The sequence below is a fragment of the Trichocoleus sp. ST-U2 genome, assembly GCF_039961875.1.
Classification (GTDB): domain Bacteria; phylum Cyanobacteriota; class Cyanobacteriia; order Cyanobacteriales; family FACHB-T130; genus FACHB-T130.
This window is the reverse complement of the sequence record NZ_JAMPJY010000022.1, coordinates 1-99,082: the sequence shown is the minus strand read 5'-3', so window position 1 is coordinate 99,082 and position 99,082 is coordinate 1. Positions and strand designations below refer to the sequence as shown.

Here is a 99,082-nt window from a genome sequence, read left to right as displayed (position 1 = left end):
TTGTGGATTGCACAACTTCCGTCTCAGCTATCGCTAGCTGGTGACAGCTTAGGGTGAAAGGAATAGAAACGATCCCACTTTTCTCTACAACCTCTTATTTCCGATTAAGTTTATTGTTCAGCTAGGGGTAGTCATTGCCTCAGCAGAAAAAAAAGCCCCCCAGAGATTCATGTCTCTGAGGGGAGCTGAAGTTATCGAGTCAAGTTATCCCGATGTGTCAACCTAAACGCTGACAAAGTCAGCAGAAGCGTAAACATTGGTCGTATCCTGAACCACCGCAATCAAGTCATTGCCCTTATAGATTGCCGTATCCAGCGCCGTGGTGCCTCCGAAGTCATAGCTCTTACTCAGGGTGTAGTCAGTGTAGCTGCCCTTGACCTGAATCTTGTCGCCCTCATTCCACTTGAAGTCAGTGATGGTTGCGTAGCCACCACCCAGGTAAGAGACGCCACCGTAAGCGGTACCTAGCACGAAGGTGTCACCCTCGCTGCCACCACTCAAGGTATCGTATTCACCAACCGTGCCGCCATAGCCATTCAGGGAATCCTTACCGGCTTCGCCATAGAGTTTGTCACTGCCAGTGCCGCCATACAGGCTGTCGTTGCCATAGTAGCCCAGCATCGTGTCGTTGCCCGCACCACCGGATAGGTAGTCATCCCCATACCAGCCATCCATGTGGTCGTTGCCTGCTTCACCATAGAGGCTGTCGTTGCCGTAGCCGCCATTGATGTAGTCATCGCCGTCATAGCCGAGGATAGTGTCATTACCATCTTCACCATAGAGGCTGTCGTTGCCAGTCCAACCATCTACGTAGTCATTGCCTGCGCCAGCTTTCACAATATCGTCACCGGCTCCAGCATAGATAGAATCGTCGTAGGCAGTGCCGATGATCTGACCGTGATAGTTGAAAGGATAGCCGGGGCCGTTGTAGGTGTTGTTGTCGTTGTAAGCGGTGCCGTTAATAATCGCCATAATCTTTGCTCTTTAGGATTGCTTAGGATTGGTGTTGGTCGGGGTGTTGGAATCAATCGCTTGAATCGGTTGATTGGTGGTCAGTGATGTCCAAAAGGTTTGTATTCTCAGGAAATGTTATTGTTCGCCGTTGCACTTCTAGAGAGCTTTTGAATCTCGCTGGTTGCTCTATCGACTGGAGGCGGTTGATGCTGCTGGGAAAACCACAATTTACTTTGTTTTTTCCCTGGTGCATTTTGTTGACCTCTATGCACTTGTCAGCCTGAGTAGCGCTAGTTATGCAAGTTGTTACAAACGTTTACATGAAATTGTGCAACCATACAGTTTAAGTAAGGGTAGCGATCGCGTAAACAGAAAAGAAAAAAGCCCCCCAGAGATTCATGTCTCTGAGGGGAGGTGAAGTTATCGAGTCAAGTTATCCCGATGTGTCAACCTAGACGCTGACAAAGTCAGCAGAAGCGTAAACATTGGTCGTATCCTGAACCACCGCAATCAAGTCATTGCCCTTATAGATTGCTGTATCCAGCGCCGTGGTGCCTCCGAAGTCATAGCTCTTACTCAGGGTGTAGTCAGTGTAGCTGCCCTTGACCTGAATCTTGTCGCCCTCATTCCACTTGAAGTCAGTGATGGTTGCGTAGCCAGTACCTAGGTAGGAGACACTACTAGCGGTACCCAGAACGAAGGTGTCACCTTCGCTGCCACCACTCAAGGTATCGTATTCACCAACCGTGCCGCCATAACCATTCAGGTAGTCCTTACCGGCTTCGCCATAGAGTTTGTCACTGCCAGTGCCGCCATACAGGCTGTCGTTGCCATAGTAGCCCAGCATCGTGTCGTTGCCCGCACCACCGGATAGGTAGTCATCCCCATACCAGCCATCCATGTGGTCGTTGCCTACTTCGCCATAGAGACTGTCGTTGCCGTAGCCGCCATTGATGTAGTCATCGCCGTAGTAGCCGAGGATGGTGTCATTGCCATCTTGACCATAGAGGTTGTCGTTGCCATACCAGCCATCAATGTAGTCATTGCCACTTCCGCCATAAACTGTATCGTTCCCGTCTTTGGCGTAAATGGAATCATTGTAAGCGGTGCCGTTGAGTGTGTCGTTGTAAATGGTGCCGTTGATAATCGCCATAATCTTTGCTCTTTAGTAAGGATGAGAATTGGTGTTGTTTGGTGTGTTGGAATCAATCAATCGCTTGAATCGGTTGATTGGTGGTGGCGGATGTCCGAAAGGCTTGTATGTTCAAGAAGTGTTATTGTTCGCCGTTGCACTTCTAGAGAGCTTTCGGACATCGCTCGTTGCTCTGTTGACTGGAGGCTGGTGATGATGCGTGGGAAACCAGAAGTTGGGTTGTTAATCTCCCCGTTGCATTTCGTTGACCTCTATGCACTTGTCAGCCTGAGTAGAGCCAATTATGCAGGTCGTTACAAACGTTTACATAAAATTGGCAAATATGGGTGGTTGTGCCTCAGCTCAGTGGGGAGAGAGGAAATGAAAACCCTTCCTACATAGGCTTTTCAGCTTTGGCACTGTAGATAAATGTTGTTCAAAGCGGCGTTAACAATTGCTTTTGACGTTGAAACATATCTTGGATCGCTCAAATGAGTGTCACTGAATCGTGCGACAGTTGGGCTATTTACTTTCAACCAGAGCGATCGCTATCCTTGAAGAACGCATAATTACGCGCCTAGTTCTTCCTTGCCACCTGCCGGAATCCTCACTCATCAGCCATCGAGAATCCGTAATCTCTAACTGTATGGAGTAGACATCAAGAGGAAAGTTATCTTAAATAGATAGGCTTCCAGACAAAATTGGCGCTGTATCAACCGAAGGGGCGATCGCAAATTATGGATGGACTAGAGTCAAAGCTTCGCTATCTGGTGAAAGAAGCCTGTATGCACCCGCATGGAAGTGCCCAGCGCCAGAAAAACTTAACTAGGGTGATCCGCTTAATCGCACACAAGCTTTGGAAAGAATATACGCCTTACTATGAAGATGCACTGCAACAGACCTGGGTGTATTTCTGTCAAAACATCTGTGAAGGAAATACTGGCGAAGCTTATGACCCGAATCGCAGCAGTGTCATCACCTGGCTGAATACCTACCTGAAACGGCGGCTTCAAGATTTCTATATTGACGGTAAAAAACAAGAATCGAGAACCGTTACAGGTCAAGCCAAAAGGTCAAAGTCGGGCGATATCGGTGAAACGACTGACCCGGTGGATAGTCTGGAAGCCACTCCGGATGTTCCCCCCTTGTTGGACGACATCATAAAGTGGGTGGAAGCCGATTCTCAAGGGGAGTTGCGCCGCACGCACATTGCCGGTCGTCCCGAAGTGAATGCTCAAGCGTTAATCTTGCGACGCTTACCCCCAGAAGCCGGTTGGAAAGAGCTTTCAGCGGAATTTAACCTCCCCATTTCCACATTGAGCAGTTTTTATCAGCGCCAATGTATCCCTCGCTTGCGTAAATTTGGTGAATCGGAGGGATATCTATAAATAAAGATAAATAAAGAACGGAGCTTCCCAACCATGACTTTTAACCCCCACGAACTAGAAGATTTTGCCCTACCGTTACCGATTACCCAAGCCGCACGCACAATAGCACAGCAGTTTGCCACTCAGCAGCCGACGCCGCACAAAGCAGAGCAAGTTCTGTTGAATACCCTATCTGTCTGTGTGGTCAATGATTACTTGCAGATGATGGGGATTCCCACCAATCTTGCAGCCAGTGATAGCTGGAATCCCATCGTGCGCTTATGTTCTGATGTAGCTGACCTAGAAGTGCGGGGACTTGGTCGCTTAGAATGTCGTCCGTTGAGAAGCACCGAACAAATCTGCCACATTCCCCCCGAAGTTTGGTCAGATCGAATTGGCTATGTGATGGTTCAAATCGATGAATCGATGCGACAGGCAAGTGTGTTGGGATTTACCCCCAGCGTTACTACCTCAGAGTTGTCGATCGGTCAATTGCGATCGCCTGAAGATTTACTCGATCGCTTGCAGGAATTAATGCATCCGATTACAGCGGCTGCATCGTCCCTCACCCCTGCCTTCCGCAGAACCCAAGCCAACTTGAGCCAGTGGTTCAACAATGTTTTTGAAGCCGGTTGGCAAACCGTTGAAACCTTGCTAACTCCACCTGAATCAAATCTAGCCTTTAGTTTTAGAGGCGATGTACTTGCTCCCAGTTTGGAACAGCCAGAAGCTGCCGTTCGCAAAGCAAAATTGATAGACTTAGGGGTAGAGATTGCCGACCTTTCTGTTGCTTTAGTTATTGAAATCAATCCAGAATCTGAGGAGAAAACGAATATTCTTCTTCAGGTGCATCCTAGGGGTAATCAAGCTTATCTACCCCCTTCTCTCCAATTGATTGTCCTTGATGAATCTGGCTCTAATTTTCTAGAAGCTGAGTCAAGAGATGCAGATGATTACATTCAATTAGAGTTTAGTGGCAATTCTGGAGAACAGTTTAGCGTTAGAGTCGCTTTGGGGAATGCCAGCATTCAAGAAGACTTTGTTATTTAGCGATTATTTGTAAACTTGAGACACCTCTTGTAATCCAAGAGCAATTTTTCCAGTTATCTGGAAACAACCCTTACATTTAATTGCTGAAAACTAATCGTCCTACCGTCAAAATGGTTAAATTAGTTGTTATAAAACTATGGAGTGGTTCTTTTGAAGAAGGTTTCCCAGTCTCATTACAAATTGGGAACGATGGTGAACGCCCTTCGATAGAAAGCGTTGGAATGTTACCTCCCGCTCCAGAAATTACCCAACACTACACCATCTGGACAACCGCTTATCGTCGCTTGGGAGTGCCCTACAGACTAGAAGCAAAAATTAGTCAACCGACTAATGTTGCCAAGATTGATGACTGTAGTTTGGCAGCCAATGTATTGCGCGATCGCTTAAATGTCTGGCTAAATTCAGAGCCGTTTCGGGCAATTCGAGAAAAACTCTTAGAACAATTAGTTCCTGCCGATGAAATTCGGTTCATTATTCAAACCGAAGACGTTCAGCTACGGAAATTACCTTGGCATCTTTGGGAATTATGCGATCGCTACCCAAAAGCCGAAATTGCTTTAAGCGCTCCAGTCTACGAACGTGTAGAACAACTCTCATCGCCTATCGAGAAGGTGAGAATTTTAGCAATTTTGGGGAATAGTACGGGAATTAATACCCAAGCCGATCGGATTTTATTAGAGCAATTACCCAACGCAGAAATCAGATTTCTGGTAGAACCACAACGGGAAGAATTAACCGAACAGCTTTGGAAACAAGGCTGGGATATTTTATTTTTTGCGGGTCATAGTTCTAGCCAGAAGAATGGCGGGACGGGACAAATTTATATTAATCAAACAGAAAGCTTATCAATAGAAGAACTTAAATATGGATTAAAAAAAGCGGTTGAACGCGGGTTAAAAATCGCGATTTTTAACTCTTGCGATGGGTTGGGTTTGGCAAAAGATTTGGCTTCTTTACATATTCCGCAAATTATTGTGATGCGGGAACCCGTACCGGATAAGGTTGCACAAGAATTTTTGAAGTCTTTTCTCGAAGCCTTTGCTCGTGGTGAGTCTTTTTATTTAGCAGTACGGGAAGCACGGGAAAGATTGCAAGGACTAGAAGCTAAATTTCCTTGCGCGACTTGGTTGCCAATCGTTTGCCAAAATCCGGCTGTGTTGCCACCGACTTGGCAAGGAATCGTTGGGAAGAGGAAAGAAGAATTCCCGATTCTCGATTCCCCTGTGCCATCCCCCTCCCGATCCTCCCAGACTCAACCTCAAACCTGGCGGGGACGACTGCGGGTAGCGTTGCTTGCCAGCGTAGCGATCGCATCATTGATTGCGGGGGTGCGGCATCAGGGAATGCTGCAATCAATAGAACTAAAAGCTTTTGACCAAATACTGACCAGGCGACCCGATGAAAAGCCAGATCCGCGCCTTTTGGTGATTACCATTACTGAAGCAGATGTTCAAGCTCAGAATCCAGAACAGAGGCGTGGGTCGTTGTCAGATCCGGCACTCAATCAACTGTTGCAGAAACTAGAGCAGTATAAACCGCGAGCGATTGGCTTAGATATTTATCGAGATTTTCCAGCATTACCCAGTCAGAAAGATTTAGCCAATCGGTTACGCCAAAGCGATCGCTTAATTGGTATTTGCAAAGTCAGCGATCCGCAGGCGGAGGAACCGGGGATTCCACCACCGCCAGAAATCCCAACAGAACGTTTAGGGTTTAGTGATTTCATGGTCGATTCCGATGGAGTGGTTCGTCGCCATCTGTTATCGCTGAAACCAGACCCCGCCTCTCCCTGTACGGCTTACTACGCCTTCAGCGCCCAATTAGCATTCCGTTATTTAGCGGCAGAAGGCATTGTACCGACAATTAATTCAGAGGGGTTCTTGCAACTGGGTAAGGTGGTTTTTAAGCCTTTGGAGAGTTTTACAGGTGGCTACCAAGGAACCGATGCCTGGGGTCATCAAGTGCTGCTGAATTATCGCTCCCACCGCTCCCCGGAAAATATTGCGGATCGAGTGACCCTCAGAGAAGTTCTCAACGGTCAGATCGATCCCAATTCCATCAAGGATCGGATTGTTTTGATCGGCACGAGCGCTAACAGTTTTCATGACTATTGGCTCACACCCTACAGTCAAGGTCAGTGGGCTGAAAAGCAAATGCCGGGAGTATTTGTGCAAGCGCAAATGGTGAGTCAAATGATTAGTGCAGTGAAAGATGGGCGATCGCTATTATGGGTGTGGCCTCAGTGGGGCGAAGTTTTTTGGATTTGGGGCTGGTCTTTACTGGGAGGGTTGTTCGTCTGCTATCTGAAGTCCCCGGTCCACTTAGGGATAGCGATCGCCGCCGCACAAATCTTGTTGTATGGTTTATGCTTGGCACTGTTAATCCAAAGCGGTTGTTGGGTGCCTTTGGTTCCACCAGCGCTAGCCTTGGTAGCGAGCAGCACCAGCGTAGCCGTGTATGCAACCTTTCGAGCTAGACGATAGTCACTCACCTTAAAATTCCTTCGACTAGCTATATGAAGTTCCCTTTTAAACAGATAATCCTTGCCAGAGCGATCGCCCAGCGTGCCAAACCTTATATCTTGCACCTGAAAAACTTAAGCCCCCATGAGCCTTTCCTACCAGGGAACGGGGAGCCGAACTCCCCTCGCCTTGCAGGAGAGGGGTTGGGGGAGAGGTCTCCTAATACAAGCGGTGGCAAATGGCCTGCCCTCTTCCTAGTTGCTTTTATCGGCAGTTTGACGCAAATCCCCGTAAAACCTGCTTTCGCAGAAGTCTTAACCGTACAGTCCAACGCGCCACCACCACCAGCAGACCGTAGCGCCCCCACTGGACGACGGCAAGGAGGCGCTAGCCGTAGCCCCGGCACCCTTCTGTTCAAGGCACCCCCACCGCCAGCAGACCGCAGCGCCCCTGCTGGACGACAGCGAGGAGGGGCTAGCCGTGGTACGTGTCCAGCCGCGATCGGCGAGGAGCCTCTGACTGCCTTGGTGCCTGCGACTCAGACAAGTTTGAATGAAGGACAATCTGGGAACTCACCCTTAAAAACCTTTGAGTCCGTATGGGCATTAACGGCTTCTGAGGCTCCTACCTTTTGGTATTACATTCCTTATGCGCTCACACCCGACCTGGCTGTGGAATTCATCCTACAGGATGACCAGGGTAACAATGTCTATCAAACCAAGTTCATCGCATCCCAAAAGCAGCCTGGTGTAGTCAAAGTGAGTCTTCCTGCTACAATAGCGCCGCTAAAAGTTGGCAAGATGTACCGTTGGTTTTTCATGATTGATTGCGATCCGGATGCTCCACCCTTGGTTGAAGGGTCAGTTCAACGGATTGCACCTTCTGCCACTTTGATGAGTCAGTTACAGAAAGCAACCCCACGGGAACGTGTGGTTCTTTATGCCAAACAAGGAATCTGGCATGATGCCCTCACTGCTCTTGCTGAACTCCGGAGTACGAATCCAAAAGATGCTGCCCTCACGAATGATTGGGTAAGTTTATTAAACTCTGGTGGCTTGGAAGCGATCGCTCAAGAACCTGTAATTGATTGCTGCACCGCTCAACAACAGTAAACAAACAAGTCTAATTTGGCCTCAAGGCTTTGGCAGGCGATCGCGGATTATGCGGTAATTCACCGGATTTGACATCGAAGCGATCGCACTCCTCAATGATTCGTGAAGGCGAGATACCCGACTTCAAGAGAGAAGCCGGGTATCTGAAGGGCTAGCTCACCTTAAAACAAGATTCCTATCAATCGATGCTGTCAGCTTCAGCCCTACTTACATAACTAAATTTCACTTTTGTCCCAAAAATACTAAAGAATCCGGAAGCTAAAAATTCGGTTTGTAGATAAGTGTGTTCCTAAAAAAGTAGGAAACTTCAGTGTTGTATATTTCAACACTAAAATCACAGCCAAACCACTAATTTTTTCAAGGACTAATTAATATGGCACTTATCAACGGCACTTTGGGAAACGACCCGAATTTGACGGGAGGCGCAGAAAATGACACTATCAATGGTTTTGCCGGAAACGATAACCTTTATGGCAGCAGTGGCATAGATACCCTCAACGCAGGAGAAGGCAATGATACCTTAGTTGGAGGTGCTGGCTTTGACACTCTCACGGGCGGTCCTGGCGCTGATATTTTTGTATTTAAAGGCTATGTTTCACAGGGAGTTAACCCAGGAGGTGTTTACTACGTTCAGAGTGCTGATGGTTATGACATCATTACAGACTTCAATCCAGCTCAGGATGCTATCAAAGCATTTGTTTCTGAGCCTGGTATTCCTCCCCATTTTAAACACGTTGCAGGCCCACCCATCCTGCCTCCAGGGGAGGTTCTTGGCGCTCTGAAAAATAGCGGTTTTGTCAGCACATTCCCAACACTTGACATTAGTAGTTTTTTGAGCGATCGCATAAGTTACGTAACTCAATTTGAGTCGGGATTTAACCCGATTCTCACACAATCGTTACTGTTTTAAATTCCCGAACTTTGAGCGCTAGATATGACCGAGTAAAACTGCTTCGCTGTCACTGTTCTAGCGCTCAGATAAATGTGCCAGATAAGCTTGAATTCTCTCAGTTGAGTGTCACCTAATTGAGTGACACTTAAACGAGCTACCACAAATATGTTTTGCCAAAACAAGCGACTAACAACAAGTTTTGAAAACAGTTAGACTTATAAAGTAAAAGTCGAAAATTTGTGGCTCAAGAGATTAGTTTCAATCAGTTATATGCCCTTAGTCCAATTCCAAGAGCAAGTCACTTAATGCACTGAAAATACTCTTTTTTGGAGAAGGGTGAAAGAATTTTATAGCGTTTCTCAGTTGGGTGGAATATATTGCAGTTCTGACGTTTCCCCCACCTTGGTAGGGAGATGGCAATGCCATGTCCCTACAGAATGTATCGCACCCAAGCGAGAATTGCTATACAACTAATCTTTAGTGGCTGCACAGTGAATAGAGTTTTTCACTGAGTAAATTTTCCCGAAAGCGGACGTTTAGTTTTTGATTTTTTAACACTAAACTACCAGCAAAAACCTTAGTAAAGAGGAATTAACATGGCACTTATCAACGGCACTCCTGGAAACGACCCTAATTTGAAGGGAGGCACAGAAAATGACACCATCAATGGTTTTGCCGGAAACGATAACCTCTATGGCGGCAATGGCATGGATACCCTCAACGGAGGAGAAGGCAATGACACCTTAGTTGGAGGTGCTGGCTTTGACATTCTTACGGGCGATCTTGGGGGTGATATCTTTGTATTTAAAGGAGTTAGTTCACATGGAGCTATCCCAGGCGTTGGTTACTACGTTCAGAGTGCTGATGGTTATGACATCATTAAAGACTTCAATCCAGCTCAGGATGCTATCAAAGAATATGTTCCTGCTCCTAAGGTGCCGCCTGGTAGTGATAGCCCTCCTGACAAGTTGAAACACGTTACAGGCGCACCCATCATGCCTCCACCTGAGGTTCTTGGCGCTTTGAAAAATAGAGGCACAGTCAGTACATTTCCAGCGCTTGACACTGGTGATTTTTTGAGCGATCGCATAAGTTATGTAAATCAATTTGAGTCGGGATTTAACCCGATTTTTACACAATCGCTGCTGTTTTAAATTTCCGAACTTTAAGCGCTAGATATGACCCAGGCAAAATGCTTGTCTGTCACTGTTCTAGCGCTCAGATAAATCCGAGCAATAAAATTAAATTGTATTATCTAAGTGTTACCTAACTGAATAACATTTAAATGAGCTACCACAAATATATTTTACCAAAATAAGTGACTGGTAACAAGCTCACAAAATAGTTAACCTTATAAAGTAAGGGTTAAAAACTTGCCAATTAAGAGATTAGTTTCAATCAGTTCTCTGCCATTAGTCCAATTCCAGTAGCAAATTGTCACTCAATGCACTGAAAATACGCTTGGTTGGAGAAGCTTGAATGAATTTTATAGTGTTTTTCAGCCGGGGGGAATGTATCGCGGTGCTGACGTTTTCGCCGCCTTGGTAGGAATATGGCAATGTCATATCTCTACAGATGTATCGCATCCAAACCTTGAATTGCTATACAACTAATCTCGCATTTAGCGGCTGCACAGCGAATAGAGTTTTTAACTGAGTAATTTTCCACAAAAGCAGATGGTTAGCCTTGTGTTTTTTAACACTAAGCTAACAACAAAAACATTAATAAAGAGGAATTAACATGGCAATTATCAACGGTACTTCTGGAAATGACCCGAATTTAAAGGGGGGTGTAGAAAATGACACCATTACTGGTTTTGAAGGAAAAGATGACCTCTATGGAGGCAATGGCATTGACGATCTCATTGGTGGCGCTGGCAATGATACCTTAGTTGGAGGTGCTGGCTTTGACACTCTCACAGGCGGTGCTGGCAGCGATATTTTTGTATTTACCAACGTTATTGGCTGGGGCATACAGATGGGAGTTGGCTATTATGTCCAGAGTGCTGATGGTTTTGACATTATTAAAGACTTCAATCTATTTCAGGATGGCATCAAAAGTTATGTGCCTGCTACTCCTAACGTTCCTGCCCACTTTAAACATATTTTAGGTGCAATCCTTATTGTGCCACCTCTGGTTAGATTCGCTTTAGCAAATAGCAATTTAGTCAGCCAAACTGCAAATATTGACTTTAGTAGTTTGGTGAGCGATCGCGTAACTTTTGCAACTCAATTCGAGTCAAATTTGAACTTGAGCTTCATAGAATAGGCGCTATTGTAAATTTGGGTAAATTAGGGAGTGTTTAACGCTCAATTCTTCTTTTTAAGGTGTGTTAGGAAGAAGCGAAAACTTTCTAGACATCTTACAAGCTTTGTTGCAGTAAAATACCCAACTCAGTTCTTCACTTACCTGAATGGAGACAAATCCCGTGAACCCTAAACGCTGGCTCCAACAGACTTTGCAGTTGGGTCTGGTATGCTCGTTGGCGATAGTAGGGGCGCTTTTCAAAGTCAGTCGCGTATGTGCCCAAATCGTACCCGATGAAACCTTAGGAACGGAAAGTTCTGTAGTGGTACCTGTTGCTCCTGGCATTCCGGTTGAATTTATCTTTAGCGGTGCAACACGGGATTCCAACTTGTTTCATAGTTTTAAACAATTCGATATTGGAGAAATTGGAGCCGCCTATTTTCTTCCTCCTCCAGCGATTAAAAACATACTGAGTCGGGTGACAGGAGGGAGCCGTTGCGAGATTTTGGGGACGCTGGGGGTAATTGGCGATGCCAATCTATTTTTAATTAACCCCAATGGGATTCTCTTTGGCTCAAAGGCTTCTCTGGATATCGGTGGTTCGTTTGTAGCGACGACAGCGAATGCAATTGCGTTTGACACTCAGGGTTTTTTCAGTGCTTCTGCGCCGAATGTTCCCCCAGTTCTAACGGTCAATCCTTCGGCTTTTTTATTTAATCAAATTGCCCCTCAGCCGATTGTTATTCAATCTTCTGAGATAGGTTTACAAGTTCCTGATGGTCGGAGTTTGTTGTTAGTGGGTGGGGATATAGAGTTGCAAGCAGGGCAGTTAAAAGCTCCCGGCGGTAGCGTCGAGTTGGGAGGAGTGGCGCAAGCAGCAACTGTAGGGCTAAATGTTGATGGGAACAATCTGCATTTGAATTTTCCGGCAGGGGTGCAACTAGCAGATATTTCTTTAACAGAAAAAGCGGTCCTTGATACCAGTGGTGAGGGCAGCGGTGCTATCCAGCTTTCCGGCAAGCGGATTACGCTCACCGATGGCTCAAAAATTGAGGCGAACACCATCGGGTCAAATCTAGGGGGGACGATTACCGTAACCGCACAGGAGTCCCTCGAACTCTTAGCCGGAAGCCGCTTGTTAACGCAGACTATCGGGGATGGCGCGGCTGGAGACGTAACAATTGAAACTGGGCAGTTGATTGTCAAAGATGGGTCGCAGATAGGAAGTGTTACTTTTAGCACGGGTCAGGGGGGAACGTTAAGCGTATCTGCTGCAAAGTTTGTGGAATTGATTGGTACTTCAGCAGATGGGGTAGATGTTAGCGGCTTGTTTACTCAAACTGAAGGTGCTGGAGCCGCCGGAAACTTAACGCTGAAAACTGATCGGCTAACTCTCAAAGATGGGGCGCAGGTCTCAGTTTCTACGATTGATGCAGCAGGTCAGGGCGGAAAATTGAATGTTACCGCACAACAGTCCGTACAATTGATTGGCACCTCCGCAAAAGGAAATCCTAGCGGTTTGTTTGCAGCAACTCAAGGCGGCTCCGGAGCTGCTGGAGACTTGACCGTGAAAACCGGACAGTTGATTGCTCAGGATGGGGGACAGGTTTCTGCTTCTACTTTTGGCGGCGCGACAGGTAAAGGCGGAACGGTGAGCGTCACCGCAGATTCGATACAACTCATTGGAACGTCAGCAAATAGTCAGTTTAGAAGCGGCTTGTTGGTGGGGACAACAGGTAGCGCCGCCGCGGGAGACTTGACGGTTGAAACGGGACAGTTGACTGTCCAGAATGGAGCGCTGGTATCGGCGGGAACTTTAGGGGAGGGTCAGGGAGGAAAATTGACCATCACCGCTAAGAAGTCTGTGCAGTTGGTAGGAATATCGGCTCAGGGGCAAGCCAGCAGCTTGCTGACTCAAACATCAGGGGCTGGAACTGCGGGAGACTTAAAAATTACCACGGGGCAGTTAATTGTCCAAGATGGCGCTCAAGTCAATGTCAGCAGCCAAGGGACGGGAAATGCAGGCAATCTAGAAATCGAGGCAGGTTCAATTCTTTTAGACAACCAAGCCGCCCTGACTGCAACAACCAAATCGGGAAATGGCGGCAATATTACCCTACAGGTGCAGGATTTATTGCAGTTGCGCCACGGTAGTAGCATTTCCACCACCGCAGGCACCGATAAGGCAGGTGGAAACGGCGGCAATATGGACATCAATGCCAAATTCATTGTCGCCGTCCCTGAAGAAAATAGCGATATTACTGCGAATGCCTTTGAAGGTCGGGGAGGGAATATCAATATCACAACCTCTGGCATCTTTGGCACCCAGTTTCGCCCCCGCCTCACGCCAGAAAGTGATATCACGGCGAGTTCGGAATTTGGTGTAAATGGCGCAGTCAATATCAATACCTTGGATGTCGATCCCAGTCGCGGGTTAGCGACTTTACCCGCGGAGTTGGTTGATGCGTCTGGATTGGTGGCACAAACTTGTCCGACTGGTGGGGGGCTTGCACAAAGTGAATTAATCTTGACTGGGCGCGGTGGATTGCCGGACAATCCCAGCGAAACCCGAAGCAGCAGCGTCGTTTGGACAGATTGGCGAATTTCTCAAACAAGCCGTCCAAATCGGATCTCGCACGCTGCAAAAGCTTTCCCTCGCTCAACTGCGGTTGCCGAATCTCAGGCTCATTCCCCGGCGATACCTTTCGTGGAAGCGACTGGATGGGGGAGAAATCATCAAGGTGAAGTCGTGCTGATGGCTGCTGTTTCTTCTTCCCCTAAGAGTTTAGCGTTAGCGTCCCAGTGTCCTCGCTAATATTGCGATCGCGTCTTGATGATTCAGTGTTAGCAAGTTAGTTCAACTTTTATGGAAAAAGGTTAAACGTGAGCATCTAAATGGGTAGGCTGTGTTAGGCTATTGCGTGAATATACGGAAACCTTACCGTCAAGGTAATGCTAGCCAAGCGTGTTAATTCGCAGAGTGCTTCGATCGCTGCATTGCCACCCTTGTTGGATAAGAAGCGCGATCGCGCTGGGTACGATCGCCGCTGGGAGCGATCGCGCGATCGCCCAAAATATCACCCTTGATGGCAGCCTCGGCTTGGTAAAAACCTTAACGGGTCCTAATTACGTTATTCCTCAATCAGCGGGTCAAACCGTCGGCAGTAATCTGTTCCACAGCTTTGGAAAATTTAGCCTCAACGCAGGCGAGGTAGCGGGTTTTAGCAGCGCCGCCAATATCCAGAATATTCTGTCCCGCGTTACAGGGGGTTCTCCCTCCTTGATTAACGGCTCAATTTTTACCGATCAGCCGGTCAACTTCTTCTTGATCAATCCCAGTGGCATTCACTTCGGGTCAAAGGCTCAACTCAATGTCGGCAGCACCACCAGAGGCTCTTTTGTTGCCACCACGCTGGATGCTTTGGTGTGGGCGGATGGTAGTCAGTTTAGCGCCACCAATCCAGAAGGAGCGAGTAGCTTACTGACGATGGTTGGCGATCCGAGTGGGTTCATCTCTTCACAACTGCCGAAACCAATCGTGGGTTCTGCTAGCACCCTGAAAGTCGCAGAAAATCAGACTTTGTTGTTATTAGGCGGTGATGTGAGTTGGAAGGGCGGGCTTTTACAAGCGCGGAGTGGTCGAGTCGAGTTGGCAGGAGTCGCAGAACCAGGAACCGTAAAGCTGAATGTCGAAGGCAATCGTTGGCGCTTGAAATTTCTAGATAGCGTCGTCCATGCAGATATATCCCTCACGAATCAAGCCGTAATTGATGTCAATGGTCAAGGTAGCGGGGCGATCCAGCTTTCCGGCAGACAGGTGACATTCAGCGATGAATCAAAAGTGTCTGCAAATACCCTGGGGAATCGAAATGGACAAGGAATTTTTATCCAAGCTGTGCGGCTGATCGTTCAAGGGGGTTCTCAGGTATCTGCAACAACCACCGGCAAGGGGAAAGGAGGGATTATCGACATCAATGTCTCTGATTCGGTAGAACTGATCGGCACCTCAGCGGATGGTCAAAAACCCAGCAAACTCGCCAGTGATGTTAAAGATGCAGGGGGAGATGCGGGAAACGTGACAATTACGACCCGGCAATTGCTAGTTCGGGATGGGGCGCGGATATCAGCGAGTGGTTCCGGAACGGGGCAGGGAGGAAGTATCAACGTCTATGCCACCGATCGGGTGGAACTGAGTGGCACCGCACCGAGCGATCGCCGTCCCAGTGGATTGTCGGTTCAAACTTCTAGAGGCAATGGGAAAGCTGGAAACTTAACGATTACCACTCGGAAATTGACGATCCGAAATGGGGCAGAAGTCTCTGCGGCTACTTTTGGGGCAGGTTTCGGGGGAAATGTGGAGGTGAATGCCTCTGAGTTGGTAGAACTGATTGGGACTTCAGGGAATGGAAAGCTTCGCAGCAGATTATTTGCTGGCACCGGCAACCCCGCCGATGTCATCCGAGACGGAGATGGTTCCCCCTCCGATAGCAGTAATCTTCCGGCATTTTCGACCGGAGATGGGGGAAGTCTGACGGTTAAAACTCAGTGGTTAACGGTTCGGGATCGGGGACAAATCTCTGTGGGCAGTCAAGGGTTAGGAAAAGCTGGCGAACTCGAAATTGACTCTGGCTCTATCCTGCTAGACAATGGGGCGACCCTCAACGCCCAAACTGTATCCGGTGACGGCGGGAATATTCGATTGCGAGTGCAAGACTTATTATTGCTGCGCCGCAATAGTAACCTTTCCACCACCGCAGGCACTGCAAAAGCAGGTGGAGATGGCGGGAATCTGGACATCAATGCCAAATTCATCGTCGCTGTCCCGACTGAAAATAGCGATATTACCGCCAATGCCTTCCAAGGTCGGGGAGGGAATATCAACATCTCCACTTCTGGTATCTTTGGTAGCCAGTTGCGATCGCGCCCAACCTCCCAAAGTGACATCACGGCGAGTTCGGAATTTGGAGTCGATGGTACCGTACAAATTAATACTTTGGATGTCGATCCCAGTCGCGGGTTAGCGACTTTACCAGCCGAATTGGTCGATGCTTCTGGATTGATAGCACAAACTTGTCCGGCGAGTGGCAGCAACGTCGCGAGTTCTTTCACCGTGACGGGAAGCGGAGGGTTGCCGGACAATCCTAGCGAAACCCGAAGCAGCAGTGCCGTTTGGACAGATTGGCGTCAGGTTGCACCAGCTTCCACTCACTCCCAAAAGGATGTTGCCATACAGTCAAACTTGACAAAAGAGCCGGTAGAAGCACAAGGTTGGGTGAAAAACGATAAAGGCGAAGTTGTTCTCACCGCTGCTGTTCCGTACTCCTCTCTTCATTCCGGGCTAACAACCGCTAAGTGCTATGTGCCGTAATCTTTCTGGGGGCGATCGCTTATTGTTGCTTCGGCTAAGTTTAGCCATACTGAGTATCTGCTTGACGGCGCAAGCAGCGCAATCGCTTCCGGAAACGATTGACTCGGCTCAAGTTCCTCAACTCCCTCCGCCACAAGACATCATTCAACCGCTACCTCCCTCCCCTTCGCCGCTTCCGTCCCCGGAAACGCCTGCGCCACTACCGCCGCCAGAAGACTTACTCCAGTCCCCCACCCAGCCTTCCCCAGACGAGGAGACACCGGGGGAGACGGTTCCTGGCAACATTACGGTGGAAAAGTTTGAATTCATCGGCAATACAGCTTTCAGTTCCGAAAAGCTAGCGGAAATTACCAAGCCGTTTACCAATCGACCAATTTCTTTTGCCGAACTGCTGCAAGCTCGAACTGCTGTCACCGAGTTTTACGTCAACCAAGGGTATATTACGTCAGGTGCCCTGATTCCCGCCAACCAAACGATTCAGGGAGGCGTCGTCACCATTCAGGTCGTCGAAGGCGGCTTAGAAGACATTAAAATTAGCGGCACGCGACGGTTAAATTCCAACTACGTGCGATCGCGTTTGGCTGTCGCCACCTCAAAGCCGCTCAATCGAGAGCGTCTCTTAGAAGCATTACAACTGCTGCAACTCAATCCGCTGATTGCCAATTTATCCGCGGAACTCTCTGCTGGAACCCGTCCGGGATTCAGTTTGCTGGAGGTTCGGATAACAGAGGCGAAGACCTTTAGCACCCAAATCGGCATCGATAACGGTCGTTCTCCCAGTGTGGGCAGCTTCCGACGCCGATTGCAAGTGAATGAAGCGAATTTATTCGGTTTGGGAGATGGTTTAAGCCTTGCCTACAGCAATACGGATGGCAGCGATAGCTTCGATACTTCTTACACACTGCCGATTAATCCTTACAATGGCACGTTCAGCGTCAGCTACGGCACCACATCCAGCGATGTGATTGAGCCACCCTTCGACCGACTCGATATTTATGCCGCCTCGCGCTACTATGAATTGACGCTGCGCCAGCCAATTGTTCAAACCCCCACCCAACAATTCACCGTCGGTTTAACAGCATCTCGGCGGGAAAGCGAAACGTCTTTGCTAGAGATTCCGTTTCCCCTATCGGCGGGTGCTGATGACGAGGGACGCACCCGGATATCCGCCTTGCGATTTTTTCAGGAGTGGACGCAAACCGGCACGCGACAAGTCATTGCCTTGCGATCGCAATTTAATATCGGACTCGGTGCCTTTGATGCCACTCTCAACGAATCTGGTCCCGATAGTCGCTTTTATTCATGGCAAGGGCAAGCCCAGTGGGTACGTCTCCTCGCGCCAGAAACGTTGCTATTGGTGCGTGGCAACGTGCAACTAGCAGATAGAACGCTAGTCCCTTTAGAACAATTTGGTTTAGGCGGCTTAGAAAGCATTCGGGGTTATCGTCAGGATGCTCTGCTGACGGATAACGGCGTCTTGCTAAGTGCAGAACTTCAGTACCCGGTGCTGCGCGTCCCCCAAGTGCAGGGTGTTCTCCAAATCATTCCGTTCGTCGATTTTGGCACCGCCTGGAACAGTTCGGGCAGAGAAGATCCTGAACCCAATAGACTTTTATCGGTTGGGTTAGGATTGCAGTGGCGGCAATCACCACGCTTCAGCGCCCGCTTGGACTGGGGAATTCCTTTAGTGAATCTCTCTTCGAGGGAAAGAACATGGCAAGAAAACGGTCTGTACTTTTCCGTGCAGTACAATCTTTTCTAAAATACGGGCTTTTCGGATTAACGTTGACCCTTTTGCTTTTCTGGGGTCAAAAGGTACACTCTCATTCGCTGCTGTTGGATACCTCTCCCCCAACCCCTCTCCTACTAGGAGAGGGACAAAGAGCGATTCCCCCATCCCTTGTAGGGAAGGGGGTTAGGGGATTAGGTTTCCCCGATTCGAGAAGCATTGCATTAGACGTTACCGAACGAACCAATCCAACTCAAGTACAACAGGGACGAGAATTTTATGAAACTGGGCAGTTTGTTGAGGCGGTAAGGATTTGGCAACAAGCGGCAAAAACTTTTCAAACGCAAGGAGATATCCTCAATCAAGCTTCTACGTTGAGCTTCCTGTCGTTAGCTTACCAACAACTCGGACAGTGGACAGAGGCAACGGAAGCGATCGCAAACAGTCTGAAACTATTAGAAGCGAGAAATCCCAACAAAGACCACTTGCCCGTTCTCGCCCAAGCTTTCAACATCCAAGGGCAGCTGCAATTGGCACTCGGACAAGCGGAACAAGCTTTAACGACTTGGGAACAAGCGGCGGCTATTTATACGCAAGCAGGCGATAAGGCGGGAATTACAGGTAGCTTAATTAACCAAAGCTTAGCGCTGCAATCTTTAGGGCGTTATCGTCAAGCGGCGAAGGCGTTAACTCAGGTAGAGGAGACGCTGGCGAATCAACCCAATCCGATGAAAGCGATCGCTCTGAGTTCTTTCGGTAACACCCTCCGCGTCGTTGGCGATTTAGAGAAGTCCCGGCAGGTTTTGCAGCAAAGTTTGGATGTCGCCCAGCAACTCAAGTCTCCCCCAGATATCAGTGCAGCGTTCCTGGGTTTAGGAAATACCGCGCGATCGCAACAGGATACGGAAGCGGCTTTAAAGTTTTATCAACAAGCTGAATCAACCGCCCCTTCCCCAATGACCCGCAACCAAGCCAAACTCAATCAGTTGAGTTTGTTGGTGGAAACGAAGCAATTGAGCGCTGCCAAGGCTTTAGGTTCCCAAATGCAAGCGGAAATTGCGAGTTTCCCCCCCAGTCGAACAGCAGTTTATGCCAAGATTAATTTTGCCCAAAGTTTGACGCGACTCAAACAAGCTGACACGGCAAATACTTCCTCCTGGACAGAAATCGGTCAGGTGTTGGCAAATGCGGTTCAACAAGCTAAAAGTATCCAAGATATCCGGGCAGAAGCTTATGCCCTAGGACATCTGGGTGGACTATACGAACAAACTCAGCAATTGCAGAATGCCCAAGACTTGACTCGGCAAGCGTTACTTCTTGCCCAATCAATTAACGCCTCAGATATTTCCTATCGCTGGCAATGGCAATTAGGACGCTTATTGAAAGCGCAGGGAAAAACCAAAGATGCGATCGCTGCTTACACGGAAGCGGTGAATATTCTCCAATCTCTCCGCAGCGATTTAGTTACCATTAATCCTGACGTTCAGTTTTCTTTTCGAGAAGAAGTTGAGCCTATCTATCGGCAACTTGTCGAATTGCTATTGCAAACAGAGGAAACTTCAAAGCCGAGTCAAGACAATCTCAAACTAGCCCGTAACACGATTGAATCGCTGCAACTTGCTGAACTCGATAATTTCTTTCGCACCGCTTGTTTGCAAGGCAAAACAGTCCAAATCGACCAAGTCATCGATAAAGACGATCCGACCGCCGCAGTCATCTATCCGATTATTTTGGCAGACCGATTAGAAGTCATTCTCAAGTTACCTCAACAACCGCTACGCCACTACAAAACTGATATCAACCAGAGTGAAGTAGAAAGAATTGTCGGAGACTTGCGAAAGCAACTGACTAAACCTTACACGCTGAAAGAAACTCAAGCTTTATCCAAGCAAGTCTATGATTGGCTGATTTTACCTGCATCCCAGGATCTCGCGAGCAACATTAAAACTTTGGTATTTGTCCTCGATGGTTCCTTGCGAAATATCCCGATGGCTGCACTCTACGACGGTCAACAATACCTGGTTCAAAAGTATGGCGTCGCATTAACACCAGGCTTGCAGTTACTGGGTTCCAAATCTTTAGAACGAGGAAAAATTAAAGCTTTAACTGCCGGACTCACCGAATCTCGCCAAGGCTTTGCGGCGCTTAACAATGTGACGCTGGAATTAAATCAGATTAAATCTGTAGTGCCCACTACGGTACTGCTCGATCGGGAATTTACCAGTACCGCTTTCCAAAAAGAAATGAATGCGGTTTCCTTCCCAGTCGTACATCTTGCCACTCACGGTCAATTCAGTTCTAAAGCTGAGGAGACATTTATTCTGACTTGGGATAATCGGATTAATGTCACTCAGTTGGATAATTTACTCCGAATTAGAGATACGAACCGACCAACTGCGATCGAATTACTCGTCCTCAGTGCTTGCCAAACCGCTACCGGGGACAAACGGGCGGCTTTAGGACTGGCTGGGGTTGCGGTACGCGCTGGGGCGCGGAGTACCCTCGCGTCTCTATGGTCGCTGGACGATGAGAGTAGCGCCCTTCTGATGAGTCAGTTTTATCAAGAGTTAACCAATACCAAGGAGACGAAAGCGGAAGCACTCCGGTTTGCCCAGATGTCTCTGTTGCAGAATCCGCGATACCAGCATCCCCGTTACTGGGCACCCTACGTGCTAGTGGGGAATTGGCTATAGTGGTGGGAAGATTTCAAATCTATAGCAATATCTCGTTTGAATGCAGTGGGGAACTATCGGTAATTCACCGAAAAGTATTAAATTTCAAACAAGAACGCGCTTTTTAACCGGCGCATCTTCAAGCTGGCAGTAAGGGCGACTGTAGCAGAGGGGCGACTCTAGAGAGTGCTGAACTAAGAAGTCAGGATCGCTCATCACCTGCTCAGTTGCACCATCGTAGACGACCTGACCCTGACTCAAGACTACCGTGCGATCGCATAACTCCAAGGCTAAATCTAAGTCGTGGGTGGCAATCAGTTGCGTCAGCGGCAAGCTTTTTAACAACTCGATCAACTGGCGACGAGAACGGGGATCTAGCTGAGCCGAGGGTTCGTCAAATACCAACACTTGGGGGTTCATTGCCAGCACGCCTGCGATCGCAATCCGCTTCTTTTCGCCTCCAGATAAATTATCTGTATTCCTCTGTCCATAGCGTTCTGGATCGATATCCACCGCTGCCATCGCCTGAAGCACTCGTGCGGTAAGTTCCTTGTCTCGCAAGCCTTGATTCATCGGACCAAAGGCAACGTCTTCCCAAACTGTGGGCATAAATAACTGATTATCTGGATTCTGAAATACCAGCCCCACAAAATTCCGAATTTTTTGCAAATTCTCCTTTCTGACAGGCCATTCTCCAATGATGATTTCTCCCGCTTCGGGTAAGAGAATCCCATTCAGATGTAACTGCAAAGTGGACTTTCCCGAACCATTGGCTCCGATTAATGCCACTCGTTCCGTTGCTTTAATCGATAAATTAATTCCCCTGAGTGCATGAGTTCCATCAGGGTAGATATAGCTAAGATTTTCGATAAATATTGGATTATGGTGCATAGCAACAATTAAAAATTAAAAATTTTTAGAATAAATAAACCACTTGTCCCAGCAATGCCAAAATTACGGTTAAGGTTAAAGCCACAATGTCGCGGCGTCCGCCCGACGGCACCTTCTCGACAGGCGGTAGTCCTTGATAACCCCGCGACAGCATTGCCTGATAAACCCGCTCCCCCCGCTCATAGGTACGGATAAATAGCGTTCCCATCATGTTGCCAATCACCTGACGTTGCCAGTGGTTGCTGCCCATCAAGTTGCGAGAGGCTGCTGCCCGACGCATGGCGTTAACTTCCCCAATCAGGACGCTAATGTAGCGATACATGGATGCCAGAATCGCCACCAACAGCGGTGGGGTTCGCAAGGCGACTAATCCATTCAGTAGCGCCGAAACAGAAGTGGTTAAAGTCAGCACATTTAGCATCATCAGCGATAGCAGCGCCTTGAGGGTCACGCTACCCAAGACCGTTAGCCCAACGGTGGTAATCCGTAGCACTCCCCAAGACCACAGCACCTCGCCGCCGTCCCGAAACAAAGTGCCCAGCAGCACAACGCCAATAAAAGCAAACTCAACGGCGATTCGCTTCAGCAGGATGCTCCAAGTGACTCGACTCAGCAGGACGACACCTAGCACGCCTAACCCATAGATTGCCCAAGTCCACCAGCGTCCGTTTGGCGTCAGGGCGATCGCAAATACAAGCAGTAGCGTACACAGGATTCGAGTCCGGGGTGCTAATGAGTGCCAGGGAGTTTTGCGATCGCTATCAGCATCTAGTTGAACGGCAATAATGTGCAGCAGCATTCGCTTTACGCTTTAGTTCTTATCTATCCAGGGGGCCATCTGGATTATCTGAGGACGAGGGGACTTCATAGTCTGAGGAAGATGAAACAGAATTGCGAACCACCAACTTCCCAATCCCCCAAGCCAAACCAAATGTTGTTAAGGTTCCAATCAAACCGGCTAAGGGTGTGGCGAGTCCTTCTGGTACGCCTCTGAGGGCATATTCTTCAAAAACAGCGTAAAAGGGGAGTTTTTGGGCGGGTGCTTCTTCGGCTGCTTTATCCTCAAACTTTAGATCCTGAGAAACTCGGTCTAATCCGTCTGGATCTGAGCTAGCGAATGGAGACAAAAAAATTGCAATCAGCAGGGCAACACCCAATCCAGTGATGACAAAAGCCCGGTTGCGTTCCCGCGAGAGGTTGCTACTCATAAACGTTTAATCCCTTCCCTATATAACTAGATGCACGCAGTGCTTAACGCTGTGACAACGAACGAGATGCAGTGGAAACAGCTCGGCGGGGTGGATCGAACAACAGATCGGGACGCGATCGCCATACATAACTCACTGCTACGACGGTAATCAGTGATTCTCCAATGCCGATTAGGACGTGCCAAAATGCCATTGCCCCTACGGCTACCCCAAAGGGCACTGTTCCGGACAAAGCTAGTTGTACTGCTGTCAAAATTGAGGCAATAAACACGCTTGCCCAAGCTGCAATTGCCGTACCCACTAACATTCCCCGCCAGTTATCCCGTCCTAAGGCAAACCGAATTGTTTTGTAGAGGTAGTAACCCGCAAAGGTGCCAATGAGTCCCATATTGGTGATGTTGGCTCCTAGCACAGTCAGTCCACCATCTTGAAACAAGACTGCCTGGACGATGAAGACTGCCACCATGACGAGCGATCCCGCCCAGGGGCCAAGTAAAACTCCCGCGAGCGTCCCACCCAGCAGGTGCCCGGAGGTGCCCCCTGGAATTGGGAAATTAATCATTTGGGCGGCAAAAATAAAGGCTCCACACACACCCATCAGCGGGACTGCCCGTTCCTGGTAGTCAGCCTGCACTCGATTTAGAGCGAGTGCAATCAGTCCGATGGCGAGTACCCATGTCACGAGGCTAACGGGCAAGCTCAAGAAGCCATCTGGAATGTGCAAGGCTAACTGCGGCTGTATTATCCAGTGCAGTAAGCCAGAGGAGACAATACTAGGGAGCGGGGCTGTAATTATCATTAAAAATTGTCCTTTACTGCCAGATTATTTAATAAATCCAACCCTCTAATAAAACATAAATTTTTCAAAAAAAGCAATGCGATAGGGGGGCATTGAGGATTTTTAAGTTAATCATTGTATGGTGAAGAAATCTGTTACTTTTGGCATAATTTGAAGGAATACTCCTCCTCTCTAAGACTGAGATTCAGAAAATCTGCGATCGCAAGGTGTATAAGCGATCGCATCTGCGCGTCAGGACATTGCGAAATCAAAAAATGATGTTGCAGGGTAGCCCCTGCAACATCATTTCCCCAATTAATAACACTTAATTTGCCGAGCCGCTGCTGCTCAAAACGCGGATAAATTCCAGGGGTAAGCCGTCGGTATCGGCAATGAAAGCGACTTCGTAGACGCTTGAGCCGATCATTTGCTGCGTTGGCTCTAAAAGTACCTTCAGGGGAAAAAACTGCTCTGGAGAAGTCTGTGCTGCCTCATCAAAGCGTTCTTTTAAAGAATTTAACCAACTCGGCAAATCAGATGCGGTATCGGTGATATCAAAAGACAAATGGTAGTACCCGACGTAATGCTCATCTCCAAAAGCGTCAGGGGCGGGTTTCGGTTGCGGAATCTGGATTAATTCAATGCGTCCGAGACTCCCCTCCATCCAGCAGGCAAGGGTGATCCCGGCGGTGAAGCGTTCGCAGACAGTAAATCCCAGATGTTCGTAGAAAGCGATCGCGCGATGAATATTTGCGGTGCGGATCGAAACATGATGCATGATTTTTGTCCTTTGCGATCAGTCTTTAGCCCTTAGTGTTTAGTCTTTCGCGATCGTCTGCCAGTCTTTACCCAATTGACAATAACTAATCACAAATGACCAATGACTAATCACAAATGACTAATCACGAACGAAATTATTCAAACAACCGAAAATAAGGATATCTCACAGGGATACCCGGTTCTTTTTCCAAATCGAAATTAATCACTTCCCAGCAGGGTTCTTCTTCCGGTTCCGGGCTAAATTCCACTGGCAATCCGTACAGCCTGGGTTTCGGCGGATCTGACTGCCCCCGCCAAGGGGTGCTGCGTTCCAGATAAGCACTAATTAACTCCCGATAACGACTGGCAATAATGACTCGCGTCGCTCGGTAGCCTTGAGTATACAGCCGGTCTAGGGCTTCGTGAATCTCAAACCGAATCCCATCCGGATGGGTGTGCTGCCGGTACCATTCATCACTCCACCGACGCCAGTGACGCCCAGACTGTAAATGAATCAGTTCACCAGTCTTCGGATCTGCCTCAAAGGCACCATGACGCGGACACAGATAAGTATCCGTTAGCGTCAAGGCCGGAATCGTTTGGCGGCAATGGGGGCAGTGAATCTCCGGCCCAAAGATCGGGTACTGTAAGCCTGGATTCATCATGGAGTCTGTATCGGCATTCTATGTATCTGTCCAACGGTGCCAGTGGCTTTATTATATCTGTGTAGGTGAAGCTTCGCCCTCAGCATAAAGAGTGTGGTTATTTTGTAGAGTCACTGAGCGCATCGTGTGAGTAATTTAAACCCGTCCTTCGGTTCCGATAATTCTTATTGGCCTAGCCCCGATCTCTCCTTAGCTGCCTTTGTCGCCCCGAATGCTGTTGTCATGGGTTGGGTAAAGATTGGTGCAGGGGTCAGCATCTGGTTCGGGGCTGTGGTGCGAGGAGATGTGGAACGCATTGAAATTGGAGAACGGACAAATATTCAGGATGGGGCGATTTTGCACGGCGATCCCGGCAAGCCAACCATTGTGGAAGATCATGTAACCATCGGGCATCGCGCTGTGATTCATTCTGCTCATATTGAACGCGGTTGCCTGATTGGCATCGGCGCAGTGGTGCTAGATGGCGTGCGCGTGGGTGCTGGGAGTCTTATCGGTGCTGGCTGTGTGGTGACGAAGGATGTGCCCCCTTCGTCGCTGATGGTGGGGATGCCTGCCAAGCGGGTGCGCGAACTTTCTGAGGCTGAGACGGCAGAACTGCTCGAACACTCGAGGCGCTACGAGAAGTTGGCTTTGGTTCATGCAGGCAAGGGGACGGATCTGGGATTTACGACGCCCCATTGATGTCTGGGACAGTTGGGGAGTCCGGATAAGTCAAGGAATGTATCAAACTGTCCCCCGATGCCTAAAAATAAAATATGAGAATTGTTCAAAAATCTTTAAGCAATAAGAGAGGAAACTTCAATGGAGTTTGACTGGCGCGTGTTAATCGTTTTGCTGCCAATTATCGCAGCAGCAGGCTGGGCAGGGTTTAATATTCTTCCGTATGCTCTGAAACAAATTCAGGGTTTTCTCAACAGATCCTGAACGAGACGATACAAGTAATTAGCAGTAACCCCCTTGTTCCCCTTAGTCTGAGAGGATCGAGGGGGTTCTTGGTGGAGAAGACTGGGCAAGGAGTACGACCTAACCCTACCCCTGCCCCTCCCCGCTCTTCTTGGAGGGTTTCAATATTCTATTCTCCCCTTTCCGTGGAGGTCGAGGGGCTGGGGGTTGAGGTTCCGAGGGATTTTAGCTCCGAATGCTCCGCTGACGCGCCGCTTCGCGAACAGGAGATTGGCAAGCCGAATCGTTGAACGAAGAATATCCGCCCTATCAGTGCGGAGAATGTTATTTCAGAGACAAATCTTCTTGAGCGATCGCGGCACCAGCCGTCCACGGTTTCTTATTGTATTCAAAAGCGCCAATATCTGGTTGCTTCCCTACAAATCCATTGGTGTAAGGAGAAATGACCGCACCTTTATCTACAGCCGCAGAAGTAGCAGTGAGTTGATAGTCGTGGTTGCTTCTATTTACAAACTGTACATCGGGAACAGTGATTTGACCCGCCGCATCTTTTTCCATGACAATATTGTTTTCCACTGTCATCCCCCCTGCGGACTGGGTATCTTTAAATTCTTTAGCAATATTATTTTTGAGGATAGTGCCTTTCATATTAGATCGAGACGGTTCCCACCAAATCTCTCCATCTACAGTGTTGTTATACACTTGCCTATTTGTATTTAAACAGGGAGTGCCGTGACTGTTAATCGCAATCCCATGCTTGGGAATATTCCACAGAACATTGTGATGCACTACATAGTTAGAACTGTTGCCGTCTAAATAAATTCCCATGCTGCCAAAATAATGCAAACTGGGGTTGTATTCTGCTTGACTATCGTGAATTTTGTTATAGGCAATCTCAGTCCCTTTGCCATCATGTCCCCATGCCTGCACCGTACCTCCGTCGCTATTTTGCCGCCCCATATTAAACGCTTCGTTGTACATCACCTTGCCCTGCGTCAATTCATTGATATTGATCGCGCCTGGAGTTCCTAAATCAAATAGAGTGTTGTACATAATTGCATTGCCTGCGCCTTTAATATGGATGGCGCTGCTAGTACCGGAGTAATTTGTATCGTGGATAATAGAATTAGTAATTTTACTCGAATTGCCTTCGATTCTAATTCCCGATCCTGCCGCATACCTAATTTCGCTATTTTTTACTTCGTTATTATTTCCTCCCAATAAAATAGCTGGCGCTCCTTGGTCATACCAAAGATGGGGAATTACTGCAAAATTAGAACCATACAAAAGCTTGACTTGATTAATTGAAATATTAGAACTATTATTTGAGTGAATGCCTGCCGCGAAAATATTGATATTTTCTATGCTTATATTAGATTTACTATTAATCTCAAATGCCCATTGCCTTTTTTTTACTTCTACACGTTTGCTTGCAGGATTGCTTCCATCTATCGTCCATAAATATAAATTTCCCGAAGCATCTCTAAACCATTCTTTCGGTGCATCCAAAGCTTCATACTTCCCCCAGATATAGTAGTAATTACCCGCTTTTGGAGCATAGCCTAGAGAGTTTGCATAATATTGATAGTCGCTAAAATTAATAGTTTTAGGGGTGTGACTGGTAATCGTGCTGGTATGGGGTGCCCAATTTGGACCAGGAACGTGATTGACTTTGGCGTTATTCCAAAAACCAGTAGGAAAGTCACTTAAAGCTTCATCTAAAATTGTGCCGCCGACTCGTGAATTGTCAGCAGCATTTGGGTTGTTAATTGAACCACCATCAGCGATCGCTTTGTCTTTACTGGTAATTTGTGCTGGGTTTTTGTTAATATTAGGCCATCTAGCCTCGACCATCATTTCATCATTTACAAAAACCTGGTTATTCCCTTCACCTAAATTCCAGTTCATCGTTGCTTTATAGACTTTTCCACTGGGGTGATTGTGCAGAGTCCAATTAGAAATCGGGTCTGCACCGCTAATTGTTACTTGTTCGTTTTGATAAGCTTTAAAAATAATGGGTTTTCCCGCAGTTCCAGAATTAGCGGGGATAACAGTTTCTCGATAAATCCCGCCTTGAATCAAACAGGTATATCCAGCCGTCGCTACACTGGCACACTTTTGAATATTTTGAAAGGGTTTAGACAAAGTTCCTGAATTAGAATCTGCGCCGGAGGGCGATACATAGTAAACTTTTGAGTCTTGTGCAGAGACTGAACCAGGTAAGTTTACTTTGCTACTTATCAAAACTAGGCAGAATACTGTAACAAAAATTGAAAATAACTTCCCAGCAATACGAAAGTTTTTATTTAAATAATTCATCTTTAAAATACCATATATGGTTTAATAGTTCAAGGTGTTTTTAATCCAAAATTGTATCAATTTTGGATTAAAAATTTAGGTAAAAAGCCAGAAAAAAGCAAAATGAACTTATCTCCTTTCTCCCGATAATCGGCTACTAAAAGTGCTTAAATAAACGATTCAGAATAGAGCCTAGTATGCGGTACATCATAGCCCTCTGGAGCTTTACTGAAATCCGTAAAAATTCGGACGAGCAAAAAACTTCAGCGTCTCCGGAACGAGAATTTACTGAAGGGTTTTTCTCGCTCATTGAAAGTTGGTGGACGCGGTAGCGAAGCGGTGTTGCTCTTAGAAAACCGCTCTATTGCAATCATTAGCGAATTGTTAGCGTTGAGGGTAAGGGCGGGTGATAACTGCCTGTACAGCACGTCATCTGTCAACAGGGACATTTTCAACCCGCCCACGGAAGTCGGCTCTCCCTAAGCTAAAACCTTACTTAGAGGTTCGTCTCCCTACAAGGTTGCAGCTACCCGTTGAGTTTACTTAAAGGGTTCTAGCTGATCGGCACGTAACCAGACATTTGGTGCTGGCACCTGACCAAATTTGACGAGTGCGTAGTCACCCCGCAATTGTACAACTTCACCCTTGGTTTCAAATATGTAGGAAGGGAAGCGCGAGTCGCTAGCTTGCGCTTCCACACTGTTTTCTAATTTTTCTCGCACAGCACGAACCAAATCGCCACTTTTGACTGCCATATTTTTGTTCTGCCCTTGTGTCTAGTTCATCACTATTTTAGTTTCTATGAGGGCGGGAAAATCATCTGAAAGCAAATTTACTTAGAGGATGCCTGAAAAAGTCCTAATTGAGACACTTAGATGGTGGAGATCCCCTTGAAAAGAAGGAATTTGAGCTGAATTATCCCCTTTCCAAGGCGAGATAAACAGATAATATCAACTTTTGATACTTTTCAAACATCGTCTAAACGCTCGCTCTTTCAAAGCCAGTTCACGAACGCGGACGTCTATTTGCTCTTTGCGGCTTGTGGTTCAATAACACCCCGAAGCTAGTTTCGTAAATCATTGAAAATTTTTGCACTAATCGAAATAAAATGAGCTAAGTTAATAAATATAGTAATACTAAATATAGAAGTAAATTTGGTTTGCAAGATTAAAAGTTTTTCTAACTAATTATTTTATTTCAAACTGAACCAAGTCATCTTGGATTATCTCAGTAATCAATAACACTCAAACAGGCAATTAGCAGCCAGTAGCCAGGAAAGGAGTAACTCGGTGAATAAGCCATTAAAACTGAAGTCCCGCATTTTGCTAGGATATTCTGTTCCAATTTTATTGGCAATGGGCGTGGCTGGAGTGGTGCATTACAACATTCACAAAGTCGCTAAAGTTGCGGAAGAGGTCAAATCCATACAAAACAATATTATACAAATAGATGAAATGATTCTTGGAATATCCGTAATGGTACGGAATACCAGAGGTCATGTGGTTTTCCCCAAGGAGAAAAGCTATGAGAAAACCTACGAAGAAGGAATTAAGTTATTTCGAGAAGCATCTAGATTTTTAGAGGGAGAGATTCAAGACCCTCAGCAACGAGAAAATTTGACTAAAATTATTGAGGCGGGTCAGGAAATTGATGAGGCGTCTAGAAAGATATTCAACTTGCTCGATAGCGGTAAGATTGCCGAGGCTGTTGAGTTAACGAAGTCTATACGAATGCTGGGAATTAATGACTGGCGTGAGGATATGCTTAAACAAGCAAATTATCAGTTAGCGGCACAAGCTAAACAACAAGATACTGCGATGTACTGGCTCACGATTGTAGTTTGGCTCGGTGCCGGATTATCCGCAATATTTGCTTTGGGAATTGGTTCGTTAATCGCTTCGCGCATCAGCCAGCAGATTAATGAGATCGTCGATGCGATCGCGCACTCTTCCAGAGCGATCGCTAGCACCGTTGAACAGCAAGAACGCATCGCTGTCTCTCAAGCCAGTTCGGTGAATCAAACCACGACAACGATGGATGAGTTGGGGACTTCTTCCCTGCAATCGGCGCAACAAGCCGCAGCAGCCTCTGCGGGAGCGCGTCAGGCTCTGATATTAGCAGAAGGGGGAACCGAAGCCGTGCAGCAAACTCTGGGAGGGATGGCGACGCTCAGCGAGAAGGTAGAAGCGATCGCAGCTCAAATTCTGCAATTGAACGAACAAACTCATCAAATTAGCAACATTACAAACTTGGTAAGCGATCTCGCGAACCAGACAAATATGCTAGCGCTGAATGCTGCTGTAGAGGCGGTTCGGGCTGGAGAACATGGTAAGGGATTTGCGGTGGTGGCGGGGGAAATTCGGAAACTCGCCGATCAAAGCAAGAAGTCAGCGCAAGAAATCAACACCCTCGTCGTTGACATCCAACGCGCGATTAATTCAACCGTAAAAGTGACAGCGGAGGGCACGAAGACGGTGGAAGCCGGGGTACAGTTCTCTCATCAAACTGCGGATGCCTTCACGGGGATGACGAACGCCATCAACCATGTAGTTACAAACAGCCAACAAATTGCCTTGAGTGCCCAACAACAAGCGATCGCGATTCAACAAGTCGTTGATGCCATGAACGTCCTCCACCAGGGAGCAAAAGAAACGGCAAGTGGAATCGGTCAAACCAAAGCGGGCACCCAAAACCTCAACGAAGCAGCCCTAAACCTGAAGTCAATTGTCTAATCGCCAATCGCGAATTGATAACTCCCTCCCCTCGGCACCCCTGCCCATCTGCATTTTATAGGGCTGACATTCTAGCGTTGACACTGGGGGCAAAAATGCGCGGAGCGTCCGGCTAATCTAATGCGCTCAATCGGTGTGCTACAAACTCGACAGGGGACACCCGTGCGGTTATAAACCCAGGCGACCCCGCCATAGTTGCCGTTAACGCCCTGCACGTTGAGAAAGTTACTAAAAGTCGTTCCCCCAGCCTCAATACTGGCTTGCAACACTTGAATAATTGCCCCTCTCAAACGCTCAATTTGCGCTAATTTTAGATCGGCACAAAGAGTTTTAGGTGGCACACCACTGAGAAACAACGCTTCATCGGCATAGATATTGCCGACTCCTGCCACTAGCGATTGATCCAGCAGGGCGGTTTTGATGGGACGGCGGCGATTTTGCAGCGCCAGCGCCAGGTAATCGACGGAAAACGCTGCGGAAAAGGGATCGGGGCCTAAAACCTGTAAACCAGTGATGATGCTTCCTGGCGGTGTTCCTGGCGGTACCCACCACATCTTGCCAAAGGTTCGCTGGTCAACAAAGCGCAACTCCTTCTCACTGGTCTTCTCACTGGTAAAGAACAGCCGCACTCGCGTATGTTTCTGGAGTGATTCCTGCGAGTCAAGCCACAGCAGCTGACCCGTCATCCGCAGGTGAACGCCCAACCAGGCAGATGAGGAGAGTTCTGCCAGCAGGTATTTACCACGCCGGTGCCACTGAGTAATAACTGAACCGGCAAGCCCAGCCAAAAAATCTACAGAGGAAAGGGGGTGGGCAATTGTGCGTTCAAGCAACACATCGCCACCCCATATTTCCTGATTCAGGGTCAATTTATTTAGACCCTGGCGAACTGTTTCAACTTCAGGCAGTTCTGGCACAACTTAACGTGAGTCAGTTCCCTGGTTGGGAGCGCCTTGTACGACTGAGCTACCTTCTCCAGACTCTGGGGCAGCGCTGGCCTTCCCATCAAGAACTCGGTTGCCCTGACCTGTTCTGCGAGTCCGCTCGTCGATGGTGGTTTGTTTGCCACCGGAAGCGGCAGTAGTGGGTTTCTTCCCTGCTGCCTTGGGTGCTTCAACCTCTACCACTTCGTTCATGGCAAAGTTGTTGGTATTAACGCCAGCGTAGTTGACATTATTGAAACGGACAATCACTGGGTATTTGATGCCGCTCTGGTCTATGGAAGCAACAGTCCCAGTATCCTGAAACCAGAAAGATTCTTTGCGGAGAATCTGAACTTTTGAACCACGTTGAACCATAAGTGTTTTTTCCCTTACGTCATTAAGGTACAGCGTACTACTCGATCGGGAGCTGCTGAGCCTCCCAGTCTTTAAGTTTTATTACTGTTCGATCCAACGCAGTCGGACGAAGTGAGCGGGACGACCCCAGATGTCAGGCGTTGCCGAAATGTCTTCTATCGCCAAATTAAAGGGAATGGAGGTTGTAATGTATTGTTGGGCAAGACCGCCCAGATCGGGCGTTAATTGGGCAGCAGCGGTGGTAGCGATGCCTAAACCCAAAAGTTGCTCGATGGGGCCACGAGGCAGGACGAGATGGATACCCAAGGCGAGTCCGGCGGTGACAAGCATCCCGACTGACAAATTCGTGCCGCAACGCGGATGCACGGCGAGGTTCCATTCTCCACGGGTAATGCGCCGGAGGGCAGTGCGAACAGCACGATGCAAATCAGCGCTGTTGACTTGACCGTAGAGGTAAAATCCTTGGTCGGTGGAAAGACCTCCTAGAGTGTTGTTATCTAGTTGCCTGGAGGTTGATACACCCCTGGCGTTCGGGGAGTTACAGGTGTCGCTCAAGACCCAAACCGTGGCGTGTTCTAAGGCATGAACCTGACGCAGCATCAGGATTTCCTTTAGCCCAGGAACAAAGTTCAGGGTTCTGAGGAGATCGGCATCTTGTGTCGGTTGAGGAGCTGGGGAGTCAAAGCTCCAGTCAAAGCTCCAGAAGTTGCCAGTCTGAGAAGAAGCAGAAGCAGTAGTCATAGAGTAGAACTACTCCAAAAGCAGATAGATTAACTGGGATGTTTTTCAACTTTAGCGTTTACGCCTTTGAGCCGTTGCAAATTTTTGTGAGATTGCCACTCCTGCTACTCGCGCTCAAAAGCCGGTCACGTTGGGGTTTTGTCGGTTGAGTTGTTGAAAGGCTACTCCAGCAAGGTAGATTGATGAGCAGGCTGCTGAATGGGAATTTCGATTGCGAATTCTGTTCCTTTTCCTGGCTCTGAGAAGCATTGCAAGCTTCCACCGTGCTTCTCAACGACAATTTGATAGCTGATGGCTAATCCCAGCCCTGTTTCTCTTTCCACATTTTTAGTGGTGAAAAAAGAATTAAAAATGCGTGACTTTACTTCGGAAGCGATACCCGGCCCATTATCGATAATCCGAATCGCTACTTTATCAGCAACTAGGGGCACCACTGTGCCGTGTGCGTCCTGTTGATTATTTGTTTGATTGTCAGTTGTGTGTTCGCTGACCGCCGAACCCTGAGTGCTGACAATTGAGGTTTGGATGACGATCCGGCTGGGATGGTTTCGGATTTCATCAGGCGATCGCTCTTTGTCATAATCATTCAAGGCATCAATCGCATTGCTGAGAATGTTCAAAAACACCTGATTGAGTTGTCCTGCATAACACTCTACCGGGGGTAAATTCCCATACTCTTTGAGGATCTGAATTCCCGAATGTTCTGTCTTGGCTTTCAGTCGATGCTGCAATATTAGTAAGGTACTCTCAATTCCTTCATGAATATTGACCGGCTTCATCGCTGATTCATCTAAGCGCGAGAAGTTACGCAAACTCGAAACAATCTGACAGATTCTGTCAGCGCCTACTTTCATGGAAGACAACATTCTGGGCAAGTCTTCAATTAGAAAATTTAGATCGATTTCTTCTGCCTGTTCCTGAATCCTTAAAGACGGCTGAGGATATTCTTGCTGATAAACTACCAACAAATCCAATAAAGCTTGAGTATATTCATCTAAGTAAGTGAGGTTGCCGTAGATGAAATTAACTGGGTTGTTGATGGCGTGAACAACACCGGCAACCAGTTGACCTAAACTCGCCATTTTTTCAGATTGAATGAGCCGAGCTTGAGTATTTTGCAGTTGTGTTAAGGCTTCAGTCAGTTGTCGAGATTTCTCGCTGAGCATCTCGACTTGTGCTTCTACTTGAGCGTGCAACCGAGCCTGTTTGATAAAGTTAAGATAGGCTTTGGAGTGGTAGCGGATACGAGCGACTAGCTCAATTTTGTCTGGCAGTTTTATCAAGTAGTCATTTACATCCAGAGCAAAGGCTTCCGCTTTGACTGCTGGATCTTCTTTCGCTGAAAGTACAATAATCGGAACATCTCGCGTTGCGGAATTAGCCCGAAAAAATCGCACCAACAGTAACCCGTTAATTTCGGGCATTACTAAATCTTGTAAGATGACTGTTGGAGCAACTTCTGTCGCCATTTGAATTGCTTGAGTCGGTTCACTACAATAGTGAAAAATGATATCTTCTTCAGTGGCAAGCATCCGACGTATTGCTACACCAACCAGAGCTTGATCGTCAACGAGTAAGACGGTTAATGGCTGTTCCAAAGAAGAAGCTGATTCGGTTTCCTTAAGCATTGCGAGCATTCATCAACAAGAACATTTCACTTTTCTAGGAAAAATTTCCCTAGTTACGTTGAAATTTGGTTTGCGATAATTTATTTAATTAGATTGGTTAAATAAAATTATTTTTATGATAAGTGATTTTTAATCAATATTCTGATTGTAAAAAATCGTCCGCGATCGCGATTGTTTTTTCGGACTTATGCCTAAAGCAATCGTCAGTGTTAAGTTAGAATGTAATCGCAGATACAAGAACTTCTAGAGCATCGGTTTATTTATCACAAACGAAGCGTAAAGTTACCGAGTCAGCCAAATTTAGAAGGGTTGCAGAAGACTCGCGGTTAATCATGTCTCTACAGCAGGTCAACCCCTGCTATTTAACTTTAGTGGGATGCGTCCATCAATTGGGAGCCGCTGGTGTGGTTGAGGCGGGGGCTTCAGGGCTGTTTAGAGGTGCCGAACGACTGGTGGGTAAGGATAATTCGACACTGGGGCCACGATCGTAAATTTCAATGTCCCACTGCCCGGAACGATTGGATTCAAAGGCAATAAATCGACCGTTCCCGCTAATGGTGGGACGGCGGACTTCACCAAGAATATTGTCGGTAATGACCTCAGATTGCAGGCTTTGGCGGTCATAAACGAAAACATCTGGTTTGCCCCGTTCCTCGGAGATGTAGACGATGTAACGACCATCAGCACTGATATCTGGCTGTTCGTGGATGACACCCGCTTGGTTGAGTCCGGGGAGAGGGATAAGGCGACGACGCTGAACGTCGTAGAGATAAACGCCGCGACGGGCTTGGCGGCTTGAGGTAAAGACGAGGTAGCGACCATCGTAAGAAAAGCGGGGTTCTTGTTCGGCGGCTAAGCTGTTGAGGGAGGCTCCCAGCAGTTGCGGAGGCGGAGTGAGCAAGCCGCGATCGCGACATCCACTCAAGGCGGCAAATAAACCAACTGCTAAAACTGGCAGATAACGTTTGTGTTTAGTCATTTGTCATTAGTTTTTCGGAATAGATATTAAATAACTTCAGTCTGGTCGGGGAAGTACGTCAAAAGGGCGGAGATTCCCCCCGCCCTTTCGATGTGGCGTTTGATGTTACGACCACCCAACCAGAGTACTGAATGTAGCGTTGGGTAACGCGATCGCTTAACCCAATCTACGAGGTGAAGGGATGTAGGTTATTGAATCCGCGACCCTGATTGATTCGTTTGCTAGCGAATTAGCCATTGACAAATTGAAAAGCAATTGACAATTCGCCATGAATTCGCTAATCTCACAATTCACAATAATTGACTGACCAACAACCCATAACCAACAACCCATGACCAATGACTAATGACGATTGTCTTTTGACGATTGTCTTTTTTCGTAGGGTTTCCCGGTTGCTCGCTTAGGAAATCACTTCATCCGCCGGTGTGGGCAAGGTACAGCAGTTGACTTCATTGATACAAACTTTGCCCCATTGCAAAGCCCAGCGTAGCAGCGCCACCCGATTGTCAGTCTTGGTTTTGGTCAATACATTGCTGATGTGGTTATCCACGGTTCGTTTGCTGATTTCCAGCTTTTGGGCGATGTCATGATTCGTTAAGCCAGCAGCAACTAGCTCAATGATTTGCAGTTCTCGCTCGGAGAGTGTCGCAGGGGTATAAGTCTCGCTACCAGCCATAAGTATTTTTTCCTTAGTTATATCTACTTACTATCTCTTTAATTTTAGAAGATCCTTTGGGGGTAAGCCCGTTCGTGACTGGGATTGAGACAATATCTCCCACCTCTGGGAGTCGGAAAAAAGGCTGGGATCATCTTGAGCTTCTGTGAATATCCGGATCTAGGGGGTAGAGGCTCTGGTAGGCTGAGTTCATGTTGACAAGGAGTGCAGTTGTGACCCATCCCCGCGTTCTCTGCCTCGGAGAGATTTTGTTTGATTGTCTAGCCGATCAACTGGGGCGATCGCTTGAAGATGTCGAATCTTGGACGCCTTATCCGGGCGGCGCACCCGCAAATGTGGCGTGTGCTTTGGTCAAGTTGGGAACCCCTTCTGGATTTATCGGCTGTGTAGGTAAGGATCAGCCGGGAGATCGATTGGTGCAGTTGTTGCAGGAAGTGGGTGTGGATAGTACGGGCGTGCAGCGCCATGACACCGCACCGACGCGGCAAGTTTATGTAGTGCGATCGCTATCGGGCGAACGGGAATTTGCCGCATTTGGCGTTAGCTCCACTTCTGCAAAAGAAACTCGTGACACGACAGAATTTTCCGATACGCACCTACAAGCGTCTGCATTGCCAGAAGCTTTGTTTGAAAACGCTGATTTTCTCGTCCTGGGAAGTCTGGAGTTAGCTTATCCTGATGCGCGAGCGGCAATTACGAAAGCCCTGGAACTGGCAGATCGGTACAATGTCAAAATTGTGCTAGATGTGAATCGGCGCGATATGTTCTGGCCCGATCCCAGCGATTCCAAGCCGATGATTCAGGAACTGATCAAGCACGTCGATTTCTTAAAAATCACTGACGAAGAAGCTGAATGGTTATTTGAAACCACTGATGCTGGCGCGATCGCTTACCGTCTGGATTCAGTAGAGGGCGTTTTAGTGACCGGCGGTGAAAAAGGCTGTGCTTACTGCTTGGGTGGGAATGAAGACAAGGTGCCAGCTTTTTCCGTCAAGGTGGTAGATACCACAGGCGCGGGGGATGGGTTCCTTGCCGGGTTCATCGATCAGTTGTGCAAGCATGGTATTCAACATCTCGCTGATGCTGAAATGGCAAAGCAGGTGGTAACTTATGCAAATGCAGTGGGTGGGATCACCGCAATGAAGCCGGGAGCGATCGCTGCACAGCCAACGGCGGCTGAAGTGGAAGACTTCCTCAAAACGGTAAAGGTTGAAGGTTGAAAGAATCGTTGATGCACGAGTCTGAATCGCTCTTGAGCTTGATTGGTGAGCGCATTGCCAACAGTCCCAACCAGCGGATTACCTTTGCTCAGTATATGGAGTGGGTGCTGTACGAGCCGGACTACGGCTACTATGCCACAAACGCCGTCAACATTGGGCCGGAAGGTGATTTTTTTACCGCTCCCAATCTGGGTGCCGACTTTGGCGAACTGCTGGCTGAGCAATTTGTCCAAATGTGGGACATTTTGGGACGTCCGGCGCAATTTACGCTTGTGGAAATGGGGGCGGGACAAGGACTCCTAGCAGCAGATATTCTGCTGCATTTACACCAGCATCATCCAGCATTCTTTCATGCCTTAGAGTACCTGATCGTTGAAAAGGCAGCGGGGCTAATTTCCCAACAGCAGCAGGTGTTGCAGAAATTAGCCCCAATATTCGCCCAAATGCAAGGCGCTACACCCGTTAGGTGGTGTTCTCTGGAGGAGATACCTAGCGCTTCGATAACTGGCTGCTTTTTTTCTAATGAGTTGGTGGATGCATTGCCAGTGCATCAGTTTGCGATCGCGCAAGGGAAGCTCCAAGAAATCTATGTCACCATGCCGGATGGAACCCATTTTGAGGAAGTAATCGGCGAACTTTCTACGCCTCAACTGACTGAGTATTTTGATTTAGTGGGGCTTGAGTTGCCCTCTGCTGCCTATGCAGATGGCTATCGCAGCGAGATTAATCTAGCCGCTGGTGCTTGGCTGAGTACAGTTGCCGATAAGCTGAAGCGCGGGTATTTGTTGACGATTGACTACGGCTACCCAGCGGCTCGATATTACAATCCCCAGCGGAGTCAGGGGACGCTTCAGTGTTATTACCAGCATCGGCACCATAACGATCCTTACGTGCAGATTGGGCAACAGGATATCACCGCTCATGTGGATTTTACTGCCTTGGAGCGTTGGGGCGATCGCTGCGGCTTGGCATGGGTGGGTTTTACGAAACAGGCGTTGTTTCTGATGGCGCTGGGATTGGGCGATCGCATTGCTGCCCTTTCTCATAGCGATCGTCCGATTGCCGAGCAGCAAAGCATTATGGATGTACTGCGCCGTCGTGACGCCCTACACCAGTTCCTCGATCCAACGGGATTGGGCGGTTTTGGGGTACTGGTGCAGTGCAAAGGGCTAAGCGAGGACGAGAGAAAGCTAAAGCTCAAAGGTTTGACAATGCCATAAAACAATTAAAAATTTGCTTTTTCATTTTTAATTGTTTCAGCAACTTCAATTAAATTTTCAATTTTTTTGATATTTGGATCGCCTGCTAAATAACCAATCCCGCGATGCAAATGCAGGCGAAATTGAGTCGCCAAAGTCTCCCGATCGGTTCCTAATCTATCGTTGTGGCAGCGCTGCTTTAAGGCAATTAACAGAATATCAGACAGTTCTCCACCAAAGACACGCCAAGTCATTTCGACATTACTATCTCCTATAATTGGCACCGGCGAAGGGATTGTTGGCTCTGCCAAAGAGCGACAAAATGCCCAGCGGCAAAGAATATTCCACTGATCGATTTTGGTGTTGCGCTTGAGCTTACTTAGCTGATCTTTGGCTGTTTGAGACAGGCGAATTCGGTCAATGGGTGGTTCCATCAGTCTTTAAATAGAGCCTTGAACGATAAAACTTGAGGATTACTCGCCCGAAAGCGATCGCTTCCAAGGAGTGCTAAGCACGGAGCCTCCTCTAATTCTTTACATTAAACCGCAATTCAGTAAAAATTCTCTAACAAAATATCTTTTAAAGTTAACCTTTGCGTACCTTTGGGTTTAGAAATAAAATAGAGTCTATTTGCAGGGTGGTAAGCCAAGTGACGAAAGAACCCTATTTAAATGAAGTACAGGAGCCAATTACGACAGCTCCATCAGAAGTTTATCAAATCATTGAGCGAGTATTACAGGCGGAGAAAGATAAGCTCTACATGAAACAACCGCGCAATATCAATGATGATATTTTGACAATTGTGAAGGAAGTCGTGCGATGAAGCTAACTTCCATCAAATTATGTAATTTTCGGCAATTTTATGGTAAGACTCCAGAAATTTTGCTTTCCTGTGGAGAGGAAGAAAATACTACGATTATCCACGGCAATAATGGTGCGGGAAAAACAACGCTGTTAAATGCATTTACGTGGGTATTGTACGAGAAATTTAGTGCCGCTTTTGCTTCACAAGAGCAGCTGGTGAATAAGCGATCGCTTGCAGAAGCCAAACCCGGTTTTCCAGTAGAATGCTGGGTGGAAGTTACTTGGGAACATAACGATAAACGCTACCGAGCAAAACGCGAGTGTCGCGCTTATAAGGGTGCAACCATCGAGCAAGGCGAAAGCAAATTGTATATGCAAATCGCCGGGGATGATGGAATTTGGAGATTGCCTACCCAACATCCGGAAGATATTATTGGGCGAATATTACCCGAAAGTTTGCATCAGTATTTCTTCTTTGATGGAGAGCGAATTGAGCAAATTGTTCGCTCCGAAAAAAAGGAGGAAATCGCTGAAGCAACGAAAAAACTTTTGGGAGTCGAAGTTTTAAATCGTGCCATCAAGCATCTGGGGGAGGCAAGAAAAACCCTAGAAGCTGAGTTAAAAGCAATTGGTGACTCTCAAACTCAGCAGTTATTAAAGAAAAAAGAGCAGCGAGAGAAAGAAAGCGATCGCTTATCTAATCGTCAAACTGAAATAGGGGAAGAGTTAGCCGCTCAACAAACGCTGAAAAAAGAAATTAGCGCCCATTTACGGGAACTCGATGCGGCTAAAAGTTTAGAAGAAGAACGAAAATCTCTGGAAGAACAGAAAGCTGTCAATCAACAAAATCTGAAAACAAGCCAGGAAGCCTTAAAACGGGCTATCGCAACCCAAGGTTACACCGTTTTATTATCCGAGACAACAGCAGCATTCCGAGCGATTATTGATAATTTACGACAGCGAGGCGAGCTACCCTCTGGCATCGATCGGCAATTTGTCACTAATTTATTATATCAGCACCGCTGTATTTGCGGTACAGAATTGCATGAGGGAACTGCTGCTTATGGAAGTGTTGAAACCTGGTTAGATAAAGCAGGAATTGCGGCTGTTGAGGAAACTGCGATTCGCATGAGTGCCCAAGTAGATGAAATTGATAAGCAAGCACCGGCATTTTGGGAAGAGGTGGATACAGAGCAAGCGAATATTACTCAGTGTAGACAAACCATTTCTCAAATAGAAACGCAACTAGATGAAATTCGGGATAAGTTAAGAAAAGATCCCAGTGAGGAAATTCGCAACTTTCAAAAGCGGTTAGATGAAATTGAAGCAAAAATTCGAGATTTAACTCTAGAAGAAGGGGAGAATCGCCAGAAAATTGCCGATATTAAAACTGAAGTTGAAAGCTTAGGGAAGCAAATTGCCAAACATGAGATGAATGAGGCAAAGCAAGCGCTAGCCCAGCGACGAATTGCTGCAACCCAGGATGCAATTGAGCGATTAACCGAAGTGCGATCGCGTCTCGATCAACAGTTCCGCGTGCAGCTAGAAAAGCGAGTACAAGAAATATTTAGCGAAATTTCCTTTACTCCCTATATCCCAAAGCTTAGTGAAAAATACGAGCTAACATTAGTAGAAAATACCGCCGGTTCAGAGTCACCCGTCGCCGCTTCTACGGGAGAAAATCAAATTCTCAGCTTATCGTTTATCGGTAGCATTATCGATAGGGTTCGCGAGTGGAGTCATAAGGAAATGCTGATGGTACCAGATAGCAGCACGTTTCCAATTGTGATGGATTCTCCCTTCGGAAGTTTGGATGAAATTTATCGGCGGCAAATTGCGAAGACGATTCCCAGATTAGCAAATCAGTTAGTGGTTTTAGTCACTAAAACTCAATGGCGCGGTGAAGTAGCCGCAGAAATCGCTACTCGGATTGGTAGGCAATATGTATTGACTTATTACTCTTCTAAGCCGGAATGCGAAAAAGATTCGATTGAATTAAACGGAAACGATTACGATTTAGTTAGGCAAAGTCCTAACGAGTTTGAATATACCGAGATTGTAGAGGTGGATTATGATTTCTAGTTCATCAGCGGCTGTACAACAGAATTTAGTGACAGATACCTGGATAAAAGCACCTTGGGAAGAATTTATTGCACTAGCTGATAATCCTGCTTATGAAAAGGGTAAATTTTTCTATCATCACGGCTACATGAGGATTGAAATGGCAGCAGTTGGACCACTTCATGCTAGGGAAAATTCTATTGTTTCTAGCGTAGTGAAGATGTTTGCTACACTTAGAAATATTAGAATTGTAGAGTTAAACAATGCCACTTTTCGCCAAAGAGGGGTAGGCGAATTTCAACCGGATTTGTCTTATTATATCGGCGCTGAGTTTCAATTACCACCACGAACAAACTCGCCAATCAATTTGAATGAGTTTCAATCCCCTGCCTTAGTGATTGAAATTGGGGCGTCATCGGTGAATGACGATTTGGGGATGAAGCGGTTAATTTATGAACGTGTAGGAGTGAGGGAATATTGGGTCGTTGATGCGAGTGCAGATGATGCGATCGCATTCTCGATTTCCGATGGGCGGAGTGGCGAAATCCAAGAGTCGTTGGTATTACCAGGATTGACGCTTTCTCTCGTTGAAGAAGCACTGCAACGCAGCCAATCTGAGGATGATGGGGCAATTACTCGCTGGCTGCTACAATCATTTAGCTAAAAATGCAGTCAAAAGAAAGAGGATAAAAAGAGCGATCGCTCTTTTTAAAATTTATCCGCGAAAGGAGTAGGAATGGAAGTTTCCCCCAACACAGCCCGGATGATTGATTATTGGCTTGGCGGTTCTCATTACTTCCCAATTGATGTGGAAGCAGCCAAAGTTTTTACCGGAGTATACCCTAATTTCCCAACCGTTTTTCGCAAGTTACGAGACTACATTGGTCAGGTATCCCGCTATATCGAATCGCAGGGAATTGACCAATTTATGGTGTTCGGTTCCGGATTACCAACTTGTGGGAATGTGCATGAAGTTGTACCGCAAGCAAAGGTTCTCTATACTGATATCGATCAAGCAAATATCAAACTGGGTCAAGAGATTTTAGCCGAGAACTCGAACGCTGACTACACTTTCTGCGATGCGACAAACCTTGATACGCTCGATCGAGCGGTTGTTGCACAAGTGCTGGGGTCAATTCGGCGTTTAGGTATGGTTTTTGTGGGTGTTGCAGCCTTTATCCCTGATGAAATTATGACCCAGATGCTCGATCAGCTCTATGATTGGGCACCGGCGGGTAGTTTCTTGGCGCTGGATTTTGATGGTGAAGCGGGAATACTATATCCGGAATTGCTAGAACTGTTGGACTCAATGGGGGCGCATGTTTATATGCGTAATCCCGAAACGATCCGATCGCTATTGGGACGCTGGCAATTAACCGAGCATGGTATCCTGCCAGTTGAGGCGTGGCAGGCTGACTTATCGGCAAAACCGATTGAGGCTAGCGAGCCGGTTTTTATGTATGGCTGCGTGGTTTATAAATAAATAAGATTGGTCGGCGCATCCCTACTGCAATGCTGCTGAAGCGTCGATTCAGTAATCAAAGACCTAGCCCCCAACCCTCTTCCCTACAAGGAACGGGGGAAAATTACTACCTTCCTATAGCAGGAAAGAGGTTCTCCCTTGGATTACTGAATCAGCTTTGTAGATACAGGGCGATCGCGCATCGCTTTCCGCTGGCAACAAATTTGTCTAAAAATACTTCAAAGACTCTCGTTGACATTCAAGCCTTTTAATGGTTAAAACTCTCAAATTCTTAACAAATCCTGCCGTTACTTCCGTTCTTTTTGTGTCTTTGTTGGGTTTATCAACACCCAGTACTGCCGCTTTTTCTGACATTCAAAGCCATTGGGCGAAAGATTGCATTACTCAGTTAGCCCAAAGAAAGTTAGTGACGGGCTACCCGGATAGCAGCTTTCGCCCAGAAGCAACGGTGACACGCGCTGAGGCGGCGGTGCTGATGTTGAATGCCTTCCCGAATGCGCCAGTAAAGCGTAGCAGCACAGCTTTTAGAGATGTGCCTGCTAGTCACTGGGCGAATAAAGCGATCGCAACCGCTTATCAAAAAGGCTTTTTTTCGGGTTATCCCGGCGGGATTTTTCAACCGAGTCAAGCCATTCCCAGAGTGCAAGCAATCGGCGTTATAGCAGGTGCGGCAAATTATCCCATCCCGGAAAATGTCAGTCAGACGCTAGGGCAGTATTTTAACGATGCGGCGCAGATTCCAAGTTATGCCCAGAATGCGATCGCTTCCGCAGCAGTGGGCACCCTTGTCGTCAATTATCCTAACGTCAAACAGCTCAATCCCAATCGCAGCGCCACCAGAGGGGAAGTGGCAGCGTCGATGTGTCGGGCGTTAAACATTTATACGATTCCGCCGCAGTATATTGCCGGGGTGGAAGTGCAACCGATGGAGGTGCGGGCTTTACCGGGAAAACTGGATGCCGTTCCCACCTTTAACAGCAACAGCCCCGAACTCGTGACAACTGAAGGCATTCTGCTGTCCACCTTCCCCCCAGCAGGCAAACAGGTGCCGGAAGCGCATTTAAATTTCCCCTTCCAGGGACGATTTGATTTATTTTCTCATCACATCGCCAGGGCAGAAAATTCCTCGCAAACGCGCACCCTTTACCAAGGCGTGATTTTGCACAATCCCGGCGATCAACCTGCCACTGTCGAAGTGCTGCAAGCAGCAAGTTACCTTTCCACTCCCGATGCGCCGTTTATTTCCTTGCCAGATATTAAAGATAATCCTAACGGCACCGTCTACGCTGGCCCTGGCAGCCGGACAATGAATGATGTGCTGCGAGGGATTCGGCAGGAAAAATTCTCCCAAAAGGTGACGATTCCACCGGGGCAAAGCCAAATGCTGATGAATCAGCCAATTCCGGTGAAGGCTCCCTCCTCGAATGGTCGCACCACGATGATGCGGTTGTCGAGCGATCGCCCAATTTATGTTGCCAATTTAGCCATGAATGCCCCCCGCAATGGCAATGGCAGCGAGAGGACACCTACTTTGGCTGAATGGCAAAAGCTGCTGAATACAGGCGGTTTGGCAGGGAAGCGCGATCCAATTCCCACACCATTAGATCCACCTAGAGAACCTACAGTTTTTAGTCGCGTGGCGGGTGTGTCCCAAGGGGCACAATGGCAAGCACAAATGACCGATGGTTCTAATTCCTCAGATTTAACGATTCCTCAGCCAGGAAAAGCGTTTTCCTATGCGTTGGGCACTCTGCATCTCATTACCCTCGGCACAAAGCAAATTCAAAGTGCCCCGATGCTAGTTCGCTATCCTGATACAGCGTATTTTGCCCACAGTAACTACGGGGTGGAATACAATCTCACTTTGCCGCTAAAGAACTCTACTAATCAAACCCAAACTGTTACTGTATCTGTACAAACACCCCTGAAAGATGAGGGAGGGACAGATAGACTTTTGTTCTTAAATCCCCTCTCGAAGCAAGTCTTTTTTCGAGGCACAGTCAGGCTGCGTTACAACGATGATAATGGAGTGGAAAAGACGCGCTACGTGCATCTGGTACAGCGACGCGGACAGCCGGGAGAACCTTTGGTAACGCTGAAGATGCCGTCAGGCGACAAGAGACAAGTACAGGTAGATTTTCTCTATCCTCCAGATTCCACACCGCCGCAGGTTCTCACCATCAGCACAAATGGGTAACTCACAATGAATTTAAAAACAGAAACAACAATTGAAGCTTTATACCGCATACCGGAAAATGGCAAAGCGGAAATTGTAAACGGAGAATTGGTACTGATGGCGGCGACAGGTTTTCTGCCAGGACGTGCAGGAGGTGAAATATATGTTAGCCTACGCGATTACGAACGCAGCACCAAAAGTGGTTATGCTTTGCCTGATAATGTTGGCTTTATTGTCAATCTTCCAAACCGCCGCTCTTTCAGCCCTGATGCTGCATTCTACATCGGCAATCCTAGCGGCGGAAAGTTCTTAGAAGGGGCACCCGTTTTTGCTGCTGAAGTGAGAAGCGAGAATGATTACGGTGAGGCAGCAGAAGCGGAAATGGCAGCTAAGCGTCGGGATTACTTTGCGGCGGGTACGCTGGTGGTATGGGATGTAGATGTACTCAAGGCGGAAGTTGTCAAGGTGTATCGTGCTAGCAATCCCTCAAAGCCGCAAGTTTACCGTCGTGGTGAGGTGGCTGAAGCTGAACCCGCTGTGCCGGGATGGTTGATGGCAGTAGACGATTTGTTTGTTTAGACGCCCACTTTTAATAACACTCAATCAAGCTATTTTTACAGCTAAAAATCTATGACTGTAACTGGTAGACGCTTGTGGACTGTAGATGAGTACCACCGCATGCTCGAGACAGAAATTCTGACAACTGACGAGCAAGTGGAACTCCTAGAAGGACAGATTCTAGAAATGAGTCCTCAACAACCTCCCCATGCTGCTACGATGCAACGGGCGTTCAACTATCTCAACAGTCTACTGACAAATCAAGCGTTCCTGCGGATGCAGTTACCAATTACGCTGCGCCCCAACTCAGAACCCGAACCCAATATTGCTGTTGTTCGTATCGATCCCCGCATCTTGAGCGTCACCCTACACCCGATGATATCTTCCTGTTAGTTGAAGTGGCAGATTCTACTCTAAATAGAGATTGCCAGATGAAAGCACGCACTTATGCCAAAGCTGGGATTGCTGATTACTGGGTTCTGGATGTGAACACGCGACGAGTTTACGTTTTCCGCGAACCGGGAGAAGCGAATTATCAACAAGAAATTATTTTGGATGAAGATGCCACGCTTTCTCCGCTTGCCTTTCCAGAGATTGAAGTTCAAGTGAATCAACTGTTTCCCTAATTTGAGGATCGCTCTGTATCTGCATGGGTTCGGCAGATAATATAAAGAAAGTTCATTGTGCAAAGTCTTATTTTCTAATCAGACTATGACTCAAAAGCCTAAAGGATTTGACCCAGCGCCTCGTCAGCCCAAGAAAAAAGAAAAAGTGGATTTGCCTCAAGAAACCGAATTCAAAAAGCCGAAAGGTTTTCTTGAGCTTGGGGGAACAATTTTTAGGCTTGGCAAGGAGTTGGTTAGCTTGGGAAAAATATATCTGGAGCAAAGATTGAAACGTTCCCAAGGCAAAAAGTGAACATTTTAGCTTAGAAGATGAACAGAGCGATCGCTATTTCAATTCGTTATGAGTATTTAAGCAAAAAATATTAACACAATGGGCGCAAACAGAATCAGAATTGCGAAAGATAAAGCTGATTTGGTGCAAGGCTTAGTAGCATCTGATAGCACAACTGGCCCTTTCCAAACCTACGCTGATGCGATCGCGTTTGCAGCAGCCTTGGGGGCAAAGCGGAGAAAGCGATCGCCTTTAGGAGAAATCTCCAAAAGGGAACCGGGTGCGATCGCCCTAGAGGTTTTTGTATCTAGAGGCACCGATCGGGTGATTCAGTTATTATCGATCGCTGAAACTAAAGACATAAAAATTCTCTCTCCTACTGATGAAAATTCCGAAGAACAACGCATCCGGATTTTTGAAGAATATGCCAACGGAGGGTTAGAGATTATACAAGATGAGTTGCGGGGAACAGTAGACTATACAGCCACCCTTTTATTACTACTTAGTTCTGAACGTAATAAGGAAGACCCAGTAGAAGGGGAATTCGATCTCAGCAGGTTTCTCACTTAAGTTAGCTTTTATTATTACGTCCGACAAGTTTATCTAGCTAATTTACATGAATCATTAAATTTTTTCTCTCCCTCGTGTACTTAGCGAGCATTAACGCGCATAGCTAAGCGCATCCGCGCCGCTACGCAAACGCTAACGTGGTTCGTCGGGAAAATCTTTTACACATCCAACGATACACAAAATAATTTAATCAAGCCAGGAAATGATTGCGATTAAATTTTGCCGAATTTTGAGGTTAGTCACTCAAATTTTGGCTTACGCCTACTCAGGATTCATTGTCTTGTATTTCCTGCTGAGACTAATATTTTGGGATAGTTTCTGGCTTGTTGGCTTTGTTAGCACCTTTATCCCTTTTATTTTTTTACCGATATTAATTTTACCACTATTGGCATTTTCAATTATAAAAAAACGATGGTTCTCGATTATTTCATCGATTGCTTGCATCTTGCTGGTCAGTTGGTTGCATCTGAAATACTTTTCTCCTCACGCTTTACGATCAAACAGTTCCCAGCCTCATATCAAAATTTTATCCTTAAACAACAGTTGGCATAAAACCAGTTCCCAAAATTTAGTTAAATTAATTCAACAACAACAACCCGATATCATTTGTTTACAAGAAATTGTTCGCAGACATACTGAAAAAGCTTTTCCCCGCTTACAGACATCCTACCCCTACCAAATTTATGCCCAAAGCGTGGCAATCCTCAGCAAATATCCAATTTTATTCTCCGAAAATTTACACCTAGCGGGTCATCAAGAAATTCAGCAACGAGCGATTACCCAAATTAATCAGCAAGACGTAGTTGTTTATAACATTCAAGTTATCTCTCCCTGGATTCGTCCTCAGAAAATTTTGCCTTTCCTCACTGTCCCGATTTATGATTACACAAAACGCTCGGCAGAAATTCAGGATTTAGTGCAGCGGCTCCAGAAAGAAACCAAGCCATTTATTGTGGTTGGTGATTTTAATATGACAGACCAGTCGCAAGACTATCATTATTTAAGAACAGTTATGCAAGATTCCTTCCAAACATCAGGGTTAGGTTTTGGCTTTACTTGGCCTCATGGCTGGGAACTAAGCTTCCTGATTAAAAACTCAACTTCAAAATTAAATTATCCCCTCTTCAGAATTGACTATATTGGGTATTCAAAACATTGGGGTTCTCACTCTAGCAAAGTTTTACCGACAACAGGTTCAGATCACTTACCCGTAGAAGCAGAACTCATTTATCTCAAATCTGGTTGAGTCATAAAATTAGTAGTAGTCTGTCAAAACAATTTTGATAGTTTGTTCCAGGCGCAATTAATCGCGTCTGGAACTCAGGAACTCATTCAGTTACACGAAAGCCGTATCTAGAAGGCAAAGCTCAAGATAGAATAGGCGGTAATCCTACCTGCCTTGGCTCTACAAACTTGCCATTAAATCCCATTGCTTTATCTTCTATTGTTCTTCCTTCAGCTACAGCGCGGCGAATTTCTGCACGTTCCATGTCATCATCAACTCCACCCAGCAAGTAAACAATTAATCTGGCGGCTAAGTCTTTTCCGGCAACTGAAACTCGCTTTTTATTCGGATCGTACAAAACGCCATACCAAAGAGAATCAGGAGATTCCATCCCACTGAAACCATCATCCGCATCGTATTTCTGAAGCTTTTCAAAAATAGTTTTTAGCGAAAATCCCTTTTTAAAAACCAAAATTCCTAAAGCTTGGGCTAAGGCAACTTGCCCAACCGGGCGGAAAAGTATATTTCCTTCCCCTCCACCTTTCTCAAAATTGAAGCGGCGCATTTCCGGGGTTTCTGCGCCATTCTCTAACCTTTGAAAGCTGAGCAGAGTTGTTAAATAATCGAAAAGTTGCTTAAATTCCTCAATTCCCTCTTCTAGTTCTCCATCATCCGGACGCATGGGAATTAAACCTTTTTTCCCCACGGGTTTCCACTTGGGGAATTTGTATTCTAAGTAGCGCTCAGACATTTCTTTGAGGGCTTGCAGGGTGGTTAAAACGGTTGACTTAGCGGCAACTGTTGCACTATCCCAATTGACGCGGGGATTGCGCCCATCAATATCTTTTAGTAGAGGATGGGTGACAGCAACTTTTCTGGCAACAATTGAAAATGCATCATCTTCATCTAGCTGTGCCATCTGACCTTTACTTAAAGGTACTGCCATGAGATTGACATGAACAAAGATGGATCTCACTCGTCGTCGTGCCTGTTCCCGCGTCTCTCCAGTCACTACGGCTGAAATAAATTCAATGCCTATCTTTTCTTTAGCTAAGTTTTGCAAATAAGCCGGATCTATCTCATAGCTCTGCCTGAGATCGTCAATTGTAATAACAGCACCTGAAGGCTTTTTATCTTTTTTATATCGTGGGAGTTTCCCTGTTTGAAGTAACTCCATTAAACCCTGCACGCCCATCAGTCGATGTTGACCATCTAAGGCAAAAATCGTGACATCTGGGGAAACGTTCAATAACCCTACTTTGCCGTCTTTATCGAGTGCCATAAAATCAGCAGCGGATTTAATCGCACGTCCGCTTGCATCCCACTCGGCAGCATTGGGATTGTCTACCCAAGGTTGATTGACAACTACTAGAACTGGCGGGAATTTGTGAGTTTTTCGAGCTGCTAAATACTGCGTCAAGGGCGCTTGACGCGACCAATCTAGGGGTCGTTGCTGAATCTCCTCAATACTCTCGGCGTCGATTTCTACATTGTCTTTCTCCGGATCGAATTTTTGCCGGAAAAGCGGTAGGCGAGAGGCAAACCGAACGCGACTGGCAAACCACTCTAGGGTTGCCGAACCGATATAAGCCTCGGTGCCGCCCATTTCTATCTTTTGAACCAGGAATTGGTCGTTTCGCGCCAGATATCTATCTAAAAGGAGCGCGATCGCTTGTTTTTCCTGATTTTCCCGTTCCAAAATCTGGGTTGCAAGGTCGGTTGTGGGGTTGGCGGGGCTGTTCATAGGCAGGTTTCGCGGGGAACTTAATTAATTTTTAAAAACTATCAGTCAAAACTTCTTATGTCAAACTAAGTTTTTAAAAACTTTATGTATACTGAGATTGTATCTAAAACCAACTAAGGCAGGGTATTTATGCTTACCCCCTCCTTTGAGTACGTTTTGCCTGTGATTCGAGGAATTCAGGCAGGGCGAGAATACTATGTTTCGATGTGTCCGGTGCGATTTATCCCGAAGCTGTTCCCGTTGGAGGATGGGGAAATGCCGCCGGAAATGAGGACAACGCGATCGCTCAACCGAACCCGCGTGCCAGAAATTGCCCAATATATTTTGAACAATCCGACTAACTACATTTTCTCGGCAATTACGGCATCAATTGACGCGGATATCACTTTTGAACCGATTGGAACAGAGACAGAAGCGCGGAAGATTGGACGCTTGAAGGTGCCGATGGATGCGCGGTTTGCCATCCATGACGGGCAACATCGACGGGCAGCGTTGGAAATGGCGCTGAAAGAAAATCCCGAACTGGGGTATGAAACGATCGCGGTTATCTTCTTTTTAGATATTGGTCTAAAGCGATCGCAGCAGATGTTTATTGATTTAAACCGCTATGCAGTCGATGCCGATCCATCGCTAAACATTCTTTACGATCATCGGGACGAGAAAACAAACTCGGTGCGGTCAATTGTCAAGCAAGTCCAGGTTTTTAGAAACCTGACGGATACGGAACGCAGTACGCTGCCTACTCGCTCCGGCAAGCTATTTACTCTCAACAGCATCTATAATGCTACTCTTGCCCTGCTAACGGATCGCCAGGAGACTGAACAGCAGATTGAACGAGCAGTCCGTTACTGGAATGCAGTTAGTCGCTATATCCCAGCTTGGGAGCAAGTTCTACATGGGAAGGTTAGCGCAGGCGAAATCCGGCGGGATTATGTGCATAGTCACGCGATCGCGATCGCTAGTTTAGGCGCTGTTGGAGCAAGTTTGCTGTCGCTTTACCCGGAAAACTGGGACTCACATCTAGAAGGTTTGCAACAAATTGACTGGTCGCGATCTAATCCTGATTGGAAAGGGATAATTATGTCTAGTGGTGGGATTTCTAAATCCCGCACCAGTGTCAGTCAGATGAGTGCTTATATTAAAAAGCACCTGAATTTGTTGCTGACACCAGAAGAGGAAAGGTTAGAGAATGCCCGTGTAATAAGGAGGGAGAAATGAGTACAGGAGAACATCCAGAAAATCAAAGGAATTTAGCTTACTACTGCCAACGTTTTTCCGAGCTTAATGTGAGTAGTAGCCACCAACGTGGGAATGCTCATTATAAGCCAATACTGCTGTTATCTGTTATCGATTTAGTTGCACAAAATCTAATCATCGATAATCAGATTACTGTTTCAGATGAGTTGATTAACACTTTTAATAAATATTGGAATATCCTTGCTTCTACGTCTTATAAGGGTGGTCTCCATTATCCATTTTTTCATCTGCAAAGCGACGGATTTTGGCATCTTGAATTTAAGCCTAACTTCAATGGTTTACAACCTAAAACAACTAATAAGCTAAAAGACGCTGTTCAGTATGCTTATTTAGATAGTGAGCTGTTTAATTTACTCCAAGATCCACTTTCCAGGCAAGATTTAATTGATATTCTTGTTGCATCTTGGTTTTCAGATAATCGTAAGAAAATAGAGGAAATATTAAAAATTAACCAAGGTTTTCAGGATACAAATAAACTTGAGTTAGAGCCTACAGAACATGAGCCAAGGTTTATTTTCAAAAAATCAGCGGTTAGAAATGCTTTTTTCCGAAAAGCTATTGTACATATTTATGACTACCGATGTGCGTTTTGTAAATTAAAAGTAACTAGATCAATAAGTCAAACTATTGTAGATGGCGCGCATATTAAACCATTTGCACTATTTTATAATAGTAGAGCAGATAACGGAATATCATTATGTAAAAATCATCATTGGGCATTTGATTATGGTTGGTTTGGAATTGATGATAATTTTAAAATTTTAGTTGCCAGTAACTTACAAGAACAGTCTCCAAACGCTAAACCTATGAAGGATTTTCAGGGGGAGCTTATTCTACTGCCAAGTTCAGAGCAATACTTCCCAAGCATTGAAGCGCTACAGTGGCATCGCAGAAATGTATTTAAATTATAAAAAACAGAGGTTACAGACATGACAGAAGCACAGATGTCACTATTCCCTCCGCGCACAGTGGCGGAATTAGTGGAAGACATAAAAAAGCTAACCAACGAAATCCAAGAATTATATTGTTTAGATGAAATTCCTTGGATTTTAGGATATTCAGGCGGTAAAGACAGTGGAACAGTAGTGCAGTTAGTTTGGAATGCGATTGCAGGATTACCGCCAGAAAAACGAACAAAAAAAATATACGTAATTACAACAGATACGTTAGTAGAAAATCCTATAGTTTCTAGTTGGGTACGTAAATCATTGGAGCAAATGAAATCTGCTGCTAAAGCACAAGAATTACCAATAGAACCTCATTTGCTTTATCCAGATATCAAAGACACTTTTTGGGTTAACCTGATTGGCAAGGGATATCCCTCACCGCGCCATAGATTTCGATGGTGTACTGAACGTCTAAAAATTCAACCTTCTAATCGCTTTGTTCGTGATGTAGTAAGAGCAAACGGAGAGGTAATTCTTGTCTTAGGCACTCGCAAAGCAGAAAGTGTTAAACGAGCTGCTTCAATGGAAAAGCATGAAGTAGGTCGAGTCAGCGACCGTCTCAATCATAATTCTAGTTCGCTTAAGTCTTTGCTTTACCATAGCCCTAGTTTACCTAACTCTTTGATTTATAGCCCTATTCAGGATTGGCGGACTGATGAAGTCTGGATTTATTTGAATCAGTGGCAGAATCCTTGGGGGCACAGCAACAAAGAATTATTTACTATGTATCGGGGTGCAACAGCAGATAATGAATGCCCCTTAGTAATTGACACTTCTACCCCTAGTTGTGGTAGTTCGCGCTTTGGCTGCTGGGTTTGCACAATGGTGAATCAAGATAAATCGATGGAGGCAATGATCCAGAATGATGAAGAAAAAGAATGGATGCAACCTCTACTCGATATCCGCAACGAATTGGATGTCGAGGATGATTATGATAGAAGAGATTTTCGGCGCATCTGGGGAAATGTTCAACTCTTCGAGCGTAATGTTGATGACCAGACCTCAGTTGAACCAGTCCCTGGCCCCTATACAAAATACTGGCGAGAACATTGGCTAAGGCGAGTCTTAGAAGCACAAACCCAAGTTCGCCGTACTGCACCCCCTGAAATGCGCGACATCACCCTAATTACCCAGGATGAATTAAGCGAAATTCGTCGTATTTGGTTAGAAAAAAAACACGAATTTGATGACAGTTTGCCGCGTATTTACGAAGAAGTCACAGGCGAATCGTTCCAAGACATTCGTCCTGGTGCTGAGAGGAAACTCCTAGGTACTGACGAGTGGGAAGTTCTACAAGAAATCTGCAATGATGAAATGCACCTAGAACTGATGGCGAAGCTGCTAGATACAGAACGCCAGCATCATGCCAAAACTCGGCGCGGTGTCTATGAAAAGCTAGATAAATGCTTTGAAAGCAGTTCTCGCTCGAAAGAGGATGCAATTCAAAATGCCCATGATAAGCGCGACTTGAAAAATGCTGTTGTCGAAGAAGATATTGACAAAGTGAAACAGCTAAGTTGGGCAAGCATGAAATTTCCATCGCCAAAAGTAGATGACGCTAATGAATAAGTGCTGTTTATTCCCGATTACCCATTAGCCGTTACTGATTACCTATTCTCAATAAGCTGTGATATTTCTCGAACTCGTCCTGCAAAATTTCGGCCCTTATCTGGGGCGACAAGTCATCAACCTCCGCCCCGAAACGGATGAAAATACTCGCCCGATTATCTTAATTGGAGGCATGAATGGCGGCGGTAAAACGACCCTGATGGACGCCATTCGCCTTGCTTTGTACGGTTCTCGCGCCCAATGTTCTACACGCGGCAACTTAAGCTATAACGACTTTCTTACCCAGTCAGTCAACCGCAATACCCCACCCACAGAAAAAGCCCGAATTGAATTAGCTTTCGAGGTCATTCAAGACGACAAACCAACTATTTTAAGAGTTGTCCGATATTGGGAAAAGGAACCCAAAGACGGAAAAGATACTCTCGGTATTCTAGTAGATGAAGAATGGCCCGATAAAGCCCTTGCCAACACCTGGGATGAATATATCGAGAACCTGCTACCGCTGGGAATTTCTAATCTATTTTTGTTTGACGGCGAACAAGTAAAAGAACTTGCCGAATTGGATACTCCACCCCCTTTAGTTGTTGGAGCAATTCAATCGCTATTAGGCTTAGAACTATCAGAACGTCTATCCGCCGATTTAGATGTCCTCGTTAGCCGTAAGCGCAAAGAAATTGCTAGCGCTAAAGAACTCGCTACGTTAGAAGAAATTGAACAAAAACTTAATGTACAAAAAGATGAATTAGAAGCTGCAACCCAAGAAGTAGGTTCTCTGCAAAATAAGTTAGAGATGGCTGAAAAAAAGCAGCGCGAAGCCTCTGAAAAATTCCTGTACGAAGGTGGAAAACTTGCAAGCGATCGCAACCGTCTAGAAAAACAAAAAGACCATTTCACAACCCAAGCAGAAAAGGCGCGGGAGGCGCTGCGAGAATTAGCTTCTGGTGCCTTTCCTCTCACCTTAATTTCTCCCCTGCTTGAACAAGCTAAATGCCAAGCCGAAAAGGAAAGCCGCCAACAACAGAAAAAAATCGCACGGGATGTTTTGGTAGAACGAGACTATCGTCTCCTAAATTATATTGCCGAATTGTCATTAGTTTCCGAGCAACTTGACAAAATTAAATTCTTCCTAGACCAAGAAAATCAACAACTTGAGCAAGAGATTACCGCAAATGAAACTCCCTGGTTATTAGCAGAACTAGAAGAAATCAAGGAACTAGATAATTTCTTAAGTTTTGGCATAAATACCGCTAAATTTAGAGCCAAAGAAAAACTAGAAGAACTAGAAGAACTAGAAATTGAAATAGATTCTCTCGATAGACAGATAGCCGCTGCTGCTTCCCCAGAAGCGTATCAACAACTACAAGATGCTGTTAGAGAAACGAATAATGCAGTCGCGAAAGCTCAAGTTGCTCATGAAATGGCTACCCGCCGTTGCGAAGAATTAACTAGAGCGATCGCTAAAACAAAAAAAGAATTAGCAGACTATAGCGAAGACAATATCAAGCTAAAAAATAATCAGCACATTATCGCCTCCGTCGCCAAAGTCCAAGCGACTCTAAAGCTATTTCGGGAAAAATTAAGCCTGAAAAAACTCAAGAAATTAGAAATAGAAGTAACCAAGTGTTTCCGCTATCTTCTGCACAAATCTGACTTAGTGCATCGCGTAGCCATTGACACGCAAACCTTCAGCCTTTCTATCTACGATCCGCAGGGACAACCCGTACCAAAGCATCGCCTCTCAGCCGGAGAAAAACAATTACTAGCGATCGCTTTTTTATGGGGATTAGCACGGGTCGCCGGACACCACTTGCCTGTAGCAATCGATACACCGCTGGGGCGACTAGATTCTTCGCACCGACAAAATTTAGTTGAGCGATATTTTCCCTCTGCGAGTCATCAGGTGATTCTATTATCCACCGATACTGAGGTTGGCAAAACTGAAGTCGAAAGGTTGCGAGAATTGGATGCGATCGCTCATGAGTATCTGCTGAAGTATGACACAAGCGATCGCCAGACAACCGTAGTACCCGGTTATTTCTGGTGATCTCACAATTCTATGTGAGTAAAGAGGGCGAATAGAATTCGCATCTACGCCAACCCCCCTTACCCCCCTTCGGAAGAAGGGGGGCAGAAGTTGCTTCGCATTTATTCAACTAAACCCGCCTACGCGGGTTTCAGAAGTCCGCGTAGGCGGACTTTGTTTGTGTAGCCGCGATTTCTAATCGCCAGGTATATTTGCTTTTACAACCCATTAAGGAATACTAGATTCAGCCGAAGCATTACATATCCATCAACTCGTAGTTTCTCTGTAAATCCAGTAATTTGACTCTAGCTTCGCCCGCATTATCCGCTAAGTCAGCAAACTCTACAAATCGCCGCAATTCCTTTCTTAACAAATTGCGTTCTACTTCCAAAGTTTCCCGATCTAACTCTGGCGGCACTACAATCATGTCAAATAAAGTAGCGCGTTGCTTGCCTGGGTGAGGGCGCAAAATTCGTCCTCGACGCTGAATAAATTGGCGCGGATTGCTGCTACTAGCTAAAATTACAGCATTCTGAATTGCTGGAATATCTACACCCTCATCTAGACAGCGAATCGCCACCAAACCTTGTAAATCTCCCGACTCAAATTGACACCGCAAATTTTCTCTTTCTGATAATGGCGTTTGGGCGGTGTAGGTATTGATTCGGTATCCCAATTCATCTCCCAAAATTTTAGCAACGGCTTTCAATTGGCGCGTGCTTTCTACAGAACCATCTCCGCAATAAAATAAAGTGTGCGTCGTGTCCAAGCGTTTACTCATTAACTGGCGCAAAGCAGTTAACTTGTTGGTAGCAGCGCCAATTAATCTCGCCCGTTGCATCAACAATGGCTTGAGTTCTTCACGGTCTTCCCAATTGCTTTTGCTAGCACCGTTCTCGCGTTCCTGGAACAACAGCGCCCTGCCAATCCTAGCGGTTAATTTTACATAAGCACGGGCTTCTGCCTCTGTTAGTTCTACCAGGATAGGGTAGTACAAATAATGCACCAACGCCCCCTGTTGAATTGCATCTTTCAGCGTAAATTCCGGCTCTAAAACTCTGCCAAAATAATCAAATAAAGATTGCGTTCCTTCATCATCAAAATACCGTTCCGGTGTTGCCGACAGCGCCAGTCTTAACCCCACCTTAGAAGGCAAACTCTTCTCCAACTGCCTTGCACCGAGATTATGCGCTTCATCTCCTACAATTAGCGTTTTGTCTGGAAAATATTTAAGTTGAGATTGCAATCCTTCACTCATCAAGGTGGCATTTGTTGTAATGAGTGTGAGAAACCGTTGATTGCCAGAACGCAGATTGTAGAGTTGCGTTGATAGCTGACTCTGCCAGTTGCGTACATTCTCAAAAGCTAAAACTGGCTGTAGTCCAAATTTCTCGCATTCTCGCGCCCACTGTGTCACCAGATGTCGATAGGGACACACTACCAGCAACACTTGCAAGCCAATTTGTTGATAGAGTGAGGTGGCGATCGCTAGCGCCGTAATCGTCTTTCCACTCCCCGTCGCCATCTTCAGCGTTCCTCTGCCTTGATTGGCAAACCAGCTAGCAACCGCTTCCTGCTGATACTGTCGCAGTTGTAAAGACGCTGGTATTCTGGGGCATCCTAGGGGTGTTTGATGCCCTTCTGAGGGATGCAGATGGTAAGTACCCTTAGAAGCAGCAACCGCTAAAAGTCTGTTAATCGGTTGCAGGTCGTACTGTACCGGCGAAGCTACGGGATCAGATTGCTCTTTTGCCTGACTTTCGACTTTATAAACACCCTTTGACGACAACTTCACGCGCCACTACCCCTGCCATTCAAGCTGTTGATTTATTTTATGGGTTTAGGGGAGTAATCGGGTGCGATCGCTATTTATCTAACCAGCTAATTTAAGTATTCACTACACTCAAATAGCTGCAAACTTAACTTAAAAATCAATTTACCTAGGCGGACAGATTCCCATTCTGCAAGTATATGTCAATACGCAGGAAAAATCAAGTGATATTTGATACAGTCTACACTTAATTCCTACGCCAAAAAAAAGCACCCACTTCAAATCAAAAGTGAGTGCTTTCCACAAGTCAACCAGAAAAAAGTCTTTCTTTGACTAATTGCCTTTTGCCTGAATCAATAAGCATCCTGCAACTCGTAGAAATCAGGCGAGACATAATCCTTCCGCAACGGATAGCCTACCCAATCTTCCGGCATCAAAAGCCGCTTCAGGTTCGGGTGTCCTTCATAGACGATGCCATACATATCAAAAGCTTCCCGCTCTTGCCAGTCTGCCGTCTTCCAAATCCAATACACCGAAGGAACTCTAGCGTCATCTCGCGGCAAAAACACCTTCAGCCGCAGTTCCTCCGGTCTGTCAGCATTGTCGCTCACTTGGATTAGATGATAGAAGCTAACCAATTCCTCTCCCGGCCCCGCATCATATCCACCTTGACACTGGAGGTAGTTAAATCCGTAAGCGTAGAGAGCTGTAGCAATCGGAATCAAGAAGTCCCGGTCAACTTTGATGATCTCAACATCACTGCGATCGCGTTCTAGTTCCTGATGCTCAAAACCGTTTTCCTTCAACCAAAGGGAAACCTTACCCGCTTCCACAATTTGGGATTCTGCTTGGGGTTCCCCTGAAGATTCTGCTGGAGATTCTGCTTCAGCCACGACGTTCCTCCTGTTTTTCTGCCGTCAACAGTGCTGGTGCTACAGGCATACCCGTCGCTGCCGCCAGCTCTTGCGGCGGAGTTTGGCGAGTTGCCAACTGTAAATACTTGCCATCGTGGATGGTTTCTACAGCTTGCATCTTGTGAGTGGTGCTGTAATAGCGATGGATTTGCTGAAACTGATCCCGCTCTTGGATAGAATCGTTCCCGATTTTCTTCCGCAGTTTAATGATCGCATCCATGATCGCTTCCGGACGTGGGGGACATCCAGGCAAATAGACATCGACAGGAATCAGCTTATCCACACCCCGCACCGCAGTCGGGGAATCAGCGCTGAACATCCCGCCAGTAATCGTGCAGGCTCCCATTGCAATCACGTACTTGGGATCTGGCATCTGCTCATAAAGGCGCACCAGAGCCGGTGCCATCTTCATGTTAATCGTGCCAGCAGTAATAATTAAATCTGCTTGCCGAGGGCTAGAACGGGGAACTAGACCAAATCTGTCAAAGTCAAATCGGGAGCCAATCATCGCCGCCACTTCAATGAAGCAGCAGGCGGTTCCAAACAACAGAGGCCACAGGCTGGAAAGCCGCGACCAGTTGTAAAGGTCGTCAACCGTTGTCAGGATGACATTTTCAGAAAGTTCTTGAGTAACAGAAGGGCGCTCAATCGGGTTAAGGATCTTCTCTTTCTGCTGCGCCTCAAAGGCAGCAATATCACTGTTACCGTTAGATTTCATGACCATTCCAAGGCTCCTTTGCGCCACGCATAAACAAGAGCAACTACAAGAATTGCAATAAAGACCAAAGCTTCAATAAACGCCAGTACACCTAGACGATTGAAGGCAACGGCCCACGGATACAGGAAAACAGTTTCAACATCAAAAATGACGAAAACCAGCGCAAACATGTAATAGCGGATGTTGAACTGAATCCAGGCTCCCCCAATCGGTTCCATGCCAGATTCGTAAGTGGTGCGCCGCTCCGGACTACTACCACTGGGCCGCAGGAGCTTGGAGGCAGTCAGCGCCAAAATCGGCACCAGACTGGAAGCTAGCAAGAAGCCTAAAAAATACTCATACCCACTGAGGACAAACACGATCTTGTACTACCACTCAGATGAAAGGACGGCTGTTATTACTTCTTCACATTTATACATTATAAAGCGCCTGCCTCTGCCAAAGTTGCTAGTGGCGGGGCAGCGAACGTCGATCATCGATACTGTTTTCTGATTGACCCGTTCAGCTTTTCTAGTCAAGGCTCCTACTGAAGCGGACAACGTTACTGCTAGCGAGGGATGACAGCGAAGTCCTCTCCTCAAGGCAGAGGCAAGCTAAACAATATTAAGAAAATCCCCTACTTATGGCATAATTTTTAACATACATTTTAAGATTGGCTTCTCAATTTCATCTTGAGCCATGAGCAATCAAGCCGTCGATGCCCAACCACTAGATCGCTATGAATGTCGCGCCTGTGGCTACATTTATGAGCCGACTAAAGGTGATAGTAAGAGCAACGTTCCCTCAGGGACATCTTTTGAAGAATTGTCAATAGACTGGCGCTGTCCAATTTGTGGGGTGCGAAAAACACAGTTTCAAAACATTGGCGTTGTAGGCTCCCCCTCTGGATTCAAGGAAAATCTGAGCTATGGTCTAGGCGTTAACCGTTTAACCCCAGGACAGAAGAATCTTCTCATTTTTGGGGCATTAGCCTTGGGCTTCTTGTTCTTTATCAGTCTTTATGGTTTGCAATAAAACCAACCTCAGCTTGCAACAGATGAAGCGAATCCCCGCCGCATTCGCTGGATTAACACTCGTATAGTAGAAGATTTGCACGCACCAGTTCTGGATAGTATGAATTTATTTGTGAGAAAGCTGAAACAAATTGCAATATTGTTGGCAGTTGTCCTCTTTTGCGCCAGTTGCAGTCAAGTTCCTTCGGTGAGCAACAGCCCCTGGCACGCCATTTCTCTACCAACACAAGCAAACTTACAGGATCTCGCTTTTACGGGCGACCCCAATCATGGCTGGGTTGTGGGGAGTGACTCCACACTTTTGGAGACAACCGATGGCGGCAAGACTTGGGAGCCAAGAAACCTAGAACTGGGAGATCGGCAATACCGCTTTACTGGCGTAAGTTTTGCCGATCAAGAAGGCTGGATTACAGGCGAACCCTCTATCTTGCTCCACACCACAGATGGGGGAAAATCTTGGACTCGCATCGCGCTGAGTAACAAGTTACCGGGGGCACCCAATAAAATTGTGGCACTCGGTCCGAACTCCGCTGAGATGAGCACCAACGTTGGAGCAATTTATCGCACTCAAGACGCAGGACAGACTTGGAAAGCAATGGTGCAGGAAGCGGTGGGCGTTGTCCGCAATATGTCTCGCTCTCCCGATGGCAAATATGTTGCGGTGTCTGCCAAAGGTAACTTCTACTCCACTTGGGAGCCGGGTCTAGATGCCTGGGTTCCCCATAATCGAAATAGCTCCCGAAGAGTGGAGAATATGGGGTTTGCACAAGATGGTCGGCTGTGGATGCTGGCGCGGGGCGGTCAGCTACAATTTAGCAGTCCTGAAAAGCCAGACGAGTGGGAAGAAGCACAATATCCAGAGGTATCCACCAGTTGGGGTTTACTCGATTTGGCATACCGGACACCTGAGGAAGTTTGGGTATCAGGAGGCAGTGGAAATTTGCTGCGGAGTCTGGATGGCGGCAAAACTTGGGAAAAAGCTCGCGAGATAGAGGATATCCCTTCCAATCTTTACAGGATTATGTTTCTAACACCCCAGCAAGGATTTATCATAGGTCAGCGAGGTGTTTTGTTGAAATACGAAGGTTCGTCGCAAGCGGCTTGAAGAGGAAAGCAAGATTATTGTCATACAACTAATGCTTTGCTTGTGACTCTCTACCGAGTTTCGTATCATAATTAAGTTAGCTTTTAATTGTTGTCAGAGGAGGAATCTGAATGGCTGGTACAACTGGAGAGCGTCCATTTTCGGACATTATTACAAGCGTTCGTTACTGGGTAATTCACAGCATCACCATCCCTGCATTATTTATTGCAGGCTGGCTATTTGTTAGCACAGGTCTTGCATACGATGCCTTTGGGACACCCCGCCCCAACGAGTATTACACCCCAACTCGGCAGGAAGTGCCGATTGTTCAAGATCGCTTTGAATCCAAGCAACAAATCGAGGATTTTATAAAATAAGCGGGCAGTCTCTAGACATCGCTGGGTGTGAAAATAAAAGCACCTATTTGTGTTAGGATTGCCGGGGTAATTTTGGCTGGATTTGATGCAAAAAAGGGATTAAAAGTACCGCATCAATTCGGCTCTAAAGAGCGAACGGGAATCCAGTTTGATACATCGGTAGTGAAGTACCGTAGGTATACGGAAGTGTTTGGAAAAAGAATCACCTCTAGCTGGTTGGAGGAGACTTCAAAGGGTCAGTAGGCTCAATATAGGTTTACGAAGCCCTTTTTGCAGGAAAAGCCTTCCCGTTACGGTACGAAAAGCCCCATTTCTATCAAAAGAATTGGGGGTGTCAACAAGTAAGTCGTTTAAAAGAGGTGGCAAAACATGACTACTAATACGCCCAATCAGCCAGTTTCATATCCCATTTTTACCGTTAGATGGCTAGCGGTTCATACGCTGGCTGTCCCAACAATCTTTTTCTTGGGCGCGATCGCTTCTATGCAATTTATTCAACGATAGGAGAAACCTAATCATGCCAGAACGGAGTCCAAATCCCAATAATCAACCAGTTGAGTTAAACCGTACTTCTCTTTACTTGGGCTTGCTACTGGTTTTTGTCCTTGGTATCCTGTTTTCCAGTTATTTCTTTAACTAACTGGGCTTGACTGCATCATTTTTAAGTTTAATTAGGAGGGAAAAGCTGTGTCTGGAAGTGGAAGAATCCCGTTGTGGATTGTAGCTACCGTCGCTGGTCTGGGCGCGATCGCTGTGCTAGGTGTTTTCTTCTATGGTGCCTACGCTGGTCTAGGCTCCTCTTTGTAGAGAAAAGCTGGGTAATCAACTAGATTTGAGAGAACTCTCATCAAATCATCAAAAAAAACCGCCTCTCTGACTAGAACAGGCGGTTTTTTCCATTGCCCAACTAATGCCCAGCTAAAGTTAAATTCCCGTTGGATCTTCGTGTTCAATGTAAAGAAACAAGAAGGCCATCGCGACAGCCGGGAAGATCAAGCCAGTTAGCGGCACTAGGATTGAGGGTAAGAATGAAGCTCCCATCTTTAAATTTCCTATTTTAATGAAACAGCTTTCGTAATTGAATTTACAGTGAATTGGTAGCCAAAAACCGAATCATAAAAATTTTTAACAAGCGCCTAATCCGCAAACTCATCTAGCGACCAGTTGGGCAAATCTGGGGGAATAACTATACGGTCAACAGTTACTTTATGGCTCTCTCGTTGGGTATAAGTATCAACCGTGACAGCTTCAAAACGGATTTCTACGCTCCCAAATGGCACAGTTAGTTGAGTCGTTGCCTCTAGGGATTCTAAACCAGTAGGGATAAAATCGACTAGCCACCGGGGGCCATCCAGCAGCGATCGCGTTTGGCGGTCATGCACCCACAGCTTGACATAGAGCCGGGGGGACTCAGATCGCAACGTCAGGCGGACAGCCAGCGGTTGTCCGGCAATCAGTTCGCCTTCGGGTAAAACTAGCTCAGGCTCTGGCACGGGTTTCTCGTCCAGCGACGATGGCTGCGGTTCTGGGGGAACCCCCCGCCCCGCATTGGCAAAACGCGATCGCCCTGGTTGTACCCCCCTAGAGGAAGCTTCTCGCGAGCCATACCCGCCTCGCCCACTGGTGCTGGGAGGGAGTTCAGAAGGATCATCGTCTACCACAATTTCTCGCTCTGTCCAGTTAACCGCAGACTCTGCCATCGATAAAACATTCTTAGCCATCTCAACTGGGTTCTGCGGAGTTGCTGGCAGTTGACCAGAGGCGGCTCCCACCTCTTGGGAATTGTTCGTTGCATCGCTGGCAATACCGCCATCTTCACCCAATTCTTCCTCCAACTCTGGGAGGGGAGGTTGTTGGTCAAGCAATAGTGCTACAAGTTCCCAGTCTGTCGGCATTGGTGGCAAACGGTCATCCGTTTCCCCCTGCGGCTCGGCGGCAGTTGCTTCGGTGCCATCCGCAACGTCACCATCCGCAACGTCACCATCCGCAACGTCAGTATCTTCGCTGCCCTCGGTCAGGTCTGCTGAAGGCTCTGCTTCCTCGGTAGATTCCTCCTCCGTCGCCAGTACCTCTTCCGGTTGCAGCCATGCTGAAGATTCCTCATCTGTTGCCAGGTCGTTCAACCGCGACAAAAAACGATCTTGCAGCTTCAGGGTCGCAAAAGCCGTATCTAAGGGCGATGCTTGGGAGTCAGCAGAGGGATGCGCTTCTCTTTGTTCGGCGGAGTGTTCAGCGGAGTGTTGTGCCCCCTCGATATCAGAAGCATCTTCAACACCTACGTCCTGCTGACTATGCAAATCTGTATCGGCATCAGCGCTGGCATCTGTTCCATCGGGTTCCTCTGGACGCTGCCAAGTCTGAGCTAAGTGATTCAATAAATTATCAAATAACTGCTCTACATCAGGCGCAGCCCCCTCAGGAGGGGCGGCATCAACAGGTTGGGGAGGATTTAGTGCAGAAGATAAATCTTCCTCTTTCGCAGCGGATGTGTCGCCATTCTCGATGCGCTCGGTTGCAGGCATCGCATCAGAAATCACCGGAAGTTTAAGCGATCGATTAACTGGATTGGCAGGATCGGGTCGATAAAGTTGCGGGGGAAGGGATACCACCGGCGGAGGTTCAGAAGTCACTGATGTATTGCGATCGCCCAAAGCGAGAATGTCCTCAGGCTCATCGCTATCGGTTGCCTCCCCGTTCCCTGTTGCCTCAGTATCGGAAGCAATTGCTGGAAGTTCCGGGGGTTTAAGCGCTGCAATGGCAGGATCGGATTTAGCAATCTGCTCCGGTAGGGGTTTATTAGGTAAAGGTTCTAAGTGCAGCGGCGGAGTATCTTTTGCCGTTTCCACCAGATCGAGGAAAGATGAATCGATCGGGGGTGTCTCTCCTAAAAGGGAATCTAACGGCGGGTTCAATAAATTTGCGTGCTGTTTATCGTGAGCGATCGCATCGAGCAAGTCTTCCAAATCGGCTGTCACGGTAAAGGCGTGAGTCACCAAGACTGTCTCAGCCGCATCGATTAACGTGACTTCTCCTAAAATCAAACGGGTTTGGCAATTTTCGGGCAGCTCTAAATTACAGCTAAAAGAAAAACTCGGCACCTGTTCGGGTATCAGCTGCTGGACATCTACCAAGATTTGTGAGTTTTGCGGATCGCGCATTTCAATTCGCAGTACGTCTGGCGGCAAAAGATGCAAATCCCTAAAACTGTCTAGGATCTCTACTTGTCCGCTGAAGGCAATCAGCTCTCCTCGACGCACGACCAGCGTCTCCCGATCGAGGGTCAGTCGGATCGGTGCTTCATCAATTTCAGGTGGCTCAGTTTCTGCTGAGTAACTTCTTCCGGCGGCAGCAAAGGAAAGCTCCGACGAGTTACTGACAGGGGGAGACGTTAAGGAATCGCGGGAAAACTCACTCTGCGGGATAGCTCCACGAGCCGTAGATGTCGGCTCAAACGCTTGCCAGACGGGATCGACGACTTCCTGTAAGATTTCGTCCACCATTTGTAGCGAGTGTTCTACGAGGCGGCTGACGGGCACTGCCGCCTTTGGAGGGGTGCGGTTGAGTGCCGTCTCCCATCTTTGTGCCTCCGATGCCCCGAAAGAGAGGAATAATTCATTGACTGCCTCATCATCGTCTTCTTCCCAGCCAGCATTAGTCATCGCCTCTGTCACTGATTCGTCCTCTGGGGAAGGAGGCACTGGATTCGGAAGGTCAACGTCGGCGGTGAGCGTTTCAGTGGTTGTCGGGGCAGGGTTAACGGGGCGGTCAGCGGCAGAACCTGCGGATGATTCTTGGACGGTTTCGGTGGCGACACCTACCTGGGCACTCCAAACGGGTCGCATGTGTCCAACTAAATCGACATCTGCATCTGCCGGGGTGGTTGGAAAAACCTGGAATTGAATTGCCTGCTGCCAAGTGTTGCCGAGGAAATCTGACATGATATCGCCAGAGCAGCGCAACTCCCAGCGCCCCGACTTGAGATAGGTGAAGGGAATGACCACCATCAAGCCTTCGGCGTTGGTGCGGCGCGATCGCTTCTGAAACCGCCGCTTGGGGGGAACTTCCTCAGTGCTGTCATAGGTGATGCGAATTTCCACCTCGGTGTTGGGACGGCTGGAGTGAGCAACCACCCGATACCGACCTTCTTGGATTTCCACACTTGGCGTCTCTAGGGAGAGCCAGGAAGAATCACCCTCTTGTTGTATTAGAAATTGCCAGTATTCCATAGGAGGCAAGCAGCAAGCATAAAGGATGAAGTATAAAGGATGAAGTTATTAGAGGCGCGGCTGAAAGACAGTGTGACGTATTATTACACGCCAAACTTCACACTTCATACTTCATATTCTTGTTACCTTTTTACTTTAATCTGCTGCCGCAGTTCCTCGATCGTTCCTAATAATTCACTTTGAGCGATCGCACTCTGCTCTTTCGATGCCATCCACTTCAGCTTGACAGTTTGGTTCTCTGCTTCCTCTTCTCCCAAAACCAAGCAAGCAACTGCACCGCTACGGTCAGCCCTAGCGAACTGCTTTTTAAAAGCACTTCCACTCAGGTCTAGATCCACGCTAAACCCAGCTTGACGTAATTTTTGAGCCAATTGTAAAGCTTGGGATTCTGCTTTCTCGCCTCTGGAAACAACGTAAAAATCCAACGCCGGGACGGGTACCTCTTGCAGCTGTTGCAACAGGATGATCAAGCGTTCTAAGCCCATTGCCCAACCCACTGCGGGTGTCTTGGGTCCCCCTAGTTCTGCTACCAGCCCATCGTAGCGTCCGCCACCACAGACAGTTGCTTGCGCTCCCAGGTCGTCCGAGATAATTTCAAAGGCAATGTGGGTGTAGTAATCCAGACCGCGCACCAGACGCGGATTGAGTTGGTAAGCAATCCCCAAATCATCCAGACGTGCTTGGATTTGCTCAAAGTAACGACCAGAATCTGCACTCAGATAATCCAAGATACTGGGAGCATTTTGAACAATTGCTTGCGTCTCCCGATCCTTACTATCGAGTATCCGCAAGGGATTGCGACTCAGCCGTACCTGCGAATCTGGGTCTAACTCTTCTTTGTAGGGAGTCAGGTAATCTACCAGTGCTTGCCGGTAACGCTGTCGATCTTCAGGATTTCCGACTGAGTTAATATCCATGCGGAGATTTTTTAGACCGAGGGTTTGCAGAATATCGGTAGCGATCGCGATCACCTCTGCATCTGCCCTCGAATCGGCAGTCCCCAACACCTCTACACCCAGCTGGTGAAATTGCCGCTGTCGTCCGTTCTGGGGATTTTCGTAACGAAACATCGGCCCCAAATACCAGAGGCGCTGAATCCCACTTTTGACATCAAGCGCGTGTTCAATATAAGAACGCACAACCCCAGCCGTTCCCTCCGGTCTCAGGGTCATGGAATAGGGCTTTTCCCCCCGACTCTTGAAGGTGTACATTTCCTTTCCGACCACGTCTGTGGTTTCGCCAATCCCGCGCTCAAATAGCGCCGTCAGCTCAAAAATTGGGGTGCGAATTTCTTGATAAGCTGCTCTGCTTAGAATATCCCGTGCGGCCGATTCTACCCATTGCCAGTACCCGACTTCTTCGGGCAGAATATCCCGCGTTCCCTTTAGCGCTTTAATGCTTCCCATTGTTTAGATTTTTGATTTTAGCGAGTGTCATGAGTTTTTCACCCCCTGGATTTTAACTTTACCCCTTTCGGGGGTAGGGGGTTAGGTCATTGCAATGACGATAACTTCATGACACTGAAGATTTTAGATTTTAGATTTAATCTCATCTAAAATCCAAAATTTATTGGTTTTCCTCCCAAGGACAATAGCGCTGACTATAGTAGTCCAAAATCTGCGTGACCCATTGGCGACTCAATGAATCGGCATCTGCTGCATACTGAATCCACAAGCCGCCAACTTGGCTTTGATAATAGTCAAACGATTGCCCCGAAGGCTGGGGAACCAAACCTGTATCTACTCCTCCCACCTGACGCAAATGGGCAGTAATTTCCCGATATACCGCTAAGGGTAACCCAGGGAAGCGAATTTCATACCGCAGGCGTTCTCCTCCAGCAGTTTGCACCCTTTCAACTCCTACAACAACTGAATCGTGGTAATTGTTTAAGCTTGAGGAGAGCCATTGATTCCTGGCTCCTTAGCAGGAGCAACAGCCGTTGGTGTACCAGGTTGATCGGGCGTTGCAACTGGTTTTTCCCCAACCCGTCTGGCAACTTCTCTGCCGTATTGCTCCAGAATCACTACCGGACTGGCACCATTATTGACTTCAATCCGCTTGACTAGCACCTGTCCATTAGATAAGCGCTGTCCCACTCCAACGTAGCGACTTGGCTCGTTTGGTACCCTCACAATTGCCTGAGGTTCACCACCCACCTGAACCACTCCTGTGACTTCTACACTTCTTGCCAGGTTTGGTTCTGGTAGCGGTGGCAGTTTGGGTAGAAGTGGCGCGGGAGCAGGAATCCGAGGAGCCGTAACAATCGGGATTGGAGCTACACGGTTTCTGTTCCCTGGAGGTGTAGTGTTTCTCCCACGCGGAGGCACCCCATTTGGCCTACTGGGAGCGGGAGCGCGTGGTATTATTGTCCTCCCTCCGCCTGTACTCCCTTGACTGCCATTGCCTCCGCCTCGATTCGGTCTGGGAGGTCTGACATTGGGCAGGGGTGGCGGTACGGGAATGGGACGCCCGCTAGGAGTCAAACCCTGAGGAGGAGCTAAACCCGGACCCGGAAACGGAGGGGGAGGCGAACCCGAACCCGTCTCGTTTGGTGTCACTTCCACAATTGGTTTCAGGGGAACAAGTGCAAACGGATCTTGCCGCCCTTTCTGAATTCCTCGCAGCCGTGCATCAGAGTTAGTGGATGGAATCAAGCCGGAAAGCCCAGGAAGGGGCGGTTTTGGGGTAACTGTCGGATCGGGAAATGACGGGGTTGTTGGTGAAACAGACGGAGCGGGAACTGGAACAATGCTAGGGCTAGGAGCTACAGCCGTATCCTCTCCCTGCGAACAGCCACCCGCTAACACAGCAAGTATTCCCAAAAATGCAATCCATGAATGTTGACGCATGACCAGTCTCCCAGTGCTTTACCTGCATCCGCCAATAGAAATTCCCTGTCTGCTTTCAACAGTTCTAATATATATGCGGATAATTTATTTTATTAAATGTGTGCAAAAACACCCATCTATATATTCAGTTTAGTGGACAGAGATCGATTCATCGCGTTTGTGTTCCTTATCTTCCAGGAATCGGGAATCTCAGTTTCCGGTTGTTGGAAGAATCAATCGTCAATCCCTACCATTGACTTTTTCAGTGCATCCAGTCCCTTTTTTACCCGCCGAGAAACTGTCACAACACTGATATCTAAGCGTTCTGCAACTTCTTTTTGCGTTAAGTCGTGTAAGAAAACAAATTCCAAGATTTCGCGGGTTCGCTTTTCTAGCTGAACTAAAGCTTGTTGCAGGCGAAGCTGGTCTTCTTGCGCTAACTGAAAACTCCGATATTGCGGGTCTGGGACGATTTCACCTAAGCAAGTTTCACCTTCCGAACCATCCCCTAGGGGTACATCTAAACTTACAAGTTCGCGGTTTTGAAAGGCCAACTTGATTTCCTGCCATTCTGCCTGTGAAATTTCTAGCTTTGCTGCCACCTCTGAATCGGTAGGAGGTCGGTTGTACTTCTGCTGGAAATACCGCGTCAAAGAAACTGCCTGATAGTGCAGTGCTTCCCAACGGCGAGGAATGCGGAATGAGCCGCCTTTATCCCGTAAATAGTGCTGAATTTCTCCGCGAATGTAGGGGATAGCAAAGGAACTGAAGGCGTGACCCTTGGACAAGTCAAAGCGCTCAATTGCTCGAATTAAGCCTAAACAGCCGACTTGAAGCAAGTCTTCATAACTTTCTGTACACTGATTAGTCCAGTGATGTGCTTCTTTTCTCACCAATCCAAAATTCAGTTTTACCAGCTGATTGCGAACAGTATCTAAACGATTTTGCTGGTACTCTCGCAACAGCCGTAAGCTTTCATGCTTCAGTTCAGGAGTGGCAGTGCTATACATATACGAAGTTCAGTTGGTAGAGTGGCCCGGTTAAAAACGTTTGTTTCAGTTATATTCTGTTTTTGAAGTGGGTGCTGTGATACTAAACATAGGTTGCGATAACAAAACTTTAAGCCGGAAAGCGAACAAATGCAGTTGGGGAAACGCCCAGGAATGTAGCCTTTTCCCCAAATTGCGATAAGTTGCTTTCTTTTCCTCGCTTCAAAATTCAGTTTATTCTCTGAACCTGGTCAATTACAACAGCATTTTCACCGAGAAACTCTCTTGTGGGAATCACTCACATGATTGCGGAGTGTAGGCAGAAGGATTAAACAGCAGATGCTGACCTTGCTAAGGAAAAGAAAAAAGGGGTTCCAAACCCCTTTTCTTCACCTGCCAGCAAAGCCAAGCCGCGTGGCTCGGTGCTAACGAGCAGATTTAAGCCTGATCTGGTGAAATCCGAGCATAGAAAATGCCGCGAATTTTCACTTCCTTAGCTTCGCCAGCGCCTAGATCGGTATCGGATGGCTGCTCACTCTCAAACGTACCGGCAATTTCACCTGTGGCGTTATCCACTTTAGCGACTTGGAGAGAAATTTCGCCCTTAAGGGTTTCAGCACGCTTCACATTGGCACGTGTCAGTGCTTCCTGATCGGCTTGACTGGGGAGTGCTACTGCATTGTCATAACCAGTGACAACACCGCGACCCTTGGGATCGAGGAAAGCTGCTCCCCGATAGGAGGGAACGTTAAACTCGCCTTCAAAGTCAGTCGAGGTGTTAATACTGTCCATTCCTGGCTGGCTTTTGGCAACCAGATTTTTGATCGTGAATAGAAAGGGTACTCGCTCACCACCCGGTAGCTGGACGGTAATGGCTTGGAAGTCGAGACCATCCTGTTCAATAAAGGTCAAACGACGATCTTGATCAACTTGCAATTTACCCAGCACCTGGTCGATGCTAGAAGTGAACCGGGTCAACAACTTACCCTGAACGAATTGGGCGGATTGACGTTTGTTTGTAGATTCTTCTTTGACAAAGAAGCTGGTTGGCTGTAAGCACAGATTCGTCAAAGCATACGACTGTCCAGGCTGAATGGGAATGGCACCGCGTGTCGTTTCTGACAGTTGCGGGCAGTTATTCGCAAGCCCGGTACCTCGAATTTGGTCGTAAGTGAGTGGAGTGGGAACACTGGTCGCAGCTGCTGGACCTTCACTACAAGCAGTTAATACTCCCAAGCACAAAGCTAGGAAGGCAACAATGAAAGCGCGATACCTCATGGTCAACCTCAAATATTTAATCTAGGAATCCCTACCAGTAGAATCTGATATTGGGCTTAAGTTACAACAGACAAAAGTGAAATTCTTAATCAGGCTCGGAATGGTTCGGCTCAGAATCTCTACAGTGAATTTTACAAGGCTTTGTGTTGCCTTTATCCTGAAGCTCAGTGTAAATTGACCATTCCAGTCAGTGAAAGACTCGGTTAAAGTTGAGTTGATCAAACGGAGTAAAGGGGATGGCGTGAACAGCGATCAGAATTTAGAATTGGGGCTTTTGAAGCCGGAACTGCAAGCGATCGCTACTTCTGTTCGCGCTTTGGCACAGACTTGCCAGGGGGATACTCTGGCTCTGTTGGCGTTGCTGCGGGCGTTAGAAAGTTGGCATCGTGAGATTCGAGATACTATGTTTCAAGCGTCTTTACCGGATAATCGTCAGGCTCTATATGCCCTGCTGAAAGATATGGAAGAAGAGGGCGGTTGGCCCTATATTGAGCGCATGAAGGTGCGATCGCTGTTGGAAAAGCTCTCAGCAGCAGAATCTTCCAATTCTTCACACCCTCTACCACTGGAGTCAGAAACTCACCCAACTCAGCCTGGTTGAAGTTACACGGTTGAAGGCAAAACTCTTTCACTGGCGTGGCTCTAGGCGTGTGAAGTTGTCAATCTTTATTGGGCTATAGAGTACAACAGATGCTAAGATCCTCCAGTTATTAATGCAATCTCTGAACACTAACCCCCTGCTTAATTTATGCCGGTTGCTGTTAATCCGATTAAGTTTGGTACAGATGGCTGGCGAGGCATCATCGCCGCAGACTTTACGTTTGAGCGGGTGGCTTTGGTAGCACCGTTGGCGGCACAAGTCCTGGCAAATGTCTATAGCGAGACGACGGGGAGCCGCACAATTATTGTGGGTTATGACCGGCGCTTTATGGCGGAAACGTTCGCCCGTAAAGCGGCCCAAGTCGTGCAAGCAGCCGGATTTGAGGTGCTGCTGAGCAGTAGTTATGCCCCCACACCGGCATTCAGCTGGGCGGCTTATCAACGGAGAGCTTTGGGAGCTTTGGTGATAACCGCTAGTCACAATCCCGGCTCATATTTAGGGTTAAAAGTCAAGGGTGCATTTGGAGGATCGGTACCCCCGGAAATTACTCAGCAGATTGAAGCGTTGTTAGAGAAGGAATCGTCACCTGACTCGACGATGGCGGGAAGCTTGGAGATGTTCGACCCGTGGCCCAATTACTGCGAAGCGCTACGGGCGAAAGTGGATATTACTTGCATTCAGGATGCGATCGCCCAACATAAGCTTGCTGTCTTTGCTGATGTGATGCACGGTGCTGCTGCGACAGGACTAGAACAACTGCTGCAAACGCCAATCCAGGAAATTAATAGTTCCCGCGATCCTTTATTTGGTGGCAGTGCACCGGAACCTTTGCCGCGTTACCTTTCCCAGATGTTTCGGCAGATGCGGACTCACCGACGCCGCAGCGGTGATGGGTTGGCAGTGGGGTTTGTATTTGATGGAGATAGCGATCGCATTGCGGCTGTCGATGGACAGGGAAATTTCCTCAGTTCCCAAATCCTCATCCCAATTTTGATCGAACATATGGCATCTCGGCGGGGATTGACGGGCGAAGTCGTTAAAACAGTGAGTGGTTCCGACTTGTTTCCCCGCGTTGCCTCCCTGTACAATCTGCCAGTATATGAGACGCCTATTGGATACAAGTACATCGCCGACCGGATGCTAACGACTCAGGTGTTAGTCGGTGGTGAAGAGTCGGGAGGGATTGGCTACGGCAATCATATTCCAGAACGGGATGGGCTGTTGTCAGCGCTGTATCTGCTAGAAGCGATCGCGCAATCAGGAATGGATCTCAGCGATCTTTACCAGCGCTTGCAGGAGAAAACTGGCTTTCATTCTGCCTACGACCGCATTGACCTACCATTAGCGAGTATGGAAGTGCGATCGCGCCTGCTAGAACAATTACAAAATACACCCTTAACTGAGATTGCCGGTCGGTCGGTAATTGATTGCCTAACGATTGATGGTTATAAGTTCCGGTTAGCCGATGATAGTTGGTTGATGATTCGCTTCAGCGGAACCGAACCCGTTTTGCGGTTGTACTGCGAAGCGCCAACGCTGAAACAAGTTCATCACACCTTAGAGTGGGCGAACAAGTGGGCAAATTCAGTTTAAGCCCTACAAAGTATCTAGCTTGGTACCCAATGCCCGTAGTTTCGCAACAAAAAGGAATCGGCTCAAGCTTGAGCCGATTCCTTTTTGTGAATAAGCAAAAATAAATTTCAATGCTGAGTAAACCAGACACTTTAAACACTCCTTTTGGTTCATGATTAGGAATGCAGAATGCCAAAGAATTGCATCATTTGCTTATATAAGTCTTGGTTTTCCTATTCAATATAAAGACGGATATAAGTTGTATATTTTAGCACTGATATAGAGACTGTCAAAACGGTTGGCTTGCTGCTGACAATATCTCTCCTTACTACTAAACAGATATAAACAGATAAAAACGGACTTAGCCAAATTTGCTCCTTTCTGTGGCAATCTGAGAAACAGAGAGGAAAGCCAAAATTAAACAAAAGGTTATGCAAACCCTGCCCAATCCAAGCACTACCAGTGCATCTTCCAGTCAACCCTCCTTTGAAACCACTATCAAGCGGCGCAAAACTCGTCCCGTCAAGGTGGGAAATGTCACGATTGGCGGCAACTACCCAGTGGTAGTGCAGTCGATGATTAATGAAGACACGCTTGATATTGATGGGTCGGTTGCCGGAATTCGCCGCCTGCACGAGATTGGCTGCGAAATTGTCCGCGTTACCGTGCCAAGTATCGGTCATGCCAAAGCTTTAGCGGAAATCAAGCATAAATTAGCTCAAACCTATCAACCAGTGCCCCTGGTCGCTGATGTGCATCACAACGGCATGAAGATTGCCTTGGAAGTTGCCAAGCACGTTGATAAGGTGCGGATTAATCCAGGGTTGTATGTATTTGAAAAGCCAAAAGCGGATAGAACGGAATATACCCAAGCTGAATTTGATGAAATTGGCGAAAAAATCCGCGAAACTTTAGAACCCCTGGTAGTTTCCTTGCGAGATCAGGGTAAGGCAATGCGAATCGGGGTAAATCACGGTTCTCTTGCTGAAAGAATGCTGTTTTCCTACGGCGACACCCCCGAAGGGATGGTGGAATCTGCCCTAGAATTTATCAAAATTTGTGAATCTCTCGACTTCCGGAACCTGGTAATTTCTCTGAAAGCCTCGCGGGTGCCAGTGATGTTAGCCGCTTATCGTCTGATGGCACAGCGGATGGATGCGCTAGGCATGGATTATCCCTTGCATTTGGGCGTCACTGAAGCGGGTGATGGCGAATACGGACGGATTAAGTCTACCGCAGGCATTGCGCCTCTGCTTGCTGATGGGATTGGCGATACGATTCGAGTCTCAATCACTGAAGCACCGGAAAAAGAGATTCCCGTTTGCTACAGCATTCTGCAAGCTCTGGGATTGCGGAAAACGATGGTGGAATATGTCGCCTGCCCCTCATGTGGGCGGACATTGTTTAATCTAGAAGAAGTGCTGCACGAAGTGCGGGAAGCCACCAAACATCTTACAGGTCTGGACATAGCAGTCATGGGATGTATTGTCAATGGTCCCGGAGAAATGGCGGATGCCGACTATGGTTATGTTGGTAAACAGCCCGGTTACATCTCTCTGTATCGTGGCAGAGAAGAAATCAAAAAAGTGCCAGAGTCTCAAGGAGTTGAAGAGTTGATTAATTTAATTAAGGCAGATGGACGTTGGGTCGATCCTTAAGTAAGTGCTGAGTGGTGAGTGTCGAGACAAAAGTTAATTCAAAACTCACAAAATAATAAGTGTTGAGGAAAGCATTAATTTAAAACTCAATCGCGAGAAATCGCGTTTTTACAGCTCAAAACTCAAAACTCTCTACTTCCGGACTTGCACTTAGTGCAGCTGGATAAATAATTGCGCTCTCCGGCTTCCATATATGGCCTGTGCTAGAGTTAGCGTAATTCCTTGGCAGTAGTTTCCCCCCGGCTCAGAAAGGATCATGGTAATTACAAAACGCGGGCTCGTTCTCGGTGCGACAGCACTGGTTTTATCGACTGTTGCTGTTACGGGCGCTGGTATTCATCTGTCTCAAGGTCAGGCTTTTTTTCGTGAAAGTCCCAAGGAACTTGTAGATGAAGTATGGCAGATTATTGACCGCAGTTACGTAGATGGCACCTTTAATAAAGTCAATTGGCGGTCAGTTCGTAAAGACTACCTGAATCGGTCTTACCCCAGCAAGAAGGAAGCCTATGAGGCGATCCGGGAGATGCTGAAAAAGCTGAACGATCCCTACACCCGCTTCATGGACCCGGAAGAGTTCAAGAGCATGCAGATTGATACTTCTGGGGAATTAACTGGCGTTGGCATTCAACTCGCTCAAGATGAGAAATCGAAAAAGCTAACGGTTATTGCGCCAATTGAAGATACACCAGCGTCTAAGGCTGGTGTTCTGGCAAAGGACACTATCACTAAAATTGATGGCAAGAGTACCGAGGGCATGGATGTCAATGATGCTGTGCGCCTGATCCGAGGACAACCAGGAACGCAAGTAACCTTGACCATTCAGCGGGGCGAAAAGGAATTAGTATTTCCTCTGAAACGAGCGCGGATTGAAATCCATCCGGTGCGCTCTAGCAAGCAGAACAGTCCTACGGGTGAGATAGGCTACATTCGCCTGAATCAGTTTAGCGCCAATGCTGCTAAGGAAATGGCAGATGCGATTAAGGGTTTAGAACGGCAGAAGGTAAATGGCTACATTCTGGATCTGCGTTCTAATCCAGGTGGATTACTCTACGCCAGTATTGAAATTGCCCAGATGTGGTTAAAAGACGGCACAATTGTCTCAACGGTGGATCGTCAGGGCGAAAGGGAGCGAGAGAAAGCGAATAATCGCGCCCTCACAGATAAACCGTTGGTGGTGTTGGTAGATGGCGGCTCGGCGAGTGCTAGTGAAATCCTCTCTGGGGCGTTGCAGGATAACAAGCGAGCTGTTTTGGTAGGGACAAAAACCTTTGGTAAAGGCTTGGTGCAATCGGTGCGGGGGCTGGGGGATGGTTCGGGACTAGCGGTGACGATCGCTAAGTATTTCACTCCCAACGGGCGCGATATTAATCAGGCGGGGATCAAGCCGGATGTGGTGCTGGAAATGACGGAAGAGCAGCGCAAGGCATTGCAAGCCGATCGCAATAAAATCGGCAGTGCTGACGATCCTCAATACGCTAAAGCGCTGGAAGTGCTGAATCAGAGGATTGCCGCCCAGCGAGGGAACCAGGCGCAGAAATAGTTTTGAGTTATGAGTTTTGAGTTAAAATTCCAAACTCAAAACTCATAACTTATTGGGGTTGGCACTTTCCAGCGCGAATTAAGCCGACGCGACGAGCGATCGCTTCCGCTTGAGAATCAAATGGTCCCCATCGTTCCACAAAAGCTGATTTATCCTCTCCTTCGACTTGTTCGCTGGAGAGGATTTCGCATTTTCCTTCTTGGTGCTTGACAATATACCAGATTTGTGTAGCAGTCATTCGGTGAAGATTCGCAAAAAACGCCTTGAAGAGTAGCTTAGTGATGAGTTTTGAATGATGAGCAATTCATTCAAAATTCAAAACTCATAACTTTTCTAGTTAATGTGCGCCGTTGCCGTTTCCAGAAGTTGCGATCGCGCGTTCAACCAGCTTGTCTGGAACTTCTTGGAGATGGTCGTACTTCCAGTGAAAGAAGCCGACGCCCATTGTAAGCGATCGCAATTCCACAATAAAATTGTGCATCTCTGCTTGGGGTAAGTAAGCAGAAATGCAATCCCAACCGGGCCAATCTGACTTCCCTTCGTAGCCGAGAATTTGTCCCCGACGTCCGCTGACTAGCTGGAGAACCTTAGAGGTAAATTCGGCTGGGGCACACGCCTGAATCGCGGTAATCGGTTCTAGGAGCGTTGGTTCGCACTTGGGCATTCCTTCCTGCATCGCAATCCGGGCTGCCTGTTTAAACGCTTGTTCGGAACTATCAACCGAATGGTAGGAACCATTCGTCAGCGTCACTGCTACATCGACCACGGGGAAGCCCAAGGGGCCATGTACCAAATACTCCCGAACACCCGTCTCAACGCCAGGGATATACTGTCTCGGTACGACGCCACCGACAATTGTTTGACTGAAGTTAACGCCTTCGCCACGCGACAGCGGCTTGATATCCAGATAAACATCACCAAACTGTCCGTGACCGCCACTTTGATGCTTGTAGCGCCCGTGAATCGAGGATGCGGGTTTGCGGATGGTTTCTTTGTAGGGCACGCGGGGCAGGTGAGTCGTCATTGGCAGGTTGTACTTGCGCCGCAGTCGGTCGAGGGCAACTTGCAGATGAATTTCACCTTGACCCCAAAGAATGACTTCGTGGGTGTCTCCGTGTTGTTCCCAAGCTAGGGAGGGGTCTTCTTCTAGCAGCTTGGTGATGGCGCTGCTGAGTTTAACTTCATCGTTGCGTTTTTCGGGCGTAATCGCTAAAGCAAAAACGGGTGCCATTTGCTCGGCTTTGGGGAGTTCGGTCGCCAGTGGGTCGCCGGAAGCGGTCAAGGTATCGCCTGTTTTAATTCCCTCTAAGCGTCCCAAGACGACAATCTCACCGGCTTCGGCTGAAGTCAGCGGCTGTTGTTGCTGACCCATCAGACGATACAAGCCACCAGTCCGAACGCCATTGAGGACAATTCCATCAGTCAACGTGCCCTGCCACACCCGCACCAGGGAGATTTTCCCGCCTTGAGGAGTGTAATAGGTTTTAATCGCTTGTGCGAGGGGGGCATCGGCATGGAGAACAATTCCCCGACGTTCGGCAGTGGTGGATGGGTCGGGTGCTTCTCGCAACAACGCTTCCAGCAGCGGTCGCACTCCGTAATCTTGCTCGGCAACACCTAGGAATACAGGCACGATTAAATCTGCCCCTAACTCCATCTTCAAGTCTTGGAGAATTTCTTCTTGGGGTGGGTTAATTTCTTCTAGCAGTTCTTCTAGCAGGTGGTCGTCAAAATTTGCCAATTCCTCCAGCATTTCGGCACGGGCGGCTTGTTCCTGCTCTTTGAGGTTATCTGGCATCGGCACCGGGTCGGCGGCGGCACCAGGATGGTAGTGATAAGCTTGTTCGCTCACCAGGTCGATAAAGCCGCTGAGCTGTTCGCCTTGACCAATGGGATACTGGTGTGGGATCACGGGGCGACTGGAGACCGTTTTTAGGGCGTGCAGCACGTCCATGAAGTTGTTGTTCGCCCGATCCATTTTGTTGATGAAGACTAGGTGCGGAATTTCCCAGTCGTCGAGGAATTTAAATAGCGGCGCGAGAGTCATGACGCGATCGCTCACGGGTTCGCACACGACAATTGCCGCATCGACGCCAATCAGAGCATTGTAGGTTTCTTGAGCAAATTCAACCGATCCGGGACAATCGACAAAGGTGAAGCGGACACTGTCGTAATCGGTGCTGGCAGTTGATACTTCCACGCTCATGTGGCGATCGCGTGCCTCTTGGGAACTATCTCCCACCGTGTTACCGTCTGAAGTGCGACCTTTGCGGGAAATCGCACCCGTGACGAAGAGCAAACTTTCTAGTAACGTAGTTTTGCCACTTAAATAGGGGCCAACAATTGCAACATTGCGTACCCCGGACATGACTTTTTCGTTCATAATTCACCTCCAACAAAATAAAAAAGATGTAGAGATGTGAGCTATCGCATGGGTATGCGGTACCGATGCCATTGACAACTCCCAGAGGATTTTTGCCCTCCCGTGCCAATCGCGATCGCTGTTAACAGTTAGATGGAATTTTGTATCCCTGAATGTGAGGTTAGCGCGTTCTAGGGGCAATGACTGAGAAATTGCAATTTCTTTTAAAGCAAACCCAGCAAAAACTTAAGTTGAATGAATCAGTATTAATTAGCTATAAATTTTATGAATATATGCAACAAATAACCGCAAATTTGTTAGAAGAAAATCTGAATGGGTGGCGACAAACGTAACAATTGTAAAGAGGTGACACGGAGAATGAGAACGTACCAGCAGATGAGATGGATAGCTGGAGGGTTAATACTGTTACTGGGTGGGAGGATGACGCCAGCGGTGGCTGGGACACCCGTGACGCCGGTACAAATTGCTCAAGCTCAATCGGCAGTGGACTTGATGAATCAGGGACTCCAGCTGATCGGTCAAGCAAAAACACAAGAAGCGATCGCCTCTTTTCGACAAGCCGCCAAACTCGACCCCAAACTGGCACCCGCGCATTACAACTTGGGGCTGGCTTTGCGTCAGGTGGGGCAATTGCAGCCAGCAGCGGATGCCTTTTACCAAGCAGTTCAAGCCGATCCTAACTTTGCTCTCGCCTATGCCAATTTGGGTGCAGCGCTGCTTGAGGGAAACAACTTGCAGCAGGCGGGTGATTATTTGTCACGGGCGCTGGAACTCAACCCACAGTTGGGAGTTGCTCATTACAATCTAGGTTTGGTAAGGGAACAGCAAGGAGATGAGGAACGAGCGATCGCGTCTTTTAAACAAGCGATGCAGTTGAGTCCCAACGCACCAGAACCTGCTTATCATCTGGGACTTGCTTATCTCCAACAGAACAACCTGAACGAAGCAAAAAAAGCATTCCAGCAGGCCATTAAAATCAGCCCTAAATATCCAGAAGCCCACTATAATCTCGGTTCCATCCTGATGAATCAGGGGCAACTAGACGAAGCTCTCGCCGCCTTTCGCAAGGCAGCAGAGGCTAATTCTAACTACCCCAATGCCTACTACGCTGCCGGGTTAGTCTTTCTGCGCCAAGGTCGTTACAGTGATGCCCAGCAAGTTTTGCAATATGCCAAACAGCTTTACACTGCCCAAGGGAATAGCCAGTGGGCTTCTAATGCAGAGGAGTTATTGAAGCGATCGCAAAACCCCTAAACAATTAAAAATTAGTTTTTTAATCTTTAATTGTTTCCCCGATGCACTCTAACCCGCTTATTCAGGTCTTGCTTCTTCACCCAAGACAAAAACTTCTCCATTTGCGGCTCATCCTTCAGCCTATCCAAAGAATTAAGTTCCTGGGCTAATCGCGTATTGTCAAATAAATTATGTATTTGCCGATGGCAGGCAGAACATATCTTTGCAGTCGGTCCTGGATCTTCATTTTTCCGTTTCGTTTTCTGCCTTGGAATCAAGTGATGGACGGTCAACCGCTCCACTTCTCTTTCACACAATTCACACTGCATTTTTTGATAAGACTTATAAATCAATACTTTCTAAGATAATTATATATAGCAATCCTATTTTAGTTATGAGATGGTAGCGGTTCAGCTCCACGACTTTTTAAAAAAGTCGGGATCTCGCTTTCACGAATTATTTAAAACTGCTATATCAATGTAAAACAAAGATATTTTCAGCTCCTATTTAAATAAAAACCTCACCTTATTGGAAGTGAAACTATAGCAATCTATTCCTTTGGTGAACCAATCAGTTCCTCTTTGTCTCTTCCTGAGCGCACCGCTACGCGAAAGCCAACGTGTTCTTTGTGTCCTTGGGGTTCAATAGACTATTTTTGCCTTCACAAATAATTTCAGATAGCAACAAATACTAATTGGATTTGTTGTAAACAAATTAAAAATTCAGTAAAAATACGATTTAAGGCTAAACTTGCTTGTGCTAGGTATATAAAGAAACTTCCAGTTGCCAAATTATCCCAGCCATCTAGCAAAAAAAGCAATGTTTCAAACCCATAAACAAGATGATGTTATCTCAGGTGCTGCATTTGTTACCGGAGGCGCGGCGGCGGGTGCTGGAGTTTCCGCAGCAGTTGGTGGGATGGGATTAGTCGGAGGATTCGGAGCAGTTGGAATTGGCATGGCACCCGTTACAGCAGCGGGCGCGGTTGCTGGTGCTGCTGCTTATGGAGCATTCAAAGCGGTAGGAGAAGGAGATGCTTTCGCTTTAGGTTCGATGGGAATTGGTGCAGTAGGCGGCGCAGGTTTTTCCTCTGTTTTTGGCAGCATGGGATTAGCTTTCAAGGGAACAGCGGTTGGAATTGGTATGGGTTCTTTTGCGGCAACAGGTGCAGTTTTTGGGCTGGGAGTTTACGGTTTATTGAAGCTGATTGACGGCTCTGGAAGCGGGGAAACCGCATATCAAGCTTTCGAGCGGATGGAAGAGAAAGTATCATGGCAAGAAGCTTATACTAATGCTCTTCTAGAGCTAGAATTAGCAGCGCTAGATAAGAAGCTAGCAGGTGATGTTTTAGAGGAAAAATTTGCCGCTATAGAAATTGAAGACGAGTTGAAGGCGCTAAAAGCAAAAATACCAGCGAAGACTGTTTTAAATCTAAATTATTCTGCACCTTATAAAAATATTTCATCCAAATTTTCTACATTTCACCCAAATTTAAATCCCTCTGTAACGCCTAAAATTTCTACTCATCAAACACCGTTACCTCAACCGGAATTTGCTCAGCCTAAGATGGCACCAGGATTGACAAAAATTGAGTCTCAGGAACCTCAAGGTTGGAAATGCATACACACCCTAAAAGAGCATTCAGCCTCAGTCAATTCTATTGCCATCAGCTCCGATGATCAGACGATTGCTAGTGGCAGTGATGATAAAATCGTTACCCTGTGGAGCCTGAAGACTGGAAAACAGATTTTTAACTTCTTTGGGCAAGGACAGGAAGTTTCTTCAGTGGCAATTAGCCCAGATGGTCAAACGATTGCCAGTGGCAGTTTTGACCAAAAAATTACTACCTGGAATCTGCCTAAAAAAGAATTTCTCCGCACCTTTTTTTATTTAAACTCCTCTTACAGTCATTCGGGCTTTGTTTACTCAGTTTCCTTCAGCCCTGACGGAAAAATTATTGCGAGTGGAAGCGCTGATAAAACGATTAGGCTTTGGGGTGCCTATACGGGAAAACTAAGAAGCACTCTTAATGGACATTCTGACGCGGTTTTGTTTGTTGCGATTAGTCCTGATAGCCAAATTCTTGCTAGTGGAAGTGCCGATCAAACTATCAGGCTTTGGAATTTGAGCGGTGGACAACAGCATCGCATCCTTATCGGACATTCAGGCTGGGTTACTTCTGTCGCCTTCAGCCCGGATGGAAAGACTCTAGCGAGTGGGAGTGGAGACGCGACAATTAAGTTGTGGAATTTCCAGACTGGAGAATTGCTTCGCACTCTTACAGGACATTCATCTGGGGTTGTTTCTATCGCTATTAACCCTGATGGAAAAACCCTCGCCAGTGGCAGCCGAGACGGTACTATCAAACTTTGGAACCTAGATGGAGAACTGCTGGATACTCTGCCTGGGCGTCATCCTGTTGCTTTCAGTTTCGATGGACAGACGCTGGTGAGTGGCGGTGAGAAGAACACACTGAAAATTTGGCAAAAATGCTTTGGCGTGAGTGAATCTACACTTGACGCAGTGCCATCTGGGGAATGGTGGGAAGTTTTAGGCGTGGAAAGGAACGCTGATGCTGATGATGTTAAGCGTGCTTACCGACGTTTGGGAAGGCAGTACCACCCTGATGTTAATCCTTCTACCAATGCCCAAGCTCAAATGCAGGCAATTAATCAAGCTTATGCCCAGTTTGAGAAACAATGGAGCGATCGCTAACAGCATAAATCCTTTCAGAGATTCGCCCTACGAGTCTTGTCTAATCTCTCACTATTTGACCTTAATCATGAAGGCTGCCATCAGGCATGATGGCTCCACTCAAATTAGCTTCGCTGAGGTCGGCTCCACTCAAATTGGCTCCACTCAAATTGGCTCCACTCAAATTAGCTCCACTCAAATTGGCTCCACTCAAATCTACCCAAACCATATCTGCCTTGCTCAAGTTAGTACCGCTCAAGTTAGCTCCACGCAGATTAACCCCAGGAAGGTTCGCTCTACTCAGGTCTAGCCCTGCCAGCAATACATTCGGGGCAATCAACAATGCTCCTGCTAGTTTTGGATCAAACTCTTCGGGAAACTTAGTTTGTTCGTTGTAGAGCGCTCTACGGAAGTTCGTTCCCTCCAAGTTGGCCTCGCTCAAGTCAGCTTCATAGAGATGGGATGCGCTCAGATTAGCCTCATTCAGATTAGCTCCACTCAGGTCAGCTCCCCGCAGGTCGGCTAAACTCAAGTTAGCTTCACTCAAGTCAGTTCCAATCAAGTCAGCTCCAATCAAGTCGGTTAAACTCAAATTGGCTTTCGTCAAGTCGGTGCCAATCAAGTCGGCTAAACTCAGGTTGGCTGCAATTAAGAAGGCTCCAAACATTTCAGCTCCACTCAAATCGGCTCTACGCAAGTCTGCCTCACACAAGTCGGCTTCCTCCATGTGGGTTGCGGCTAGGGTGCATCGGCTCAGAATCGCTCGACTCAAGGTAGCTTTTTTTAAGTTGGCCCCACTAAAATCCGCCTGACTGAGATTTACCCCACTCAGGTCGGCTCCACTTAGGTCGGCTAGACAAAAATCTCTTTCGCCCTCTACATATTTCCTCAGTAGTTCATCTGCGTCCATCGATTCATACCAATTTGCGGAACAGTTGCATGATTTTCAATCGGGAAAGTCGCTGACTGTCTAAGATTTTCAACCCAAAATCCCAAACCCCAAATCTAAAATTTTAGGACTCCTTCCCGCCTCCAATCAGTAGAGTAACTTTTCCTCATAAAAAAGCCCCCAATTGGGGGCAAGCTTTGTCAAAAAAGCAAAAACAAAGATTCAAATCAGATAGAGGATGGTGAACAAAATAATCCACACAATATCGACGAAGTGCCAATAAATCTCTGCGGCTTCAACGCCAAAGTGGTGTTCGCTGCTGTAGTGACCGGGTTTTAAACTGCGCCACAAAACGGCAATCATCGCCCCTAGTCCTAAAAGAACGTGGAGACCGTGGAACCCAGTCAGAACATAAAACGTGCTGGCAAACAAGTTAGTGCTGAGGCCAAATTCCAAATGGGTATACTCGTAAACCTGACCCCCCAGGAAAATCGCTCCCATTAAGGCAGTTGCGGCAAACCAAGTCCTTAAACCTGCCACATCGTTCTTTTTGATGGCAGTATCCGCATTGTGGATCACGAAACTGCTAGAAATCAGAATCAGTGTGTTGATTCCGGGCAGTAATAGCTCTAACTTTGGCGTTCCTTCCGGGGGCCAACTGGGTGCCACAGCGCGAAAGGCGAGATAGGCAGTAAATAAGCCGACAAAGATCATGCCTTCCGCAATCAGAAACACAATCAGCCCCTGGATGCGGAAATCATGATGTTCTACGCCGTGGGCTTCCACAGTCGCTTCTGAGTTGTGGTGATAGTTGAGGGCAGTTTTCGCTGGGTCAATCGTTGAACCTTGCATGAATCTCCTCTAGAAAGAGTTGGATACGTAATGGGTAGTGGAGAATCGGTAATGGGTCATCGTTTCCCGATTACCGATTACCATTACCGATTGTGACTTTCTCCTTGGCGGTCATCGGGATTCACCGCCACTGCGGGATCGGGATCGGCACGGAGAGCCGAGTCAGGGCCAGCAGCCAAGACTGGATTTCGAGGCTCGTCAAAGGGCACCTCTACTTGAGTGCGGCGATCGCCCATCCCATAGTCATATGGCCCGGTGGCTAACACTGGGTCTTTTTCAAAGTTTTCCGGTGGCGGGGGCGAGGTTGTCATCCACTCTAGGGTCAGTCCTTGCCAGGGGTTATCAGGTGCCTTGGGACCCGCTATCCAACTCCAGCAGGCATTAACAATGAAAGGAATGGTGGAGACGGCGAGGATGTATGCCCCAATCGTGCAGATCACGTTGAGAGTGGTAAATTTCGGGTCATACGAAGCAATCCGTCGGTTCATCCCTTCTAGACCTAGCTTGTGCATCGGCAGGAATGCCATATTGAAGCCAACCAACATCAGGACAAAGTGAACTTTGCCCCAAGTTTCGTTCAGCATCCGCCCCGTCATCTTGGGGAACCAGTGATAGAATCCGGCATAAATGCCGAAAACACTGCCGCCAAAGAGGACGTAGTGCAGGTGAGCCACGACAAAGTAGGTGTCGTGAACGTGGATATCAAAGGGCACAGCTGCCACCATGACGCCACTGATGCCGCCGATGACAAACATGGAGATAAAGCCCATTGCGAACAGCATGGCGCTGTTCAGGCGCAGTTTGCCGCCCCAAATGGTTGCCAACCAGCTAAATACTTTGATCCCGGTAGGGACAGCAATCACCATTGTGGTGATCATGAAAAACATCCGCAACCAGGCAGGGGTGCCGCTGGTAAACATGTGGTGCGCCCAGACGATTAGCCCCAAAAAGCTGATTGCCAGACTGGAATAAGCGATCGCCTTATAACCAAAAATCGGCTTGCGGGCGTGAACCGGCAAAATTTCTGAGATCATCCCGAAGAAGGGGAGGATCATGATGTAAACCGCCGGGTGGGAGTAAAACCAGAATAGGTGTTGATACACGATGGGATCGCCCCCCCCGGTCGGGTTAAAGAAGGACGTACCCACCAGCAGGTCAAAGGATAGTAGAATCAGTGCCCCTGCTAAAACTGGCGTAGCGATAAGAGCCAATGCAGAAGTGGCGAGCATTGCCCAGCAGAACAAGGGCATTTGATTCCACCCCATCCCTGGCGTCCGCATCTTCCAGATGGTGACGAGAAAATTGATCGCTGCCAGGATCGAAGAGGTCCCCAGGATCAGGACGCTGAGAATCCAAATCGCTTCACCGGGTTTGCCACTAACAACGCTCAAGGGGGGATAAGAAGTCCAACCCGCACCGGGTGCCCCGACCAAGAAACTGCTCAACAACAGCAACCCAGCCGGTGGGATGATCCAGAAAGCGATCGCATTCAGTCTCGGAAACGCCATATCCCTTGCTCCAATCAGCAAGGGCACCAGGTAATTCCCAAAGCCGCCGGTTCCCGCAGGCACGATCCACAAGAAGATCATCACCGTCGCGTGAACCGTAAATAAGCTGTTGTAAACATCTGGGGCGACAAAATCGGACTCTGGGGTTGCCAGTTCCGTGCGAACGGCTGTTGCCAGGACTCCACCAATCAAATAAAAGATAAACGTCGTGACCAGGTATTGAATCCCAATCACTTTGTGGTCGGTACTAAAGCTAAAGTATTCTCGCCAATGCGTTACCTTCGGTTGTTCACCGTGGGCTGGTAGATTTGCTTTTTCTTGAAGCTCTACTTGTGTCATCTCAAATTCAGAAGTTAAGGGGGGTCAGAAGAGTTTTGAGTTTTGAATTTTGAGTTTTGAATTAAATAAAAGATTTTTACGAGAACTTTTTTAACTCACAACTCAACACTCAACACTCATCACTCTCTTACTCAGTGGTGGTGGAGAGGGTGTAGAGTTTCGGCATCGATCCCCATTTCACTGGCGTAGGGAGCCAAAAACTCAGCATCTGAGCGTTCTGCGGGGTTTACTGCCACCGCCCGATCGAGAGCCTCCGAACTGGCAACTTCTTGCTGCTCGGCAAGCCAATTCTGGAAATCTTCGGGGGTCTGAACAATGACCGTTGTCTTCATGACTCCATGATAAGCACCACAGAGTTCCGCACAAATGAGCGGATACTCACCGAGTCTGTTGGGTGTAAACCGCAGCTCAGTTTGGCGTCCTGGAACCGCATCCTGCTTGAGGCGAAACTCAGGCACCCAAAAAGCGTGTATAACATCATTTGCCGAGATGTTCAATTTCACTTCCCGTCCAAGCGGAAGATGCAATTCGCCCGCTGTCACATCGGTTCCGGGGTAGCTAAAAAGCCAAGCAAACTGTAGACCCGTAACATTCACATAAAATTCTGGATCTTGACCTTGCTTGTCAGGTGTGGGACCAATGCGACCGGAAGTTACGCCTACATCGGCTGAATCCCGCAGTTGAGGAAGCTCCTTGCGGACTTTTGCCGTAGCGGGGTCTTCTAAGACTTTATCTTGCAGCTGCTGATTGCGATTTTCAGTGTCCGTGGCGTTTTCAGCCTCTGTTAAGGTAGCTGCAATCGCCGCTCCAGGCATTTTGGCAACCTGCTGATGACTCGGAGCGTGAGCAACCGAATGATCCATCGGATTCAGTCCGCCGATTTGACCATAAACCTCAAAACTGTAGATCGAGATTCCCAGGACGATCACCGCTGGAATCGCCGTCCACAAAATTTCTAAGGGAACGTTGCCATGCACGGGTGGCCCGTCCGTATCATCGCCAGGACGTTGCCGAAATCTAATTGCCGCAATGATAATTATTCCCTGAACCAGCAGGAACAGACCTGTGGAAATGGTCATCATCGCGTTAAACAGCCTGTCGATTAGGGTTGCTTCCTCAGAGGCTGCTATCGGCAAAAGACCGTGGTTTTGACCGTACCACAGGCTGACAAGGGTCAGCACAATGCCAACCAGTAAAGTTAATATCGAGCTTGGGATTTTCACGGGCTTTGTCTTGGATTTGGTGCAATTCTAAACAAAACAGTGTGGGCTGATGCCCAGACCGATTTGGTCTATCTAGACTGCCTCGAAGTGAAGCTGCCTTTGTGTTCGATCTTAGGAAATCAGTAAGAGCCTCATTAACCACGGTAAGGCAGAGATCCCATAAAGGTGAGCCAATCTGAGTTATCTTTTGGAATTTTTTTGGGATCGCCGCCATTTTCAGGAAAGGTACCAGCAGACAAAGCCATTTCCGCTAGGATGAATCCTGGGAGGCGTCTCCCGCCCTGTCAGGGATTCGGGATTTAGAGCTAGAAGATTGCTTCTGGATTCTAGCGGTTTTCTCTTTGAATACCAGTATTCTTTTTTACAATGAAATACTTGATTTAGAAGAAATCTAAAAATTTTAGCCGCAGAGGTTATTGCATTGCCCTAATTCGCCTCAATTTCCGCAAAATCTCGGCAATTGGAAGAAATTCCTAAAGCGGTGGCTGATGATGCAACGGGGTCATTAGAGTGGTAGCTAGAGTCGGTCATCTTCCTCCATTCAGATGCTAGGTTGGAATTGAGCGGATACTCTGATTTGATTGGTGAAAAATTAGCTTTTTGAACGCTATGACAGAATCCGTCCTTCATCAGGATGTTCGCACTCCGGAGGATTCCCACCCAAGGGACAAGATCCGTCGCTTGGTGTTTCGGCTGGGCGTCGCTACGCTGGTTTTGATGGCGATTGGGAGTGCCACAAGAGTGATGAATGCTGGGCTGGCGTGCCCGGATTGGCCTCTATGCTACGGTCAACTGGTGCCTTCTTCGCAGATGAATCTTCAGGTGTTTCTGGAGTGGTTTCACAGGTTGGACGCGGCAGCAATTGGCTTCGGCGCGATCGCGCTAGCAGTTCTTTCCTGGTGGCATCAGCGATCGCTCCCCAAATGGCTGCCTTGGGCGTCCACCTTCGCACTCTTTTTAGTCGTATTTCAGGGCGTCTTGGGAGGGCTGACCGTAACGCACTTGCTGCGTTTTGATATTGTCACTGCTCACCTGGGAACCGCACTGTTGTTTTTCATCACCCTCCTGATAATTGGCGCGGCACTGTTGCCTTATCAAGGCACGGGCACGGTTGGAAAATTGCCGTGGGTGAGTTTAACGGCTGCAATTTTGGTCTATCTACAAAGCCTCCTAGGTGGATTAGTGGGTTCTCGCTGGGCGCTCCATCAGTGCTTTGGGGCGCAAGAGTTGTGTACGGTGATGAATAGCCACATTGCGGGTGTCGTTCCCCCAACTTTAGCGATCGTCGCTGTCGTGCTTTTGGCATGGCGCACACCCGCACTGCACCCGATGCTGCGCCGTCTGGCTAATCTGGGTGGTGGTTTACTGGTGTTACAAGTGATTCTCGGTGTGGCGACCTTCCGCTTGCACCTCCAAGTAGAACCACTGACCGTCGCTCACCAGGCAGTCGGAGCCGCCTTACTCGGAACGCTTGTTGCTTTTACTGTTTTGGCGTTGCGCGATCGCGCCAGTGTCATTCCCAACCCTTCCGTATAGCTCTTCATCAATCCGCACCCCTCAGGGTGGGACTCTACAAACAAAGCCTGCGCTCGTTTACCCTTGAGCGATCGCGTTGCGGCAGGCTAAGTAATTTAGGAAAAAATAAATAATGCAGGAAATGATAGTTGGAACCGATGTCTCCCGCAGACACCAAAACTTCCTAGAGGTCATTCAGAGTTACTACCAGCTGACAAAGCCCCGAATTATCCCGCTGCTGCTGATCACAACGGCGGCGAGTATGTGGATGGCATCAGATGGACAGGTAGATCCGCTGTTGTTATTGGTGACGATGGCGGGTGGGACTCTCGCTGCCGCATCTGCTCAAACCCTCAACTGCATCTACGATCGCGATATCGATTATGCAATGGAGCGTACCCGCCACCGCCCGATTCCTTCCGGTCGGGTACAGTCCCGCGATGCGCTAATTTTTGCAATTGTCCTGGCTTGTCTCTCTTTCACCTTACTAACCGTCTTCGCCAACCTGCTCAGTGCCCTCTTGGCAATGTCAGGCCTTGTCTTCTACATGGGCATCTACACCCACTTGCTAAAACGCCACACCACGCAAAACATCGTGATTGGCGGTGCCGCAGGAGCGATCCCGGCGCTAGTCGGTTGGGCAGCTGTTACCGGCACCTTAAGCTGGGCAGCTTGGCTGCTTTTTGCCATTGTGTTTGTGTGGACACCTCCCCATTTCTGGGCGTTAGCTTTAATGATTCGAGATGACTACGCCAAAGTCGGCATTCCGATGCTGCCAGTGGTTGAAGGGGAAGTGGTCACGACTCGGCAAATTTGGCTTTACACCCTGATTATGGTACCGATGACGTTGCTGCTGGTTTATCCTTTGGGCGCGTCTGGTATCGTTTATGGGATGGTTGCCTCAATCCTGGGGAGTCTCTTTATTAAGAAAGCATGGCAGATGTTGCAGTCACCTGGAGATAAACAGGTAGCGCGATCGCTTTTTAAATACTCTATCCTCTACATGATGCTGCTCTGCACCGGCATTGTCGTCGATAGTTTACCAGTGACGCATCAATTCACCGCATTTGTTGGCGAACATCTCCAGACTTTAATTAGCGCGATCGCAATTTTGCAATGATCCGGCGATTAGAAATCGCGTCCAAACAAAAAAACCCGCCTTGGCGGGTTTTTTGCGTTAAAAGCGATCGCGTTTTGGCAAGGAACTCTCAAGAGGCACTCAAGGCTAAACTAGGAAACATAAAGTAAGGAAGGGTATGAATTATTCCTACATCAGCACAGCTATTGACTTGCTTCATCCTGAGTTCTTGGGCAACGAAGATGTATTTGCCTATTTATATAGTTCGCATAGATGAACCTACAGGAGGAGTATTCTTCCTAGCTGGAGAAGAAACCGAAATTTTGATTTTCCGCAATGGAAGCTGGAGGTATTTATGATAAAACCTAATTTTGAGGCAATGAGTCGCAAAGAACTACTAGCCTACATACAAGAACATCGAGACGACGATGAAGCCTTCCGTATTTACATGGATAGGGTGACGGCTGAACCTGCTACAGAAATATATCCGGCACCGCAATCAATTGACGATCTTAAACATTTTCCTGAGTTGCTAGAAAAACATCGCGCCCGACGAAAAGAGGATTTGTAGTAGTAAAGTTTGAGGGCGATCGCATTCCTATCAACAATTCGCGCGATCGCATTCATTGAATATGACAGTCGTAGGATTTAGGAAGGCGCTCACCAAGTTACAAATGCTAGCAACCCTAGAGTTTCCTGTAATGTATTTTAAGTGTTGAATTCTAGAATTACTAAATTTTATAGTCCACAAGCCTCGATGCGCGAGAACAGACAACCCCCCAAAACTAAATCCCATACAAACAACCGCCAACCTCGCTCAGTCACACCTGCTTGAACACGCGACACTCGCGCGGGAAAATGTCCAACGGGGGCATTTGAGGTGAAAGTAAGACCAGAATAGTATTGCCCTTTGTTATTTACATACCATCCGACGCGATCGCCAAACTTATACCAGGCTTGGTAATCGTAGTAATCACAGACGCCGCTTTGGCTTCCCTGCTCTATCCAAATGCGCTTCTGTACGCTAAAACCGAAGCGTCCTTGGCTGTACTTTACCCACAGATGATCAATTATGCACAAATCTTCACAGGGGAAGGTCTCGATGTTTTCTTCTGTAAGATCGTCTCTTACTGTCTTTCCTCTTACCTGTATCATCTTAGTTAGCGTTTCCCAATCAGCTTCTTTCCAGTTGCCAGTTATAAGTAGCTTTTCTAGATGCCGGTAATCAACTCCTCTAGATGAAATAAGCTGGATGGAAGGTAGAGGGAAATTGTGAGTGTGGAGTGCTAAGTGTTGACTTGAAAAAGCTGACGGCTGAGTCCTCAAAGATGAGGGCTGTGGTTTCAGAGTTTGTAGCACTTCATCAGCACATTTATAGCGATTCTTCACATAGTCTTGGAGCAGTTTATCTAATACTTGCTGTATTTGAGAACTAATGGTTGTAGCAAGTGGCAGATGGTCTATCCATATCCAACGACCATTCAGAGCATCATAAATATCATCAGAACCATCTTCCTTTGGCAAACATTGAGTTAGTAGCCGAACGCAAGTTACGCCCAAGCTGTAGAGATCGCTAGCTGGGTAAACTTGACCACGCATTTGTTCTATGGGTACATAGCCAAGTGTCCCCACTGTTGTACCAACTCGACTGAGAAGCGTTCCCGTTACCTGTTTGGAGACACCAAAATCAATCAGCATCAACTTGCCATCCTTGCGGCGGCGCATAATATTTTCTGGCTTAATATCCCGGTGAATTACACCGCGTTCGTGTACAAACTTGAGGAGTGGCAACAAATCGACTAAAAGTTGTTTTATCTTTTCTTCGCTAAAAGCTCCCTGCTGGGTCAATTCTTGTAATAAATTCTGCCCCTCAATAAACTCTTGCACCAAATACAGGCGCTTATCCTGTTCAAAATAGGCAACTAATCGGGGAATTTGGGGATGTTCTCCCAAGTCATACAGTCGCTTCGCTTCTTGCTTAAATAGTTCCGTCGCTTTCTCAAGTGCTGCCGTTCCCTGCACTTGTGGAACAAATTGCTTAATGACGCAAGAATCGTCCATTCTATCTGCATCCATAGCTTCATAAGTTCTGCCAAAACCACCTTCACCCAAGAGTCGAATTACTCGATAGCGGTTGCGAAATAATGCTGAGAGTGCTTGCGAACCACAGCTTTGGCAAAACTTATTCCTATCGGGATTGAAGGGATGTGGACAAGTGGGAATGGAACAATAGAGCATATCTGGGAAGGCTTCAGCAGATTGTGTCTAGATTCAGTCTTCCCGAAAAACTGGTAAATATTGAGCCTCAATCCAACAACTCATCCACCGCCACACTAAATCCCTGCGATACCACTTCTGGGACAACAGCAGTAGTTACCATAGCCATCCACTCATCTTTACAGAATGCTCGGAGTTTGGGTTTGAGGCAATGGTAGCGCGATCGCTTATCCGTATAATTGTCTGGCGCTGTATCGTCCTGAGATGGTACGGACTTTTCGCCTTTCAAAGGATGAATTCAGTACGGTGGGAGTATAAATCCTGATGAGGGATTGAAATACAATAGAAACAAAGAGTGTTTAGATTTGTTAATTTGGGACATCTATGGCTCCCGCTGTTTTAATCGAAAAGCTTCAGAAACGCTACGGCTCAGTAGAAGCCGTTAAAAATGTTTCCTTTCAGGTAGAACCTGGTGAAATTTTTGGTCTATTGGGGCCGAATGGTGCCGGGAAAACGACAACTCTGCGGGTCTTGTGTACCCTGACAAAACCCGATGCTGGCAAAATTGAAGTTTCTGGCATCTCCGTTGTAGATAACCCCAGAGGGGCACGGCAACGCTTGGGCTATGTAGCTCAGGAGGTCGCCTTAGATAAGGTGCTGACGGGGCGGGAACTCCTGCAACTACAAGCCGCGCTGTATCACCTCCCCGGTGCTGTGGCGAAACAGAGAATTGAGGCGGTGCTGAGCGTCTTGGGATTGCAAGAATACGCTGATAAAAAAACTGGCACCTACTCTGGCGGTTTACGCAAGCGCCTCGACTTAGCCGCTGGGTTGCTGCATCAGCCAGATGTCTTAGTTCTGGATGAACCAACCGTAGGGCTAGATATTGAAAGCCGTGTAGTCGTGTGGGATTTCTTGCGCCAGTTGCGAGCATCCGGGACAACGGTGCTGATTACCAGCCACTATTTAGAAGAAATTGATGCTTTAGCCGACCGAGTGGCGATTATCGACCGAGGGGTGGTAATTGCCTCTGGGACGCCTTCTGAGTTGAAGGATCGGGTGGGAGGCGATCGCATCACCCTGCGTATCCGCGAATTTTCTCCTATTGAGGAAGCAGAGAAAGCGAAAAATATGCTGCAATCTCTGCCCTTTGTCCAAGAAGCGATCATCAATAGCGCTCAGGGGAATTCGCTCAATTTAGTAGTCACGCCCCAAAGCGACGCGCTGATGACCATACAGCAATCTCTCCAAGCCGCTAATTTACCGATTTTTGGCATTGCACAAGCTAGACCTAGCTTAGATGATGTTTATCTCGCCGCTACGGGGAGAACCCTGATGGATGCAGAACTTGCAGCAGCCGGTAGCCGCGATCCGAAGGCAGAGAAAAAGCAGAATATGCGGTAGAGCGAGCTTTTACACCACCAAGCCACCAAAATCCAACATCCAACATCTGAAATTGATATGAGCAGTACGATAACGCCTCCTAAACCTGATATCCGGTTGCAGCCAGAGGCAGCTGGTAAATCTACTGCCGGTGCTGCATCCAGCCTCGTCAGTGACTTTATTCAAGAAACTCTGGCTTTAACGAAGCGCTTATTCATTCAATTGCAACGGCGTCCCTCGACTCTTGTGGCGGGAATCATCCAGCCTTTGATGTGGTTGGTTCTATTCGGGGCGCTATTTCAAAATGCTCCTCAAGGCATTTTTGGCAATGATTTGAGCTACGGGCAATTTCTCGGTGCCGGGGTGATTGTTTTTACCGCCTTTGCCGGGGCACTGAATGCTGGATTGCCGGTGATGTTTGACCGGGAATTTGGCTTTCTCAACCGCTTATTAGTCGCTCCTCTGGCATCCCGATTTTCGATTGTTGCTGCCTCAGCTATCTATATTGTGACGTTGAGCTTAATCCAAGCGGCAGTGATTGTTGCAGCCAGCGCTTTTCTGGGAGCCGGTTTACCTAATCTTTTAGGCTTGGGCGCGATCGCGTTGATTGTTCTGTTGCTGGTTCTGGGTGTCACCGCTTTGAGTTTGGGTTTAGCTTTCGCTTTGCCCGGTCACGTCGAGCTGATTGCTGTAATTTTTGTTACTAACCTGCCTTTACTGTTTGCCAGCACAGCCCTCGCCCCTTTATCCTTCATGCCCAATTGGTTGCAGGTTGTTGCAACTCTCAATCCCCTCAGCTATGCGATTGAGCCAATTCGTTATCTGTATCTCCACAGTGATTGGGCACTCAGTAGCGTGGTAATGCAAGCTCCTTGGGGCACTGTAACTTTTGGCACTGCCATATTGGTGCTTCTCGGTTTTGATGCAGTAATATTATTAACAATTCAACCCCTGCTGCGTCGTCGGTTTGCTTAAGAATCGTCTTGAGTAATGAGTACCAAGTCTTGAGTGAGTTTTGAGTTATAAAGTTGAACATAGAGATCAATTTTTTCGTCTTTATTCAAAACTCAAAACTCACAACTTTCGTAGCGTGTTTCGCCCCAAATTGTCATGAATAAAAAAACTAAACTGGTTCTCGGTGTTCTGGCTGGCATGGGATTCGCCTCCTGCTTGCTGCCTCAATTGACTCTGGCTCAATCAACCCTGTCGCAACCAGGAGCGGTCAGTCCCGCAGACACTTTCCAAGAGCAAAATACAGACCCATTTTCTCGGACGAATAACGGCGGTGCGTCTGGTGTCTTTGACTTGATGCATCGAGCCACCTTGGGCAACATTCGCAGTATGGACGAGTTTAATACTGACCAGAAGAACAATCTGAATACTGCCGCCGATCAGTTCCGGCGTCAACAACTACAACTTCTTGGTACTCCAAATCAGGCAGCACCTGTAGCACCTGTCACTCCAGCAAACTCAGTTACCCCTGCATCTTCGACGCCATAACTAATCAGTATTCAAATAGTCCTGTGATGGAGAAGCCCGGTTTCCTTAAGGAAATCGGGCTTCTCGGATTATTTCTAAAGACTAAAGTCGTCGGCTCAAGAAGCTAGTGCCGCTAAGATATCCTGAGCATGACTACCCGTGTTAACGCTGGAATCAACGTGAACGATCATGCCAGTACCACCAATCACGTAGGTTACGCGCTGGGCATAACCGCTACTTCCTTCAACGTCATAAGCTTTGATAATGCTACCATCGACATCTGCCAGTAGGGGAAAAGGCAAATTGAACTTCTCGGTGAATTTCTGGTGAGACGCTTCATCATCCTTGCTAACGCCTAAGACTACAATATCTTTGCCTTGATAGTCTGCATAGGCATCTCGAAAGCTACAAGCTTGTTTGGTACAGCCGGGTGTATCATCCTTGGGATAAAAATACAAAATCACAGTTTTTCCTGCCAAATCAGACAATGAGACAGTGTTCCCATTGGTATCTTTGGCGGTGAAAGCGGGTGCCGTTGTACCGACTGCTAGAGCCATAAATTTTATTTCCTGCTCAGTTATGATTGTTTGGTGAAAATCAAATTTTACAATATTTTAAAATTCCGCTTGGGCTAAGCTAAGGTGGATGACGGCAGTCAGTCTCCTAACGAGACGCGCCGGAGAGCGTCTACAGCTAAAACCATAAAGCTTGTGGGTGCGATCGCTAAAAGTCGGTTAATAAATAATCGATATTGACTAGATGGCAATTTTTAATCCTCTGCTGTTTCCTGACATTAGATGAAGAGATGAATTCTGTTGAGGCAAAAAACTCCCAGTCGATTCAATATTCCCCTGGCAGTGTATCCCGTGCCGAACGAGCGATGCGCTGTTCGCCCTTCCTCCTGCCTTTGTTTGCAGCGATGCGCTCAACCAGCGTTCCCCTGCAAGCGATCGCGGGTGCTTCAGGTGTCCAACACCAGTACACCCGCCATCCTGTGCGGGAACTAGGCGCAGAAAGTTCACTGTTGTGGCTGATTCAGGTAGGCATTCTGCGGCGAGAGGTGGATGGTCAAGGAATCACCGATAGTTTTCGCCTCACACCCTTGGGACGCCAATTGGTTGAAAAATGGGAACTTCAGGGTGGTTCGTGGCCTGCCCCCTCTTTTAGCGATCGCTTCTATAATGCCTTAAATCGTTGGTTCCGGTTGTTTTGAGGACTGAGGACTGAGGACTGAGGACTGAGGACTGAGGACTGAGGACTGAGGACTGAGGACTGAGGACTGAGGACTGAGGACTGAGGACTGAGTAAGAATTTTTCCCTGCCCCCCTGTTTTGTGCCTTTCGCCTGCTTGCCTGCTTGCCTGCTCTTCCCTATAACCCCAAACTATTAAAATGAAAGCGATTATGGTCGTGGGAACCACATCCCACGCAGGAAAATCTCTACTAACCGCAGCACTTTGCCGGATTCTATCTCGGCGCGGCTGGCGAGTATCTCCCTTTAAAGCGCAGAATATGGCGCTGAATGCTTACGTAACGCCCACTGGAGGAGAAATTGGTTATGCCCAGGCAGTCCAAGCTTGGGCTGCGGGAGTCACGCCCTGGGTGGAGATGAACCCAATTTTACTCAAGCCCCAAGGGGACATGACTTCCCAGGTGATTATCAAGGGCAGATCCGTCGGGCAAGTCGGTGCTGCGGAGTACTACGAGCAGTATTTTGATATAGGTTGGCAGGCAATTGAAGAATCGCTGCAACGTCTTTCCGAAGAATTTGACTTACTGGTCTGTGAGGGAGCGGGTAGCCCAGCGGAGATTAACCTTAAGCACCGCGACATGGCGAATATGCGGGTAGCGAAGCATTTAAATGCCTCAACCTTGCTGGTCGTGGATATCGACCGGGGGGGCGCTTTTGCCCATGTAGTGGGTACTCTGGAGTTGCTGGAGAAGGAAGAACGGGCGCTGATTAAGGGGATTGTCATTAATAAATTCCGAGGACAGCGATCGCTCTTAGACTCCGGCATCACCTGGCTAGAAGAACGCACCGGCATTCCCGTTGCAGGTGTCATTCCCTGGATCGATCAAGCTTTGCCCGCCGAAGATTCCCTAGATTTGTTTGAGCGTCGCACGACCAAATCTCACAGCGATCTCACCATTGCCATCATCCGCCTTCCCCGGATTTCTAACTTCACCGATTTTGACCCCCTAGAAGCAGAATCCAGCGTTACGGTGAAATACATTAGCCCCAGAGAACCCTTGGGACATCCGGATGCCGTGATTATTCCAGGTTCCAAAACCACCATCGCTGACTTGATGCTGCTGCAAAAAACCGGCATGGCGCAGGCAATTCAAAATTACGCGGCAGCAGGCGGGACTATTCTGGGAATCTGCGGCGGTTTCCAGATGCTAGGCAAATTTTTAGCCGATCCTGAAGGAATTGAAGGTGAAACCGGACGTTACAAAGGTCTGGAACTGTTACCCGTAAAAACCGTAATTACCGCCCAAAAAATTGCCCGCCAACGACTCGTAACGTCTAACTATCCTCAAACTGGTTTACCCGTCGCCGGTTATGAAATCCATCAAGGGCGCACGCGGCTGTTGGATTCAGAGGAAGGAATGGGGGCATCCGGACACGCACCCAAGCAATACTCCTACAAAACCCTATTTGACGATCCGAGTTTAGGGATTGTCGATGCTACTCAATCAGTTGTGGGCACTTATCTCCACGGTCTTTTTGATAATGGCCCTTGGCGAAGAGCCTGGTTAAATCACCTACGGCAGCAACGGGGACTTCCATCTCTCCCCACAGGCGTCGCCAACTACCGCGAACACCGAGAAACCATTCTGGATTCGCTGGCAGATACGGTGGAAGCTCACCTAGATTTAAACCCTATTTTGTCTTAAAGCATGGGTAATGGGTCATTGCTTTTCACCCATTACCCATTAGCAAATACCCATTACCCATTACCAACTACTGATGAGCGTAAGTGTACTTTTTTTACCTGACGAGATTGCGGTTGACGCTGAGGTAGGAGAAGCGTTATTACAGGTAGCAGAACGGGCTGGGGTGTTCATTCCCACCGGGTGCCTGATGGGTTCGTGTCACGCCTGCGAAGTGGAGGTAGCGGACGGACATACCATCTGTGCTTGTATCACAGCAGTACCGGCAGGGTGCGAACAATTAACAATCAATCTCTACGTTGACCCCGCCTGGTAGCAAACTACACACAGGGTTGGGCCGTTAATGGAATATTTGCTTTACGGATTAGCAGTCTATGGGTTGCTAGTAGCGTGCCGCTACTTGATTTTTTTTCAGCGACTTTTAGGCTTGACTCTACAGTAGACCTCTTGCACGAATCAGCTAACCAGAGCTAGCTCAAAGTTGATGATGCCTGCGAGTAGATGCACTCGGCGCGTAAAGTGCCGCCGTCGATTCCGATAGCGCTCAGCCAA

The 99,082-nt window shown here is 47.4% G+C and carries 91 protein-coding genes and 1 pseudogene; 53 read left to right on the top strand and 39 right to left on the bottom strand.

Annotated elements, in window-relative coordinates:
• Positions 1-222: 222 nt before the first annotated feature.
• The gene (locus NC996_RS16045) at positions 223-972 is read right to left on the bottom strand and encodes a calcium-binding protein (protein ID WP_190678428.1); all 750 of its coding nucleotides are present in this window, start codon (positions 970-972) and stop codon (positions 223-225) included.
• A 433-nt stretch (positions 973-1,405) separates the two neighbouring features.
• Positions 1,406-2,107: a calcium-binding protein gene (locus NC996_RS16040; protein ID WP_190434981.1), complete on the bottom strand. Its 702-nt coding sequence runs from the start codon at positions 2,105-2,107 to the stop codon at positions 1,406-1,408.
• Between the two features lie 43 nt (positions 2,108-2,150).
• Between NC996_RS16040 and NC996_RS16035 the strand changes: the two genes are divergently transcribed.
• The 13 genes from NC996_RS16035 (at position 2,151) to NC996_RS15975 (ending at position 21,006) form a co-directional block, all read left to right on the top strand.
• Entirely contained in the window at positions 2,151-2,300 is a 150-nt protein-coding gene (locus NC996_RS16035) for a hypothetical protein (RefSeq protein WP_190529744.1), read from the top strand.
• Positions 2,300-2,488 (top strand): hypothetical protein, encoded by a 189-nt coding sequence (locus tag NC996_RS16030; protein ID WP_190434979.1) that lies wholly within the window; start codon positions 2,300-2,302, stop codon positions 2,486-2,488. Before NC996_RS16035 ends, NC996_RS16030 begins: the two co-directional genes overlap by 1 nt.
• Positions 2,489-2,823: 335 nt before the next feature.
• Entirely contained in the window at positions 2,824-3,474 is a 651-nt protein-coding gene (locus tag NC996_RS16025) for a sigma-70 family RNA polymerase sigma factor (RefSeq protein WP_190426806.1), read from the top strand.
• A 33-nt stretch (positions 3,475-3,507) separates the two neighbouring features.
• Complete coding sequence (locus NC996_RS16020; protein WP_190426794.1) at positions 3,508-4,503, top strand: DUF1822 family protein; 996 nt, start codon at positions 3,508-3,510, stop codon at positions 4,501-4,503.
• A gap of 221 nt (positions 4,504-4,724) precedes the next feature.
• The gene (locus NC996_RS16015) at positions 4,725-6,986 is read left to right on the top strand and encodes a CHASE2 domain-containing protein (protein WP_339380249.1); all 2,262 of its coding nucleotides are present in this window, start codon (positions 4,725-4,727) and stop codon (positions 6,984-6,986) included.
• 32 nt (positions 6,987-7,018) lie between these two features.
• Complete coding sequence (locus tag NC996_RS16010; protein WP_190534223.1) at positions 7,019-8,077, top strand: DUF928 domain-containing protein; 1,059 nt, start codon at positions 7,019-7,021, stop codon at positions 8,075-8,077.
• Between the two features lie 373 nt (positions 8,078-8,450).
• Positions 8,451-8,987 (top strand): calcium-binding protein, encoded by a 537-nt coding sequence (locus NC996_RS16005; protein WP_190534226.1) that lies wholly within the window; start codon positions 8,451-8,453, stop codon positions 8,985-8,987.
• Positions 8,988-9,565: 578 nt separating this feature from the next.
• A complete protein-coding gene (locus NC996_RS16000; protein ID WP_190534229.1) occupies positions 9,566-10,123 on the top strand; it encodes a calcium-binding protein in 558 nt (185 codons plus the stop codon).
• A gap of 586 nt (positions 10,124-10,709) precedes the next feature.
• Complete coding sequence (locus NC996_RS15995; protein WP_190534232.1) at positions 10,710-11,237, top strand: hypothetical protein; 528 nt, start codon at positions 10,710-10,712, stop codon at positions 11,235-11,237.
• Between the two features lie 160 nt (positions 11,238-11,397).
• Positions 11,398-14,031, top strand: a complete 2,634-nt coding sequence (locus NC996_RS15990; RefSeq protein WP_190534235.1) for an S-layer family protein — start codon at positions 11,398-11,400, stop codon at positions 14,029-14,031.
• A gap of 150 nt (positions 14,032-14,181) precedes the next feature.
• Positions 14,182-16,584, top strand: a complete 2,403-nt coding sequence (locus tag NC996_RS15985; protein ID WP_190534238.1) for a filamentous hemagglutinin N-terminal domain-containing protein — start codon at positions 14,182-14,184, stop codon at positions 16,582-16,584.
• A complete protein-coding gene (locus tag NC996_RS15980) occupies positions 16,574-18,346 on the top strand; it encodes a ShlB/FhaC/HecB family hemolysin secretion/activation protein (protein ID WP_190684106.1) in 1,773 nt (590 codons plus the stop codon). The genes NC996_RS15985 and NC996_RS15980 overlap by 11 nt, the downstream gene beginning before the upstream one ends.
• Positions 18,298-21,006: a CHAT domain-containing protein gene (locus NC996_RS15975; protein WP_190684104.1), complete on the top strand. Its 2,709-nt coding sequence runs from the start codon at positions 18,298-18,300 to the stop codon at positions 21,004-21,006. Before NC996_RS15980 ends, NC996_RS15975 begins: the two co-directional genes overlap by 49 nt.
• Positions 21,007-21,090: 84 nt before the next feature.
• On the opposite strand, the gene NC996_RS15970 is transcribed toward NC996_RS15975, so the two are convergent.
• The 6 genes from NC996_RS15970 to NC996_RS15945 all read right to left on the bottom strand — a co-directional run bounded on the left by NC996_RS15970 (position 21,091) and on the right by NC996_RS15945 (position 25,286).
• Positions 21,091-21,876: an ATP-binding cassette domain-containing protein gene (locus NC996_RS15970; RefSeq protein ID WP_190434952.1), complete on the bottom strand. Its 786-nt coding sequence runs from the start codon at positions 21,874-21,876 to the stop codon at positions 21,091-21,093.
• A 25-nt stretch (positions 21,877-21,901) separates the two neighbouring features.
• Positions 21,902-22,675: a cobalt ECF transporter T component CbiQ gene (gene cbiQ / locus NC996_RS15965; RefSeq protein ID WP_190684100.1), complete on the bottom strand. Its 774-nt coding sequence runs from the start codon at positions 22,673-22,675 to the stop codon at positions 21,902-21,904.
• A gap of 19 nt (positions 22,676-22,694) precedes the next feature.
• Positions 22,695-23,084, bottom strand: a complete 390-nt coding sequence (locus tag NC996_RS15960) for a PDGLE domain-containing protein (protein ID WP_190529767.1) — start codon at positions 23,082-23,084, stop codon at positions 22,695-22,697.
• Between the two features lie 43 nt (positions 23,085-23,127).
• Positions 23,128-23,883: an energy-coupling factor ABC transporter permease gene (locus NC996_RS15955; protein WP_190434947.1), complete on the bottom strand. Its 756-nt coding sequence runs from the start codon at positions 23,881-23,883 to the stop codon at positions 23,128-23,130.
• A 304-nt stretch (positions 23,884-24,187) separates the two neighbouring features.
• Positions 24,188-24,640 carry a VOC family protein gene (locus tag NC996_RS15950; RefSeq protein ID WP_190430292.1) on the bottom strand — a complete coding sequence of 151 codons (453 nt, stop codon included), beginning with the start codon at positions 24,638-24,640 and terminating at the stop codon, positions 24,188-24,190.
• A gap of 136 nt (positions 24,641-24,776) precedes the next feature.
• The gene (locus tag NC996_RS15945; protein ID WP_190411032.1) at positions 24,777-25,286 is read right to left on the bottom strand and encodes a TIGR02652 family protein; all 510 of its coding nucleotides are present in this window, start codon (positions 25,284-25,286) and stop codon (positions 24,777-24,779) included.
• Between the two features lie 126 nt (positions 25,287-25,412).
• Between NC996_RS15945 and NC996_RS15940 the strand changes: the two genes are divergently transcribed.
• Positions 25,413-25,967, top strand: coding sequence for a gamma carbonic anhydrase family protein (locus NC996_RS15940; protein WP_190684097.1), 555 nt, complete (start codon positions 25,413-25,415; stop codon positions 25,965-25,967).
• A 120-nt stretch (positions 25,968-26,087) separates the two neighbouring features.
• Positions 26,088-26,210, top strand: a complete 123-nt coding sequence (locus tag NC996_RS15935; protein ID WP_190411030.1) for a photosystem II protein Y — start codon at positions 26,088-26,090, stop codon at positions 26,208-26,210.
• Positions 26,211-26,513: 303 nt separating this feature from the next.
• On the opposite strand, the gene NC996_RS15930 is transcribed toward NC996_RS15935, so the two are convergent.
• Positions 26,514-28,334, bottom strand: a complete 1,821-nt coding sequence (locus NC996_RS15930) for a right-handed parallel beta-helix repeat-containing protein (RefSeq protein WP_190684094.1) — start codon at positions 28,332-28,334, stop codon at positions 26,514-26,516.
• 692 nt (positions 28,335-29,026) lie between these two features.
• Positions 29,027-29,242 (bottom strand): NAD(P)H-quinone oxidoreductase subunit O, encoded by a 216-nt coding sequence (locus tag NC996_RS15925; protein ID WP_190411028.1) that lies wholly within the window; start codon positions 29,240-29,242, stop codon positions 29,027-29,029.
• 534 nt (positions 29,243-29,776) lie between these two features.
• Between NC996_RS15925 and NC996_RS15920 the strand changes: the two genes are divergently transcribed.
• Positions 29,777-31,219, top strand: a complete 1,443-nt coding sequence (locus NC996_RS15920; RefSeq protein ID WP_339380248.1) for a methyl-accepting chemotaxis protein — start codon at positions 29,777-29,779, stop codon at positions 31,217-31,219.
• Between the two features lie 71 nt (positions 31,220-31,290).
• On the opposite strand, the gene NC996_RS15915 is transcribed toward NC996_RS15920, so the two are convergent.
• The 6 genes from NC996_RS15915 to NC996_RS15890 all read right to left on the bottom strand — a co-directional run bounded on the left by NC996_RS15915 (position 31,291) and on the right by NC996_RS15890 (position 36,541).
• Positions 31,291-32,136, bottom strand: coding sequence for a DNA-formamidopyrimidine glycosylase (locus tag NC996_RS15915; RefSeq protein ID WP_190684091.1), 846 nt, complete (start codon positions 32,134-32,136; stop codon positions 31,291-31,293).
• Between the two features lie 3 nt (positions 32,137-32,139).
• Positions 32,140-32,517, bottom strand: a complete 378-nt coding sequence (locus NC996_RS15910; RefSeq protein ID WP_190684087.1) for a photosystem I reaction center subunit IV — start codon at positions 32,515-32,517, stop codon at positions 32,140-32,142.
• A gap of 81 nt (positions 32,518-32,598) precedes the next feature.
• A complete protein-coding gene (locus NC996_RS15905) occupies positions 32,599-33,258 on the bottom strand; it encodes a DUF6391 domain-containing protein (protein ID WP_190411025.1) in 660 nt (219 codons plus the stop codon).
• A gap of 161 nt (positions 33,259-33,419) precedes the next feature.
• Positions 33,420-34,886: an ATP-binding protein gene (locus NC996_RS15900; RefSeq protein WP_190434941.1), complete on the bottom strand. Its 1,467-nt coding sequence runs from the start codon at positions 34,884-34,886 to the stop codon at positions 33,420-33,422.
• Positions 34,887-35,271: 385 nt separating this feature from the next.
• Positions 35,272-35,865, bottom strand: a complete 594-nt coding sequence (locus tag NC996_RS15895) for a PD40 domain-containing protein (RefSeq protein ID WP_190684084.1) — start codon at positions 35,863-35,865, stop codon at positions 35,272-35,274.
• Positions 35,866-36,265: 400 nt separating this feature from the next.
• Complete coding sequence (locus tag NC996_RS15890; RefSeq protein WP_190411022.1) at positions 36,266-36,541, bottom strand: LuxR C-terminal-related transcriptional regulator; 276 nt, start codon at positions 36,539-36,541, stop codon at positions 36,266-36,268.
• Between the two features lie 212 nt (positions 36,542-36,753).
• Between NC996_RS15890 and NC996_RS15885 the strand changes: the two genes are divergently transcribed.
• Complete coding sequence (locus NC996_RS15885) at positions 36,754-37,761, top strand: PfkB family carbohydrate kinase (protein WP_190678461.1); 1,008 nt, start codon at positions 36,754-36,756, stop codon at positions 37,759-37,761.
• A gap of 11 nt (positions 37,762-37,772) precedes the next feature.
• Positions 37,773-38,981 carry a class I SAM-dependent methyltransferase gene (locus NC996_RS15880; protein ID WP_190684080.1) on the top strand — a complete coding sequence of 403 codons (1,209 nt, stop codon included), beginning with the start codon at positions 37,773-37,775 and terminating at the stop codon, positions 38,979-38,981.
• A 5-nt stretch (positions 38,982-38,986) separates the two neighbouring features.
• Here the strand turns inward: NC996_RS15880 and dndE are convergent, their stop codons facing one another.
• Positions 38,987-39,394 (bottom strand): DNA sulfur modification protein DndE, encoded by a 408-nt coding sequence (gene dndE, locus NC996_RS15875; RefSeq protein WP_190684075.1) that lies wholly within the window; start codon positions 39,392-39,394, stop codon positions 38,987-38,989.
• 215 nt (positions 39,395-39,609) lie between these two features.
• Here dndE and NC996_RS15870 point away from each other — a divergent pair, with 215 nt between their 5' ends.
• From NC996_RS15870 to NC996_RS15825, 10 genes and pseudogenes are all read left to right on the top strand, one after another.
• Entirely contained in the window at positions 39,610-39,783 is a 174-nt protein-coding gene (locus NC996_RS15870) for a hypothetical protein (RefSeq protein ID WP_190411017.1), read from the top strand.
• Complete coding sequence (locus NC996_RS15865) at positions 39,780-41,846, top strand: AAA family ATPase (RefSeq protein ID WP_190684072.1); 2,067 nt, start codon at positions 39,780-39,782, stop codon at positions 41,844-41,846. The genes NC996_RS15870 and NC996_RS15865 overlap by 4 nt, the downstream gene beginning before the upstream one ends.
• Complete coding sequence (locus tag NC996_RS15860; protein ID WP_190684069.1) at positions 41,836-42,489, top strand: Uma2 family endonuclease; 654 nt, start codon at positions 41,836-41,838, stop codon at positions 42,487-42,489. Before NC996_RS15865 ends, NC996_RS15860 begins: the two co-directional genes overlap by 11 nt.
• 72 nt (positions 42,490-42,561) lie before the next feature.
• Positions 42,562-43,308 carry an SAM-dependent methyltransferase gene (locus tag NC996_RS15855; RefSeq protein ID WP_190684066.1) on the top strand — a complete coding sequence of 249 codons (747 nt, stop codon included), beginning with the start codon at positions 42,562-42,564 and terminating at the stop codon, positions 43,306-43,308.
• 250 nt (positions 43,309-43,558) lie between these two features.
• Entirely contained in the window at positions 43,559-45,505 is a 1,947-nt protein-coding gene (locus NC996_RS15850; protein WP_190684063.1) for a DUF3370 family protein, read from the top strand.
• Positions 45,506-45,511: 6 nt separating this feature from the next.
• Positions 45,512-46,063 (top strand): Uma2 family endonuclease, encoded by a 552-nt coding sequence (locus NC996_RS15845; RefSeq protein WP_190411012.1) that lies wholly within the window; start codon positions 45,512-45,514, stop codon positions 46,061-46,063.
• Positions 46,064-46,114: 51 nt separating this feature from the next.
• A pseudogene (locus NC996_RS15840) lies at positions 46,115-46,668 on the top strand (Uma2 family endonuclease).
• Positions 46,669-46,813: 145 nt separating this feature from the next.
• Complete coding sequence (locus tag NC996_RS15835; RefSeq protein WP_348260004.1) at positions 46,814-46,960, top strand: hypothetical protein; 147 nt, start codon at positions 46,814-46,816, stop codon at positions 46,958-46,960.
• Positions 46,961-47,038: 78 nt separating this feature from the next.
• Positions 47,039-47,509 (top strand): DNA phosphorothioation-associated protein 4, encoded by a 471-nt coding sequence (locus NC996_RS15830; protein WP_190684057.1) that lies wholly within the window; start codon positions 47,039-47,041, stop codon positions 47,507-47,509.
• Between the two features lie 202 nt (positions 47,510-47,711).
• Positions 47,712-48,755 (top strand): endonuclease/exonuclease/phosphatase family protein, encoded by a 1,044-nt coding sequence (locus tag NC996_RS15825; RefSeq protein ID WP_190684053.1) that lies wholly within the window; start codon positions 47,712-47,714, stop codon positions 48,753-48,755.
• A gap of 121 nt (positions 48,756-48,876) precedes the next feature.
• Here the strand turns inward: NC996_RS15825 and NC996_RS15820 are convergent, their stop codons facing one another.
• On the bottom strand, positions 48,877-50,478 hold the full coding sequence (locus tag NC996_RS15820; RefSeq protein ID WP_190684050.1) for a DGQHR domain-containing protein: 1,602 nt from the start codon (positions 50,476-50,478) through the stop codon (positions 48,877-48,879).
• A 129-nt stretch (positions 50,479-50,607) separates the two neighbouring features.
• Between NC996_RS15820 and dndB the strand changes: the two genes are divergently transcribed.
• The 4 genes from dndB to dndD are packed head-to-tail and all read left to right on the top strand — an operon-like array spanning position 50,608 to position 56,295.
• Positions 50,608-51,696 carry a DNA sulfur modification protein DndB gene (gene dndB, locus NC996_RS15815; RefSeq protein WP_190684047.1) on the top strand — a complete coding sequence of 363 codons (1,089 nt, stop codon included), beginning with the start codon at positions 50,608-50,610 and terminating at the stop codon, positions 51,694-51,696.
• Positions 51,693-52,646 carry an HNH endonuclease gene (locus NC996_RS15810; RefSeq protein ID WP_190684044.1) on the top strand — a complete coding sequence of 318 codons (954 nt, stop codon included), beginning with the start codon at positions 51,693-51,695 and terminating at the stop codon, positions 52,644-52,646. Before dndB ends, NC996_RS15810 begins: the two co-directional genes overlap by 4 nt.
• An 18-nt stretch (positions 52,647-52,664) precedes the next feature.
• On the top strand, positions 52,665-54,251 hold the full coding sequence (gene dndC, locus NC996_RS15805) for a DNA phosphorothioation system sulfurtransferase DndC (RefSeq protein WP_190684041.1): 1,587 nt from the start codon (positions 52,665-52,667) through the stop codon (positions 54,249-54,251).
• Positions 54,252-54,309: 58 nt separating this feature from the next.
• Positions 54,310-56,295: a DNA sulfur modification protein DndD gene (dndD, locus tag NC996_RS15800; RefSeq protein WP_190684038.1), complete on the top strand. Its 1,986-nt coding sequence runs from the start codon at positions 54,310-54,312 to the stop codon at positions 56,293-56,295.
• 235 nt (positions 56,296-56,530) lie between these two features.
• Here the strand turns inward: dndD and NC996_RS15795 are convergent, their stop codons facing one another.
• The 4 genes from NC996_RS15795 to ndhC all read right to left on the bottom strand — a co-directional run bounded on the left by NC996_RS15795 (position 56,531) and on the right by ndhC (position 60,036).
• Entirely contained in the window at positions 56,531-57,928 is a 1,398-nt protein-coding gene (locus NC996_RS15795; protein WP_199302986.1) for a DNA phosphorothioation system restriction enzyme, read from the bottom strand.
• 470 nt (positions 57,929-58,398) lie between these two features.
• Positions 58,399-58,938 carry an NAD(P)H-quinone oxidoreductase subunit J gene (locus tag NC996_RS15790; RefSeq protein WP_190411002.1) on the bottom strand — a complete coding sequence of 180 codons (540 nt, stop codon included), beginning with the start codon at positions 58,936-58,938 and terminating at the stop codon, positions 58,399-58,401.
• The gene (locus NC996_RS15785) at positions 58,931-59,677 is read right to left on the bottom strand and encodes an NADH dehydrogenase subunit K (protein WP_206753379.1); all 747 of its coding nucleotides are present in this window, start codon (positions 59,675-59,677) and stop codon (positions 58,931-58,933) included. Before NC996_RS15785 ends, NC996_RS15790 begins: the two co-directional genes overlap by 8 nt.
• A complete protein-coding gene (gene ndhC, locus NC996_RS15780; protein ID WP_190411000.1) occupies positions 59,674-60,036 on the bottom strand; it encodes a photosynthetic/respiratory NAD(P)H-quinone oxidoreductase subunit C in 363 nt (120 codons plus the stop codon). Before ndhC ends, NC996_RS15785 begins: the two co-directional genes overlap by 4 nt.
• A 319-nt stretch (positions 60,037-60,355) precedes the next feature.
• On the opposite strand from ndhC, the gene NC996_RS15775 reads away from it, so the two are divergent.
• The 6 genes from NC996_RS15775 to NC996_RS15750 all read left to right on the top strand — a co-directional run bounded on the left by NC996_RS15775 (position 60,356) and on the right by NC996_RS15750 (position 62,958).
• Positions 60,356-60,691, top strand: a complete 336-nt coding sequence (locus tag NC996_RS15775; protein ID WP_190684032.1) for a rubredoxin — start codon at positions 60,356-60,358, stop codon at positions 60,689-60,691.
• 99 nt (positions 60,692-60,790) lie between these two features.
• Complete coding sequence (locus NC996_RS15770; RefSeq protein WP_190410998.1) at positions 60,791-61,795, top strand: photosynthesis system II assembly factor Ycf48; 1,005 nt, start codon at positions 60,791-60,793, stop codon at positions 61,793-61,795.
• 110 nt (positions 61,796-61,905) lie between these two features.
• Positions 61,906-62,151 (top strand): cytochrome b559 subunit alpha, encoded by a 246-nt coding sequence (gene psbE, locus NC996_RS15765; protein ID WP_190426780.1) that lies wholly within the window; start codon positions 61,906-61,908, stop codon positions 62,149-62,151.
• A 369-nt stretch (positions 62,152-62,520) separates the two neighbouring features.
• Positions 62,521-62,655 carry a cytochrome b559 subunit beta gene (gene psbF / locus NC996_RS15760; RefSeq protein ID WP_190410996.1) on the top strand — a complete coding sequence of 45 codons (135 nt, stop codon included), beginning with the start codon at positions 62,521-62,523 and terminating at the stop codon, positions 62,653-62,655.
• Between the two features lie 13 nt (positions 62,656-62,668).
• Entirely contained in the window at positions 62,669-62,791 is a 123-nt protein-coding gene (locus NC996_RS15755) for a photosystem II reaction center protein L (RefSeq protein ID WP_190410995.1), read from the top strand.
• Positions 62,792-62,838: 47 nt separating this feature from the next.
• Positions 62,839-62,958, top strand: a complete 120-nt coding sequence (locus NC996_RS15750) for a photosystem II reaction center protein J (RefSeq protein ID WP_190410994.1) — start codon at positions 62,839-62,841, stop codon at positions 62,956-62,958.
• A gap of 117 nt (positions 62,959-63,075) precedes the next feature.
• Here NC996_RS15750 and psaI read toward each other — a convergent pair whose 3' ends face one another.
• From psaI to NC996_RS15715, 7 genes are all read right to left on the bottom strand, one after another.
• Positions 63,076-63,192 carry a photosystem I reaction center subunit VIII gene (psaI, locus tag NC996_RS15745; protein WP_190410993.1) on the bottom strand — a complete coding sequence of 39 codons (117 nt, stop codon included), beginning with the start codon at positions 63,190-63,192 and terminating at the stop codon, positions 63,076-63,078.
• Between the two features lie 95 nt (positions 63,193-63,287).
• Positions 63,288-66,377 carry a hypothetical protein gene (locus NC996_RS15740; protein ID WP_199302979.1) on the bottom strand — a complete coding sequence of 1,030 codons (3,090 nt, stop codon included), beginning with the start codon at positions 66,375-66,377 and terminating at the stop codon, positions 63,288-63,290.
• Positions 66,378-66,499: 122 nt separating this feature from the next.
• Positions 66,500-67,783 (bottom strand): histidine--tRNA ligase, encoded by a 1,284-nt coding sequence (gene hisS, locus NC996_RS15735; RefSeq protein ID WP_190684029.1) that lies wholly within the window; start codon positions 67,781-67,783, stop codon positions 66,500-66,502.
• Between the two features lie 160 nt (positions 67,784-67,943).
• Positions 67,944-68,225: a hypothetical protein gene (locus tag NC996_RS15730; protein WP_190684026.1), complete on the bottom strand. Its 282-nt coding sequence runs from the start codon at positions 68,223-68,225 to the stop codon at positions 67,944-67,946.
• 38 nt (positions 68,226-68,263) lie between these two features.
• Positions 68,264-69,226 carry a hypothetical protein gene (locus NC996_RS15725; RefSeq protein ID WP_190684024.1) on the bottom strand — a complete coding sequence of 321 codons (963 nt, stop codon included), beginning with the start codon at positions 69,224-69,226 and terminating at the stop codon, positions 68,264-68,266.
• Between the two features lie 212 nt (positions 69,227-69,438).
• Positions 69,439-70,215 carry an RNA polymerase sigma factor SigF gene (locus NC996_RS15720; protein WP_190410989.1) on the bottom strand — a complete coding sequence of 259 codons (777 nt, stop codon included), beginning with the start codon at positions 70,213-70,215 and terminating at the stop codon, positions 69,439-69,441.
• 417 nt (positions 70,216-70,632) lie between these two features.
• Positions 70,633-71,472 carry a photosystem II manganese-stabilizing polypeptide gene (locus NC996_RS15715; RefSeq protein ID WP_190410988.1) on the bottom strand — a complete coding sequence of 280 codons (840 nt, stop codon included), beginning with the start codon at positions 71,470-71,472 and terminating at the stop codon, positions 70,633-70,635.
• A 241-nt stretch (positions 71,473-71,713) separates the two neighbouring features.
• Here NC996_RS15715 and NC996_RS15710 point away from each other — a divergent pair, with 241 nt between their 5' ends.
• The 4 genes from NC996_RS15710 (at position 71,714) to ctpC (ending at position 76,843) form a co-directional block, all read left to right on the top strand.
• Entirely contained in the window at positions 71,714-72,073 is a 360-nt protein-coding gene (locus NC996_RS15710; protein ID WP_190684112.1) for a hypothetical protein, read from the top strand.
• 147 nt (positions 72,074-72,220) lie between these two features.
• Positions 72,221-73,666, top strand: coding sequence for a phosphoglucomutase/phosphomannomutase family protein (locus NC996_RS15705; protein ID WP_190684021.1), 1,446 nt, complete (start codon positions 72,221-72,223; stop codon positions 73,664-73,666).
• A gap of 410 nt (positions 73,667-74,076) precedes the next feature.
• Positions 74,077-75,303, top strand: a complete 1,227-nt coding sequence (ispG, locus tag NC996_RS15700) for a (E)-4-hydroxy-3-methylbut-2-enyl-diphosphate synthase (protein WP_190410986.1) — start codon at positions 74,077-74,079, stop codon at positions 75,301-75,303.
• Positions 75,304-75,559: 256 nt separating this feature from the next.
• Positions 75,560-76,843, top strand: coding sequence for a carboxyl-terminal processing protease CtpC (ctpC, locus tag NC996_RS15695; protein WP_190410985.1), 1,284 nt, complete (start codon positions 75,560-75,562; stop codon positions 76,841-76,843).
• 49 nt (positions 76,844-76,892) lie between these two features.
• Here the strand turns inward: ctpC and NC996_RS15690 are convergent, their stop codons facing one another.
• On the bottom strand, positions 76,893-77,081 hold the full coding sequence (locus tag NC996_RS15690) for a DDE transposase family protein (RefSeq protein ID WP_190684018.1): 189 nt from the start codon (positions 77,079-77,081) through the stop codon (positions 76,893-76,895).
• A gap of 99 nt (positions 77,082-77,180) precedes the next feature.
• A complete protein-coding gene (locus tag NC996_RS15685) occupies positions 77,181-79,226 on the bottom strand; it encodes an elongation factor G (protein WP_190435056.1) in 2,046 nt (681 codons plus the stop codon).
• Between the two features lie 357 nt (positions 79,227-79,583).
• Between NC996_RS15685 and NC996_RS15680 the strand changes: the two genes are divergently transcribed.
• Positions 79,584-80,480 carry a tetratricopeptide repeat protein gene (locus tag NC996_RS15680; protein ID WP_190684015.1) on the top strand — a complete coding sequence of 299 codons (897 nt, stop codon included), beginning with the start codon at positions 79,584-79,586 and terminating at the stop codon, positions 80,478-80,480.
• 26 nt (positions 80,481-80,506) lie between these two features.
• Here NC996_RS15680 and NC996_RS15675 read toward each other — a convergent pair whose 3' ends face one another.
• Complete coding sequence (locus tag NC996_RS15675) at positions 80,507-80,788, bottom strand: HNH endonuclease (RefSeq protein ID WP_190684011.1); 282 nt, start codon at positions 80,786-80,788, stop codon at positions 80,507-80,509.
• 490 nt (positions 80,789-81,278) lie between these two features.
• On the opposite strand from NC996_RS15675, the gene NC996_RS15670 reads away from it, so the two are divergent.
• Positions 81,279-83,174 (top strand): DnaJ domain-containing protein, encoded by a 1,896-nt coding sequence (locus NC996_RS15670; RefSeq protein ID WP_190684009.1) that lies wholly within the window; start codon positions 81,279-81,281, stop codon positions 83,172-83,174.
• A gap of 61 nt (positions 83,175-83,235) precedes the next feature.
• Here the strand turns inward: NC996_RS15670 and NC996_RS15665 are convergent, their stop codons facing one another.
• From NC996_RS15665 to NC996_RS15650, 4 genes are all read right to left on the bottom strand, one after another.
• On the bottom strand, positions 83,236-84,063 hold the full coding sequence (locus NC996_RS15665; RefSeq protein WP_190410979.1) for a pentapeptide repeat-containing protein: 828 nt from the start codon (positions 84,061-84,063) through the stop codon (positions 83,236-83,238).
• 201 nt (positions 84,064-84,264) lie between these two features.
• Entirely contained in the window at positions 84,265-84,894 is a 630-nt protein-coding gene (locus NC996_RS15660) for a heme-copper oxidase subunit III (RefSeq protein WP_190410978.1), read from the bottom strand.
• An 83-nt stretch (positions 84,895-84,977) separates the two neighbouring features.
• Positions 84,978-86,741, bottom strand: a complete 1,764-nt coding sequence (gene ctaD, locus NC996_RS15655) for a cytochrome c oxidase subunit I (protein ID WP_190410977.1) — start codon at positions 86,739-86,741, stop codon at positions 84,978-84,980.
• Between the two features lie 131 nt (positions 86,742-86,872).
• Positions 86,873-87,964 carry a cytochrome c oxidase subunit II gene (locus NC996_RS15650; protein WP_190430223.1) on the bottom strand — a complete coding sequence of 364 codons (1,092 nt, stop codon included), beginning with the start codon at positions 87,962-87,964 and terminating at the stop codon, positions 86,873-86,875.
• A gap of 609 nt (positions 87,965-88,573) precedes the next feature.
• On the opposite strand from NC996_RS15650, the gene NC996_RS15645 reads away from it, so the two are divergent.
• The 3 genes from NC996_RS15645 to NC996_RS15635 all read left to right on the top strand — a co-directional run bounded on the left by NC996_RS15645 (position 88,574) and on the right by NC996_RS15635 (position 91,128).
• Entirely contained in the window at positions 88,574-89,500 is a 927-nt protein-coding gene (locus NC996_RS15645) for a heme A synthase (RefSeq protein WP_190684006.1), read from the top strand.
• A 112-nt stretch (positions 89,501-89,612) separates the two neighbouring features.
• Positions 89,613-90,599, top strand: coding sequence for a heme o synthase (locus tag NC996_RS15640; protein WP_190684003.1), 987 nt, complete (start codon positions 89,613-89,615; stop codon positions 90,597-90,599).
• A 313-nt stretch (positions 90,600-90,912) separates the two neighbouring features.
• The gene (locus tag NC996_RS15635) at positions 90,913-91,128 is read left to right on the top strand and encodes a hypothetical protein (RefSeq protein ID WP_190410974.1); all 216 of its coding nucleotides are present in this window, start codon (positions 90,913-90,915) and stop codon (positions 91,126-91,128) included.
• A 167-nt stretch (positions 91,129-91,295) separates the two neighbouring features.
• Here the strand turns inward: NC996_RS15635 and NC996_RS15630 are convergent, their stop codons facing one another.
• Positions 91,296-92,795: a serine/threonine-protein kinase gene (locus NC996_RS15630; RefSeq protein ID WP_190684001.1), complete on the bottom strand. Its 1,500-nt coding sequence runs from the start codon at positions 92,793-92,795 to the stop codon at positions 91,296-91,298.
• Positions 92,796-92,862: 67 nt separating this feature from the next.
• Entirely contained in the window at positions 92,863-93,063 is a 201-nt protein-coding gene (locus NC996_RS15625) for a hypothetical protein (protein WP_190410972.1), read from the bottom strand.
• 95 nt (positions 93,064-93,158) lie between these two features.
• On the opposite strand from NC996_RS15625, the gene NC996_RS15620 reads away from it, so the two are divergent.
• The 3 genes from NC996_RS15620 (at position 93,159) to NC996_RS15610 (ending at position 95,657) form a co-directional block, all read left to right on the top strand.
• Positions 93,159-94,178: an ATP-binding cassette domain-containing protein gene (locus NC996_RS15620; RefSeq protein WP_190683998.1), complete on the top strand. Its 1,020-nt coding sequence runs from the start codon at positions 93,159-93,161 to the stop codon at positions 94,176-94,178.
• A 57-nt stretch (positions 94,179-94,235) separates the two neighbouring features.
• Positions 94,236-95,132 carry an ABC transporter permease gene (locus tag NC996_RS15615; RefSeq protein WP_190666846.1) on the top strand — a complete coding sequence of 299 codons (897 nt, stop codon included), beginning with the start codon at positions 94,236-94,238 and terminating at the stop codon, positions 95,130-95,132.
• A gap of 135 nt (positions 95,133-95,267) precedes the next feature.
• Positions 95,268-95,657: a hypothetical protein gene (locus NC996_RS15610; RefSeq protein ID WP_190666844.1), complete on the top strand. Its 390-nt coding sequence runs from the start codon at positions 95,268-95,270 to the stop codon at positions 95,655-95,657.
• A 95-nt stretch (positions 95,658-95,752) separates the two neighbouring features.
• Here the strand turns inward: NC996_RS15610 and NC996_RS15605 are convergent, their stop codons facing one another.
• Entirely contained in the window at positions 95,753-96,193 is a 441-nt protein-coding gene (locus NC996_RS15605) for a peroxiredoxin (protein WP_190666842.1), read from the bottom strand.
• 248 nt (positions 96,194-96,441) lie between these two features.
• On the opposite strand from NC996_RS15605, the gene NC996_RS15600 reads away from it, so the two are divergent.
• The 3 genes from NC996_RS15600 (at position 96,442) to NC996_RS15590 (ending at position 98,846) form a co-directional block, all read left to right on the top strand.
• Positions 96,442-96,849: an Npun_F0494 family protein gene (locus NC996_RS15600; RefSeq protein WP_190666840.1), complete on the top strand. Its 408-nt coding sequence runs from the start codon at positions 96,442-96,444 to the stop codon at positions 96,847-96,849.
• Between the two features lie 178 nt (positions 96,850-97,027).
• Entirely contained in the window at positions 97,028-98,533 is a 1,506-nt protein-coding gene (gene cobQ / locus NC996_RS15595) for a cobyric acid synthase CobQ (protein WP_190410966.1), read from the top strand.
• A 73-nt stretch (positions 98,534-98,606) separates the two neighbouring features.
• The gene (locus NC996_RS15590; RefSeq protein ID WP_190410965.1) at positions 98,607-98,846 is read left to right on the top strand and encodes a 2Fe-2S iron-sulfur cluster-binding protein; all 240 of its coding nucleotides are present in this window, start codon (positions 98,607-98,609) and stop codon (positions 98,844-98,846) included.
• The last annotated feature ends 236 nt before the right edge of the window (positions 98,847-99,082 follow it).

Coding starts and splice junctions, on each gene's coding strand:
- NC996_RS16045 (WP_190678428.1), bottom strand. CDS start 972: ATGGCGATTATTAACGGCACCGCTTACAACGACAACAACACCTACAAC.
- NC996_RS16040 (WP_190434981.1), bottom strand. CDS start 2,107: ATGGCGATTATCAACGGCACCATTTACAACGACACACTCAACGGCACC.
- NC996_RS16030 (WP_190434979.1), top strand. CDS start 2,300: ATGATGCGTGGGAAACCAGAAGTTGGGTTGTTAATCTCCCCGTTGCAT.
- NC996_RS16025 (WP_190426806.1), top strand. CDS start 2,824: ATGGATGGACTAGAGTCAAAGCTTCGCTATCTGGTGAAAGAAGCCTGT.
- NC996_RS16020 (WP_190426794.1), top strand. CDS start 3,508: ATGACTTTTAACCCCCACGAACTAGAAGATTTTGCCCTACCGTTACCG.
- NC996_RS16015 (WP_339380249.1), top strand. CDS start 4,725: ATGTTACCTCCCGCTCCAGAAATTACCCAACACTACACCATCTGGACA.
- NC996_RS16010 (WP_190534223.1), top strand. CDS start 7,019: ATGAAGTTCCCTTTTAAACAGATAATCCTTGCCAGAGCGATCGCCCAG.
- NC996_RS16005 (WP_190534226.1), top strand. CDS start 8,451: ATGGCACTTATCAACGGCACTTTGGGAAACGACCCGAATTTGACGGGA.
- NC996_RS16000 (WP_190534229.1), top strand. CDS start 9,566: ATGGCACTTATCAACGGCACTCCTGGAAACGACCCTAATTTGAAGGGA.
- NC996_RS15995 (WP_190534232.1), top strand. CDS start 10,710: ATGGCAATTATCAACGGTACTTCTGGAAATGACCCGAATTTAAAGGGG.
- NC996_RS15980 (WP_190684106.1), top strand. CDS start 16,574: ATGTGCCGTAATCTTTCTGGGGGCGATCGCTTATTGTTGCTTCGGCTA.
- NC996_RS15975 (WP_190684104.1), top strand. CDS start 18,298: ATGGCAAGAAAACGGTCTGTACTTTTCCGTGCAGTACAATCTTTTCTA.
- NC996_RS15970 (WP_190434952.1), bottom strand. CDS start 21,876: ATGCACCATAATCCAATATTTATCGAAAATCTTAGCTATATCTACCCT.
- cbiQ (WP_190684100.1), bottom strand. CDS start 22,675: ATGCTGCTGCACATTATTGCCGTTCAACTAGATGCTGATAGCGATCGC.
- NC996_RS15960 (WP_190529767.1), bottom strand. CDS start 23,084: ATGAGTAGCAACCTCTCGCGGGAACGCAACCGGGCTTTTGTCATCACT.
- NC996_RS15955 (WP_190434947.1), bottom strand. CDS start 23,883: ATGATAATTACAGCCCCGCTCCCTAGTATTGTCTCCTCTGGCTTACTG.
- NC996_RS15950 (WP_190430292.1), bottom strand. CDS start 24,640: ATGCATCATGTTTCGATCCGCACCGCAAATATTCATCGCGCGATCGCT.
- NC996_RS15945 (WP_190411032.1), bottom strand. CDS start 25,286: ATGATGAATCCAGGCTTACAGTACCCGATCTTTGGGCCGGAGATTCAC.
- NC996_RS15935 (WP_190411030.1), top strand. CDS start 26,088: ATGGAGTTTGACTGGCGCGTGTTAATCGTTTTGCTGCCAATTATCGCA.
- NC996_RS15925 (WP_190411028.1), bottom strand. CDS start 29,242: ATGGCAGTCAAAAGTGGCGATTTGGTTCGTGCTGTGCGAGAAAAATTA.
- NC996_RS15910 (WP_190684087.1), bottom strand. CDS start 32,517: ATGGTTCAACGTGGTTCAAAAGTTCAGATTCTCCGCAAAGAATCTTTC.
- NC996_RS15905 (WP_190411025.1), bottom strand. CDS start 33,258: ATGACTACTGCTTCTGCTTCTTCTCAGACTGGCAACTTCTGGAGCTTT.
- NC996_RS15900 (WP_190434941.1), bottom strand. CDS start 34,886: ATGCTTAAGGAAACCGAATCAGCTTCTTCTTTGGAACAGCCATTAACC.
- NC996_RS15895 (WP_190684084.1), bottom strand. CDS start 35,865: ATGACTAAACACAAACGTTATCTGCCAGTTTTAGCAGTTGGTTTATTT.
- NC996_RS15890 (WP_190411022.1), bottom strand. CDS start 36,541: ATGGCTGGTAGCGAGACTTATACCCCTGCGACACTCTCCGAGCGAGAA.
- NC996_RS15880 (WP_190684080.1), top strand. CDS start 37,773: ATGCACGAGTCTGAATCGCTCTTGAGCTTGATTGGTGAGCGCATTGCC.
- dndE (WP_190684075.1), bottom strand. CDS start 39,394: ATGGAACCACCCATTGACCGAATTCGCCTGTCTCAAACAGCCAAAGAT.
- NC996_RS15865 (WP_190684072.1), top strand. CDS start 39,780: ATGAAGCTAACTTCCATCAAATTATGTAATTTTCGGCAATTTTATGGT.
- NC996_RS15860 (WP_190684069.1), top strand. CDS start 41,836: ATGATTTCTAGTTCATCAGCGGCTGTACAACAGAATTTAGTGACAGAT.
- NC996_RS15855 (WP_190684066.1), top strand. CDS start 42,562: ATGGAAGTTTCCCCCAACACAGCCCGGATGATTGATTATTGGCTTGGC.
- NC996_RS15850 (WP_190684063.1), top strand. CDS start 43,559: ATGGTTAAAACTCTCAAATTCTTAACAAATCCTGCCGTTACTTCCGTT.
- NC996_RS15845 (WP_190411012.1), top strand. CDS start 45,512: ATGAATTTAAAAACAGAAACAACAATTGAAGCTTTATACCGCATACCG.
- NC996_RS15830 (WP_190684057.1), top strand. CDS start 47,039: ATGGGCGCAAACAGAATCAGAATTGCGAAAGATAAAGCTGATTTGGTG.
- NC996_RS15825 (WP_190684053.1), top strand. CDS start 47,712: ATGATTGCGATTAAATTTTGCCGAATTTTGAGGTTAGTCACTCAAATT.
- NC996_RS15820 (WP_190684050.1), bottom strand. CDS start 50,478: ATGAACAGCCCCGCCAACCCCACAACCGACCTTGCAACCCAGATTTTG.
- dndB (WP_190684047.1), top strand. CDS start 50,608: ATGCTTACCCCCTCCTTTGAGTACGTTTTGCCTGTGATTCGAGGAATT.
- NC996_RS15810 (WP_190684044.1), top strand. CDS start 51,693: ATGAGTACAGGAGAACATCCAGAAAATCAAAGGAATTTAGCTTACTAC.
- dndC (WP_190684041.1), top strand. CDS start 52,665: ATGACAGAAGCACAGATGTCACTATTCCCTCCGCGCACAGTGGCGGAA.
- NC996_RS15785 (WP_206753379.1), bottom strand. CDS start 59,677: ATGAAATCTAACGGTAACAGTGATATTGCTGCCTTTGAGGCGCAGCAG.
- NC996_RS15775 (WP_190684032.1), top strand. CDS start 60,356: ATGAGCAATCAAGCCGTCGATGCCCAACCACTAGATCGCTATGAATGT.
- NC996_RS15770 (WP_190410998.1), top strand. CDS start 60,791: ATGAATTTATTTGTGAGAAAGCTGAAACAAATTGCAATATTGTTGGCA.
- psbE (WP_190426780.1), top strand. CDS start 61,906: ATGGCTGGTACAACTGGAGAGCGTCCATTTTCGGACATTATTACAAGC.
- psbF (WP_190410996.1), top strand. CDS start 62,521: ATGACTACTAATACGCCCAATCAGCCAGTTTCATATCCCATTTTTACC.
- NC996_RS15755 (WP_190410995.1), top strand. CDS start 62,669: ATGCCAGAACGGAGTCCAAATCCCAATAATCAACCAGTTGAGTTAAAC.
- psaI (WP_190410993.1), bottom strand. CDS start 63,192: ATGGGAGCTTCATTCTTACCCTCAATCCTAGTGCCGCTAACTGGCTTG.
- NC996_RS15740 (WP_199302979.1), bottom strand. CDS start 66,377: ATGGAATACTGGCAATTTCTAATACAACAAGAGGGTGATTCTTCCTGG.
- hisS (WP_190684029.1), bottom strand. CDS start 67,783: ATGGGAAGCATTAAAGCGCTAAAGGGAACGCGGGATATTCTGCCCGAA.
- NC996_RS15725 (WP_190684024.1), bottom strand. CDS start 69,226: ATGCGTCAACATTCATGGATTGCATTTTTGGGAATACTTGCTGTGTTA.
- NC996_RS15720 (WP_190410989.1), bottom strand. CDS start 70,215: ATGTATAGCACTGCCACTCCTGAACTGAAGCATGAAAGCTTACGGCTG.
- NC996_RS15715 (WP_190410988.1), bottom strand. CDS start 71,472: ATGAGGTATCGCGCTTTCATTGTTGCCTTCCTAGCTTTGTGCTTGGGA.
- NC996_RS15705 (WP_190684021.1), top strand. CDS start 72,221: ATGCCGGTTGCTGTTAATCCGATTAAGTTTGGTACAGATGGCTGGCGA.
- ispG (WP_190410986.1), top strand. CDS start 74,077: ATGCAAACCCTGCCCAATCCAAGCACTACCAGTGCATCTTCCAGTCAA.
- ctpC (WP_190410985.1), top strand. CDS start 75,560: ATGGTAATTACAAAACGCGGGCTCGTTCTCGGTGCGACAGCACTGGTT.
- NC996_RS15690 (WP_190684018.1), bottom strand. CDS start 77,081: ATGACTGCTACACAAATCTGGTATATTGTCAAGCACCAAGAAGGAAAA.
- NC996_RS15685 (WP_190435056.1), bottom strand. CDS start 79,226: ATGAACGAAAAAGTCATGTCCGGGGTACGCAATGTTGCAATTGTTGGC.
- NC996_RS15680 (WP_190684015.1), top strand. CDS start 79,584: ATGAGAACGTACCAGCAGATGAGATGGATAGCTGGAGGGTTAATACTG.
- NC996_RS15675 (WP_190684011.1), bottom strand. CDS start 80,788: ATGCAGTGTGAATTGTGTGAAAGAGAAGTGGAGCGGTTGACCGTCCAT.
- NC996_RS15670 (WP_190684009.1), top strand. CDS start 81,279: ATGTTTCAAACCCATAAACAAGATGATGTTATCTCAGGTGCTGCATTT.
- NC996_RS15665 (WP_190410979.1), bottom strand. CDS start 84,063: ATGGACGCAGATGAACTACTGAGGAAATATGTAGAGGGCGAAAGAGAT.
- NC996_RS15660 (WP_190410978.1), bottom strand. CDS start 84,894: ATGCAAGGTTCAACGATTGACCCAGCGAAAACTGCCCTCAACTATCAC.
- ctaD (WP_190410977.1), bottom strand. CDS start 86,741: ATGACACAAGTAGAGCTTCAAGAAAAAGCAAATCTACCAGCCCACGGT.
- NC996_RS15645 (WP_190684006.1), top strand. CDS start 88,574: ATGACAGAATCCGTCCTTCATCAGGATGTTCGCACTCCGGAGGATTCC.
- NC996_RS15640 (WP_190684003.1), top strand. CDS start 89,613: ATGCAGGAAATGATAGTTGGAACCGATGTCTCCCGCAGACACCAAAAC.
- NC996_RS15635 (WP_190410974.1), top strand. CDS start 90,913: ATGATAAAACCTAATTTTGAGGCAATGAGTCGCAAAGAACTACTAGCC.
- NC996_RS15630 (WP_190684001.1), bottom strand. CDS start 92,795: ATGCTCTATTGTTCCATTCCCACTTGTCCACATCCCTTCAATCCCGAT.
- NC996_RS15620 (WP_190683998.1), top strand. CDS start 93,159: ATGGCTCCCGCTGTTTTAATCGAAAAGCTTCAGAAACGCTACGGCTCA.
- NC996_RS15615 (WP_190666846.1), top strand. CDS start 94,236: ATGAGCAGTACGATAACGCCTCCTAAACCTGATATCCGGTTGCAGCCA.
- NC996_RS15610 (WP_190666844.1), top strand. CDS start 95,268: ATGAATAAAAAAACTAAACTGGTTCTCGGTGTTCTGGCTGGCATGGGA.
- NC996_RS15605 (WP_190666842.1), bottom strand. CDS start 96,193: ATGGCTCTAGCAGTCGGTACAACGGCACCCGCTTTCACCGCCAAAGAT.
- NC996_RS15600 (WP_190666840.1), top strand. CDS start 96,442: ATGAATTCTGTTGAGGCAAAAAACTCCCAGTCGATTCAATATTCCCCT.
- cobQ (WP_190410966.1), top strand. CDS start 97,028: ATGAAAGCGATTATGGTCGTGGGAACCACATCCCACGCAGGAAAATCT.
- NC996_RS15590 (WP_190410965.1), top strand. CDS start 98,607: ATGAGCGTAAGTGTACTTTTTTTACCTGACGAGATTGCGGTTGACGCT.